Annotated in this window: 104 protein-coding genes (2 of these 104 cut by a window edge); 64 read left to right on the forward strand and 40 right to left on the reverse strand. The window is 45.6% G+C overall.

The features are described 5' to 3' along the window. The 8 genes from AB4114_RS09520 to AB4114_RS09555 form a co-directional block, all read left to right on the forward strand. Window positions 1-722: the 3' end of an alpha-1,3-galactosidase-related protein gene (locus tag AB4114_RS09520; RefSeq protein WP_441988241.1), read on the forward strand. The gene continues 1,006 nt to the left of window position 1, outside the view; the window shows 722 of its 1,728 coding nt (coding positions 1,007-1,728); its start codon lies off the left edge, out of view; the stop codon is at window positions 720-722. A 250-nt stretch (window positions 723-972) separates the two neighbouring features. Next, window positions 973-2,592 carry a hypothetical protein gene (locus AB4114_RS09525; protein ID WP_441988242.1) on the forward strand — a complete coding sequence of 540 codons (1,620 nt, stop codon included), beginning with the start codon at window positions 973-975 and terminating at the stop codon, window positions 2,590-2,592. 216 nt (window positions 2,593-2,808) lie between these two features. After that, window positions 2,809-5,031, forward strand: coding sequence for a helix-turn-helix domain-containing protein (locus AB4114_RS09530; RefSeq protein WP_441988243.1), 2,223 nt, complete (start codon window positions 2,809-2,811; stop codon window positions 5,029-5,031). 42 nt (window positions 5,032-5,073) lie between these two features. Beyond that, window positions 5,074-6,849: a glycoside hydrolase family 36 protein gene (locus AB4114_RS09535; RefSeq protein ID WP_441988244.1), complete on the forward strand. Its 1,776-nt coding sequence runs from the start codon at window positions 5,074-5,076 to the stop codon at window positions 6,847-6,849. A gap of 16 nt (window positions 6,850-6,865) precedes the next feature. Then, window positions 6,866-7,522, forward strand: coding sequence for an SGNH/GDSL hydrolase family protein (locus AB4114_RS09540; protein WP_441988245.1), 657 nt, complete (start codon window positions 6,866-6,868; stop codon window positions 7,520-7,522). A gap of 152 nt (window positions 7,523-7,674) precedes the next feature. Then, on the forward strand, window positions 7,675-7,908 hold the full coding sequence (tatA, locus tag AB4114_RS09545) for a twin-arginine translocase TatA/TatE family subunit (protein ID WP_171632389.1): 234 nt from the start codon (window positions 7,675-7,677) through the stop codon (window positions 7,906-7,908). Between the two features lie 97 nt (window positions 7,909-8,005). Next, window positions 8,006-8,758, forward strand: a complete 753-nt coding sequence (gene tatC / locus AB4114_RS09550; RefSeq protein ID WP_441988415.1) for a twin-arginine translocase subunit TatC — start codon at window positions 8,006-8,008, stop codon at window positions 8,756-8,758. A gap of 76 nt (window positions 8,759-8,834) precedes the next feature. Further along, the gene (locus tag AB4114_RS09555) at window positions 8,835-8,951 is read left to right on the forward strand and encodes a glycerate kinase (protein ID WP_441988246.1); all 117 of its coding nucleotides are present in this window, start codon (window positions 8,835-8,837) and stop codon (window positions 8,949-8,951) included. A gap of 385 nt (window positions 8,952-9,336) precedes the next feature. Here AB4114_RS09555 and AB4114_RS09560 read toward each other — a convergent pair whose 3' ends face one another. From AB4114_RS09560 to AB4114_RS09575, 4 genes are all read right to left on the reverse strand, one after another. Beyond that, a complete protein-coding gene (locus AB4114_RS09560) occupies window positions 9,337-10,626 on the reverse strand; it encodes a glycoside hydrolase family 27 protein (protein ID WP_441988247.1) in 1,290 nt (429 codons plus the stop codon). A 111-nt stretch (window positions 10,627-10,737) separates the two neighbouring features. Beyond that, window positions 10,738-11,622, reverse strand: coding sequence for a helix-turn-helix domain-containing protein (locus AB4114_RS09565; protein ID WP_441988248.1), 885 nt, complete (start codon window positions 11,620-11,622; stop codon window positions 10,738-10,740). A 172-nt stretch (window positions 11,623-11,794) separates the two neighbouring features. Continuing rightward, complete coding sequence (locus AB4114_RS09570; RefSeq protein WP_441988249.1) at window positions 11,795-12,223, reverse strand: GreA/GreB family elongation factor; 429 nt, start codon at window positions 12,221-12,223, stop codon at window positions 11,795-11,797. Window positions 12,224-12,422: 199 nt separating this feature from the next. Beyond that, window positions 12,423-12,623 carry a hypothetical protein gene (locus AB4114_RS09575; RefSeq protein WP_056608318.1) on the reverse strand — a complete coding sequence of 67 codons (201 nt, stop codon included), beginning with the start codon at window positions 12,621-12,623 and terminating at the stop codon, window positions 12,423-12,425. A 318-nt stretch (window positions 12,624-12,941) separates the two neighbouring features. Here AB4114_RS09575 and AB4114_RS09580 point away from each other — a divergent pair, with 318 nt between their 5' ends. Both AB4114_RS09580 and AB4114_RS09585 read left to right on the forward strand, forming a co-directional pair. Continuing rightward, entirely contained in the window at window positions 12,942-13,922 is a 981-nt protein-coding gene (locus AB4114_RS09580; protein ID WP_441988250.1) for an aldo/keto reductase, read from the forward strand. After that, window positions 13,923-14,333 carry a MerR family transcriptional regulator gene (locus AB4114_RS09585; protein ID WP_441988251.1) on the forward strand — a complete coding sequence of 137 codons (411 nt, stop codon included), beginning with the start codon at window positions 13,923-13,925 and terminating at the stop codon, window positions 14,331-14,333. Between the two features lie 270 nt (window positions 14,334-14,603). Here the strand turns inward: AB4114_RS09585 and AB4114_RS09590 are convergent, their stop codons facing one another. Genes AB4114_RS09590 through AB4114_RS09600 form a run of 3 tightly spaced genes read right to left on the reverse strand, consistent with a single transcriptional unit; the run spans window position 14,604 to window position 17,482 of the window. After that, window positions 14,604-15,281 (reverse strand): TIGR00266 family protein, encoded by a 678-nt coding sequence (locus AB4114_RS09590; protein ID WP_171632407.1) that lies wholly within the window; start codon window positions 15,279-15,281, stop codon window positions 14,604-14,606. 50 nt (window positions 15,282-15,331) lie between these two features. Then, entirely contained in the window at window positions 15,332-16,531 is a 1,200-nt protein-coding gene (locus AB4114_RS09595) for an MFS transporter (RefSeq protein ID WP_441988252.1), read from the reverse strand. Between the two features lie 60 nt (window positions 16,532-16,591). After that, window positions 16,592-17,482 carry a helix-turn-helix transcriptional regulator gene (locus tag AB4114_RS09600; RefSeq protein ID WP_441988253.1) on the reverse strand — a complete coding sequence of 297 codons (891 nt, stop codon included), beginning with the start codon at window positions 17,480-17,482 and terminating at the stop codon, window positions 16,592-16,594. Between the two features lie 157 nt (window positions 17,483-17,639). On the opposite strand from AB4114_RS09600, the gene AB4114_RS09605 reads away from it, so the two are divergent. Further along, window positions 17,640-19,034 (forward strand): MATE family efflux transporter, encoded by a 1,395-nt coding sequence (locus AB4114_RS09605; RefSeq protein ID WP_441988254.1) that lies wholly within the window; start codon window positions 17,640-17,642, stop codon window positions 19,032-19,034. Here the strand turns inward: AB4114_RS09605 and AB4114_RS09610 are convergent. The 3 genes from AB4114_RS09610 to AB4114_RS09620 form a co-directional block, all read right to left on the reverse strand. Continuing rightward, the gene (locus AB4114_RS09610) at window positions 19,016-19,333 is read right to left on the reverse strand and encodes a type II toxin-antitoxin system RelE/ParE family toxin (RefSeq protein ID WP_441988255.1); all 318 of its coding nucleotides are present in this window, start codon (window positions 19,331-19,333) and stop codon (window positions 19,016-19,018) included. The two genes, AB4114_RS09605 and AB4114_RS09610, sit on opposite strands and share 19 nt — an antisense overlap. Beyond that, window positions 19,317-19,601: a type II toxin-antitoxin system Phd/YefM family antitoxin gene (locus AB4114_RS09615; protein ID WP_441988256.1), complete on the reverse strand. Its 285-nt coding sequence runs from the start codon at window positions 19,599-19,601 to the stop codon at window positions 19,317-19,319. Before AB4114_RS09615 ends, AB4114_RS09610 begins: the two co-directional genes overlap by 17 nt. Before the next feature lie 124 nt (window positions 19,602-19,725). Continuing rightward, complete coding sequence (locus tag AB4114_RS09620) at window positions 19,726-20,631, reverse strand: ArsR/SmtB family transcription factor (protein ID WP_441988257.1); 906 nt, start codon at window positions 20,629-20,631, stop codon at window positions 19,726-19,728. 167 nt (window positions 20,632-20,798) lie between these two features. On the opposite strand from AB4114_RS09620, the gene arfA reads away from it, so the two are divergent. The 17 genes from arfA (at window position 20,799) to AB4114_RS09705 (ending at window position 41,090) form a co-directional block, all read left to right on the forward strand. Next, window positions 20,799-22,310, forward strand: coding sequence for an arabinosylfuranosidase ArfA (gene arfA / locus AB4114_RS09625; protein ID WP_441988258.1), 1,512 nt, complete (start codon window positions 20,799-20,801; stop codon window positions 22,308-22,310). A gap of 175 nt (window positions 22,311-22,485) precedes the next feature. After that, a complete protein-coding gene (locus AB4114_RS09630) occupies window positions 22,486-22,818 on the forward strand; it encodes a c-type cytochrome (protein ID WP_441988259.1) in 333 nt (110 codons plus the stop codon). 99 nt (window positions 22,819-22,917) lie between these two features. Continuing rightward, complete coding sequence (locus tag AB4114_RS09635; protein ID WP_441988260.1) at window positions 22,918-24,957, forward strand: LTA synthase family protein; 2,040 nt, start codon at window positions 22,918-22,920, stop codon at window positions 24,955-24,957. 616 nt (window positions 24,958-25,573) lie between these two features. Continuing rightward, entirely contained in the window at window positions 25,574-26,350 is a 777-nt protein-coding gene (locus AB4114_RS09640; protein ID WP_441988261.1) for an ABC transporter permease, read from the forward strand. Then, window positions 26,347-27,138, forward strand: coding sequence for an ABC transporter permease (locus AB4114_RS09645; RefSeq protein WP_441988262.1), 792 nt, complete (start codon window positions 26,347-26,349; stop codon window positions 27,136-27,138). The genes AB4114_RS09640 and AB4114_RS09645 overlap by 4 nt, the downstream gene beginning before the upstream one ends. A 32-nt stretch (window positions 27,139-27,170) precedes the next feature. Next, complete coding sequence (locus AB4114_RS09650; RefSeq protein WP_441988263.1) at window positions 27,171-28,142, forward strand: ABC transporter ATP-binding protein; 972 nt, start codon at window positions 27,171-27,173, stop codon at window positions 28,140-28,142. A 33-nt stretch (window positions 28,143-28,175) separates the two neighbouring features. Continuing rightward, entirely contained in the window at window positions 28,176-30,497 is a 2,322-nt protein-coding gene (helD, locus tag AB4114_RS09655) for an RNA polymerase recycling motor HelD (RefSeq protein ID WP_441988264.1), read from the forward strand. A gap of 313 nt (window positions 30,498-30,810) precedes the next feature. After that, entirely contained in the window at window positions 30,811-31,908 is a 1,098-nt protein-coding gene (locus tag AB4114_RS09660) for a GerAB/ArcD/ProY family transporter (protein ID WP_441988265.1), read from the forward strand. Next, complete coding sequence (locus tag AB4114_RS09665; RefSeq protein WP_441988266.1) at window positions 31,901-33,352, forward strand: spore germination protein; 1,452 nt, start codon at window positions 31,901-31,903, stop codon at window positions 33,350-33,352. The genes AB4114_RS09660 and AB4114_RS09665 overlap by 8 nt, the downstream gene beginning before the upstream one ends. Continuing rightward, window positions 33,349-34,509 (forward strand): Ger(x)C family spore germination protein, encoded by a 1,161-nt coding sequence (locus AB4114_RS09670; RefSeq protein WP_441988267.1) that lies wholly within the window; start codon window positions 33,349-33,351, stop codon window positions 34,507-34,509. Before AB4114_RS09665 ends, AB4114_RS09670 begins: the two co-directional genes overlap by 4 nt. A gap of 639 nt (window positions 34,510-35,148) precedes the next feature. Continuing rightward, the gene (locus AB4114_RS09675) at window positions 35,149-35,286 is read left to right on the forward strand and encodes a hypothetical protein (RefSeq protein WP_441988268.1); all 138 of its coding nucleotides are present in this window, start codon (window positions 35,149-35,151) and stop codon (window positions 35,284-35,286) included. A 293-nt stretch (window positions 35,287-35,579) separates the two neighbouring features. Further along, window positions 35,580-36,515 carry a hypothetical protein gene (locus tag AB4114_RS09680; protein ID WP_441988269.1) on the forward strand — a complete coding sequence of 312 codons (936 nt, stop codon included), beginning with the start codon at window positions 35,580-35,582 and terminating at the stop codon, window positions 36,513-36,515. 94 nt (window positions 36,516-36,609) lie between these two features. Next, entirely contained in the window at window positions 36,610-37,347 is a 738-nt protein-coding gene (locus AB4114_RS09685) for an ABC transporter ATP-binding protein (protein ID WP_441988270.1), read from the forward strand. Continuing rightward, window positions 37,340-38,092, forward strand: a complete 753-nt coding sequence (locus AB4114_RS09690; protein ID WP_441988271.1) for an ABC transporter permease — start codon at window positions 37,340-37,342, stop codon at window positions 38,090-38,092. Before AB4114_RS09685 ends, AB4114_RS09690 begins: the two co-directional genes overlap by 8 nt. A gap of 5 nt (window positions 38,093-38,097) precedes the next feature. Beyond that, window positions 38,098-39,573, forward strand: coding sequence for an ATP-binding protein (locus AB4114_RS09695; protein WP_441988272.1), 1,476 nt, complete (start codon window positions 38,098-38,100; stop codon window positions 39,571-39,573). Next, window positions 39,570-40,259: a response regulator transcription factor gene (locus tag AB4114_RS09700; protein ID WP_171632432.1), complete on the forward strand. Its 690-nt coding sequence runs from the start codon at window positions 39,570-39,572 to the stop codon at window positions 40,257-40,259. The genes AB4114_RS09695 and AB4114_RS09700 overlap by 4 nt, the downstream gene beginning before the upstream one ends. Before the next feature lie 144 nt (window positions 40,260-40,403). After that, window positions 40,404-41,090, forward strand: a complete 687-nt coding sequence (locus AB4114_RS09705; RefSeq protein WP_441988416.1) for an MgtC/SapB family protein — start codon at window positions 40,404-40,406, stop codon at window positions 41,088-41,090. A 124-nt stretch (window positions 41,091-41,214) separates the two neighbouring features. On the opposite strand, the gene AB4114_RS09710 is transcribed toward AB4114_RS09705, so the two are convergent. Next, window positions 41,215-42,051: an AraC family transcriptional regulator gene (locus tag AB4114_RS09710; RefSeq protein WP_441988273.1), complete on the reverse strand. Its 837-nt coding sequence runs from the start codon at window positions 42,049-42,051 to the stop codon at window positions 41,215-41,217. A gap of 157 nt (window positions 42,052-42,208) precedes the next feature. Between AB4114_RS09710 and AB4114_RS09715 the strand changes: the two genes are divergently transcribed. Continuing rightward, window positions 42,209-43,363 (forward strand): glycoside hydrolase family 88 protein, encoded by a 1,155-nt coding sequence (locus AB4114_RS09715; RefSeq protein ID WP_441988274.1) that lies wholly within the window; start codon window positions 42,209-42,211, stop codon window positions 43,361-43,363. A gap of 181 nt (window positions 43,364-43,544) precedes the next feature. Here AB4114_RS09715 and AB4114_RS09720 read toward each other — a convergent pair whose 3' ends face one another. Beyond that, on the reverse strand, window positions 43,545-43,997 hold the full coding sequence (locus tag AB4114_RS09720; RefSeq protein WP_441988275.1) for a flavodoxin: 453 nt from the start codon (window positions 43,995-43,997) through the stop codon (window positions 43,545-43,547). 217 nt (window positions 43,998-44,214) lie between these two features. On the opposite strand from AB4114_RS09720, the gene AB4114_RS09725 reads away from it, so the two are divergent. The 7 genes from AB4114_RS09725 to AB4114_RS09755 all read left to right on the forward strand — a co-directional run bounded on the left by AB4114_RS09725 (window position 44,215) and on the right by AB4114_RS09755 (window position 56,328). After that, window positions 44,215-45,297, forward strand: a complete 1,083-nt coding sequence (locus AB4114_RS09725) for a TrmB family transcriptional regulator (protein ID WP_441988276.1) — start codon at window positions 44,215-44,217, stop codon at window positions 45,295-45,297. Next, a complete protein-coding gene (locus AB4114_RS09730; RefSeq protein ID WP_441988277.1) occupies window positions 45,294-45,956 on the forward strand; it encodes an HD domain-containing protein in 663 nt (220 codons plus the stop codon). The genes AB4114_RS09725 and AB4114_RS09730 overlap by 4 nt, the downstream gene beginning before the upstream one ends. A gap of 277 nt (window positions 45,957-46,233) precedes the next feature. After that, entirely contained in the window at window positions 46,234-52,215 is a 5,982-nt protein-coding gene (locus AB4114_RS09735; RefSeq protein WP_441988278.1) for a polysaccharide lyase family 8 super-sandwich domain-containing protein, read from the forward strand. Between the two features lie 223 nt (window positions 52,216-52,438). Then, entirely contained in the window at window positions 52,439-53,698 is a 1,260-nt protein-coding gene (locus AB4114_RS09740) for a DUF445 domain-containing protein (protein ID WP_441988279.1), read from the forward strand. Between the two features lie 54 nt (window positions 53,699-53,752). Further along, window positions 53,753-54,592, forward strand: coding sequence for an ABC transporter ATP-binding protein (locus AB4114_RS09745; RefSeq protein WP_441988280.1), 840 nt, complete (start codon window positions 53,753-53,755; stop codon window positions 54,590-54,592). Further along, window positions 54,525-55,289 (forward strand): ABC transporter permease, encoded by a 765-nt coding sequence (locus AB4114_RS09750; RefSeq protein ID WP_171632455.1) that lies wholly within the window; start codon window positions 54,525-54,527, stop codon window positions 55,287-55,289. The genes AB4114_RS09745 and AB4114_RS09750 overlap by 68 nt, the downstream gene beginning before the upstream one ends. A gap of 13 nt (window positions 55,290-55,302) precedes the next feature. After that, complete coding sequence (locus tag AB4114_RS09755) at window positions 55,303-56,328, forward strand: ABC transporter substrate-binding protein (protein ID WP_441988281.1); 1,026 nt, start codon at window positions 55,303-55,305, stop codon at window positions 56,326-56,328. 62 nt (window positions 56,329-56,390) lie between these two features. Here the strand turns inward: AB4114_RS09755 and AB4114_RS09760 are convergent, their stop codons facing one another. Both AB4114_RS09760 and AB4114_RS09765 read right to left on the reverse strand, forming a co-directional pair. Next, window positions 56,391-56,843: a bactofilin family protein gene (locus tag AB4114_RS09760; protein ID WP_441988282.1), complete on the reverse strand. Its 453-nt coding sequence runs from the start codon at window positions 56,841-56,843 to the stop codon at window positions 56,391-56,393. Next, window positions 56,840-57,856 (reverse strand): M23 family metallopeptidase, encoded by a 1,017-nt coding sequence (locus AB4114_RS09765; protein ID WP_441988283.1) that lies wholly within the window; start codon window positions 57,854-57,856, stop codon window positions 56,840-56,842. Before AB4114_RS09765 ends, AB4114_RS09760 begins: the two co-directional genes overlap by 4 nt. A 184-nt stretch (window positions 57,857-58,040) precedes the next feature. Between AB4114_RS09765 and AB4114_RS09770 the strand changes: the two genes are divergently transcribed. Next, the gene (locus tag AB4114_RS09770; RefSeq protein WP_441988284.1) at window positions 58,041-59,240 is read left to right on the forward strand and encodes a YCF48-related protein; all 1,200 of its coding nucleotides are present in this window, start codon (window positions 58,041-58,043) and stop codon (window positions 59,238-59,240) included. A 655-nt stretch (window positions 59,241-59,895) separates the two neighbouring features. Here the strand turns inward: AB4114_RS09770 and AB4114_RS09775 are convergent. From AB4114_RS09775 to AB4114_RS09790, 4 genes are read right to left on the reverse strand one after another with little or no spacing between them, the layout of a single operon-like run. Next, window positions 59,896-60,402, reverse strand: a complete 507-nt coding sequence (locus tag AB4114_RS09775) for a hypothetical protein (protein WP_441988285.1) — start codon at window positions 60,400-60,402, stop codon at window positions 59,896-59,898. A 27-nt stretch (window positions 60,403-60,429) separates the two neighbouring features. Beyond that, the gene (locus AB4114_RS09780; protein WP_441988286.1) at window positions 60,430-61,608 is read right to left on the reverse strand and encodes an MGDG synthase family glycosyltransferase; all 1,179 of its coding nucleotides are present in this window, start codon (window positions 61,606-61,608) and stop codon (window positions 60,430-60,432) included. A 33-nt stretch (window positions 61,609-61,641) separates the two neighbouring features. Next, entirely contained in the window at window positions 61,642-62,217 is a 576-nt protein-coding gene (locus tag AB4114_RS09785) for a thymidine kinase (RefSeq protein ID WP_441988287.1), read from the reverse strand. A gap of 26 nt (window positions 62,218-62,243) precedes the next feature. Further along, window positions 62,244-63,221, reverse strand: coding sequence for an HD domain-containing protein (locus tag AB4114_RS09790; RefSeq protein ID WP_441988288.1), 978 nt, complete (start codon window positions 63,219-63,221; stop codon window positions 62,244-62,246). Between the two features lie 376 nt (window positions 63,222-63,597). Here AB4114_RS09790 and gltB point away from each other — a divergent pair, with 376 nt between their 5' ends. From gltB to AB4114_RS09805, 3 genes are all read left to right on the forward strand, one after another. After that, window positions 63,598-68,190: a glutamate synthase large subunit gene (gene gltB, locus AB4114_RS09795; RefSeq protein WP_441988289.1), complete on the forward strand. Its 4,593-nt coding sequence runs from the start codon at window positions 63,598-63,600 to the stop codon at window positions 68,188-68,190. Window positions 68,191-68,216: 26 nt separating this feature from the next. After that, window positions 68,217-69,701, forward strand: a complete 1,485-nt coding sequence (locus AB4114_RS09800; RefSeq protein ID WP_441988290.1) for a glutamate synthase subunit beta — start codon at window positions 68,217-68,219, stop codon at window positions 69,699-69,701. 315 nt (window positions 69,702-70,016) lie between these two features. Beyond that, a complete protein-coding gene (locus tag AB4114_RS09805) occupies window positions 70,017-70,493 on the forward strand; it encodes a hypothetical protein (protein ID WP_441988291.1) in 477 nt (158 codons plus the stop codon). 316 nt (window positions 70,494-70,809) lie between these two features. Here AB4114_RS09805 and AB4114_RS09810 read toward each other — a convergent pair whose 3' ends face one another. After that, the gene (locus AB4114_RS09810; RefSeq protein ID WP_441988292.1) at window positions 70,810-71,493 is read right to left on the reverse strand and encodes a response regulator; all 684 of its coding nucleotides are present in this window, start codon (window positions 71,491-71,493) and stop codon (window positions 70,810-70,812) included. An 84-nt stretch (window positions 71,494-71,577) separates the two neighbouring features. Next, a complete protein-coding gene (locus tag AB4114_RS09815) occupies window positions 71,578-72,780 on the reverse strand; it encodes a sensor histidine kinase (protein WP_441988293.1) in 1,203 nt (400 codons plus the stop codon). Window positions 72,781-72,940: 160 nt separating this feature from the next. Here AB4114_RS09815 and AB4114_RS09820 point away from each other — a divergent pair, with 160 nt between their 5' ends. Both AB4114_RS09820 and AB4114_RS09825 read left to right on the forward strand, forming a co-directional pair. Beyond that, window positions 72,941-73,876, forward strand: a complete 936-nt coding sequence (locus AB4114_RS09820; RefSeq protein WP_441988294.1) for an ABC transporter ATP-binding protein — start codon at window positions 72,941-72,943, stop codon at window positions 73,874-73,876. Further along, window positions 73,869-74,807 (forward strand): ABC transporter permease, encoded by a 939-nt coding sequence (locus tag AB4114_RS09825; protein WP_441988295.1) that lies wholly within the window; start codon window positions 73,869-73,871, stop codon window positions 74,805-74,807. The genes AB4114_RS09820 and AB4114_RS09825 overlap by 8 nt, the downstream gene beginning before the upstream one ends. 23 nt (window positions 74,808-74,830) lie before the next feature. Here the strand turns inward: AB4114_RS09825 and AB4114_RS09830 are convergent, their stop codons facing one another. The 3 genes from AB4114_RS09830 to AB4114_RS09840 all read right to left on the reverse strand — a co-directional run bounded on the left by AB4114_RS09830 (window position 74,831) and on the right by AB4114_RS09840 (window position 77,161). Further along, complete coding sequence (locus tag AB4114_RS09830; RefSeq protein ID WP_441988296.1) at window positions 74,831-75,583, reverse strand: HAD family hydrolase; 753 nt, start codon at window positions 75,581-75,583, stop codon at window positions 74,831-74,833. Window positions 75,584-75,666: 83 nt separating this feature from the next. Then, a complete protein-coding gene (locus AB4114_RS09835) occupies window positions 75,667-76,119 on the reverse strand; it encodes a bactofilin family protein (RefSeq protein WP_441988297.1) in 453 nt (150 codons plus the stop codon). A 1-nt stretch (window position 76,120) separates the two neighbouring features. After that, the gene (locus AB4114_RS09840) at window positions 76,121-77,161 is read right to left on the reverse strand and encodes a M23 family metallopeptidase (protein WP_441988298.1); all 1,041 of its coding nucleotides are present in this window, start codon (window positions 77,159-77,161) and stop codon (window positions 76,121-76,123) included. Between the two features lie 199 nt (window positions 77,162-77,360). Here AB4114_RS09840 and AB4114_RS09845 point away from each other — a divergent pair, with 199 nt between their 5' ends. Next, complete coding sequence (locus AB4114_RS09845) at window positions 77,361-78,452, forward strand: ParM/StbA family protein (protein ID WP_056608471.1); 1,092 nt, start codon at window positions 77,361-77,363, stop codon at window positions 78,450-78,452. A gap of 93 nt (window positions 78,453-78,545) precedes the next feature. On the opposite strand, the gene AB4114_RS09850 is transcribed toward AB4114_RS09845, so the two are convergent. The 4 genes from AB4114_RS09850 to AB4114_RS09865 are packed head-to-tail and all read right to left on the reverse strand — an operon-like array spanning window position 78,546 to window position 82,982. Further along, window positions 78,546-79,928 (reverse strand): GerAB/ArcD/ProY family transporter, encoded by a 1,383-nt coding sequence (locus AB4114_RS09850; protein WP_441988299.1) that lies wholly within the window; start codon window positions 79,926-79,928, stop codon window positions 78,546-78,548. Window positions 79,929-79,936: 8 nt separating this feature from the next. Then, entirely contained in the window at window positions 79,937-80,167 is a 231-nt protein-coding gene (locus AB4114_RS09855) for a hypothetical protein (RefSeq protein ID WP_441988300.1), read from the reverse strand. Between the two features lie 3 nt (window positions 80,168-80,170). Continuing rightward, window positions 80,171-81,343, reverse strand: a complete 1,173-nt coding sequence (locus AB4114_RS09860; protein ID WP_441988301.1) for a Ger(x)C family spore germination protein — start codon at window positions 81,341-81,343, stop codon at window positions 80,171-80,173. Beyond that, the gene (locus AB4114_RS09865; protein WP_441988417.1) at window positions 81,330-82,982 is read right to left on the reverse strand and encodes a spore germination protein; all 1,653 of its coding nucleotides are present in this window, start codon (window positions 82,980-82,982) and stop codon (window positions 81,330-81,332) included. Before AB4114_RS09865 ends, AB4114_RS09860 begins: the two co-directional genes overlap by 14 nt. 220 nt (window positions 82,983-83,202) lie before the next feature. Between AB4114_RS09865 and cls the strand changes: the two genes are divergently transcribed. Then, entirely contained in the window at window positions 83,203-84,630 is a 1,428-nt protein-coding gene (gene cls / locus AB4114_RS09870; RefSeq protein ID WP_441988302.1) for a cardiolipin synthase, read from the forward strand. Between the two features lie 25 nt (window positions 84,631-84,655). On the opposite strand, the gene ligD is transcribed toward cls, so the two are convergent. Then, on the reverse strand, window positions 84,656-85,546 hold the full coding sequence (gene ligD / locus AB4114_RS09875) for a non-homologous end-joining DNA ligase (protein ID WP_441988303.1): 891 nt from the start codon (window positions 85,544-85,546) through the stop codon (window positions 84,656-84,658). A 91-nt stretch (window positions 85,547-85,637) separates the two neighbouring features. Further along, window positions 85,638-86,930 (reverse strand): arsenic transporter, encoded by a 1,293-nt coding sequence (locus tag AB4114_RS09880; protein WP_441988304.1) that lies wholly within the window; start codon window positions 86,928-86,930, stop codon window positions 85,638-85,640. Window positions 86,931-87,354: 424 nt separating this feature from the next. On the opposite strand from AB4114_RS09880, the gene AB4114_RS09885 reads away from it, so the two are divergent. Continuing rightward, the gene (locus tag AB4114_RS09885) at window positions 87,355-87,732 is read left to right on the forward strand and encodes a hypothetical protein (protein ID WP_441988305.1); all 378 of its coding nucleotides are present in this window, start codon (window positions 87,355-87,357) and stop codon (window positions 87,730-87,732) included. Window positions 87,733-87,779: 47 nt separating this feature from the next. Here AB4114_RS09885 and AB4114_RS09890 read toward each other — a convergent pair whose 3' ends face one another. Beyond that, entirely contained in the window at window positions 87,780-89,060 is a 1,281-nt protein-coding gene (locus tag AB4114_RS09890; protein ID WP_441988306.1) for an SLC13 family permease, read from the reverse strand. Window positions 89,061-89,283: 223 nt separating this feature from the next. Next, the gene (locus AB4114_RS09895) at window positions 89,284-90,228 is read right to left on the reverse strand and encodes an ATP-dependent DNA ligase (RefSeq protein WP_441988307.1); all 945 of its coding nucleotides are present in this window, start codon (window positions 90,226-90,228) and stop codon (window positions 89,284-89,286) included. Window positions 90,229-90,422: 194 nt separating this feature from the next. On the opposite strand from AB4114_RS09895, the gene AB4114_RS09900 reads away from it, so the two are divergent. The 6 genes from AB4114_RS09900 (at window position 90,423) to AB4114_RS09925 (ending at window position 95,172) form a co-directional block, all read left to right on the forward strand. Beyond that, entirely contained in the window at window positions 90,423-90,971 is a 549-nt protein-coding gene (locus AB4114_RS09900; RefSeq protein ID WP_441988308.1) for a hypothetical protein, read from the forward strand. Window positions 90,972-91,000: 29 nt separating this feature from the next. Further along, window positions 91,001-91,687, forward strand: a complete 687-nt coding sequence (locus tag AB4114_RS09905) for a response regulator transcription factor (RefSeq protein WP_441988309.1) — start codon at window positions 91,001-91,003, stop codon at window positions 91,685-91,687. Continuing rightward, on the forward strand, window positions 91,684-92,982 hold the full coding sequence (locus AB4114_RS09910) for a sensor histidine kinase (protein WP_441988310.1): 1,299 nt from the start codon (window positions 91,684-91,686) through the stop codon (window positions 92,980-92,982). Before AB4114_RS09905 ends, AB4114_RS09910 begins: the two co-directional genes overlap by 4 nt. A gap of 96 nt (window positions 92,983-93,078) precedes the next feature. Beyond that, window positions 93,079-93,504 carry an FMN-binding protein gene (locus AB4114_RS09915; RefSeq protein ID WP_441988311.1) on the forward strand — a complete coding sequence of 142 codons (426 nt, stop codon included), beginning with the start codon at window positions 93,079-93,081 and terminating at the stop codon, window positions 93,502-93,504. 29 nt (window positions 93,505-93,533) lie between these two features. Then, complete coding sequence (locus AB4114_RS09920) at window positions 93,534-94,397, forward strand: FAD:protein FMN transferase (protein WP_441988312.1); 864 nt, start codon at window positions 93,534-93,536, stop codon at window positions 94,395-94,397. A 1-nt stretch (window position 94,398) separates the two neighbouring features. Continuing rightward, window positions 94,399-95,172, forward strand: coding sequence for an RnfABCDGE type electron transport complex subunit D (locus tag AB4114_RS09925; RefSeq protein WP_441988313.1), 774 nt, complete (start codon window positions 94,399-94,401; stop codon window positions 95,170-95,172). 156 nt (window positions 95,173-95,328) lie between these two features. On the opposite strand, the gene AB4114_RS09930 is transcribed toward AB4114_RS09925, so the two are convergent. Then, window positions 95,329-95,796, reverse strand: a complete 468-nt coding sequence (locus tag AB4114_RS09930) for a ferritin-like domain-containing protein (protein ID WP_441988314.1) — start codon at window positions 95,794-95,796, stop codon at window positions 95,329-95,331. A 388-nt stretch (window positions 95,797-96,184) separates the two neighbouring features. Here AB4114_RS09930 and AB4114_RS09935 point away from each other — a divergent pair, with 388 nt between their 5' ends. The 4 genes from AB4114_RS09935 to AB4114_RS09950 all read left to right on the forward strand — a co-directional run bounded on the left by AB4114_RS09935 (window position 96,185) and on the right by AB4114_RS09950 (window position 101,348). After that, complete coding sequence (locus tag AB4114_RS09935; protein WP_441988315.1) at window positions 96,185-99,262, forward strand: efflux RND transporter permease subunit; 3,078 nt, start codon at window positions 96,185-96,187, stop codon at window positions 99,260-99,262. A 199-nt stretch (window positions 99,263-99,461) separates the two neighbouring features. After that, on the forward strand, window positions 99,462-99,995 hold the full coding sequence (locus AB4114_RS09940) for an RNA polymerase sigma factor (RefSeq protein WP_441988316.1): 534 nt from the start codon (window positions 99,462-99,464) through the stop codon (window positions 99,993-99,995). A 1-nt stretch (window position 99,996) separates the two neighbouring features. Continuing rightward, window positions 99,997-100,506, forward strand: a complete 510-nt coding sequence (locus tag AB4114_RS09945; RefSeq protein WP_441988317.1) for an anti-sigma factor family protein — start codon at window positions 99,997-99,999, stop codon at window positions 100,504-100,506. Continuing rightward, window positions 100,503-101,348: a hypothetical protein gene (locus AB4114_RS09950; RefSeq protein WP_441988318.1), complete on the forward strand. Its 846-nt coding sequence runs from the start codon at window positions 100,503-100,505 to the stop codon at window positions 101,346-101,348. The genes AB4114_RS09945 and AB4114_RS09950 overlap by 4 nt, the downstream gene beginning before the upstream one ends. A 136-nt stretch (window positions 101,349-101,484) precedes the next feature. Here the strand turns inward: AB4114_RS09950 and AB4114_RS09955 are convergent, their stop codons facing one another. From AB4114_RS09955 to AB4114_RS09985, 7 genes are all read right to left on the reverse strand, one after another. After that, a complete protein-coding gene (locus AB4114_RS09955) occupies window positions 101,485-102,651 on the reverse strand; it encodes a chromate transporter (RefSeq protein WP_441988418.1) in 1,167 nt (388 codons plus the stop codon). 123 nt (window positions 102,652-102,774) lie between these two features. Then, the gene (locus AB4114_RS09960; protein WP_441988319.1) at window positions 102,775-103,209 is read right to left on the reverse strand and encodes a protein-tyrosine phosphatase family protein; all 435 of its coding nucleotides are present in this window, start codon (window positions 103,207-103,209) and stop codon (window positions 102,775-102,777) included. Between the two features lie 10 nt (window positions 103,210-103,219). Beyond that, the gene (locus AB4114_RS09965; protein WP_441988320.1) at window positions 103,220-103,696 is read right to left on the reverse strand and encodes an ArsI/CadI family heavy metal resistance metalloenzyme; all 477 of its coding nucleotides are present in this window, start codon (window positions 103,694-103,696) and stop codon (window positions 103,220-103,222) included. A 1-nt stretch (window position 103,697) separates the two neighbouring features. Next, the gene (gene arsC / locus AB4114_RS09970; protein WP_441988321.1) at window positions 103,698-104,126 is read right to left on the reverse strand and encodes an arsenate reductase (thioredoxin); all 429 of its coding nucleotides are present in this window, start codon (window positions 104,124-104,126) and stop codon (window positions 103,698-103,700) included. A gap of 27 nt (window positions 104,127-104,153) precedes the next feature. Beyond that, window positions 104,154-105,575 (reverse strand): arsenic transporter, encoded by a 1,422-nt coding sequence (locus AB4114_RS09975; RefSeq protein ID WP_441988322.1) that lies wholly within the window; start codon window positions 105,573-105,575, stop codon window positions 104,154-104,156. 8 nt (window positions 105,576-105,583) lie between these two features. Next, entirely contained in the window at window positions 105,584-105,907 is a 324-nt protein-coding gene (locus AB4114_RS09980; RefSeq protein ID WP_441988323.1) for an ArsR/SmtB family transcription factor, read from the reverse strand. A 14-nt stretch (window positions 105,908-105,921) separates the two neighbouring features. Further along, complete coding sequence (locus AB4114_RS09985) at window positions 105,922-106,338, reverse strand: arsenate reductase ArsC (RefSeq protein ID WP_441988324.1); 417 nt, start codon at window positions 106,336-106,338, stop codon at window positions 105,922-105,924. A 187-nt stretch (window positions 106,339-106,525) separates the two neighbouring features. Here AB4114_RS09985 and AB4114_RS09990 point away from each other — a divergent pair, with 187 nt between their 5' ends. The 6 genes from AB4114_RS09990 (at window position 106,526) to AB4114_RS10015 (ending at window position 112,699) form a co-directional block, all read left to right on the forward strand. Beyond that, a complete protein-coding gene (locus AB4114_RS09990) occupies window positions 106,526-106,870 on the forward strand; it encodes an ArsR/SmtB family transcription factor (protein ID WP_441988325.1) in 345 nt (114 codons plus the stop codon). 63 nt (window positions 106,871-106,933) lie between these two features. Further along, window positions 106,934-108,352 (forward strand): NAD(P)-binding domain-containing protein, encoded by a 1,419-nt coding sequence (locus tag AB4114_RS09995; protein ID WP_441988326.1) that lies wholly within the window; start codon window positions 106,934-106,936, stop codon window positions 108,350-108,352. A gap of 358 nt (window positions 108,353-108,710) precedes the next feature. Next, entirely contained in the window at window positions 108,711-110,237 is a 1,527-nt protein-coding gene (locus AB4114_RS10000) for a spore germination protein (RefSeq protein WP_441988327.1), read from the forward strand. A 20-nt stretch (window positions 110,238-110,257) separates the two neighbouring features. Continuing rightward, entirely contained in the window at window positions 110,258-111,415 is a 1,158-nt protein-coding gene (locus tag AB4114_RS10005) for a Ger(x)C family spore germination protein (protein ID WP_441988328.1), read from the forward strand. 16 nt (window positions 111,416-111,431) lie between these two features. After that, a complete protein-coding gene (locus tag AB4114_RS10010; RefSeq protein WP_441988329.1) occupies window positions 111,432-112,541 on the forward strand; it encodes a GerAB/ArcD/ProY family transporter in 1,110 nt (369 codons plus the stop codon). A gap of 8 nt (window positions 112,542-112,549) precedes the next feature. Then, a complete protein-coding gene (locus AB4114_RS10015; protein WP_441988330.1) occupies window positions 112,550-112,699 on the forward strand; it encodes a hypothetical protein in 150 nt (49 codons plus the stop codon). Window positions 112,700-112,902: 203 nt separating this feature from the next. Here AB4114_RS10015 and ku read toward each other — a convergent pair whose 3' ends face one another. Continuing rightward, window positions 112,903-113,784, reverse strand: a complete 882-nt coding sequence (gene ku, locus AB4114_RS10020; RefSeq protein ID WP_441988331.1) for a non-homologous end joining protein Ku — start codon at window positions 113,782-113,784, stop codon at window positions 112,903-112,905. A 157-nt stretch (window positions 113,785-113,941) separates the two neighbouring features. Here ku and AB4114_RS10025 point away from each other — a divergent pair, with 157 nt between their 5' ends. The 3 genes from AB4114_RS10025 to ltrA form a co-directional block, all read left to right on the forward strand. Continuing rightward, window positions 113,942-114,127 (forward strand): hypothetical protein, encoded by a 186-nt coding sequence (locus tag AB4114_RS10025; protein ID WP_441988332.1) that lies wholly within the window; start codon window positions 113,942-113,944, stop codon window positions 114,125-114,127. Then, complete coding sequence (locus tag AB4114_RS10030; RefSeq protein WP_441988333.1) at window positions 114,124-114,306, forward strand: small, acid-soluble spore protein, H family; 183 nt, start codon at window positions 114,124-114,126, stop codon at window positions 114,304-114,306. The genes AB4114_RS10025 and AB4114_RS10030 overlap by 4 nt, the downstream gene beginning before the upstream one ends. A 612-nt stretch (window positions 114,307-114,918) precedes the next feature. Continuing rightward, window positions 114,919-115,343, forward strand: partial view of a group II intron reverse transcriptase/maturase gene (ltrA, locus tag AB4114_RS10035; protein ID WP_441988419.1) — the 5' portion only. Its footprint extends 829 nt past the window's final position; 425 of the gene's 1,254 nt are visible here — the first part of the coding sequence; it begins with the start codon at window positions 114,919-114,921; its stop codon lies beyond the right edge, outside the window.

The following is a 115,343-nucleotide window of genomic DNA, read 5'->3' on the forward strand; positions in this document are numbered from 1 at the left end:
TTCCGATTGCCGAGCCGGGAGATACGATCGAATTCGTTCGCCGCGATTCGCTGCTTACGTATGCTGTTTCTACGATTAAAGATGTGAAAGCGTTGAATAAGGACTATCTGCTGCTGACATTCGAGCAGCCGCTGCCTAGCGACGCGAACGTCGACGACATGGTCGGGAATGCGACTTGGAATCCCGATCTGACGGTCGTGGGCTGCGCCGTGAGGTCAAACCGCGCCCGCGGTTTCTTGATTAGCACATCGGGGAACGTGCTGCTTGAGGGTAATAGGATCAGCGCCCCGGGGGCCGGCGTTAAAATTTCCGGTGACGCCAATTACTGGTTCGAGTCGGGGGCGGTGAAGCAAGTTATAATTCGCCACAACGAATTTTTGGATTGCAATTATTGCTGTCCGGACTGGGGAAGAGCCGTTATTGACATCGATCCTGAGATTGAGCGTCCGGAGTTATTTGAGGCCTGTTATCACCGCAACATTTCGATTGAAAACAATGTTTTCGCTACGTTCGATGTCGGCATTGTGTATGGCCGTTCTATCGACGGAATCACTTTCGCGGGCAATGTCATAACGAGAAGCGATTCCTATCCGCTGCATAACGTCATGCAATACCCGATTCAGCTTTATGCATGCAAGAACGTAAATATTGTAAACAATCAATTTGCGGACGGGACAAAAATAATTGCTCTGATTAACGATGTCGAGGTGGACATAACGTAGACGCAGAAACAAGCGAGTTTATGTCCGATAAGCGATAATCAGTTATATACAATTTTACCAATATAACGCTGGAACTGGATTATCGTATACCGAACCGAAAACTTGTGTATTGCATCTCTTCCTGAACTCCTATTGAATTAGAGCTAGTCATAACGAGATTTTAGTAGGGGGTGATGCTCAAGAGATAAGGTTGTTGCCGTTTTTCATCGTTAAACTTAAAGGCTTCTACTAAAAAAAGGGAGGATTATCTGTGCAGAAAAGAAATAAAACGTTCCTATTGGCGCTTACCTCAATGTTGGCTGCAGGATCCGTGCTCGCAGGCTGCAGCAAGGAGCAAGGAAACGAATCGGCTGATCAGCAGGCTACGGCTAAAGCGCAAAAAAGAGGGAATATTTCCGTCATGGTCTATGACAGAGGCCGCGTTCCCGCAGATGAAGGCACCTACGAGAAAAACCGTTGGACCGAGTGGATCAACAAAAATGGGCCGGTCGACGCCACTTTCGTGCCGATCTTGCGCAACAATCCGGGAGAAAAGCTGAACGTCCTGCTCGCTTCGGGCACTGCGCCGGATTTTATCCAGGATTACGATGCTTTGAACAAAAATGCCTGGTACACGTCCAAGCAGCTAATGCCCTTGGATGATCTCATCGAAAAATACAGTGTGGAATATAAAGCGTTGCTGAAGAAATACCCGATTCTTCGCAAGCTGGGAACCCAGGATGACGGAAAATTGTATGAAGCCGGAGCTTTCGTTCCATCGGACATCAACTGGGTTTTCTTGGTGCGGACGGATTGGCTCAAGAAGCTCAATCTGGAGGTTCCGAAAACGACCGAGGAATTGTATGCCGTCGCCAAAGCGTTTACAGAGAACGATCCGGATGGAAACGGCAAAAAAGATACGTTCGGTATGTCGCTTGGGGGCGGGTTTAACCAAAATATATTCAACTGGATTTTTGGGGTGCCTGGCGCTGGCTTAGCCTTGGAAGACGGGAAAATGGTATATCCTTGGAAGCAAACGGAGGCTATCGCCGAATTTAAGAAGCGGTTGTATCAGGATGGCCTAATTGATAAGGATTTTGCCGCCGATGCGAATGGGGAAAAGGCAAAGCGCGATTTCGTAAACGGAAAACTGGGTTTTTATACGATGCAGTGGGCCGATGTAAAGTCGACGTTCGAGGCTTTCAAGAAAAACGTGCCTGAAGGTAATGTCATTCCGATCATGCTGCCGAGGAGCCAGTTCGGCCAGTTCGCTCCGGCGCTGTCCGGGGCGGGAGCGACACCGGGTGTTATTAACGCGAAAGCGAAAGATCCGATATCCGTCATCAAATACATCGATTTTCTGAATAAAGAAGAGACGGTGAAAGCGCTCAAATGGGGAATCGAGGGAGAACACTATAAATTGGATGCTAATGGTTGTCCGGCTCCTATAGACCTAGAGAAAAATAAAAAGGAAAAATCTTGGAACGGCGACTATTCCTTGGTGAGCAATCCAACCGATGCTACTCTCAAATGCGATCCCCGAATCATGGATATCGACAAGAGTACTCCCGTTGGTCAGGAATATACAGCCATTCTGGAGACTGCACGTAAAACCTATGTGAATCCGCAAACGCCGATACCTGGTTTTTTCCTGAACACACCGGCCCTGCCGAACGACCTGAATATGATCAATCAGAGCGTTTCCAAATTGGGAGACGAGTATTCGAAGGCGATCGTCACCAAGGACTATAGCGTGCAAATGGCTACTCAAACGGCGAAGGACATGTGGACCAAAGCAGGCGGCGGTAAAATCGAAGAGTGGTACAATACGTATTACAATAAAAATAAAGACAAGATCGTTACAGTCATGGATATCTACGAGAAAAAATAAGCAAGGAATGAAACGGCGCCCTCAGCGGAAGGCGCCGTATTTATTAGGATGAAAGAAACTTGTGGTTGCAGGGTTAATAGCAGGCAATGATACAATAACGTATATTGACGGAAAGTTGTATATTGACCAGGACGTTTATTTCAACGATTCTGAACGTATATCTCCGCTGATTGTTCATAAGTCTAAATGCTATTCGAACCTATTGGGGGGCATCACATGCCGGGCAAATGGTTTATTCGGCTCTTACTTTCCTATCTGCCGATATTTATCCTCGTTATATTCAGCTTGTCGATTATCTTTTTTGCTATTGTGAATAATGTGTCTCGTGAACAAGCTCAACGGGTGAATGAGGTGTTCATGGAACAAATTCTCGTCCAGTTGGACCGAACGCTGGAGTTCAATAGCCAACAAATTATGAAGGAAACGAGTTATAACGATGAACTGAAGGGTTATTACTTCAAATCATCGCAAGAAGTATTCGAAAGCCTTGTCGTGCCGTCCAAAAAACTGCGTGAAACGATCAGATCCCTGCCGCTTGTCGATTCAATCTATATGTACCGCACGGCAGATGAAATGGTACTGAGCAAAAACGTGATCATGCCGCTAAGCGAGTTCGGCGACCAAGAGTTTGCAAGAGAAATATTGCGGGAAGGAGCGCCGCCGAAATGGTTTCCAGTTCGCCCGTACAGGGAGTTTGCAGACGAGCCTCCGACAAACGTCATCACTCTGGTGCGTAATGTGCCGCTGCTGAGCGGAGATAGAGGCTTTATTGTCGTCAACGTAGGCGTTCAGGAGCTCGCCAAGTACATATTGGACATGTCCAGCTCTAAATTCAGTTATATTCAACTGGAGGATCAGAACGGAACCGATATTCTGAACGCCAATGCTCCTCAAAACGGGTCTGAAATCAATTCCGCCGTTTCGGCTTATACCGGTTGGATTATTCACAGCGGGCTTCGCGACGGCGGTTTGTATCATGTGTTCTCCCGTATTCATTGGATCTGGTTAGGAATAACTGCAGGAACCCTGATCATGGGTTTCGTATGGTTTATATTGGCCACAAAAAGGAACTATCGCCCGGTTGAAGTGATTGTCGAACAAATCCGGCATTTTGCCAAGCAGAAAAGCCAGTTGCTCATCGCAAATGGTGGAAATGATGAGTTTCGGTTCATTGAGACTGCGCTGAATCAGTTGGTTGAACAATCCAACAAATATGAACTGCAGCATCAAGAGGATTTATTATACCGGCGTCAATATTTTTTTCAGGAAACGATAAAGGGCACCAGGGCGATTTCACCAGAGGAGTGGATTGGGGAACTCAACGGTTTGGAGAGTACCCATGAGTTGAAATGTCTGATTGTGGCAGTGATTGAAATCGACAAATATCAGGAGTTCACAAGCGCTTATCATCAGCGGGATCAGAGTTTGCTTAAGTTTGTTGTGAAAAGTGTCGTGAACGAAATTGCCGGAAAGCACGCTATCCCTGTTTGGTCGGAGTGGATCGCCAATGAACGGCTCGGCGTCCTGTATGGAACGGCAAGCGATGAAGAAGCGAGTTTGCGAATACTGAAGAATATGGGGGAAGAGCTCCGCGTGTGGGTGGAGAATCATCTTCATTTTTCGGTTACTTCGGGCATCGGTTCCGGTGTGGTAGAGGTAACCGAAATCCCGCTTTCCTTTGAGGACGCAAGAAATGCGTTGAAATACAAGACTGTGCTAGGGGGAGCGGGAACGTTTTTATATTCGGAGATGAACGCCAAGTCTTCGCATACAATTTACCGCAATTTGGATATTATTCGTAAGCTTACCTCCTGTTTCAAACAAAACAATGAGGAGTGGGAATTGATCTTCGAGGAGATGTTTTTGAATTTACATAATAACCTGAGCTCTAAGGAAGAGATCATCATCGCGGTTAATTACTTAAACTATCATCTGAATCAATCATTGGAGGAAATGGCGTATGAATACCGCAGAAACTGGGATTTGGAAATATACCCTAAACTCTCGGGAATAGTAGGGAAGTTTGAAACGTTGGATGAAGTCAAAGTGCAGTATCACGATCTGCTTGGAGAAACATTTGATCATATTCGCCGAATGCGTGAAAAGCGGAGCGGTCACACGTTGATTCTAGACATTAAATCGTATATTGAAGAGCAATATGCGGATCCGAATTTATCATTACAAATGATCAGCGACCATTTTCAATTAAATACCAAGTACATTAGTCAGTTGTTCAAGGACGAGATGGGGGAAAAGTTCGTCGATTATTTGGCGCTTCTCCGCATTCGACATGCGAGGCAGTTATTGGAGGAAACAAATGCTTCTATTCAAGATATTGCAATGAAGGTGGGCTACACACATTCCCTTTCGTTCATTCGATTGTTTAAGAAAGTGATGAACGTAACGCCAGGGGACTACCGAAAGCAAAAGGCAATGTAGCGCTTGTTATCATTCTTCGTTTCTTAACGGGAGGTTGTTTATATGAAAGCTGTACATGTTCAAGATTCCCCCTATCAGTTCGTTAGTGAAAGTGAGCAATTTCATGCGAAGCTGAGTGTTGAATCGTATGATGAAGGTATAGAATTCGTTCATATCCAACTCCAAGCTGATCAACTATGTATACCATCTGTTATGCAAGTATCATGGAGCTTCCCGATTTGTGATGTAACTGGCGTATGGCATCCGAATGGAAACCGCAACCGCAGTTTGATACCTGATTGGCAATCCGGCTTTTCAAGCAGGTCAACCAATTCCGCGCCAGTCGTTAGTTTATTTAGCGGGGCAAGCAACAATAGAATGACGTTTGCGTTTTCAGATACTTTGAATGCTGTTGTGTGCAAGGCCGGGGTCAATGAGGAAAATGCAATCTTTAATTGTTCCATAACGCTGTTTGAGGAACTATCGAGTCCTATTCGTTATTACGAAGCCACCTTAAGAGTGGATCGGCGAAACATTGCATATTATGACAGCTTAAGAGATGTGCAGCAATGGTGGTGCGAGCGTCCAGGATTAACGCCTTCACAAGTTCCGGCGGCGGCGCGCGAGCCCATGTATTCCACATGGTACAGTTTTCATCAAAATCTAAAGGAACACGAGATTGAGGAACAGTGTCGTTTAGCTAGAGGACTTGGATGCACAACCGTCATCGTTGATGATGGTTGGCAAACCACTAACAATGAGCGTGGCTATGCCTATTGTGGAGATTGGGAGGTATGTGCGGACAAAATAGATGACATGAAGGCCCATGTGGCTCGCGTTCATGCCATGGACATGAAGTACATGCTTTGGTATTCCGTCCCTTATATTGGTAAGCATAGTGAAGCTTGGGTTAAGTTTCAGGATAAGATGCTTTATACAATCGACTCGAGGGGTTTTGGAGTTATAGATCCACGCTATCCCGAAGCGAGAGAATATTTAATTGGTATCTATGAGGCTGCAATACGAGAATGGGAATTAGATGGTTTAAAGTTGGATTTTGTTGATAGCTTCCGTCTTGCAGGAAATTATAAACATGAACAGGGTAGTGGAATGGACTATGTATCTGTACCTGAAGCTGTGGACCGACTCATGATAACTATCATGGAACGATTACGTCAAATCAATCCAGAAGTTATGATCGAATTCCGCCAATGCTATGTTGGGCCAAATATGCGGAAATACGGAAATATGTTTCGGGCAGGCGATTGTCCAAATGATTTCTTGGAGAATAGGATTCGTACGATTGATATTCGTCTGCTGTGCGGTGATACTGCGGCACACTCTGACATGTTAATGTGGAGTAAAGAAGAGCCAGTGGAGAGCGCAGCCTTACAGTTCATCAATGTGTTGTTTGCTGTTCCACAACTCTCAGTACTTCTTGACTCCTTGCCAGACGAGCATTTAGAAATGGTCAGCTATTGGCTTGAATTTTGGAATGAACACAAGCAAGTACTATTGGATGGGCACCTCGAGCCTTACAACCCTGAACTTCTATATCCTCTTGTTATTGCTAGCGATACAAGTAAGTTGATTGCTGCAGTATACAATCGTATGGTCATTTCGCTAAACCGTGATCTGCCGCCTATAGTCATTCTGATCAATGGATCACATTACGGCAAAGTGTATGTCGAGGTGGATCTTGCCGTTGATAAGAAAATAATCGAGATAAAAGATTGTAAGGGGAATTGCATAAAGCGATCAACGCTAATGTTAGAACCAGGAATTCATGCCATTGATATTCCACGTTCAGGCATGGCGACGTTATATTCGGAGAAATGAAAAAGGGGGAATACAGATGAAAATCGCTAAGGGCCAAAAAATATTGTTTATCGGAGATTCAATTACTGATTGCGAGCGTGCAAGGCCGATTGGAGAAGGACTATACGGAGGAGTCGGAAAAGGGTATGTAAGTCTTATAGATGCGCTGCTGCAGTCGGGGTATCCCGAACTAGGTATTCGCGTTGTGAATATGGGAGTGAGCGCAAATAACGTGCGGGATCTCAAAGCAAGATGGGAAACGGATGTTATTAATCAGCAACCAGATTGGCTGATCATCATGATTGGTATTAACGATGTATGGCGCCAATTCCACTCGCCATTCATTCATACATCTCATGTGTATATCGAAGAGTACGAAAGCACACTTCGTGAATTGGTGAAGGATGCGCTGCCAGTTACGAAGCAACTCGTGCTCATGACACCGTTCTTCATCGAAGCCAATTGCCAAGATGACATGCGAACAAAGATGGATCAATATGGAATAGTCGTGAAACGGATCGCCGAAGAAATTGATGCTTTGTTCATTGATACGCAAGCAGCATTCGACAGCGTATTGAAGGAGCTTTATTCCGCAGCGCTAGCCTTGGATCGGGTACACCCAACACAGACCGGTCATATGGTACTTGCTCGGGCTTTTTTGAATAAAATTGATTTCGATTGGAGTAAGGATTAAGGGAAGTTGGCTTGGAGCCAAGCATTAATATATCCGGGAACAATGGTCACGGAGGGACGTTTTATATGCCTGGGGATATTCCTGGCCGGACGATTGTCCGCAACGACCATTTAAAAATCTTATCTATCCTAATCATAAGGGAGGAAAAAAATATGTTTTCGGGAATTGGAGCTACAGGAATTATTTTACTTGTCCTTGTTGCATTGCTGTTATTCGGACCAAACAAACTGCCGGAACTTGGCCGTGCAGTCGGTCGCACGCTGAAAGAGTTCAAAGCGGGAGCAAAGGACATGCTCGGTGATAGTGACAACTGGGATAAGGATTCGAAGCGGATTGAAGTGAAGGAAGGCGTTGAGGTAGTGGATAATAAGAAACTTCCTAGTTAATGAAGCCATACTGGAAGGAGGAACTGAAGTGGTAGCCGGTAATAGCACTGCTCAAGGGAAACAGTCGAATGAGAAGCAGATTCGAGAAGACGTGGATATGTCGCTCTTCGAGCATATCGGTGAGCTTCGTAAACGAATTATCTACATATTGATCGTACTTGTGGCTGGATTGATACTCGGACTAATTGCCGTACAACCGTTATACAATTACTTGATGAGTCTAGAGCCGGCAAACGGAATAGCCTTGCACGCCTTTTCTCTATGGGATGGGATCGGCATTTATATGAAGTTTGCCGTGGCTATCGCTTTGATACCGGCTATTCCATTCGCCGTGTACCAGTTATGGGCGTTCGTAAAGCCCGCTCTGAAGAAGAATGAGCAAAGAGCGACACTGAAATATATCCCATTCGCTCTGATCATGTTTCTGATAGGATTAGCCTTTGCTTATTTCGTTGTATTTCCGCTTGCATTCACTTTTACTAGGCATATGACTGCGAAGTTGCATTTAGAGGAGACGTTTGGAATGGCCCAATACTTTACGTTTATGTTCAATATTATTATTCCGATCGCTCTCTTATTCGAACTTCCTCTCATAATTATGTTCCTGACAGCTATCCGTATTCTCAATCCGAATCGGCTACGCAAAATGCGCCGCATTGCCTATTTTGTGCTAATTCTGATTGGTACTCTTGTCACGCCGCCGGATTTTATCTCCGATATGCTGGTTGCTGTCCCGTTGATTGTCCTGTACGAGATAAGCATCTATATGGCTGGGATCGTCTATCGCAAACAGCTGGGGGCTGCTCCCAAATGGGGAAGTGAATACAGTGCTTTAGCGGAAAGTCCTTGATGCAAGTATGCAGCGGTCTACTCTTCCTTAGGAGGCAGACTGCTTAATTAGACTAACCAGGGTGAGAATAGTCATCGTGCCGGATTCTTATAAAGGGAGTTTGAGCTCTAGCCAAGTTGCGGATTACATGGAAGAGGGTGTTCTTGTGATTCTTCCAGAGGCAGAGGTGCTAATTCCTGTAATACTCAACTAGTTGTGAAGCAAGCTTTGCCTAGTCGGAGATGCGAAAAAGCCGATTAGTAATGTTGTTAGTGTATTAAAAAATAGGAATTAGATTTGTGCGGGTTAATAGATTCGTTATTGAAATAAGATAACGACTTGATATAAAGATGGTTGACCTATCCAATTATTAGGTACAACAAAGGTTTTTACTGAGTGGTGATTTAAAGGTGAGTAGAAGTTAGGTGGTTCTTAACCTTCTTTTTGAAGAGATTTTTAGCGTTACCAGACTTTATATTAGTGTTCATCACATTCCGTCGCAAACCTAATAAAAGCACCCATTCGGCTGCTTTTTAGTCTCAATTATAACCGTTACTCATAGCGACCTTTAGCCAGTATGGMTAGAGATCGCTTTTATGTTAAAGAGAAAGCTTCAACAGCATAGACGCATGTGGCTCAAGTGTAAAAGAAAGCTCATCTGGCGAACCGAGTTCCTTGCGTTGCCATAGGTCACGCACACTTCCAAATGTAGGAGTACCCAGTTGGGAAGATGTTACTTGAACGGTCTGGATGTCGTCACCAGCATTAAACAGAGCGACATAACGGACGCCATCGGTCCCCTCCGTTGTCCACACAATCCGCTCTTCTTCCCGGTACAATTGATGGGGATCTCGCCCGTTACGAAGGACATCCAGCACTTCTTCATTCGTGAGTAGGGACAATGTCCACTCATCATTGTCTCTTAACTCTCCTCCAAACATAAGAGGCGAGCGGAAAATCGCCCAAAGTGTCATCATTGTTTTCTGCTCGTCCTTTGTGAATCGGGTCCAGCGGTCGCTAGCCCCGCCGTCGACGGAACGAATGCCGATGTGACCGAGAGGCAGCATATCGCAATCCGGCCAACTTCCTGAGCCGACATGCGGTGCCCATTTCTCACACCGTTCGAACATGCCATAGAGCAGTCGCCAGATGTCCCAGAAATCATCGGTCATACGCCAGATGTTGGCATTTGCCTTCAACTCTTCAGCGAACTCGAGCGGTGCCGGACCTGGAGAAAGGCTCAGCACCATTGGACGTCCACACGTATCAATCGCCTTCCGTATGAGTTGAATTTCGTCTAGTTGAATGCCGTAGAGTAGCGAATCGGCGATATCATCGACTTTGACATAGTCGACACCCCACGAGGCGTACAGCTGAAATAAGGAATCATAATAGGCTTGTGCGCCTTCCTTTACCGGATCGACACCATACATATCCGTATTCCATTTGCAAATAGCGCCATCCCATGTCTTTGCAATGGACCGTGCGCTTGCATTTGTCCCAAATAGGGGTGTATCAGCATGAACCGCCTGACGTGGAATACCTCTCATGATATGAATACCAAACTTCAAACCCAGGCTGTGAACATAATCAGCCAATGGCTTGAAACCTTGTCCATCTGCAGCGGATGGAAAACGGTTCACTGCTGGTAGGAGGCGGGAAAACGCATCCATCTCGAGCGGAACATAAGGACGGTAAGCGGAAGAAATGGCACCAGGTTCGTACCACTGTATATCGACGACAATATACTCCCAGCCGAAAGGCTTTAGATGTTCAGCCATATATTGCGCATTCCCACGTACTTCTTCTTCCGTGACAGCAGCTCCATAACAGTCCCAGCTATTCCAGCCGAGCGGCGGCGTGGCAGCCCATTGGTGATGATTGGTCATTACATGAACTCGTCCCTTCTCATTTGAAGTAATAGCCATATAATAAGATGAAGTTGGTATGGAAGCTAGCGTAATGTTTTGCTGTCGTATGTAAAATATTGCGGTATGTATCTAGTCAAACATGATCTCATCGATGGAAAGAAGTTCCTTTCCTTCACGAAACCTGCTTGGTGAGTAGCCGGTCCAATTGCGGAATACTTTGCTAAAATAACTGCCATTTTGGTAGCCAACCTCCCTAGCGATCTCTTCAACTGTTAATGCGCTGTTCCGAAGTAATTTCACGGCAAGTTCGATTCGGAGTTTAGAGGTATAGGCCATTGGTGAGAAGCTAGTTACTTGATGAAAGGTACGTGCCAGATGGTACTTTGAGCTGCCAGCTGCTTCGGCAATTTGGTCGAGTCCTTCCAGCATCCTGAAGTTGATTTCAATATAATCAGCTGCCCGTCGTACGATCTCTGGCCAATTACTTCGCTCCTGGCGCTGCGCACTGCTGCTTCGAAGAAGCTCCATCATGAAGCTATAAACAAGGGAGGATGCGTAATAACCGTCTTTTATTGCTCCAATTCGGGCTTCTGAGTAGATGGTCTCGAGCCGACGAATGGCCAAGCTCCGGGGGTCGAACTGTGGCATAGGTCCAAGTTCCTGAAGTAGTTCCTTCCACAGATGCTGCAGTTGGCTTTGCCTAAATAAAGCGAAATAGAACGTCCAATGGGAGCTGTCTTCAGGTAAGTAGTAGCGATGCCTGCCGGGTATTTCGACCAAAAAAGAAGTTCCCTCTGGCACATCGTGATGCTGGCCGTCTAGCTCGATCTTCCCGCGTCCGGAAATTGTATATTGGAACAAATATAAGGGCCCGTCAATTCGCTTCATGCCGTCCCAATCATATTCTTGCTGTCGAATATCCTGAAATCCAACGGCAAATAACTGGTAAAGCGGAAGTACGGGGTTTTCTTGGAAGCGGTACCCGTAAACGCCGTAGTTATCCTTTATGACCATAATCGATGGTTACCCCTTGTATGAGTAGTTGCGTGAATAGTTGAATTCGAAAACGTCTTATTAAAATGTCGTGATTTGTATCTCATTTATAAATCTCAAATAGACATTGTAAAAAGCACCCGTTTGGGTGCTTTTAGTCTCAATTATAACCGTTACTCATAAGTCCTAGTTTTTAGCTAAGTGAAGTCCCTACAATCCGAACGGAATATTCTGCCTCCGGAGTTTGAAGAATGAAGGTTTCACCTGTTGATCTCGATAACAATTGATTTCCAATTGGCGAAAACAACGATATCCTATTTTGATCAGGATCTATTTCTGTTGGGAGGACCACCGTAAATAATTCATTAGATCCTTCCTCTTCGTAACAAATCGTAATGTTACTTCCTATTACCGTAACTTTGCTCAACGTTTTTATAAGATTAACATCATCAAGCTCAAGTAACTTCTCCAATATTTTTACATAGTGTTTAATACTCTTATTCACTTGGATCTTCTGCTGTGAAGGATAACTGTCAAGGTACGTCGTTACTTGCTCGTCAAGAAATACAAGCTGATCAACAAGTCGACTCCGGGTAGGGTTGGACAGATGACTACGGTTCATCGTAGATTCCTCCCCACATGATTAGATTCCAATATCGATCTAATTGCCTCATATACAAAACCTCCGGGAAATTATTTTTCTCAATAACTTTTTTCAATACTTCTGAAAGATTAAATAAAATAGGATTACAGCAAGAAGAACGGTAGAGATGACTGAGAGCAGTTTAAAGAAGGTCTCCATTTTAGTGTGAACACCTCGTTTACTTGGGATTACTTTCTCCCGATTTATAAACTACAAGGATTGCACTACGTTGAAAACCCACCCCGCTTGCAGATGACTTCAAGATGGAGCCATAGCAAACATTAACAATTTGTTCATCTTTCAATTCGGCTAAAAACTGATTAGCCCTTGTCTCCGCATAAGACGCATCCGTATCTAAAAACTCTTTTACCTGAATCACTTAGAATTCCTCCCTAAATTGTCGATTGACTAGCATGTACAGCAGAATCACATAAGACCTCACCCTTTCGCAAAGTAAATACATAAGATGTGCAATACCCATAAAAGTACAACAAGACATTCCGCAAAAAAAAGGCGGAACGTCTTGTTGCTTTGACCATATCACTTTATCTAATTTGTGTCAATTTGAATAAGCGGGAGGATATGAGTCTTCCGAATTATCATGAGGGGAGGAACTGTAACTTGACTTGGAGTTAACTCCAGAGAGTAAACTATACATGTGAGAATTATGAGCTACTGGAAAGCGAGGAATCATCAAATGGATTATGTGAAGCTTGGAAATACAGGTTTGGACGTATCGCGGATAAGTCTTGGTTGCATGAGCTTTGGAGTCGCAGAACGGTGGACGCATCCATGGGTGCTGAATGAAGAGAACAGTCGTCCTATTATTAAAAAAGCACTCGAGCTTGGTATCAATTTCTTTGATACGGCGAATATTTATTCTGATGGAACAAGTGAGGAAATTGTTGGACGAGCGCTGAAGGATTATGCGAATCGTGATGAAGTTGTCCTCGCGACAAAAGTTCATTTCCGTATGCATCAAGGCCCAAATGGGGCTGGACTTTCCCGCAAGGCCATCCTGAGTGAAATCGATAAGAGCCTTAAGCGATTGGGAACCGATTATGTTGATTTGTATCAGATCCATCGCTGGGATTATCATACGCCGATCGAAGAAACGATGGAAGCTCTGCATGATGTAGTCAAAGCTGGGAAGGCAAGATACATTGGTGCTTCTGCGATGTACGCCTGGCAGTTCCTAAAAGCCCTGCATGTATCTGAGAAAAATGGCTGGTCACGATTTGTGTCGATGCAGAATCACTTAAACCTCATTTATCGTGAAGAGGAAAGGGAGATGATGGCGCTTTGCAAGGATCAAAAAATCGGCGTAATCCCATACAGTCCACTGGCCTCTGGAAGATTAACGCGTGATTGGTCGGAAACCACCCACCGGTCTGAGACGGACCAAGCTCAGCGAATGAAATATGACGCATTTGCAAATGCGGATCGATTAATTGTAGATCGCCTTGCCGCAATAGCAGAGAAACGCGGCGTTCCTCGCGCGCAAATTGCCCTTGCCTGGTTGTTGCAGAAAGAACCTGTAACAGCGCCAATTATTGGTGTTACGAAGATGTCTCATCTGGATGATGCGGTAGATTCTCTATCGCTTACGTTAACACCTGAAGAGATTATGTCGTTGGAAGAACAGTATGTGCCTCATCGGGTAGTTGGTGCAGTCTAAATGTTGATCGCAGAAGTAAGTGAGAAATTCGAATTATCACAGGACACACTGGGCTACTATGAACGAGTCGGACTTATTCCGCGGGTGAACCGCAAAAATAGCGGAATTAGGGACTATACGGAAGAAGATTGTAAGTGGGTTGAATTTATCAAATGTATGCGAGGCGTAGGCCTTCCAGTTGAAACTTTGATTGACTATGTGCGACTGTTTCAACAAGGTGATGAAACGTTGGAGACTAGGAAAGAGATCCTAGTCGAGCAGCATAAAGAACTCCTAACAAGAATGGCAGATATGCAGAAAGTCCTTGAGCGGCTAGAAGGTAAAATGGATAGATACGACCAGATGATCGGTGCCGCTCGCGAGATAACTGGAATTTCTCCTGTTAATTTCGCCGAAAGTAATGGGAAATAAAGAATAACTGTGTTTTATACAGTTAATTTCAACGTTTTCTCGCGAATGCGCCCGTATCGGTCGAAATAACTGGAGGTTATCCAGTTATTAGCGATCGCGGGCCAGAAAGAGAGAGAATAGCTGTATGTTATACAGCTATTCTCCCACAACCAGGCCACCGCCTGCCGCGGTGACCTCCCAAGCCCTTGCGCCCTCGCTAGAGGCGCAACTACAGAAGAAGCATGCAAGACGTAACCGTCTATGCATGCTTCTTCTTCCATATCCGGCTGCCTATCTGCCCGGCAGCAACTGCTTAATCCAACCGCCGAAGCTCTTCGGATTCCGCGTTTGAATGAGCACGACGCCTTCGCCGCGGAAGCGGCAGACGACGCCTTCACCACTGGTAAGGCTGGAAATCCAGCCTTTTGCGGCTTTTTCTATCGTATACTGCGTATAATCCGGCCAAGCGACAAGGTGTCCGTTATCGATGAGCACTTCCTCGCCTGGTTTTAAGTTAACCGCATGAATCGCCCCGTAAGAGGAAAGGAACACAGTGCCTCTACCGCTGATCTCTACGATGAAGAAGCCTTCGCCCGACATGAAGCCGCTCATCAGATTCTGCATTTTCGTGTTCACCTGGATACCAGAGGTGCCGGCCAGGAAGCCGTCCTTCTGCACATATAGCTTATAGGAACCATCTAGCTCGACGGCCTCAATGTCGCCGATCACAGCAGGGGCGAGCAGCACCTCACCTGATCCACGATTGGGGGTCAATTCTTGGAAGAAGAACTTCTCTCCGCTGAGCATGCGGCCGAGTCCCCTCATGATCCCGCCATCTACGGTTCCTTTGAGTTCAATATTCGGGGACATGGAGACCATCGCACCGGCTTCTGCTTTGATGTTCTCACCAGCTTCAAGCTGCACGCGCAGCATAGGAAATGCGCCTTTATATAAAATTTCGTGTTTCATCGTAATCCTCCATTTTACTTATTTTTAGATGATCAAATGCCTTTATTTCTCTACGCCTCTTTGGGTCGTATGGTTGCATCCAAACTGCGATTCGCATACACGAACACCGCGCAGATTAGTAAAATACTCATCGTGACATAGAACACGGAAGTGAAGCCGTACGCAGCTGCCAAATGACTGCCGAGCAGGGGGCCGATTAGATTGCCAAGGAATAGTGAGGACGTATTGAATCCATATGCGGTGCCTTGAATCTCTGGAGCTGCAAGCTTCATGACCAGTGCGTTCAATGAAGGAATCATGCCACCGATGAACAGCCCGAGCAGGAATCTACCGACCAACAGCATCGTGATATTCGTGGCAAAAGCCTGTGGGATAAAAGCGACTGCCGCCATAAGGAGGGCAATGACCAGCGTCATGCGTTGACCGATACGGTCACCTAGTCTTCCCAATGTAGGAGCTCCGAATAAATTGGCGATACCGGTAATTGCGACGATAAGTCCGGCAAAAAAAGCCAAGTGCGCCCCTGTGTATAAGGTCTTGGCATACACCGTTACGATCGGTTCGATGCTCATCATTCCGATCTGTGTAATCAGGGATGCGGCGAACACAGGCAATAAGGGACGAAACAAACGCCACTGTGTCTTCTGTTTAACTTTTTTGTCAGAAGCGGGCTTCCGTTCCTCCTTGATGAACACCATGACGATAATACTGGCGCATAGCATGAGTCCGCCTGTGAAGAAGAACACATGGTGGTACCCGAGAAAGCTTGCCAGCACACCGCCAATTAATGGGCCGATGAGGGTGCCTGCAATTGCGCCAGTTTGCAGCGTGCCTAGCGACTTCCCTGAATGCTCTCGCGGTGTCAGAGAGGCTTGCAATGAAACCGCCATCGAGATGAAGCCGGAGAAGAATCCGTTCAGCAACCTGAGCGATAATAGCTGCCAGGGCGATGTGACAATGCCCATGAGTGCTGTTACGATGGCCATCCCGAATCCGGCGCGAAGCAGCATGATTTTGCGCCCACGTCGATCGGCAATGGCTCCCCATAGCGGCTGGGTCAAAAAGGAAGTGATGAATTGGGCAGCCACGATCCAGCCTGTCCAACGGACAATATCATCAAGATCATGAACCCCTAGCTCCCCGATATAGAGAGGTAAGAACGGAAGAACCAGATTCATGCCACACGTTATGGAGAAGTTCGCGCCCCAGAGTATCCATAATGACTTTTTCCAATGTAAGGGGGTTGCCATGATGAGGACTCCTTATCCTTTTTTTCTCAGTATAGCATAAATGGATCGATCCCAAATCATCTAGGTTCTTTGTGAAAACTGCTGCCGATAGCTCCGAGGCGACATCCCTTCCAGCTTGGTGAAGCTAGCTGCGAAATAGGCAGCCTGCTCAAAGCCAACCTCCTGAGCAATGTGGGCAATGGGCCGCTCCGTTTGCAAGAGTAAGAGCTTGGCCTGTGCTACTCTTACTTTCAGGAGATAGGTTATGGGTGAGCAGCCGTATTCTTTTTGCATACAGCGAGCGATATAGACAGGATGGAAATTGAGCTCATCGCCGAGCTGTTTAGCAGACACGGATTCGCGAAAGTGCTGCCGTAAGTACGAGGCCGCTTTCTCAGCGCAAGCGCTGGAGGCGGAGGCATGATCTGTCTCACCAGACGCGGCAAGCTGATGCAGGATTTCTTGGAATAGCTGCTGCTGAGCAAACCGAACACTGCCCACATGCGCACGAGGCTGCAGCTGCAAAAGCTGGTCGAAGATCTCGTACATTTTCTTAGGGTACTGCAGCGTCGTAAATTGTGGAATACGCATCGTGAAGGGTTCCACGGCGAAAGCTTCTACCACGGCTTCCTCCGGAGCAGGATCCTCCAAGGAGACAGGGGTAATGACAGCAGGATTATTCAGCTCCCATGCACCGCCTACATGGAAATGCAGCCAATAGGTGTGAGTTATCTCGGAGCATACCTGTGTCCCGAAATGATAACGGTCAGGCCGCAAGATGACGGCTTGTCCTGCGCCAACCTTGAATCTGGCATCCTCCTCACCGATGTAGAAGCAGCCGGAAATGGTGATAAGAAGATCAAAGACTTGGATGTTGCTGCGACTAGGGTGYTGCCCTCCCTTCGGAATAGCGTTCAATCCGCTCGTGATATAGTGGGGCAGGGGAGGGATCGTGATCTCTAGAAATGCCATGAAAGCCACCTGCTTAATCCAGAATGAAAGTTGGAATTGTATAAGTTTCAGTTGCGATGTTGATACATGAAATCAACTATAACAGCTATAATTTGAACTGACTACTAAGTTTCATTTTCATAATAAATAGAGAATCTTACTGGATGGTTGCGTGTACATGAAGGCTGAGAAAAATAAATATTCGTTATGGTTTCTAGCATGGCCTATATTTGTAGAATTACTGCTGCAACTACTTTTGGGAGCTGTTGATACACTTATGGTTAGCCGCGTTTCAGACGATGCGGTTGCGGTAGTTGGCTTAGCGAACCAGATCTTTCAAGCGGTTATGATTTTATTCATGACCGTGGCCAGCGGTGCAGGTATTCTCATTGCACAGAAAATCGGGGCCAATCAGCAGGAATCTGCACGAACAGTCGGGATTATGGCTGTTACGATAAGCGGACTCATTGGTGCGATTCTTAGTGTGATCCTGTACGTAGAGGCAGTTCCACTTGCGAGGCTGTTTCAATTAGAAGAGCGGTTAATCCCAATGGCACATACGTATATTTCAATTGTCGGCAGTGGTATGGTATTGACGGCATTAACAGCTACACTCAGCACAGCAATTCGGAATACTGGAAACACGAAGGGACCGATGATTATTGCGATCGGGATGAATGTGATCCATGTCGTGTTGAACTATGGTTGGATCAATGGTGCTTTCGGATTTCCACAGCTAGGCTTAACGGGGGTTGCGATTTCAACCTTACTGAGCCGGTTAGTTGCGACTTGTTTACTCCTCTATATGTTTATTTCGATCTTTGAGCGAAGGATCAGATGGCGTGATCTGGGCGTTTTTAACCGAAAACTATTTAGTGAAATTATCCGAATTGGCTGGCCGCTCGGCGTCAATATGTCGTCTTGGGTGTTGTCGCAGCTCGCGATTTATAGCTTTTTGGCAACGATGGGTGCTGCAGCATTGGCAGCTAGAACGTATATGAATACACTGGAATCCATCTGCTTCATGTTAGGTTATTCGATTGCTTTATCCGCACAAATCCAGATTGCGCATCTATTCGGTTCAGGGCAAACGCAGGAGGCATACAAAGCAGGCTACCGCGGTACGTGGATTGGGCTGGGCTTGGTTGGATGCAACAGCATTCTTCTTTTGATCATCGGGAAAAGCTTCTTAGGCTTCTTCAGTTCAGACAAAGCGATCATTGAGCTAGCCCTTTCTTGTTTAGTGCTAACAGCGATACTGCAGCCAGGCCGAATGATCAATATGGGCTTTGGTAATGCACTCAATGCGATTGGTGATACCCGTTTCAATATGGTGATTTCGCTGTTCTCGATGTGGGGCGTTGCTGCGGGTCTCTCCTATGTGCTGGGTTTGCATTACGGTTTAGGGTTAGCCGGCATTTACATAGCGATGATGTGCGACGAGTATCTTCGTGGTATTCTAGTGGCTATCCGCTGGCGGCGAAAGAAGTATTTGCGTTTGGCAGAAGGACGGACGAAGGGGATTGAAGTAGTAGGGCCGACTCAAAACGTAGGCTACACAAGCCATCCATAATCTTGTCGGCAATCTAGTACAAAATCAACGAATACCGTTGTTTGCTTAATTTGGTAGATCAAGAGGTATCGCTTGCACAATACCAATTTTCGATATTTATTCATGGGAATATAACTATCAGTTAACCATGGATTTCTTTCTGGAAAGTTTTCCAGTGATTTTGCCGAAAGTTTAAAATCATCAATTAGATTTTGTGCGGCTGGTGCACTTACATTTGCTAAAAATCGGGCATGTGAAACCAGCATTTCACTTGCCCTAACGGAAATGATGACCGTATATTGGTTATCTGCGTTTGCCATCTAAGACCTCTTTAACAGCTATTTGCATAAGTGAAGCCACATCATCAATGGAAACGCCTTGCTTCCCGGCAATTCGGTCCTCTTCCACAGCTACCAAATTCTCCCGAAGTCTTAGCATGCTCTCACGTCTGGCAAATGCGACAATATCCATGACGACCAAATCGCCTTCACCATTTTTAGTAAGATAGACAGGTTCCCCAGTTTCTTTACACATTTCAGAAATTTGATTATAGTTTTTTCTTATTGCTGCTGATGGTTTTATATACATAATCACACCTCATTCGTAGCAGTATTATACTTATATAATACCCTTATTATACTACGCAGTAACCTTGGATACTAGCTAATTCCATTGCAATTCAATGGAATTAGGTACTACAAGCATCCACCTCCTACCTTCGGTAGGTACGAAACCGAATATCCTGATTGTAGTTGCCGAAGCCTTCCCCATACAGCGTCAACCCACCGACATGTTCGGCATGCTCGGGTACTTCTAATCGTAAGGTCCACTCATTTCGTGAGATAGGAAGGTCTTGAATTGTAACGGTGGAAAGCAGTTGTCCATCGAGAAATGTTCCCTCTTCAGTGATGCGAAGTACCTTCAACCAACCATACTGGTTCGTATAGTCCGACCACCAAGATGGTGTAAGAAGGCCGCGACCAGCACCGGAATCGCCAGGGCTAGTCCAATACCCAAGCAGAGTATCATTCACATAAAAATGAATATCGGACGGCCAATTAGCTGCGATACCCGGTGCTTCCGAGCCGATTTCCAGCGAGATTTCGATTTCCTCCAAAGTCTGGCCTGGAAGCATATAATTGGGAACGCGATATTCAACGAAGCCCTTGGCGAACCAAAGAATTTTGGCATGCATACGCTCTGGTTCGAAGAAAAATCGGGGGTCATCGAACTGACCAATCAGTCGCTCAGTTGAAGCTAATCCGCAGGTCGGATGGACTTCATAGCGAGTATAGTGACCTACAGGAACAGATACTTCATTGAATAATCGCTGCTGTTCGGTGGACTGTGGAAGATGAATGTCAATGCGCGATAGCGCTAATGTACAGATTTTGTGTGTACCACCTTGCTTACGAACGAGCTTCGTATCAATGAGGCCGCCGGTCTCCAACTTTTTGACATGCATCGTCACGATTGCACTGCTTAGGGAAAGACGCTGCGCCAAATCCTTCACGTTCATCTCTTCTTCAGCCAATAATTCCAAAATGTGCAGGCGCACATCGCTAGCTAACGCTTCATATAAGGGCAGCCATTTGCGGTCTGTATTCGTTTGAATCATGCCATCAACGCCTTCTTTCGTATCTTCTGATTAACATAAATATGAATGCAACAAAAACGGGTGAAAGGTATTGATCTTCATCCTTTTTTATTGTTTAATATGAGCTATACATAATGTTTGTATTAACCGATTTATATTTATATTAATTATACGATGAGGTGAGCTAAATGTCTATGAAAGCAAGCATGATTATTGACAAGGATTTCAAAGTAGGAGAAGTTGATCCACGGTTGTATGGTTCCTTTATTGAGCATTTGGGCCGTGCGGTGTATGGCGGGATTTATGAGCCTGGACATCCGCAAGCAGATGAACAGGGGTTCCGGGGAGATGTGCTGGAGTTGGTTAAAGGCTTGAATGTACCGATTGTTCGTTACCCCGGCGGGAACTTTGTATCCGGTTACAATTGGGAGGATGGCATCGGACCTGTGGATCAGCGCAAAAGACGTCTTGATCTTGCTTGGCGCACGATTGAGCCGAATTTGATCGGCCTTAATGAATTTATGGACTGGTGCCGCAAAGCGAACACGGATGCCATGATGGCTGTGAATCTAGGAACTCGTGGTCCTGATGAGGCGAGGGACATTATGGAATACGCTAACATCACCGGCGGCACCTATTGGAGTGATTTGCGTATTTCCCATGGCTACCGCACACCGCATAACATCAAAACGTGGTGCTTAGGGAACGAAATGGATGGCCCGTGGCAAACCGGAAGTAAGACGGCAGTGGAATATGGCCGTATCGCCTGTGAGACAGCGAAAGTGATGAAGTGGGTTGACCCTTCCATCGAGCTGGTCGCTTGCGGCAGTTCCAGCTTAGCCATGCCTACCTTCCCCGATTGGGAAGCGACCGTTCTTGAGCATACCTATGATCATGTTGATTATATTTCGCTGCATCAGTACTATGGCAATCGTGATCAAGATTCAGCGAATTTCCTAGCGCAATCCTTAGGCATGGATCGCTTCATCCATACTGTGATTGCTACGGCAGACTTCGTTCAGGCGAAAAAGCGCGGCAAGAAGAAGATCAATCTTTCCTTCGATGAATGGAACGTGTGGTATCACTCGCATGATGCCGACCGTAAGATCGAGCCATGGTCCATTGCGCCTCCGCAGTTGGAGGACATCTATAACCATGAAGATGCGCTTCTTGTAGGCTGTATGCTAATTTCCATGCTGAAACGTGCGGATCGTGTCAAAATGGCCTGCTTAGCCCAACTGGTTAATGTGATTGCGCCTATTATGACCGCGAGTGGCGGTGCTGCGTGGAAGCAAACGATTTATTATCCTTATTTGCATGCAAGTGTGTATGGTCGTGGAACAGTTCTCGTACCGCTCATTAAATCACCGAAGTATGACGCGAAGGACTACACGGACGTACCCTATCTCGAGGCTGTTGCCGTGCATAACGAGAAAGCATCGGAGTTGACTATTTTCGCAGTGAATCGTCATTTGGCAGATGCACTACCTTTAGAGATGGATCTTCGCAGCTTCGGCGGCTTCCAAATCAAGGAGCATATCGTATTGGAGCATGACGATCTTAAGGCTTCGAATACGTTGGAAGCGCCAGATCGTGTGAAACCACATTCCGCAGGGAATGCGACGATTTCTTCAAATGGGCACATTGAGGCTGTTCTTGGTAAGGCCTCTTGGAATGTGATTCGTCTTAAGCTGGCGTAAAAATATCAAATAAATTCATATTAAAAGCCGCGAATTTGACCATAATAATGACATGAGAAGCCTTGATCGGTAGGAAAATCGAGGTTGTTCATGTGATGGTGCACGCGGCTCTTCTTTCTTTTCCAATCCACGCTCTGGTATGATGAGAGAAATGAGATTGAAGGAGTTTGCGCACATGAAAATGAGAGTAGGTTTGGTTGGCGGCTTCTTGCTGGTGGCAGCATTAAGCTTAACTGCTTGTGGAGATAAACCATCGGCGACACCGAGTGCGAGTGTTTCTGCGAATGTAGATGTTCCAAAGTTATATCAAAATTATTGTATCTCCTGTCATGGTAATCAATTACAAGGTGGACAAGGTCCCAATATTCAAAAAGTGGGAGAACGCCTCACCGAAGCTGAAATCGTAAAGCGGATACAAAAGGGTGGGGGCGGGATGCCGCCGTTTCAGGTCACGATGAAGGAAGAAGAATTGAAAGCACTCGCAGCTTGGTTAGCTGGGTTGAAGTAATTTACATAAACTGGAATTGTTAAGGTTATATTAAGGTTAGCTACATAATTCCTTCACAATTGACATTTACAATTAGGGGCATGAGGAGAGTGATGCAAGATGCACTTGAATTTGAAGCCCCGGAAGCGTCTTTCGAGTAAAAAGAGCTCAAGCCGTCTGGGAGCATCGATTTCACTAGTTTTATTTATGATCGGTTTACCGGTTCTGTCTGTGGTAGGTATGGAATTTCTCGAACGTGGAAATCTAGCTGAAACCATGCAGTGGATTACAGCTAATCAACCATTATTTATGTTAAATGTAGGGTTAACCTTTTGTCTGTTGTCCTTCGTTTACGCCCTCGTAGGTTCCTTGGCAATCTCTGGATCTATCACGACCTTAATACTCGGTCTGATGGCAATTATCTCGTATATGAAAGTGAAAATGATTGGGGAGCCGTTCTTCCCTTGGGATATATTGCTGAACAAAGAGAGTATGGATATTGCTTCGTTAGTTACCGGAAAAGCTGCATTAATTCGAATATGCGCTGTAGCGGCTGTGATTCTCATCGTCCTTGCACTTAGATGGGTGATCCCTCGTGTTACACTACCTGTTATCGCTCGAATCGGTTTAGGGCTTTTTTCGCTCTATGCCTTGTATGCATTTGGGATCAAAACACCGTTAGCTGGCAAAATTTTAGACAACGCAGGTGTTAATGAAATTGTGTGGGATCAACAGCAAAACTATGCCAACAATGGTCTTACACTAGCATTCACACTGAATGTGAAAAACTCGATTGTTCAAAAGCCTGAAACATATAGTGAGCAAGCAATGGCTGCTGCAGCGGCCAATATTCAAAAGGCTGCGGCTACCGCCAATATTCAAGCGACTGCTATGCAGCAGGATTCAGGCGTCCGTAAAGCGAAAGCTACCCTTGCTGACGGGAAACAGCCGAATGTCATTTTCGTAATGAGCGAAGCATTCTGGGATCCTACCCTACTAGAGAATGTAACGTTCAGCGAAGATCCGCTTCCGACCATCCACCGTTTGCAGAAGGAGTCAAGTACCGGATATTTGCTTTCTCCACAGTATGGCGGCGGTACGAGCAACGTGGAATTTGAAGTACTGACGGGGAACTCCATGAGCTTCTTACCTGGCGGATCCATTCCGTATCAACAGTATATTTCGAAGCCAATTCCAAGTTTGGCCAGTTATTTTGCTGATAAAGGGTATAAGAGCATGGGGATTCACTCCTATGAAGGCTGGTTCTGGGATCGGAACAACGTCTATAAGCAACTTGGTTTTGAATCCTTTAAGAGTAGTGAGCACTTCGACAATCCGGAAACGAAAGGTTACTTTATCTCCGATGCCGAGGTCGCAAGGAACGTGATAAGTGAAGTAGATAAAACAGAAAATCCGATGTTTATCTATACCGTAACGATGCAAAATCATGGACCGTATGATGATCCGCGCTATGGGGAAAATCAGTTCAAGGCAACAGGCAATCTTTCAGCGCAAGCCAAAAGCATTCTAGAAACGTATACGCAAGGTGCACATGATGCGGATCAAAGCTTGCAAATGATGATTGATCATTTCAAGGATTCGGATGAACCGACGATGATCGTTTTCTATGGTGATCATTTGCCGATGCTTGGCATGGATTATCAGGTGTATAAAGAAGCAGGCTTTATCTCAACAAGTGATGCTAACAAATGGTCGTTGGAAGAAATCAAAAAAATGCACAGCATCCCACTTGTGACGTGGTCCAACTTCGATATGCCGAAGCAAGACATTCCGCTGCTGAGTGATTCTTTCTTAGGAGCTCACGTTCTTGATATGCTTCATATGGAAAAGCCAGCGAATTTTGCTTTGAATGCCGAGTTGGCACGACAAGTACCAGGGCTTCTTAGCAATTTGATTGTTGATCAAGATGGGCAGTTGCATGCAACTGCACCGGAATCCGCGGCACCGCTCATCGCCGATTATCGGAACGTACAGTATGACTTGATGTTCGGTAAACAGTACCTGGCCACCTATGTGGATCATGATTATTTGACCAAAGGTACGCAAACGAGCTACAATGCTGAGTTTGGTGTCCCTGGCGCTGCTCCTCAGTCTGAAGCTCAAGGCAGCCAGGACGCAAAACCGGCAAGTGCACAGTAGTACAAATTGGATAAAGGGCCGTCTCTCAAGTGTAACTTGGGAGGCGGCTTTTGCTTTTAACCCGAGAAAACCCAACCCCAATATTAAAGATGGCCCCCCGCAGGACTTGGCGCTCCCACCGCCTGACTTGGCGCTCCCACCGCCTGACTTGGCGCTCCCTCAGCACTAACTGGAAAACCTCCATCTATTTTTGCGGAAAAGACCAGAAATAACAAAATAGATGGAAAACGTACAGTTAATATTCTCGATATCAACCGTTTCAGCGAGATCTAGCCAAATTAGCTGTAGGAAATCCAGTTAGTCTATCGAAAGTGAGAAAACTGGTTGAAATAGCTGGAGTTTTTACAGTTAAACATTAAATTTCTTTTAAACATGCTCGCTTCAACATTCCGCCACTCCACCAACAGCAATCTCTATCACCTTCGTCCGCCAACCACCGTAAACAAGCTAATCTTGCTCTAAGAATATTTCTTCATCGTATACGCCTACCCATGCAAGAAATAACTGTTGCCAGAGGCAGGGGTATTTTGGTAATATGAGATTCCGTCTCTACGCGGCGACTGCACGTTAAACGAAAAGTCAAACGGATCTTGAATGACAAAACAGGAGGTGTTTTATGCTTTTCGCGGTTTTGGCGCGCAAGGCGTACGCAAGGAACTTGCAGTATCGTGGCTCGCATCTGCTGCATAATGCAGTCAGTGCGGTGTTCGGCTTTATTTATGCCAGCATCTGGACCAGCTTAGGCAGTGATGCATCGCTAGGCGAATACGGTGCCAAAGGCATCGTAAGTTACATTGCTTTTAACCAGGCCATTCTGTGGATTACACAGTTTACGACGAATGGACTCGGGCTGGAGCAATCGGTCAGGACGGGGCAAATAGCGGTCGATCTGATGCGGCCGGTGCACTTATTTTACCAGGCGATGAGCCGTGAATGGGGCCAAGTGTGGTATCAATTTTTATATAAAAGCATTCCGATTTATGTCCTCTACGTCTTCATCTTCTCCTTACAGCTTCCACAAATCGCCTCGGTGTATGGATGGACAGCACTCTCACTCGTCACGGCTTCTTATATTTCCATCTGTTTGAATTACTTAATTGGCGTAGCCGCCCTATGGACGACGGAATCCCGTTGGTTTTACTGGGTCAACTATTCGTTCGCTATGCTGTTATCTGGCTTTTTTATTCCTGTGGAATGGTTGCCAGGCTGGCTTCGGACTATCAGCTTGTACACGCCATATCCCTATTTACTCTATTACCCAACTCGAATCTACCTTGGACTTGAACATGGCACTGTGGTGCTGGGCGCAATTCTTTGGGGCATCGGGTTTACTTGTGTCTGCTTGGCCGTTACTGCGGTGGTTCGCAAGAAACTGGAGGTGCAGGGCGGATGATCTCGATTCGGCTGTTTATGCTGCTCATTCGGGCAAGTTTCCGAAGTCGCATGCAGTATAAGTTTAATTTTGTGTTCTCGACTCTCATGTCTTCGTTCATTCAAATCTCTGAATTCCTGATGGTGGCGCTGGTGATGATGAAGTTTGGCCATATACATGGCTGGACGCTGTATGAAGTGAGTTACTTGTACGGGGTGATGATGATTTCCAAAGCGATTTATCGCACACTCGCCTCCGATGTGCACCATCTGGAGAAATATCTCGTGTCCGGCGACCTGGATGCGATTCTGATTCGTCCTGTCCCTGTGCTGCTTGCTTTAATGACCCAAAATTCAAGGATTCTCATTGCCGAAATCGGCCAAGGATTGATCCTGTTGATTATTTCCATGAAAGCGMTTATCGGAAGCGGGCAAATTGGCTGGGTTGCTATACCTTTAACGGGGTTTATCATCCTCACAGGTGCTGTGATTTTATTCGCAATTGGGCTGGCGACGGCGGCGGCAGGCTTCTGGCTAACACGTATTGAGTCTTTGCAAAATATGACCGAGGACGCCTCCCAAACAGCGGCCCGCTATCCGCTTAGCATCTATCCTAAATGGCTGCAAGGCGCGCTGTTAGTTCTTGTTCCAGTCGGTTTCGTCAATTATATTCCTGCTCTCTATGTACTGAGGAATGAAGGTGGCGTGGGCATGTTGGTAGGCACAGTAATGGTCTCTGTAGCTGTGTTGTGGCTAGCCATGCGATTCTGGAAGCTAGGACTATCTCGCTATCAAAGTACAGGTAGTTAATCACATTAACGAAAAGGGAGGGTATGATCCTTATGATAACGGTTAGGCATTTACGCAAAACCTTTCAATCCCCAGTCATCCAAGAGGGGAAGTTCTCGGGAATCCGAACCCTATTTTCTAGGGCGTACAAAGAGAAAGAAGCCGTGCGCGATGTGAGCTTCGAAATTGAAACCGGCGAGTTCGTCGGGTATATTGGTCCTAATGGGGCAGGGAAGTCGACGACGATCAAAATGCTCACAGGCATCCTGCATCCCACCTCTGGTGAGGTTTTGATTCATGGCAGCTCTCCACAAAAACAACGGAAGCAAGTCGTTAGACAGCTTGGTGTTGTATTCGGTCAGCGGAGCCAGCTGTGGTGGGATCTCCCAGTGAAGGATTCTTACGAAATCCTCCTCGCGATGTATCGCGTAGAAGCGGCAGATGCCTACCTTCGATTAGGTGAATTGACGGAGCTGCTCGATTTAAAAGAAATTCTAGATACGCCCGTTCGTAAACTCTCCCTCGGTCAGCGAATGCGAGCCGATTTGGCAGCTTCGATGCTGCATGATCCGGATATTTTGTTCTTGGATGAGCCAACGATCGGCCTAGATGTGGTAGCCAAAAGGAATATCCGCGGTTTCCTACAGACGCTAAATCGGGATTTCGGAAAAACCATCTTGCTAACGACCCATGACATGGATGATATCGAGCAGCTTTGCCCAAGAGTTATCGTCATTAATCACGGGCAAATTGGCTATGATGGTTCCATAGACGAGCTGAGAGATCGCATTGGACTTCCGACGATGATGAAGGTGTCTTATCGGGGGGAGATTCAAGTTCCGGATAGCTGGGAGCTGCCGTTTCGTGTGATCGCACAAGAATCGAACAGGCTGACGATTGCTTGCAACCGACAAGAACTGAAGGCGATGGACGTCCTGCGGATTGTGAGCAGTTGGGGCGATATGGATGATGTACATATGGAAGAACCGGAATTTGAAGAAGTCATTCAGAACGTGTATCTTTAAAAGAAAGAAATCACTTGGGAGTGGACTGAAACCATGGCGATAGGGAATGAAGAACGAGAGAAGGAAGCGCAGCGCGTCTCTGTGGTGCGATCCAATATTCAGCGGCGTATTATAGAGCTGCGCCAAACGGTAGATGACCGCAGATCAGAAGCGACGGCTATTGGCCGTAGCTTCTGGGACGATATTTCCGTCAATGCAGACAATGACGATGATTTGATTGAAACGGCTGCGAGTATGGCTCAGCAGGAGCATGTGCTGCAGGGGCAGGAGCGCAGCTACCGACTAGCACAGGATGCACTTCGTAAACTGGAGCGTGTCGTCGATGCACCCTATTTCAGCCGAATTGATTTTCAAGAGAAGGGCGAGCAGGAGCGGGAGAAAATCTATATCGGTTTGACGTCATTCATCGATAGTCAAACAGATGAAATTCTCATCTATGACTGGCGCGCGCCGATCGCCAGCTTGTTCTATGACTATCCGCCGGGCCCGGCGACCTACCGCACGCCAGAAATGGACGTTAGCGGCGAGCTGTGGCTCAAGCGCCAATACATCATCAAGGCTGGCGAGCTGCAGGATGTGTTCGATACCGGCATCTCGATCGGTGATGAGATGCTGCAGAAGATGCTCAGCCGCAGCGCAGATGAGAAGATGAGCTCCATCGTGACGACGATTCAGCGTGAGCAGAATCAGATCATCCGCGATGATCATCACAAGGTGCTGGTCGTCCAAGGTGCGGCGGGCAGCGGTAAAACGTCCGTTGCGCTGCAGCGCATCGCGTACCTGCTTTATAAGTACCGGACGACACTTAGTGCCGATAATATGATCCTCTTTTCGCCGAACTCACTGTTCAGCGATTACGTATCTCGCGTCCTGCCAGAGCTGGGGGAAGCGACCATGCAGCAAACGACCTTCCAAGATTATTTAACACATAAATTAACGGATACCGGACTGAAGCTGGAGGATCCGTATGATCAGCTCGAATTTATTTTGACAGGCACCGAACAGGATCCTTTGTATGCTGCACGGTTGCAGAGCATTACCTACAAGACTTCCGAGGCTTTTCTAAGTGTGATTGAAGCTTATGGGGATAAATTGAAAGAGGGCGGGATCCGATTCGTTGACTTGGCTGTGGGTAAGAAAGTGCTGATCACCGCTGATGAGCTGAGCGAACGCTTCTACGGTAAGCCTTCGATTCTTGCCATCGGTGAGCGCATGGAGCAGCTGTCAGAATGGATATTAGAGAGGCTAGACGTGTTTCAAGCTGATGTGCAGAAACGGTTTTATCGTAAGCTTGTGCGTGAGCCGAAATATATGGGTTCTGAGCCTGAAATGAAGAAAATGAGCAGAGTTAAAGCGTACAAAGCGATCACGCCGCTCCGCGAAAAAGCACAGAAATTAACCTATGTCGACGTGCTCGGCATGTACAAAGCCTTGTTTACGGATCCGAGCCTTCAACAAGAACTAGTGAGGCTTGCCCATCAGCCCCTGCCTGAAGCATGGGCAACGATCAGTGATTTCACGGTGGAGGCGCTCACGCAAGGTCACTTGCGTTATGAGGACGCGACCCCGCTCGTGTATCTCAAAGGACTAGTGGAGGGGCAGCTGCGCGTGGGCACGATCCGCTACTGCCTCGTTGATGAAGCGCAGGACTATTCACCGTTTCACTATGCCTATTTGAAAAAGATGTTCCCACGCGCACGCTTTACGCTGCTCGGCGATTGGAATCAAGGGATCTTCACGCACGCGAACGCGAACGTGAGCGAGCTCGTCAGTGCTGGTGGAGGTTCAGACTCCACTCAGCATGAGCAAGCCTACAGCTCGATTAGTGAGCTGATGGGGGAAGACGAGACGGAGACGATCCGTCTCGTCAAGAGTTACCGCTCAACACGCGAAATCACGGAGTTCGCGTGTCAGGTCTTGCCGGGCGGCGAACCGGTGGAACCGTTCAGCCGCAGCGGCGAAGAGCCGCGCTTGCTGCGCGCAGCAAGCGAGCAAGAACTGATCCGCCTCGTCGCAGAGGCGGCGGCACTGAGGCAGGGCGGCGGCGCAAGCTCCGTCGCAATCATTTGCAAGACCGAGCGCGAGACGGAGTCTGCGCACGGGCGCTTGAAGCCGCTGCTGCCGGAGCTCGCGCGGATTAGCAAAGACACGCTGCACTACGAAGCAGGCGTGATGATCCTGCCGGCGTACCTCGCCAAAGGGCTCGAGTTCGACGCGGTTATTCTCTACGACGCCGGGGCAGCTGTCTACGCGGAGGCGAAGGAACGCAAGCTGTTTTACACGGCTTGCACCCGGGCACTTCACTATTTAGATGTCTGTTATCTAGGTGAATTAACCCCTTTTCTTCCCGATTAATAGACATCCGTCCATACCCATCCGCCCTGCCTAACATAGAATATATGGAGCAACCAAGATCAGGTATAGCAGGCGGAAGGGGGAACTAACCATGTCAAACGTTGGACACTCCAGCACTGCAGTTGTACTGGTATTGTATATTTTGTTGGTTATTATATTGGCAACATTCTATTAATATAATTGACCGCATAAGCCGCCTTCCGACCCTTGGAAGGCGGCTTTGTTGCGTCTTTACGCATAATTTTCCAGAAGCGGGAGAACTTAACGATAGCCGTTATTGTATGTCCATCTCATATCAAAGTGGGAGAACCTTATGCTTGCAAAGAACAAGATCACGTCACTTCAATTGTATATGATTGTGATTATTTCTATCGCGATTACGAATCATGTCTTGCTCATTCCCGTCCTGCTGCATTATGGAAAGCGAGATTCATGGGTGGGGGCTACACTTTCACTTGTTCCCATGCTTATTTGGACATGCCTGCTCTATTTCTTGGTAAGACGATCCAAGCAGGGTAACTTGATGGATTGGGTCCGAATGAGAACAGGGAAATGGATAACGCATCTTGTTCAGTTGACGATTATTCTGATCTGTTTTTCACATACTGTTGTCACAATTAAAGACGTGACCATGTGGACACACATTTCTTATTTGCCAAGAACACCCATATTGATCATAGAATTAATGTTTGTTTTATTTTGTTTTTTTGCGGCAAGAGAAGGCATCAGGGTGATTGCGATTGCATCAGGAGTTCTCATACCAGGAGTCGTTGTCCTGGGTTATTTTGTGATGGGCGCTAACTTCCAATATAAGGATTACACACTGCTCACACCACTTTTTACACATGGTTATGGTCCGACTGTGATGTGTATGTTATTGAGCTGCAGCGCTTCCTTCGAAATATTGAGTGTTCTTATTATGCAGCACCATGTTCGGACCCGTATACGCTTGAGAGGCTTACTGATTCTAACCACATGTGTTATTGGACTAACCATCGGTCCGCTAACTGGGGCCATTGCGATATTTGGTCCCTTCGAAGCAGCAGATCTAAGGTATCCCGCCTTTGAACAATGGCGAATGGTAACCATGGGGAAATATATTTCTCATCTTGACTTTCTATCCATATTTCAATGGATCTCAGGGGCTAGCATGCGTACATCCATCATGATGTTTATTATGGTAGACATGCTGAGCATCACGAAGAAATCGACCAGAACGAAATATCTGGTGTGGATCAGCCTTGGTTTAATTGCAGCAAGCATGTACCCCCTATCAGACAATCAAATGGTGCATATTCTGCAAAATTATTACTATACCTTTATGTTTGTAGTCGGCTTATGCTTGTCCTTGTTTCTGCTTTTAGTCGCGATGCTGCCTATACGGCGAAAGGAGAAGTTGCCTAGTGGATGAGCAAGATTTCCGTGAGTGGTTTGCTCTTTCGGACGACGTCATTCTGAAAACATATCCTGTCAAGCAAGGTGGCATCGCCCAGCGTGTTATCTTGCTATATTGTGCAGGCATGGTACGAACCGATATGATCGAGGGGCTTGTGTTGCCTAAACTGCAGGTTTTTATAGATAGTGACTATTACCAAAATGAAAATGCCCTTGATCTGAGTTCGATGTTGGAATTAATCAAATTCACGGGTACTCACGTCATAGATGATATGAAATTAGCTGTGTATGCAGGACAGCTTGTTTTATTTTTTGAACATACCCAATCGATTTACTCACTGGATATTGCATCACCTCCGAACCGCTCACCCGAAGAATCAAGTACGGAAACCTCGATTAAAGGACCGCGCGACGGGTTTACAGAAGATGTGGTCACGAATATCGCTTTAGTTCGCAAACGCTTAGCCACGCCGAGCTTATGTTGTGAAAAGATACATTTGGGACGAAAAAGCAACACGGTAGTGGCCCTACTGTATCTTGGTGATGTCATCAATGAGTCGATCTTACAAGAAGCAAGAGACCGACTGCAATCGATTGATGTGGATGCGGTAATTAGCAGTTCACAACTCGATGATGCTTTATCAAATCGAACATTCGCCTTATTTCCACTATTAAATTACACGGGGAGGCCAGATTTTGTTGCGGATAGCCTACTCCGTGGTCGGTTTGCCGTCATCGTCGATGGCTCGCCGATGGTTCTCATCGCGCCTGCTAGTCTATCTTTTATTTTAAATTCACCTGAGGATGTCCATAATCCGTTTTTTTTCGTTGCTTTCGAGCGAATACTGCGATTGATCGGCTTGTTAATTTCGGTATTGCTGCCTGGCTTGTGGATTTCAGTTTCCAGTTTTAATTTGGACCAAATTCCGTATCAACTTGTTGCGACCATCTCCTCGTCACGATTAGGATTGCCTTTGTCAGGACCGATGGATTTTATCATCATGCTGCTGTTATTCGAATTGTTCCGCGAAGCGGGTGCTAGGTTGCCCAAAGTAGTTGGACAGACGGTCACGGTTGTTGGCGGATTAATCGTCGGGGACGCGGCGATTCGCTCAGGCATTACAAGTCCAACAACTTTGGTCGTGACTTCTTTGTCGACGATATCGATGTATACACTTGTCAATCAATCACTTGCAGGTACAATTACGATTTTACGTATTGTTATTCTGCTAGTCTCCACCATGTTCGGTATTTATGGATTCATGATATCCCTCATGGGGCTCGTACTGCTCTTGTCGACATTGAGTTCATTCGGAGTACCCTATCTCTCTCCGCTTTCACCTCCCCAATTAGGGGAAATATTCACAGCTTTTTTGGCTAAGCCTTGGAAGAAGCTAAAAACAAGGCCGCACTCGCTCAACCCGAAGGATGACACCCGGCAAGGTGGGGACCCCTCATGATGAAAATAGCGTTGGTGAAACTTGCGTTCGGAGTCTTTTTGTTGATTAGCCTGACTGGCTGTTGGGATTTGAAAACGATTCAAGACACGAATTATATGACAGCGATTGGCTTTGATTATAAGGATGGGAAATATATTGTTTACGGTCAAATGCTGGATTTCGCTAGTGTGGCTAAACAGGAGGGGGGGCGGTCGTCGCAACCGCCTTTGATTTGGGTAGGTAAAGAAGAAGGAACAACCATTAGTGATGCGTTCAATAAGCTCTACCGGACGTCTCAGCAACGTGTTTTTTGGGGGCATGTTGGCGCTTATTTATTTTCTAAGGATGCACTTACTCAAGGTATTAGCGTCTTTACTGACGGCGCAATTAGGTATAGCGAAACGAGATTTACCCAATGGGTGTATATGACGGACGAATCTATTGAGTCGATTTTCTCCGTGATCCCTTTCTTCAATGTCTCACCAATGAGCTCTATTTTGATGCAACCGGTAGACAGTTATCGCCAGCGTTCGTATATTCCCCCACAGCGCTTGTTCCAGGTTGTGTCCAAATTAAGGGAACCCGGGTTTACTGTCATGCTCCCCTCTTTAGATATCAATAAAGAGGTCTGGAAGAAAAATGAAAAACCTGATCAAAAACTTATCGTGAGCGGTGTATATACCCTAAACAAGCAGCATGATTTGCAATGGTTTTCTGAAAATCAATACAGTGGTGCAAGATGGTTGTACAAGCACACAAGTCGTACCCCAATGGTTGTGTATCATGAGGGGAAAGCGATTCAAAACGCAAGTATTAAGCCAGAGGCTCTCATCAAGGTACGAACAAAGGGGGAGCAGGTCTTCTTTGATGTTGAGATTAAAGCCTATGTTACTATTGCTGAAATACTTAAAGATATTGGTGAGAAAGAGTTGCAAGAACAAGTTTCCAAAAAAATAGCAGAGGAAGTCCAGTCAACCTTTAAACTTGGAAAAAGTCGTGGAATCGACGTCTACACATTGGAACATGTGTTGTACAGGGATGAGTTCAAAACATGGGCTAAACTAACCGCTTATGGAGAGAAGCCGCTTAAAGACTATGAATTGGGAAACATTTCGGTGAAAGCGAAAATTATCCATACCGGCATGTTGAAGATGATAGAGAAAACGAAACAGTATTAGTTTACAAATTAGCTGCCTACTGACGGTTCGATACTCAGGAGGCGGCTTTTTAATTGTGGTATGTCTGGAGGTAGGCACCTAACTCAACAGTCCATACCCCGCACCGTGCAACACTGCACGTCACCGCCACACGCCATCCCTCACCCCAAATACCCGGGATCTCGGCACTCGCCGCCCCTCGCCCCAACACCCGGCATCTCGCCCCTCGCCGCCCCTCGCCCCAACACCCGGCATCCCCGCCCCCCGCACCGTATCTCACATCCCGAACGCATCAGCCCGTACCCGACCCCAGCATCGCCACCGAGTCTCCCCCCAATAGGAGTAGTGAGAAGTAGTGACAGTAATGAGAGTAATGAGAGTAATGAAAAGAATGTGGGAAAAAAGGAGTAAATTCAAGTCCTCTCTCCGAGCCCTGTCAAAAATGCAAAAGAGCACTTTTCGAATGGTTCTCCCCTCTGTTATTGGAAATTGATGCGAATAGGCATCAATTTGGTGTGATTTCAGGAGATAATCATGAAATACGTTAAAAAGGTTGCCTATTTGCACTTATTTACCAATTTTTGTTATAAATTAGTGGGAAAGGTTGTATTTTTGCATTTTTGAGAGAGGGGAGAGTAAGAGAGAAGGAGAAATGGAGACATGGAGAGAGATGGAGAGAGATGGGAGAGTAGTGGAGAGAGTGAAACTGTATGTTTTCCATTTAATGTCGATTTTCTTGCCGAAACCGATAAATTAGCGGGATTTTTTCCAGTTATGTTTTTAGGAGCGACTAGTTAAGACACCAGCCAACGATTCACTTTGTTACCAACTACCGCGCCCCAACTATCTACTCACTTACGTCACGAACCGCACAACGATCTACTCAGCCATCCTCCCGCACCATCTCTGCCTACTAACTAATTCCCTGGCTTGCTCTCCCCCAGTTTAGAAATATTTAAGAATTGTTTTAGGCCAGGTTAATAGGCGGTTTAGTGGCAATTAACTCTTGAGGGCTAAGATAGTCAGTATGGAAGCGCAGGTAGCGCGGCCAAATTAGAGAAAGCGTATGGATTACGCGGAGGCAGGACGAGATGAATAAGAAGTTAGCGATGTTGGGTTTAGGTGTAGCAGTTGGCAGCATGATGCTAGTGACTTCCGTATATGCAGGTGTGGGAGAGGCTCCCGGGTATGAAGCTTTCAAAACAGCGGTGAAACAGACAGCGACGATTAAGAACGTAACACGCCAAGTGAACGTGTCTTTACAGGACAATGGAGCTTCCTTGCTCCAAGTAAAGTCAACGATCAAAACCGGTGGAGCCGATCAAGCTGGAAGTGCGCAAGTGAATGTGCTTAATGGCACAAATGAGCAGCAAACGATTCAATTCTACAGCCAAGATGGCAAGCAGATTATCAAAACAGCAGATTCTGATGTATACAAAGTCATCGAAGGTGACAATGCGCCAACGAAGTTCAAAGGGCATAACCAAGGCAACCATACCGCAGACCCAGAAGTCATCAGCGAAGTGGAAAATGTAGTGGATGCCCTGGTCGGCAACTTGAAAAATTATGTCACGATGGATGACGCAGCTGGTAACGGGAAGGAAATTCATTTCAAGCTTTCCGGCAGCCAGATTTCTCCGATTGTGAATACCGTGGGTTCACTTGTCATCAAACATGGCACCATGGCCAAAGATGAGCCAATGCCAACCAAAGCAAACACACTGGGCATCGACCTTGCCACATTGCGCAACAGTTTGCCGCAACTTGCTTCCGATATTTCCATGGATGAAGTCGAAGTAAATGCGAGCGTGGATGGGGATGACCACATAACGAGTCAATCTGCACAAATTCATTTGTCTGGTAAAGATGAGCAAGGCGCTGAGCATGATGTTGTGCTGCGCATTGACATGACACTATCTAGCTTGAACTCGACAACGCCTGACACGGTGGATTTGAGTGGCAAGCAAGTAGAGAACGTGAAATTCGATGACATGTCGGGCCACAAAAAATGGGGCGAAAAGAACTAAGCACTGAGTTCTAAGCACTAAGCTCTAAGAAACACCAAAGAGGAGCCGTCAACCTCGGTTGACCTCCTCATTCCCTTTTGAGAGGCGGAACGGCATGAAACACGTCGCCCAACTAAACAATGTAACGAAAATTTTCAGGAACCTCCGCGGTATCCATCAAGTCAATATGACGGTGCAGCGTGGTGATATCTATGGTTTTTTTGGGCCAAACGGAGCGGGGAAAACAACCGTCATGAAGATCATGACTGGCCTATCTCAGGCGCAGCAAGGTCAGGTGAAGCTGTTCGGCTACGACGTGAAAACGCAGTACGAGCAAGCGATGGCGAAGGTCGGCGTGTTGATCGAAACGGCAGAAGCCTACACTTACATGAGCGGCAGAAGAAATCTGGAACAAGCGGGGCGGTTGTATCCAGGTGTGAGCAAGCAGCGAATAGACGAAGTGCTGGAGATCGTGGACTTAACCCCTTTTCAGCACGAAAAGGTTGCAGGCTACTCACTGGGCATGAAGCAAAGGCTCGGACTAGCGGCCGCGATGCTCTCAAAGCCAGAACTTCTCATTCTCGATGAGCCGACGAACGGCCTCGACATTGAGGGCATGGTTCATATTCGAGAAATCATTCTACGGTTAGCACGAGAAGAGCGGATCACGTTCTTAATCTCTTCCCACCTCATCCACGAAATGGAGCTGATGTGCAATCGCATTGGCATCATCCATCAAGGAAAGCTCGTCCGTGAAGGACTTGTCTCTGATTTGATCGAAGGCAGCCCATCTTTGGAAGCCGCTTACCTACGGGAAATTAAAGAAGTCAGGGGGCTTGCTGCCAATGCCTAGTATTTTGACAGCAAATGTCTGGAATGAGACGCTGAAACTAGCCTACAAAAAGAAAACCATCTTCTTCCTAGCGGTCACCTTGCTATTGCCCATTCTAGCAGGTATTCTGCTGTCGAGGTTCCAGAATGGTATCGGCATTGGCGCGATCGCGGCGAAGGATTTTCCCATCGTTATGTTGGGTTTGTTCACAACGATTTTCTTGCCTCTGTTCGTGTTCATGGGGGCTGCGGATGTGTTCTCTGGTGAGATGGGGGATCGCACGATGAAAAACATTCTTACCCGACCACTCTCCCGTTTTAAAGTGTTCGCATCCAAACAACTAGCACTGGCGATCTATATTGCCCTCTATTTAGTCGTGGCCCTCGTTGCCTCGATGCTCTCCGCTTTCTTATTTCAACATTTCGGTGGGATCGGAACACTCGGCAATTGGTTGCTCGCCTACGGCGCTGCCTTCGTCCCCCTGATTGCATTGAGTATCGCCGCGGTATGTTTGGCACAATTTTTCTCGAGTAGCAGCTCGGCGCTGACGGTCAGTATCCTGCTATACTTGGCATTCAAAGTAGCGGCTTTCTTCCTCCCACAACTCGCAACTTACTCACCAACAGCGTACATGGATTGGCATATGCTATGGGTTGGCGGTTCGATGGTGACGAGCAAAATCTTCTCGATCTTTATGTTTTTGGCAGCGTGCAGTATACTATTTTTTACAGCAGGTTATTATTTGTTTGATAAAAAGGAGCTCTGAACCCGATGTCGATTCGCATACGGCTAGTCCTATCCTATATTGCCATGCTGCTTGTACCGCTTGTGCTCTTTGGGCTAGCCGTCATTCTTATCAGCGTCGCCACCTTCGGGAGCCTGAAATCTGGCTTTGATGTCGACTTTTCGCATGGCAATCCCATTAAGCGCGTCATTGATCAGGAAGCGGAAAATGTCGCTTATATAAAGGCCAAAATTGAAACTGACCCTGATGCCTTTCTTCAGGAGAAATTTGTGGAGGACTTGAACGAGCAATTTCACAAAATCAATATGGGACTGATCATTCGGAAGGATCAAACGATCACGTATTTATCATCCTATCTGAAGGATAGAGAAGCTGGGGACACCTCACAGCTCCCACTTTATGGTACGCCGCCAGGGAAATTTCAACGTAATCAAGGCTCTCTGTTGATAACTAGACAGCAGGATTTCTTATTTTCTGATAAGAGTAAAGGAACGGTATTCGTGTTTCTAGATGGCGGTCCTTTTCAGAAATACTTGCACCAATTCTCCAAAACGGTTTTCTTAACTTTTATTTTCATCCTCATTGCTACCAATGGCGTGCTGACGTACTTCGTTTCGCGGAGCATTATTCGGCCATTGCGAGCACTTAAACGTGCAGCAGAAGAGATCAAAGAGGGAAATCTAGACTTTGAAATTATTCCACACAGGAAAGATGAGCTTGGCGAGCTCAGTGTTGCATTTGAAGAAATGCGGCGTAAACTCAAGAAATCCGTAGAGCTGCAGCTCCAATACGAGGAGAATCGCAAAGAGCTTATCTCGAATATTTCCCATGATTTGAAAACACCAGTCACCGCGATCAAAGGCTATGTCGAGGGCATCATGGATGGTGTTTCGAATTCGCCGGATAAGCTGGATAAATATATACGAACCATTTATAACAAAGCGGCGGATATGGATCGGCTGATTGATGAGCTATTTCTATTTTCCAAGTTGGATCTGGGTAAAGTGCCATTTCAATTCGAGACCGTCGATCTAGGGAACTACGTGCAGGATTGTGCGCAGGAATTGCAATTTGATATGGAGAAAAAAGGAGTCCAGTTTACACTTGCCGATCTGCCACAAGAGCCGATACTGGTTACAGCAGATCGCGACAAGCTTAGACGTGTGCTTTTAAACATAATAGAGAATGCAGTTAAATACAGTGAAGAAGGCAATTGTCAGATTACGTTAAGCGTGTTGCGACAGGCTGAATTCGCCGTTATTCAAATCAAGGATAATGGTCAGGGGATCTCGGAGGAGGCGCTTCCGCATATTTTTGATCGTTTCTACCGCGCAGATCCTTCGCGCAATACGGCAACAGGAGGCAGCGGGCTAGGACTGGCAATTGCGAAGCAAATCATTGAAGAACATAGCGGGCGCATTGGTGCGACAAGCGTGTTAGGGCTGGGCACTACCGTGTTTATGGCCTTACCACTCCATCAGGGGAAGGGAAGCGAAGCATGAGTCGGATTTTGATCGTAGAAGATGAACAAAGCATTGCCGAGCTAGAACGTGATTATTTGGAAATTAACGGGTACGAGGTTGATCTTGAAACGAGCGGTGAACGTGGACTTGAGCGGGCGCTGTCGATCGATTATGATCTCGTGATACTCGATCTTATGCTTCCGATAATGGATGGCTTTGAAATTTGCCGACGTATTCGGAGTGTGAAAGACATTCCAATCGTCATGGTTTCGGCTAAAAAGGAAGACATCGACAAGATACGCGGACTCGGCCTTGGTGCCGATGATTACATGATCAAGCCGTTTAGCCCAAGTGAGCTAGTGGCTAGGGTTAAGGCTCATTTGGCCCGGTACGAACGGTTAATGGGACGTCGTGAGTCGAAGAATGATGAGGTTCGCATTCGCGGACTGATGATTGATAAAACTGCGCGGCGCGTGTTCGTGAATGATCGGGAAGTCATGTTCACGACCAAAGAATTCGATCTGCTGACTCATCTTGCCATGAATCCCAATCGGGTATACAGTAAGGAGCAATTGTTTGACCTGTTGTGGGGCATGGATGCCATGGGGGAGATTGCCACAGTGACGGTACATATCCGTAAGCTGCGAGAGAAAGTGGAGCAGGATCCTTCCAATCCACAATATATTGAAACCATATGGGGAGCGGGCTATCGCTTCCGAATCTAACTAGCTAAGCCTGAGGGAGTTGCCTAACTCATCTCGGGCTTTTTGGTTGTTCGCATAAACATTGCCATATTTAACAAATGGTTATTTACATCGTCTCTTTGTTAAGATATTGTAAAGGTTACTTAACTAGGGGAGTCAACGATGATGGAATTTACTGTAGATTTGCATATTTTAATGAAACTTGGGATTTCCGCAATTTTTGGATTAATTATTGGATTGGAACGGGAGATTAGGAATAAACCGCTGGGACTGAAGACGTCGCTGGTCATTTGCTTAAGCAGCTGCTTATTAACAATCGTGTCTATCGAATCGGCCAATAAATATGCCGTAGCCGGACTACACGTCATGGATCCCATGAGGCTGGCGGCGCAAGTGGTGAGCGGGATCGGTTTTCTCGGCGCAGGTGTTATTCTTCGCAAGCACAATGATGTCATTATTGGTTTGACAACGGCTGCTATGATTTGGGGAGCTGCAGGCCTTGGAATTGCAGTTGGAGCTGGATTCTACGTGGAAGCCTTTTTCGGACTCATGCTCATTCTCATCAGCGTAATTGTGTTACCTTATTTTATTAAGAAAATTGGTCCAAAACCGCTGACGATGAAGGATCTTCGCGTCCGTCTGATTGTTTCCCATGATGGGAACCTAACGACGATCATCAAAGCCATTATTGCCAAGGGTTACAAAATGAAAAGCGTTCATATCAAAGAATTGAACAAAGATCTGCAGGAGTTGAATTTCATCGTGTTCGTCGATCGCAAATATGCTTCTGAGGTCTATGATGAGTTGAAGTCGATGGAATATATTGAGTTTGCTGAAGTGGAGACACTGTAACAAAGGTAGGGATCGGCGCGGGTAGGCCGATAGAGATGGACCGTAGGTGGCGATTGAGCTGCCCTCCGGTCCTTTTTCTGCTGTTCTTCATCATACTGGTGCTGTTCCGCTCCAATGGAATGAGTTAGGTCGATTTCCCGTATTGGCCGGGAGAAATGCTGGTAATATTTTTAAACGTACGAATAAAATTGGCATAGTCATTAAAGCCTGACAAATGGCAGGCGTCAGAGACAGAATGTCCCGTGGATAATAACTGTTTAGCCTGAGCCACTCGTTTTAATAAAATATAACGATAAACGGTTCCGCCGGTTTGATGCTTGAACGTACGACTTAGATGGAATTTGTCCACGGATAACTCTTTGGCTATGTGATCTAAGGTTAATTCCTTAAGCAGATTCGTGTCGATGTAGTTCATCACAGATTGGATCAATGACGATGTGATACTTGGGATATGCGCATTCGTTTCTCGGAAAACCTCATTGGTAAAAACAAGAATTTGCATCAAATAGGCGTAAGAAAGAACATCACTTCCATATTTAGTTTGACCCAGGACTTCACTTAATTTCCACACAAGGGATCGATAGGCTTCGATTTGCATCTCGCCAAGCTGGACAATATTGTTAAGGCCAGGTTTGCGATTTTGAAAGCAGGAAAGCAAATTCGTTTCGGATGAGCAAAAGGGCAGAACAATTTGTGGCTTAAAATGAAGTGTAATTCGCTCGTAGGGCTGCGACGAGAGATTGCGAATTTTATGGATCTCGTGATTGTTAATAACAACGAGACTGCCTTTTTGCAGCGGATAGCAGAATTGATCGATAAATAATTGAATATCACCATTCAAAAATAAAAATATTTCGTAATTTTCATGAAAGTGAAAGTCATTAATGGGAACGAAAGTAGAATTGGAATGATACGTCATTAAATCTTCTTCTAACATTTCATAATACTTTGAATCCGTCATCAACGTGTTCCTTTCCGGGAATTACCGCATTCTGTTGTTTACAATTACAATAATAATGCCGCGATACAATAATCGCAATATATCTCCCAATAATCGCAAAGAAATTGCTTGGAATACATAATAAACTGAAAGAAAAACGAAGAGAGTTGGGAGACGTATGCTACAGGCAAGCGATCAACTATGGTTAGAGAGTGTCATTGATAAAATTACAACGAAAATGGACTGGGTTAGCGATAAATCGAGAACTAAGATTCCCTATACAACCATTAATGGCTCGCATGACAACCGTATGGAAGAGAATCCTAGGGGTTCGATCACAGACGGGATCAATTGGTGGACCAATGGGTTTTGGGGCGGCATGATGTGGCTCATGTACCACGAAACGGGCAATGAAGCTTATAAGGAAATTGCCAATATCTCGGAAGATGCGTTGGATGAATGCTTCCGTCAATATTACGGGCTGCATCATGATGTTGGATTTATGTGGCTGCCAACCAGTGTAGCGAATTATAAAGTAACCAGACAACCGGAATCTCATAAGAGAGCCATGCATGCTGCGAACTTGCTTGCCGGGCGCTTTAATTTGGCTGGCGGTTTTATCCGGGCATGGAACGACAACGAAGGCGGAGATACGCGGGGCTGGGCCATCGTAGATTGTCTGATGAATCTCCCGCTTTTGTATTGGGCAAGCGAAGAAAGCAGAGATCCGCGGTTCAAACAAATTGCCATGAAGCATGCCGATACAGCGATGACCGCATTTATCAGACCAGACGGTTCCGTTAATCACATTGTTGAGTTTGATCCGTTTCATGGCGGTGTGGCAGCAACTTACGGAGGCCAGGGCTACGAAGCAGGTTCCTCTTGGACGCGAGGACAGACATGGGCTATGTATGGCTTTATCTCGAGCTATCTGCATACGCAGAAGGAAGAATATTTGCATACGGCAAAGCGTGTTGCGCATTATTTTATGGCCAACATTCCGGACAACGGCATCATTCCAATTGATTTCAGACAACCGAAAGAACCTGAGTACGAGGACTCCACTGCAGCAGCAATTGCAGCATGCGGGCTCATTGAAATTGCGAAGGTCGTTGGTGAGCACGAAAAAGATGTGTATATGAAAGCCGCATTGAAGCTGTTGAAAACATTAGATCAATCGCGTTGCGACTGGACAACAGACTCCGATTGTATATTGATGAATGGTTCGGCTGCGTACCACCATCCGGAGCGCCATACGGCAATCATCTATGGGGATTACTATTTTATGGAAGCTATTTTCAAATTAAAGGGAAATGATTTGTTTGTTTGGTAGGTTTGTTTGTTGGTAAACGGGCGGAATGGCGGAAAACCATCAGTCAGAGATTCTTGAGCTTTTCCCCGCTCCGTTTCCAAGCACCTCCGGATTGAACTACGTCTGAATTCGGAGCCATAACTATCTAATAATCCTCAAACTTAAAAGGACCGTCAGGGCGAATTCCCCTGACGGTTGTTGTCTAGATCGAAATGCCTAGGGATGCTGCAAATTTAAGTCCTAGCTCACGACAAAGTGCTTTTTCATCTTTGCTAGGGTTCAGCTCAACCTTTAACCCGTCAAATACTTTCTCAGCGCCTAACTCAGCTAGCTTCTCTTCGAGTGTATCCACCGCTTTGCCAAAATACGTGTAAGAGGAATCAGCAGAACCGAATACGCCGAACTTGCGTCCTTCCAGATTAATGTCATCCATTTCGTCGTAGAAATCTTCATACTCATCTGGTAGATCGCCATCTCCCCACGTATATGCTCCGAGCAGAACCCCTTCATACTTCTCGAGCTCACTAGCGTTTGTATCCATGACGTTTTTGAGAACAGGCTCAATCCCTGCCTCTTGAATGCCGGCTGCAATCGCCTCGGCGAGTTCTTCTGTATTTCCAGACATGCTTGCGTATACGATAATAATTTTGGACATGGTGGGCCTCCTAATAGGGGATATAATTCCTTGATTCAACCTGACGTCAAGCAGATAGAACAGGATTCTGTGCAAGCACGAGCAATCCATTAACTTCCACAATATTAGGTGATAATGATTATCATTGTCAACATAAAATTATAATATCGACGTACTGTGAAACGGTACGACTATGCATTTATTCATGCTACAATAGAGATATGAGGGGGGCTGCGCCATGGAAAATGTTCTACAGCATTTGAAAAACCTTGGCTTCACGGATTTGGAAGCGAAGTGTCTGCACGTACTAGCAGTGAGTGGCACGCAAACTGGCTATGAAATCGCCAAGGGGCTTGGCGTATCGCGTTCAAACGTATATGCAGCTTTACAAAAGCTCGCTGAAAAAGGCGCAGTGCTCACGAGTCATGGTGAACCAACCGTCTATCAAAGCGTGCCGATTGAGGAAATCGGCGAGCGAATGGAAGCGGAGCTGCAAGCCTCCATCCGCTATGTGAAAGAGCATCTGCCCAAGCAAGAGACGCATATGTCTGAGTATTTTAGCTTGGAGGGTGAAACCAAGGTTATCGAACGTATCCGTTCGGATCTGCGGAAAGCGAAGGAGGAGGCGTTCTGTGATCTGTCTCCAGAGGAAGCGAAGCTGCTGAGGGAAGATATACGCGAGGTGTCTGCACAGGGCGTGCGTGTCATCGTCATGCCAACGCGCGATGCGGGAACTGGTTTCTACCCATTTGCACGTAAACGGGGCGAGGGTCTGAAGGGGCAGCAGGGACGTAAATTCGCGATACTTATTGATCGTAAACTGGCGATTATTGGCACGCGCGGCGCCGAAGATCAGGCCGTAGCAATGATAACCGAGCATCCTGCGATGGTGGAGTTGCTGTATAATCATTTTTGCAGTAGTGTCGTGTTACAAGAGCTTCAGCAGGATATGGGTACGAAACTTGAGGATAAATACGGCAAAAATTTCAAGAAAATCATACAAAAACAGATAGATGGAAAAGTGCCTGAACCGAAGAAAACGGATGAGGGCAAAGCGGTTGCGCTTAAGCTCCATGCGGGTCATGAGATCGCTGGAGAGTTCGGACATCTCGATGAGGGCGTATCTGGCGGAGCGCTTTTGAGCGACGAGAGTGCTAAAGAAGATAATCCGGAACAAAGAAATACTGAACATGAACAGCAGGAACAGGGAACGTTTGGACAAGGGAAGTCTGAGCAGGAAAAGCTGGAACAAGGAAAGTCTGAACAGGAAAAGCTGGAACAAGGAAAGTCTGGACAAGGGAAGAGGAAGAAGAAAAAATGATGGATCACGAAGTAGATCAACAACGGATACTACTCGCGGCGGAGACGCTCGTGAAGGAAAAGCTAGAGCGCGATAGCAGTGGCCACGATTGGTGGCATATTTATCGCGTGGTGCAGACGACGAAGCGTATAGCCGCCCAGGAGGGCGCTGATGGCTTCGTCTGCGAGCTTGCGGCGTTGCTTCACGACGTCGTCGACGAGAAGCTGAACTCCGATCCAGCCTCGGCGCAGCGCGAGCTGGAGGCATGGCTCGCCGCCAGCGGCACGCCGGCGGCGCAGGTGGAGCACGTGCTGGAGATTATCAGCACGATGTCTTTCAAGGGCGGCGCGCGGCCGCCAATGCGCACGCTTGAGGGCCAGGTCGTGCAGGATGCCGACCGGTTGGATGCCATTGGCGCGGTGGGAATCTCGCGCGTGTTTGCCTATTCGGGCTGGAAAGGCCGCCCGATTCATGATCCCTCCGTCATCGCGCGCGAGCAGATGACGGAGGCGGAGTATCGCGGGGGTAACGACACCGCGATTAATCACTTTTACGAGAAGCTCCTCAAGCTGAAGGAGCTTATGAATACGGCCTACGCGAGGCAGCTCGCGGAGGAGCGGCATCGCTTCATGGAGTTTTATCTGCAGCAGTTCTATGCGGAGTGGGAAGGCGAGCGATAAGATTATACAGGGAGAGCCTGTAGTGGGCAATTTAGAGGCAATGAGAATGAAGATTAGAATGCCCAAATATTATTATCAGCTGTCAGTATCATGACTAAAAAAGCGTACTATACAGATGGAGAAGCCTTGCTACACAAGGACTTCTCTTTTTTTACTTGAAGGAGTGTTTATCACAAGAATTGGTCATTGTCCGAAGGAGTGCGTTCTTAGTAGGATAAATGCATGACAAGCAACCAAAGGTGTACGAACCGGGATAACAGGAGGAATGATTATAGTTATGAGACGAATTAAAAAAAGTATAGCCATATTTCTCAGCATCGTCATAGCGATCAGTTGCTTTAACTTCGTGCAGCCGATTGCTCAAGCTGCTGACACAGACAATATGATTTTGAAAGGAGCAGGCTTTGAGCCTGACGAAATCAATCCAGCCGACACTACTGTTGTTTTTGTGCAAGGTCGACCGATGACTGCTACGGTTGGAAAAGAGTGGAAACTTGGATTGAACCACGGMGCACCCAATTATGCCAGAGCTACCTATGATACAACCGAGAAAACGCAAGGAACCCAGTCCCTACATGTGCAGTATGATAAATCCGCCGGCTATCTAGAGAAAATCACTGATTTGCCTGCGGTTGCAAACGGCAAATACACCATATCTGTGGATATCAAAACAGGCGCCAACACCGATAGTGTAATAGTGCGGACGGAGTTTGTGAAGAGTGACGGAACAGCTAGCAGCACGGTTGGTCGCACTGACCATTTTACAATAGGCGCCAATCAGGCCTGGCAAACCTATACGAAAACCTTCACAGCGCCAAACAACAACGACATCGCCGGTATTAAATTTCTTTTTGCAATAAGTAAGAAACAAACCACCCCTTGGAACACAGGCGAATTTTGGATGGACAATCTCGTGATTAAGCCTGTCCCAACGGCTGTTGATAATGTGAATTTGGATGTATCAGCCCTTACTTTGCTGACAGGAACCGAGCACCAGTTGAACGCCACGATCTCTCCTGCGAGCGCTTCTAACAAAGCAGTCACATGGTCTAGCTCCGATTCATCGATAATTTCGGTTGATGACAATGGCGTGGTGAAAGGTTTAGTAGATGGGACCGCAACAATTACAGCAGTTTCGGTTGGAAATCCAAGTAAGATAGCCACTTGCGTAATTACGGCTAGCAGTCATGTAACGGGGATTAGCCTTGACAGAACCGCCTCAACGATTCCGAAAGGCAAGAATCTAGTACTCAACGCTACCCGTATACCCTTCAATGCAACGGATCCAATCCTATGGTCGTCATCTGATGAAAGCGTTGCCATTGTGAGGGATGGCGTGGTTTTCAGCAAAGGTACGGGAACCGTAACGATCACGGCAACTTCGGGGGTGCATTCAGCCGATTGCCAGGTCACTGTTACCGCGTATACGGAGGATGAATTTGACCGTATGCGAAAACGGTGGTCGGATTACATTTTTTATATAGGCTATGACATCAACGATCCTGAAATCAAGGCCATAGTTGATGAAAGAGTAGCCAAAGGACAAATGTACTGGGAGAAAATGAACAAAAACGCCAACGCTTCCTCCCAGCTGTGGACAGATGCGGATATGGGCAACCTCACAAGAGAGTTCCAAACGTACTACAAATTTCTGTTAGACATGTCCGTGGCTTACGTGACGGAAGGATCGCCTCTCCAATATAATGCTGACTTGTATCGGGACATTATTTTTGGTTTAGATTGGATGGACAGTAACTTGTTCACGACGAGTCCAAAATGGGCGATATCCAACTGGTGGGAAAGAGATATCGGCATGCCTAAGGAAGTGAACAACATCGTAACGCTGCTCTACGATTACCTGCCGCAAGCGAAAATCGACAAGTATATGGCTAAGGTGAAAGTATTTTCGCCGACAGCAGATACAGTTGTAACTGGTGGCAACGCTATCGCCGCCAATCGAGTAGACAAAAGTTTAATCGTTATGATGCACGGCATATTAACAAAAGATTCTCTTAGAATCAAAGAAGCCTCCAGCAAGTTGCTTAACGCGAACAGCCAGGTTCTTGAACTTGTTACAACCGGCACTGGCATTTATTATGACGGCTCATTCATTGAGCATAGCAACATCCCATACACGAACAGCTATGGTACCGAAAGCCTTCGCGGTATCAGCGAGATTTTGTATACGATCGGCGATTCAACTTATGGGCCTAACGAGGCCGACGTTAGTCGCGTATATGAGGCAGTCGATACTGCATATTTACCTCAGATGTACAAGGGAATGCTGTTGTATTCAACCTGGGGACGTTCAGCATCAAGGCAAACCAAAGCTGTTGGAGGAAAAAGCGCAAATTCACACGTCAAAGCACTGATTATGCTGGCCCAATCGATAAACGGTTCGTTGTCAACCCACTTTAAGGCTGTTGCCAAGGCGCATTTGCTTGCAAACCCGAAGCTGTTGGAAACGACAAACCTGTTTGACAGACAATTATTTAAAAGTGTGCTGCAGGATGAGTCTATCGCCCCGGAAGCAGAAGTAACAGGCGCATACACCTTTAATCGTATGGCTCGTACAACAGTGAAGAGAGACGACTATCTGTTTGATTTGGCCATGTATAATTATCGAGTAGCGTCATTTGAAGCGGGCAATCAGGAAAATAGACGCGGTGTACATACATCCGATGGATTCACATATCTGTATAATAATGACATAATGCAATATGCGGAAAACTTCTGGGCTACCGTTGACTATAAGAGGCTGCCCGGGACTACGGTTGATACAAAGCCTATAGAGCATCTCGAGATTCTGGGAACAGGCGGAACTGGTTCCTCTGTCAATCCCAAGATCAGATGGGCAGGCGCTTCAAAGCTGGATAATTATGCGGTGGCAGGAATGGCCTTAGATAAAACCGACCTCCAGGATAATACAAAAGGTACTAATGCCAAAGACATGGATTTGACAGCTAAAAAATCATGGTTTGTTTTTGACAATGAAATTGTTGCACTTGGCGCGGGAATTAAAAGTTCTAAAGGCCGTGCTATAGAAACGATTGTAGAGAACAGAAGGCTTAATTCTTCAGGAAGCAATACCTTTGTAGTTGATGGGGAAACCAAATCTTCTGCATTAGGCTATAGCGAAACTGTTGAAAATCCAAATTGGGCTTATCTTGAAGGAAGAGTCGAGGGTTCCGATATTGGTTATTACTTCCCAGACAGCTCCAATTTAAACGTATTAAGAGAATCACGTACGGAATCGTGGAAGACTATAAACGATAACCCTTCCATGTTTTATGATGATACTCCTGTAACAGATAACTATTTGACCATGTATATTGACCATGGAACGAACCCTAGTGGTGCTTCCTATGAATATGCCATTCTTCCTGGTATGAATCCCCAAGAGGTGGCGGCATATTCGGAATCCCCGGGATTTGAAGTTCTGTCCAATACGGCGGATTTACAAGCGGTCAAGCATAAAGCTTTGGGTATTACGGCCCTTAACAGCTTTGTGAGGACTACAACAAGCGCTGGTGGTGTTACTGTCAGCGATGAAGCGTCTGTTATAGTTCGGGAGTATCCGGACAATACATTAAAAATAGCCGTGATGAACCCGACAGTGAATGGCAATAAAGAACTAACCGTCACTGTTGACCGTAAGGCTCTGGGCGTTATCGCCAAAGACGATAACATTACGGTTGAGCAGACAGACCCGCAAATTGTTATTAAAGTAAATCCGGAAATAAATGCGGTCAAGTTTCAAAACACGTGGACGATTCACTTGGCTGTCGCGCCGAAACCAGTGGAATCAGTAGTCTTGGACACAACCGACAAAGTAATGGGGGTTGGCGAGGCTGCGCAGTTGCATGCCGAAGTTCTACCTGCCGATGCTTCTGTTAAAACGCTGCTATGGGCGTCGGACAATGAAAATGTGGCAACTGTCAATGAAGATGGGCTTGTTACGGCTGTTGGAATCGGTACAACAGATATTAGAGCAACATCGTCAGCCGACAACACCAAATATGCCGTCCGCTCAATCACGGTAACAGATTTGACCACAGCCGTCATTCCTGAAAACGGCAAATTAACTGTAACCTTTGGCGATTTGCCTACGGACATTATGAAAAGCTCATTTAGCGGAACGTTTACAGTGACGAAAGATGGCGTTGCAACGGAAGCGCCCTTATTTCTTCAAACGATGATTGTTAATGGAGATAAAACCATTACGTTTGGTATTGACAGTATTCTACCAGATCATATAAGCGATGCAGAGCTTCTGGTAAAAATAAAATATGTGGCAGGCGCGGAGAAAACGGCAAGTTTCACTGTAAACAGGATAATTGTGCCTGCAGCCCCTGCAGTACAGACAAGAGCAGCGAACAATGTGACAGAGACCTCAKCGATTATCCAAACGGAAATCATTAGCGTCGGCAGTAGTCCGATTACGGTTTATGGCGCAGTATATGGAACTACTCCGAATCCGGATGGCAGTGAGGGGAACATTGCGATCAGCGGCGCAAGCAGTCCACAGGTGTATGCGTTTGACCTTGTGAACTTAATGCCTGATACGACGTACTATTTCCGAGCCTATGCCACTAACGTTGTGGGAACGACCTATGGAAGCGATATGGCGTTCAGGACCGTAGCGTTCGATATGACGCCTCCGACGGGGACGCTCAGCATAAACGGAGGAGCGGCCATAACGAGTACAACATCGGTCACTTTGGCGGTATACAGCTCCGACGGAGCAGGTTCAGGAAGTGTACAGATGCGTTTTTCCAATGACAATGCAACTTGGAGCTCCTGGGAGGCGGCAGCTGGAACGAAAGCGTGGTTGCTTGCATCGGGAGATGGGGCAAAGACGGTATATATGGAGTTGAAGGATGCGGTAGGCAATGTTACGACTGTTCCTCTCACAGCTTCTATTCAATTGCAAATACCTGTATCGGGAAGCAGCGGTGATGATACAGTAACTGGTCCTCAGACTGAAACGATCCATGTTGGGGGTGGCAAAAGCGATGACGGTTCTATCGTGATAGCAGTTGTCATCAACCGCACGCCAGATGCAAACGGACAGAAGCGCGATGAAGTCAATTTGACTTCTGAACAAATGGTCGATACGATCGCTCAACTCGCAGCAGCAGGCTCCAACTCGACCAAAATCGTCATTCCCGATGAGAAGGACGAGGTTGCGGAATTGAATGTGAAGCTCCCGAAAGCGTCGACAGAGCAATTAGCCAAGGCAAACGTAGGGCTCGAAGTCGTTACGGGTAACGTGCGGATTGATATCCCTGGCAGCTCGCTACAAGGGCTTGGCATTGATACCTACTTCCGCGTTGTACCGATCAAAAAGAAAGAAGAGCACGATGCAGTCGAGCAACGTGCAAAAACTAAGCAAGCCGTGCTCCTAATCGCAGAACTGGGCAGCGCCGAAGTGATCGGTCGTCCGATGACGATCGAAACGAATCTGCAGGGTCGCACAGTAACCCTGAGCTTGCCGCTCGGCGACGTGGCGCTTAGCGATGAGCAGAAGAACGATCTCGGTATTTACATTGAGCATAGCGACGGCACGAAAGAATTCGTCCGAGGAGAGATTGTAAAGTTTGACCAAAACGGCGAACTCGGCATTCGCTTCGCAGTGAACAAATTTAGTACATTTACGATTGTGCATATGAAGGGTTGGAACGCTACTTTGGCAACGCCGGTCAAGCAGCGCAATGCTTATATGTCAGGTTATCCTGATGGCACATTTGGACCTGAACGAAGCATCACCCGAGCTGAAATGGCAACGATATTGACCCGTGCATTCGATAAGTCGACAACGCAAGCAGGCATCGCCTACACGGACGTAGAATCGACACATTGGGCAAAGGAAGCGATTGATCAAGTGGCGAAAATGGGATTGATGTCAGGCTACCCAGATGGCAGTTTCAGACCAGAACAAACGATCACGCGCGCGGAGATGGCGAGCATCGCATCCAAGCTGTTGACGGTGAAGCCTGACGCAGCCGGTGGAAGCTTCGCAGACGTGGTCGATCATTGGGCGCAAGTGGCAATTCATCAAGTAAAGGCAGCGGGAATTATCAACGGTTATGCGGATGGCACGTTCCGTCCGGAGATGAGATTGACTCGTGCTGAAGCCGTAATCATGATCAACAAACTGCTTGGTCAAGAGCCATTATATGGCGCGGCAGCAAAATGGTCAGATGTAACGGAGCAGCACTGGGCGTTTAAAGATATTCAAGCGGCTTCTGCTAATTAAGCAGTCTTATTTGTCAAACAGCATCCTCTCCTAGAAGGCAATCGCCGACCGGGAGGGGATTTTTTAATTCCCAGCAATGATGCTGCACAACATGCGACTTCTTTGCTAAACAGAGGTCAATCTGCATCCAATTTCCTCCCTCTCCAACCCGCTACCACGTTTCTTTCCAATATGTGATAAAATAAAAAGAATGATTCATCAACCTCACGAGGAAAGAGATGTTATGACGATGAAAAAAGAAGCAAAGTATATAGCAACGGTTTCACTTGGTGTAATGGGTGCGGGCTTTCTGGCTACGCTGCCAACAGCTGTGTCCTCCACGGTGTGGGGCACATTCCTGCAAGGCGGGTTCGAGGCAGGGGTTGTCGGCGGCTTGGCCGACTGGTTCGCAGTTAGCGCCCTTTTCCGTCATCCGCTAGGTATTCCCATCCCACATACGGCGCTGCTGCCGAACAATCGGGAGAAGATCACGAAGGCGCTCGTCTCCACGGTACAGAATGAACTGCTGTCCAAAGAAACCATTCGGGCGCGCCTGCAGCAAATCCGTTTCTTGGAACGCGGCCTAGAGCTGGCAGACAAGCAGCTGGACAATGCGTCCTTGCACAAAGGACTCACGGCGCTAGCGCAACAAGCTCTTCAAGCGATTGATCTAGAGAAATTAACTCCTCTCTTAGCAGAGGAAATTCATAAAGCGCTCCAAGACGTTGATACAAGCCGACTCGTACGCACCGTTGTGGACAGCATCGAAGATGGCGGATACGACGGTAAAACGTTCGATTTTGTCCTAGACAAAGCGGCGGCATGGGCAATCAAAGCGGACACGCGTGATCAGCTGGGAGCAATGGCGATCAAAGCATTTGAAGGTTTGCAGTCGAATGGCTTCATGGCTTTTGCCGTGAATGCGTTTATTGGTATGGTTAACGAGGAGAAAATTGGCGGTATTATCCAGAATTTCGTACTCAGCTATATCGAACAAATGCGTACGAAAAACCATCCGCGCCGAGAATCTGTGCTTACTTTCATCCGTAACGAGCTCCACAAGTTAGAGCGTAATCCACAGTTGCTAGCAGAGCTAGAAAAACTGAAATCAAAGCTTCCTGAGCTGTTCGACCTTGATGAGAAGCTAGCGCTGTTACTTACAAAACTAAAAGAAAAAGCGGAAGCCTTCATCGATGAGCCGGACTTTGTTCCTCAGCATGTAGTGCCCATTATACGCAAAATGCTTACATCCATTCGCGAAAACCCCGATATGCTGCACAAGGGGGAAGACTGGATTCAAGAGCAGATCGCGTCCTACGTGGAACAAAATCACAGTAAAATCGGCCAACTGGTGAAAGAGAACCTAGACAAACTCGACAACGAGAAGTTGACGGTGCTCATGGAAGAGAAGATCGGCAGCGATCTACAATGGATTCGGGTGAATGGTGCGATTTGCGGATTCATCATTGGGTTAGGCTTGGCAGGCTTGAAAATGTTATTCTAATCGATTTGAAAGTATGAGTGTTTATACGTTTGCTTCGCAGGGGGATGAGAGAGCTTGATCGAGATTAAGGGAGTCAGCAAGACGTTCGTTCAGCGCATCGGCGGCAGTTATAAAGCGTTGGATGACATCACATTGACGATAAAAAAAGGGGAGTTCGTCTCCCTGCTCGGCCCTTCAGGCTGTGGGAAATCGACGGTTCTGAACCTTGTCGCTGGCTTTGATACGCAGTCTGAAGGCACCATTCAGGTTAATGGGAAAAAGGTAACAGGTGCTGGAGCGGACCGTGTCGTCGTGTTTCAGGAGCATGGTCTTTTCCCATGGCTGACGGTGTTAGACAATGTGGCTTTTGGCCTTAGGCAGAAGGGAATCCCCAAGGAAGAGCGCCACGAGATGGCGATGGAGCAGATCAAATCTGTGCATCTAAGCCGCTTCGCGGATCGATATCCGCATGAGCTGTCAGGCGGGATGAAACAGCGGGCAGCGATTGCCAGAGCGCTCGCGATGGACCCGGAAATTTTGCTGATGGATGAGCCTTTTGCGGCATTAGACGAGCAAACACGCCTTATTTTGCATAAAGAATTGGAAGAAATATGGATGCGTACGCGCAAAACAATTCTCTTCATTACCCACAATATTCGCGAAGCAGTCATCCTGTCGGATCGGGTTCTGGTGATGTCCACACGTCCTGGCACGATCAAGAAGGAGTTCACTGTCAAAGCAGCGAGACCTCGCGACAGCGCAGATTCCGTGCTCCATCATATGGAGGCGTTGATTATGGACGCACTGGCGGATGAGCTGGAGAAAGTTGTGAGAGAGGAGACTGGCGATGAGTACAGCATTAAGAAGAACGATTTTTCTGGTACTGCTTCTGATAGCTTGGGAGGCGGGATATAGGATTTTCGGCTGGGGATGGAAATTCCCTTCGGTTTCGCAGACACTGCAAGCTTTCTATGACGGCATCGTGCATGGGGAGCTGCTGCAGGCTGCTGGAGCGAGTATGCTGCGGCTGCTCATTTCTTTTGCTTTGTCACTCGCGATAGGGACAACGCTAGGTTTTCTATTTGCTAGATATCGCTTGCTCGATGACACGTTAGGCTTCCTAGTCGTTTCTTTGCAGACAATTCCGAGTATTGCTTGGTTGCCTTTTGCTATTATTTGGTTCGGATTAAACGAAACCTCCGTTATTTTCATCACGACACTTGGGGCTACTTGGACGATGGCTTTGGCAAGCCGTACAGGGATCAAGAATATCCCGCCTATTTATTTGCGCGCCGCACAGACGATGGGGACGGGGAATGGCTTTAACCTGTTCCTTCAGGTTATGATTCCGGCTGCTTTCCCTCATTTGATCAACGGTGTACGTACAGCATGGGCATTTGCTTGGCGGGCTCTTGTTGCGGGTGAGTTGATTGCCAAGGGCGCGGGGTTAGGTCAGCTTTTACAAGATGGACGAAATCTCGGAGACACCTCGCTGATGCTCTGTATCGTCATTATTATCGCTGTGCTAGGCACGGTTTCAGACCATTTCTGCTTCAAAAAACTAGAAGATAAAGTGCTAGAGCGCTACGGCCTCGCTGGCTCCAAGTCGTAGGGGAGTGGGCGTGATGACGAGGCGCATCAAAGTACTTCTGCTGTTACTCTTCGCTATGACACTCCTGAGCGCTTGCGAGGAAAAGCTGACAGCCTCCGGTAAGCCACAGGTCGTTCGAGTCGGTGTGTTCAAAAATGTGACCCATGCCGCCGCCTACATCGCGCTGGAAAAAGGTTACTTTGCCCGCGAATGGGGCGACGAAGTGAAGATCGAAGTGACACCCTTCGATAACGGTTCCGATCTGTCCATCGCGATGGCGACGGGGGATATCGACGTAGGATTCGTAGGTCCAGGACCTGCGACAACTTTTTTCTTGAAAAGCGGTAATTTCCGCGTGGTTTCCGGATCCAATAACGGCGGTGCCGTGCTGGTTGCGAGATCGGATGCAGGCATCCAGACGACCGCAGACTTGCGAGATAAAACCATCGCGATCCCTGCCAAGGGGAATACGAATGAAATTTCGCTGCGTTTGCTGCTTCAGCAAGCAGACATTTCGCTAGGCAGAGGCAAGGAGAACGCGCATCTCATCGTCCGCTCTCCAGCGGATACGCTGATCTCTTTTCGTCAGAAAGAAATCGATGCAGCTTTAGTCCCTGAGCCCTGGGGAACGCAGATTGAGAAGGCTGGGTTCGGTAAAGTTGTTGCCGATTGGCAGGCGATCCCGCCCAACAATGGCGACTATCCAACGGTGATTATGGTGGCCAGCGATTCGTTTATCGCCAAGCATCGCGATATTGTGAAGGGCGCAATTAAGGCGAATCTGGACGGTATCGCGTTCATTCAAAATAGTCCCGAGCAAGCTTATGATCTGATCAACAATCAGTTGAAGCAATATAGTGGTAAAGGTATGGACAAAAGCTTGATTAAAGCTTCGCTTAGCCGCCTCAAGCTGACCACTGACGTGGATGTCAAAGTGATGGAAGAGATGGCGAAGGTGTCTATCGGCGCTAGATACATCAAAGGTATTAAGCCAGAGGAGCTGGATCTTAGCCGGTTTGTGGATCTTTCTATGCTGGCCGAAGTGAAAGCTGGGAAATGAGAAAGAGCTCGTCGCACCCGCCGCCAGCGGATGAAGACGAGCTCTTTGTATATAAAGCTGCTCTAATTTCCACCAGAAGCAGCTTGTTGTTCGCTTTTTTGTTGCTTATGCGCCTTGGCATCGATGACCTTGCCGCCTCCGGTTTTCTCATTTTGTACTGCAGCTGCATTCATCGCACTACTTCCCTGGAAAATGCCGCCCTCCTCGATAATGACGGACCGCACATCAATATTCCCAATCAAGACCCCAGAGCTTGTCACGATTAGTTTGCCCTTGGTATAAATGTTGCCTTTCACTTTGCCGGCTACGATCACATCGCGGGCGTGGATATTCGATTGAACGACAGCGTTCTCACCAATCGTGACGTCACCGGCACATTCAATGTCACCGTTCATTTGACCCTCAATACGAAGACTAGCTTCGGTCATGATTTTACCTTCACAGATCGTACTAGCTCCAATTAATGTGTCTGTTGTTTTCGTATCGATTCGTTTCAACTTTGAGCTTCCAATCATTTGCGTTCATCCTTTCGATCTGAAATGAGATAAGGTTTAGGGTCAATTTGGATACCGTTTTTATGAACTTCATAATGAAGATGGGAGCCCGTGCTGCGTCCAGTAGAACCAACAAGACCGATTTGCTGACCTTTTGTTACAGATTCTCCGCGTTTTACCAATATTTTATTCAAATGCATATACTCCGTTTCAATGCCCCTGCCGTGATCAACAATAATATAGTTGCCAAGCTCGCCATCAAAGCCCGCAGCAATAACTTTACCTGCGGCCGTTACGTAGACGGGATCATTGTACTCACCGTCGATATCATAGCCTGTATGCATGGAGGGCTTGTATGTAAAAGGATCTATGCGGATGCCGAAGCCAGAGGTAATGCTGTGCGAGGCGATGGGCCATAGTGTAGGCGTAATACTGCGCAAGTGCTCAGCTTCTTTAATTTTGGCTTCGGATTCATTGAGATTGACGAGGAGTGCATTAATATCGCCAACTAATGAAAAAAGCCCTTGCTTCGTGTTGCTAACGAGGGTAGAAACATCATCCGTAGTGATAGGTACATCGCTGCCGCCAACATCAACATTCGTTCCATTCACTGGCTTAGTGCTCGGGGTGCTTGCTACTTTTTTGCTTGTCCCGTTTACGGTTTCTGGTTGACTCATGAGTTCTATCACATGATCTATTTTCTTAATTTCCTCTAGCTTTACCTTAAATTCATCGGCCTGCTGAGCAAGGTCAATCAAATCAATTTGCAGCTGTTCAATTTCACTTGTTTGATGTGTAATTTGATCAACCAACTGACGTTCTTGTCCATCGAAAGCTTGCTGCATGCTGTTTTGAGTTTGATGGGACAGGGTATTCATTAAGTAAATCGTCACAAAGAAACCGATCAGCACAAGCAGGATCACACTAGGCACAATATACAGACTACTGTGCGGAAGCTTGAATCTTACGGTATGGCGGTTGGCACCCGGAATGATCATGAAGGTGAGTTCCTTTTTGCCCCAAATGAATTTCAACAGATCCTCCTCACTTTCCGTAACTATGTCCCCCTTCTTGTTTACGATTGTATTCCTCAGAGGGGTGAGTCATGCCTAATTTCTCGAAAATGGGGGAAGATGGTAAGGATGTAGATCAACTTTTCTCTCCTAAGTAACGTCTATGAAATATCAACTACACAAGTAAGTGAAGGGAGCATGATGTATGATGTTAAAAAGAATGCTGCTGCTGTTAGCGATAACAAGTATCGCTTTAACAGGGTGTAAATCTTCCGGACAGGCGAGTGGTCAAGTAACGGTTTCAGAATCACCGATATCGAGTACAGTGGCGAAGGTGGAGCCAACGGCAACTCCTGCGACTCCTAGTGCAGAACCGACAACCGTACCGACCAAAGGCAGTGAGGGCTCAACGGCTCTTATGAAAGGGGTAACTGCCTTAAGGCTAGCAGATGCTCAAAAGGGCTGGATTGGAGGCAAAGGGTGGATCGCTCATACCGATGACGGTGGCGGGAAGTGGAAGGTGCAGGTGCAGTACACGGGCATTGGTGAGGTAGGGCAGCTATTTGCCTTGAATGATCAGGATGCGTGGGCAACAGAGAAAGAAACGGGGAAGCTGTTTAGTACGAAGGATGGTGGAACCAAATGGTCGACAGTCGGTACCGTTCCCAATCAAGCGTTCCTCCATTTCGTGTCGAAGCAGGAAGCTTTTAGCGGCAATGCACATACCGTAGATGGTGGTGTCAAATGGGCGAAGCTTCCAGTTCCTGAAGGTATCAAAGGGGATGCCTATTTTCATGATAATAAGAATGGCTGGGCTGTTCGACAAGCTCAGGATAAAATCGAAGTGCTTCGCACGCAGGACGGCGGGCAAAATTGGAAATCTGTGATGTCACGTCCAACCGTCGCGACATTAACAGGAACCGTCATTCGCTCCGCTGGCGCGGATGACGCGTGGATCGAGCTGATTGGGGAATCGGGGATGACACAAACCTCGTATTCGCTGTTTCATACCAAAGACGGCGGGAAGACCTGGCAGACCGTGCTGGTGAACAGCACGGCAGGTGGAGGACCGGCCCCTGGATTCCCTATGGGGGATACGTCGGGGCCGAAGAACACGGGCTCGAAGCCCGGCCCTCTCTACGTCGTGAACACCGACGTAGCGTTCATGGGCGGCAGCTGCCCGGCATGCGACAAGCCAAACTCCGTCGGCTGGACGAAGGACGGCGGCAAGACCTGGGTGAACGGAACGGAGTCGTTCACGGGGTACGGCGATCTGCTGCTCGGCATGGCAGACGCGAATAGCGGCTGGCTCATCACGAATGATAATGAGCAGCCGAGTGTCATGTACACCACCCGCAGCGGTGGTGTGAACTGGAACAAGGTGCATACCTTCGATGCACCTTAAACGAAATGCCACCGCGGCTGTCTTCGCGCGGTGGCATTTTTTTTCATGCAGCTAGCTACTCCCCACACTCCGCACCACATGTCTATTCATAAGACATATCGCACCCCGGATCTCACTCAGCTACTCCCATACTCATCACACTCCGCGCCACATGCCATAACATGCAGCACCAATCGAATCCCGCACCACTTGTCTACTTGCACGATACATCATGTAACATATGTCTACTCGCACGCCACATCGCACCCCGGACCACACCCAGCTACTCTCGCACACCCACCACACTCCGCACCATTTGCCGTAACACGCACCACCTTCACCGTCAGCATACGCCAACCCAAACTCACCGCCGCAGCAGATTAGATGGATTTCCTCCATCTATTTCAGTCGGGTTTCCGTGTTTTCAGCGATTAGATGGATTTCCTACAGCTAAATGAGCCGGAAGTAGTGGGAATGCTCGAATTCGATGAAATTAGATGTAGTTTTTCCATCTAAATCCAATTCCGAATGAATTTTGAAGAAAATAGATGGAGGTTTTCCAGTTATTCGCGTCGGGTGAAGATCGTGACTTCCCGCCAGCCAGCACTCCGCAACGAAAGTTAGGTCTGCCATTCATTCATTCATTCATTCATTCACTCACTCAACACAAACCCACTCACTTCGTAGGCGTATCACTCCCGTTTCCATTCCCATTCCCGTTCCCGTTCGTTCCATTCGTATTCTTCCCGTTGAAGAACGTCGATGTTAGATCACGCAGCTTCTCCATGAACTTTCCGTAGCCGTAACCAGTCAGAAAAGCTATGCTGATACGCGCTGACATCGAGTCGCCAACTTCCAGCAGCATAATACCGCTCGCGAATAGGATAATCGTGATAATCGCAGAGCCGAAGCACAGGATAGGCCGCATGAGGTACCAATAGATCCACTGTGTGGTGAGCTCTTGATAATGCTCATGAAACATGCGCAAACCATATAGGGCACCACCAAGCGCTCCTGCAAAGCCGAAGCAAGCATACTCATGATAGAGGACGAAATCAACGCCCAGTATTTTGCGTTCAAAAGAACTGCTGCCAAGCACGGCCATCATCCACAGGCTGCCAACAAACCAGATCATTAAATAAGCAAAAATAGCTTGCTTGCCGAATCGGTGAATGGGATTCATAACAAAACACCGCCCTTACAATGGATACTACCATTGTATGAGCGGTGTTTTTGATGATGCCTGAATATAGGAACGATTATCCGACTGCTCCAGGTACGCAATGATCGCTGTTGCACAGCTTTGATCTTCCTCATTCTGTTCTTCACGAATGTCTGTTCTCCGCTTTGCAAGCTCGGGATATTGCTCGAGCAGCAGTTTAAACCAGTGGTCAATCATCGCGACCGATGTGATGCGCTGTCCGTAGCCATTTTCCTGGAAATAGGTGCAATTTTTCTCTTCTTGCCCTGGAATCGGGCTGTAGAACAGCATGGGAATACCCTTGGCCATTGCCTCTGTGCAGGTCATCCCGCCTGGCTTCGTAATCAACAGATCGGCGATATCCATAAGTTTGCTAATTTCGGTGGTATAGCCAATCAGATGGATGTTCGGCTGACGGAAGACATCCTCCTCCAGCAGCTGGAGTCGTGCTTTCTCATTCGTGCCTAGACAGATCAGCAGCTGAATATCCTTACTCCAGCTCGCTAAATAAGTCAGCATCTCTTCTTTTTCCTCTTTCTTAAAAACACCCCAGCCACCACCCATGACCATGACGGTAGGCATAGCTTTGAGACCAAATTCTTGACGAATATGTTCTTTGCTATGGGCCTTGCGGAAATTAGGATGAACCGGAATACCAGTCACCTCAATGCGCTTGTCCTGAACGCCACAATCCATGAGACGCTCTCTCACAAGAGGCGTGGATACCAAATATTTGTCCACTGCTGAGTCTATCCACGTTCCATGAACATCGTAATCGGTGATTACAGTGAAGAGAGGGATATCCAGTCCCTCGCGCTTTAACCTAGAGACAATGATGCTTGGGAATGGATGTGTACAGACGATTAAATCAGGTTTCAACTGCTTGATAACGGCTCTAGTTCGTGAATAAAAGATGCGATGCAACACGAGACTGGCTACACGACTCGGCCTTTTATCATAGTGATGTCGATAGAGCATACCGTACAGTCTGGGGTGTGATGTTACCGTGCGGCGGTATGCCGAGAAGACCCAGGGTGCTAAGGTAGGATGCAAAAAAGCGCCAAGCTCAATCACGCGGGTAATCATGTCTGACGAGGATTGCCGAAGCTCGCCGGCCAGCGCATGAGCAGCTTGTGTATGTCCTTTCCCAAAGCCCTCAGATAATAGCAAAATCCGTTTTTTACGCAAGGAACTCACCTTTCTTTATAAATCATATCTATCCTAGGTGCGATCTGTTTTTTTCTTAGATGCATAGCATTTACGACATACTGGAACGTAGCTTTCATTCCCGCCGATCTGGATCTGCTCACCATGGAAGATAGGAACGCCGTCTTTGCAACGCATGTTCATGATTGCCTTTTTATCACAATACCAACAAACGGTTTTAATTTCTTCGATCGTATCCGCCACAGCCAAAAGTGCATTGCTGCCTTCAAATAATTGTCCCATGAAATCAGCGCGAAGCCCGTAAGCGATAACGGGAATATCCAGTTCATCGACGACTTCAATCAACTGAGAGACTTGGGCTTTGTTCAAGAACTGAGCCTCGTCGACCAAAATGCAATTCGGACGCTCGGTCTGCGCTAAAGCGACCATATCCAAATGTTCGTCTACGACGATAGCTCCTTTTTGCATACCGATGCGGGAAGCGACTTTACCAACACCGAAGCGATCATCCATAACGGAAGTGAGGAGAAGTACTTTTTTGCCCTGTTCCTCATAATTATGAGCTACGCGTAAGACTTCAATCGATTTACCGCTATTCATTGTGCCATAACGAAAGTACAATTTTGCCAAGCTGGGACAGTCCCTTCTGCGGATGTTTATATGGTGAAAAAATAAGTTGCGGCCATGCTATCCAGTTCAGCCAGCTTCACAGCAGCTTGAAAGCTAACTTCAGAGGCGAGTTTTTCGCCAATTAGTGGTTGTTTTCTGTAAACCTTCCCGATATTGACCTCGATGCTACCTCGTACGGGTTCTTGTGTAATTTGAATGCGATGAGGCTCATACATGAGCACATGGATCGTTTCGCGAGCCGTTTCATTATTGCTCTGCAGCAGCTCCTGAATCAACTCATGATCCATGAGTGCGGGGATTCGATCCTTCATGCCTGGATTTGCCTCGCAATGATGTGCCGTTGCTTTCGCCAGCAGCGCATCCATGGCTAGAAACTGCGGGTGCAGGATAAGTCGATGTTCTTCAACAATCGCATCAATAAGTGCCGTGGCTGAAGCCTCATTCGCTTCTATGTAGGGTCCGCGTAAGCGAAGTCCTTTCACTATTTCCGAAGGCGGCAGCGTCTGACGACCCGCATAGTAAGTATCGCGCAGGAAGCTATCCAAGTGGTCGAGTCCAAGAACCGTGGATTTGTTCGTTAACGGTGTTTCTTGTTTCAAAAGATCAATAATGGCCCGCGGCGAAATGCCGTGCTTGATCAGAATATCGGCGATGATGCCTTGCCCGATTAACTGTTCGGTCTGACGGTGATGATTATACCCAAGTGTCCGCTCAACCGCATGGGAGAAAGGCAGGTGCCCGATATCATGGAGCAGTGCCGCAATGCGCAGATGAGGATCTTCTGGGCAAAAGTGAGCCATGAGTGACCAAACGCCAACCGTATGTTCGAATCGTGAATGTGTAAGTGGTGAAAATAGAGCCGAGGCTCCGAAATGATGTAAAAACTTCAGGCGGCGTACCGGCTTTGAGCGGAAAAGCTCAATTTCAACCGGATGAGCTTCTAGCTGCCATTGATAAAGAGGCTCAGTAATCATGCCGTCCCCAAAAGTATGCTGTATACTCAAACAGAGCTCCTCCTAAGATGTGGGATCTGGATGTATGTTCTAGCGGTATTAGCTATCATAGCATGAAACATAGAAAGTTTGCTATCACATGCACACCCAGTCGTATTTATATAGGAAATGCGAACATTTATCGTGCCTATACACTATGATCCAACTGGTGATTCTATTAAAATGAAAACCTTTTCAATTTAAATATTTTTAAATTGAACTATAGGAAACCAAGTGTTAATATAATAGAAAAAATATTGAGAATATTTCCTCTACTTATTGCGGATGTAGTCGAAATATGAAGCATTGAATTTTTACTTTTTAGTACTTTAAAGCAGCATGCGTTTAACAAAGTCCAGCGAAAACGAGGGAAGAAAGGTTGCACAACATGACTATTAATGGATTACCTCCCAAACAGGGATTGTACGATCCGAGGAATGAGCATGATGCTTGTGGTATAGGCTTTGTTGCCAATATCAAGGGTGTCAAATCTCATGCCATCGTCAAGCAAGCGCTTCGTGTACTTTGTAATTTGGATCATCGCGGTGGGCAAGGTTGTGAACAGAATACGGGAGATGGCGCAGGCATTTTAATGCAAATTCCAGACGCGTATTTTCAATCCGCATGTGAACAAGAGAACATTAAACTTCCAATTTCCGGCAGTTATGGCGTAGGTATGGTGTATTTACCGCAAGAATTAGAGGCACGTCAAGCTTGTGAAAGTACCATTGAGCGAATAGTCAAACAAGAAGGGCAACAATTTCTAGGATGGAGAACCGTTCCAACCAATAACAGTTCGTTAGGCGATTCTGCAATATCCGCTGAACCGTATGTTCGTCAGGTGTTTATTGGTCAAAGCGTGGATACTGCGACAAATCTTGATTTTGAGCGCAAGCTATACATTATTCGTAAATTATCTGAAAACGCTATCAAAATATCCCATCCGGGATCGCAATTTTACTATTCTAGCTTGTCTAGCAGGACGATTGTATATAAAGGGATGTTAACACCTGAGCAGGTGGATGCGTATTACGTGGAGTTGCAAGATGAGAAGGTAGAATCTGCCTTAGCGCTTGTTCACTCCCGTTTCAGCACCAACACGTTTCCAAGCTGGGAACGTGCGCATCCGTACCGTTATTTGATTCATAATGGTGAGATCAATACACTTCGTGGTAACGTCAACTGGATGCATGCACGTCAAGCGATGTGTGACTCTGAATTATTTGGTGAAGATTTTGGGCGCATTCTTCCTGTTATTGATACCGATGGTTCCGATTCCCAAATGTTTGATAATACCCTAGAGTTCCTGATGCTTTCAGGTCGTTCATTGCCGCATGCCGCCATGATGATGGTACCCGAGCCTTGGTCCAAACATGAAGGTATGGATGATGATAAAAAGGCGTTCTACGAGTATCACAGCACCTTGATGGAGCCGTGGGATGGTCCTGCAGCGATTGCTTTCACAGATGGCAGTCAAATCGGAGCGATTCTTGATCGTAACGGTTTGCGTCCTTCTCGTTATTATGTAACGACGGACGATTTCATCGTGCTTGCTTCTGAGGTTGGTGTGTTGGATATCGAGCCTGAGCGTATTTTGTACAAAGACCGTCTGAGGCCGGGACGTATGCTGCTTGTCGATACGGTAGAAGGTCGTATCGTGACGGATGAAGAAATCAAGAGCGGCATCGCTAGCGAGCAGCCGTATCGCGATTGGTTGAATGAGCATCTCGTTTCTTTAGAGGATCTGGAAGAGGCCCCAATTGTACTTAGCTCTGACCATGATACGATTCTGCAGCGCCAGCAAGCTTTTGGCTATACCTTCGAACAATTGCGTAAGACTCTTGAGCCTATGGGCAAAACAGGTGTGGATCCGATCGGTTCCATGGGTACGGATGCGCCACTGGCAGTGCTTTCGGATCGTCCGCAGCTGCTTTATAACTATTTTAAACAATTATTCGCACAAGTAACGAATCCGCCAATTGATGCGAACTTTGAAGAAATTATTACGGCGCAGGGCACCACGATTGGGCCAGAGCGCAACCTGATTAAGCCGGAGCCAGAGAGCTGTCGTCAAATTCGTTTGAAGTCGCCGTTCCTCTCCAACGATGAGTTGGCGAAGCTGCGTCATATTCAGCGTGATGGTTTCAAAACGGTCACCTTGCCGACGCTTTTCGAAGCATCAGCAGGCACAGCGGGCCTCGAGAGTGCTATGCAGTCCTTGTACACGGCAGCAGATCAAGCCATTGTCGATGGAGCAACGCTGCTCATTCTGTCCGACCGTGGTGTAGATAGCGTAAACGCGCCGATTCCAGCACTTTTGGCAACGTCGGGCTTACATCACCATTTGATCCGTCAAGGCACTCGGACGAAAGTCAGCTTGCTTGTCGAGTCTGGTGAGCCGCGTGAAGTGCACCATTTTGCCCTATTGCTCGGCTATGGCGCAGGCGCGATCAACCCTTATCTGGCGTTAGAAACGCTAGATGACATGATTCAGCGTAAGCAGCTAGTTGGTGTTGATCATGAGAAGGCGATCTATAACTACATCAAAGCGGTGACGAAAGGTGTAGTCAAAGTGTTAGCGAAAATGGGTATTTCCACCATTCAGAGCTATCGCGGGGCGCAAATTTTCGAAGCGATTGGCTTGAGCCAAGAGTTGGTAGATAGCTACTTCACTTGGACGTATACCCCAGTGGGTGGTATTGGTATCGAAATGGTTGCGAAGGAAGCCTTGATGCGTCACAGCCGTGCGTTCTCTGAACAAGAAGGACGCGATCGCGTGCTGGATACAGGTGGCCACTTGCAATGGCGCAGAGATGGGGAAGATCACATCTATACGCCAGAAACTGTGCATGCTTTGCAATCTGCTGTTCGCACGAACAACTATGCTCAGTATAAAAATTTCTCCAAACTCGTCAAACGTGAAGACGAGAAATATATGGCTCTACGCGGACTGCTGAGCTTCAAAGCAGGACGCACACCGATTCCGATCGAAGAGGTGGAACCGATCGAGTCGATCTTCAAGCGCTTCAAGACAGGAGCCATGTCCTACGGCTCCATCTCCAAAGAAGCGCATGAAACGATCGCGATCGCGATGAACCGCATCGGCGGCAAGAGCAACACCGGCGAAGGCGGCGAGCATCCGGAGCGTTTCACGCCAGATGCGAACGGCGATCTTCGCCGCAGTGCCATTAAGCAGGTGGCGTCCGGCCGCTTCGGCGTCACGAGCCACTATCTCGTCAACGCTGACGAGATTCAGATCAAGATGGCGCAGGGCGCGAAGCCCGGCGAGGGCGGCCAACTCCCGGGAACCAAGGTATACCCTTGGGTAGCCGAGGTTCGCGGAGTTACGCCAGGCGTAGGCTTGATTTCGCCGCCGCCGCATCATGATATTTATTCGATCGAGGATCTCGCTGAGCTGATCCACGATCTCAAGAATGCCAACCCGCGGGCACGGATCAGCGTTAAGCTGGTATCCGAAGTCGGTGTTGGCACGATCGCTGCCGGCGTAGCCAAAGGGAAAGCGGACGTAGTCCTCATCTCCGGCTACGACGGAGGCACAGGCGCGTCACCGCAGACGAGTATTCGTCACGCGGGACTGCCGTGGGAGCTCGGTCTGGCGGAGACGCATCAGACACTCGTGCTGAACAACCTGCGCAGCCGTATCGTCGTTGAGACGGATGGCAAGCTGATGACTGGGCGCGACGTGGTCGTAGCTGCTTTGCTCGGTGCCGAGGAGTTCGGCTTCGCAACGACTCCACTAATTACAATAGGCTGCGTGATGATGCGCGTCTGCCACTTGGACACTTGTCCGGTTGGGGTTGCTACGCAAAATCCGGAGCTTCGCAAGAAATTTGCTGGAGAGCCGCAGCATGTTGTGAACTTCATGACCTTCATCGCCAATGATGTGCGTGAGATGATGGCGGAGCTTGGCTTCCGCACAATTGAAGAGATGGTTGGACGTACCGATATCTTGGAGTCCAAGCCAGCGGTCGAGCATTGGAAAGCCAAAGGCGTCGATCTTACGCCGCTGCTGCACCAACCAGATATGGGCGAAGAAGTCGGTCGCTTCTGCCAAATGCAGCAAGATCACGGCTTGGATCGCTCTTTGGATATGACGAAGCTGCTTGATATTTGTGAGCCAGCGATTGAGCGCAAAGAGCATGTTCATGCGATTCTGCCTATTACGAACGTTAATCGCGTTGTCGGAACGATCGTGGGCAGTGAAGTTACACGCCGTCATGGCGTAGATGGCTTGCCGCACGATACGATTCGTCTACATTTTGAAGGATCAGCGGGTCAAAGCTTTGGTGCTTTCGTACCGAAAGGGATCACACTCTCCCTCGAAGGAGATGCCAATGACTATGTAGGGAAAGGATTGTCCGGCGGTAAGCTGGCGATTTTCCCGTCGAGTAAGTCGACTTTTGTACCAGAAGAAAACGTGATTATCGGCAATACCGCCTTATATGGTGCTACAGATGGGGATGTTTACATCCGTGGTATCGCGGGCGAACGCTTCTGCGTAAGAAACAGTGGTGTGCGTGCCGTCGTTGAGGGTGTAGGCGATCATGGTTGTGAGTACATGACAGGTGGTCGAGTCGTTGTTCTTGGTTCAACAGGGCGTAACTTCGCAGCGGGTATGTCAGGCGGTATTGCCTACGTATTGGATGTGAATGGTGACTTCCAAAGCAAAGTGAATAAAGAGATGGTTTACCTCGAGCAGCTGGAAGAAACGTATGAGATGAATGAATTGAAAACGATGATCCAGCATCATGCCACATTTACGGATAGCAGCGTTGCCCACCAGGTTATTCAGCACTGGGATGAGTACGTTTGGAAGTTCGTGAAGGTTATACCGAAGGACTACAAACGGATGTTTGATGCTATCGAGAAAGTGAAACGCTCCGGTCTAAGCCAACAAGAAGCGGTCATGGTTGCTTTCGAGGCGAATATGAGAGATGTTTCCCGTGTCGGTGGAAATTAACGAAACTCAGGAGGGATTAAACGTAAATGGGTAAACCAACCGGTTTTATAGAACACGCTCGTGAAGTGGCATCCGAAGCTTCTCCGCTGGTCCGAATTGGCCATTGGAAAGAGTTTGCGACACCACTAACGCAAGATAAATTACAGGTACAAGGCTCCCGTTGTATGGATTGTGGGATTCCTTTCTGTCATACAGGGGCATTGATCAGCGGCATGGCCGCTGGTTGCCCAGTGAACAACCTCATTCCGGAATGGAATGATCTCGTGTATCGCGGTCAATGGCGCGAAGCCTTGGATCGTCTGCACAAGACGAATAATTTCCCGGAATTTACGGGCCGTGTTTGTCCAGCGCCTTGTGAAGGCTCTTGTACAGTAGGCTTGAAGGATACGCCGGTTGCGATCAAAAGCATTGAAAAAGCGATCATCGATAAAGGCTTCGATGAAGGATGGATCAAGCCTGAACCGCCGGAAACGCGCACTGGGAAGAAGGTTGCGGTTGTGGGTTCAGGTCCTTCCGGACTTGCGGCAGCAGCGCAGTTGAACAAAGCTGGACATTGGGTTACCGTATTCGAACGGGCAGACCGCGTTGGCGGCTTGCTGATGTACGGTATCCCGAACATGAAGCTGGACAAAAAGTATGTCCAGCGTCGTGTAGATCTGCTTGAAGCCGAAGGAATTGCCTTCGTAACGGGTGCTCACGTCGGGGTGAACTACCCGATCGAAAAGCTGCAAGAGGAATTCGATGCGATCGTCCTGTGCGGCGGAGCTACGAAGGGCCGCGATCTACCGATCGAGGGTCGCGAACTCGGCGGTGTTCATCTGGCGATGGAATTCCTGAGCAAGAACACGAAGAGCTTGCTCGATTCCGAGCATGCGGATCGTGAATTCATTTCCGCCGAAGGCAAAGACGTGATCGTTATCGGTGGTGGTGATACGGGAACCGACTGCGTAGGAACTTCCATTCGTCACAAATGTAAGAGCGTGACGCAGTTTGAGATCATGCCGAAGTCACCGGAGACACGTCCAGCGAACAACCCTTGGCCGGAATGGCCGAAGGTGTTGAAAGTGGATTATGGTCAGCAAGAGGCGGCTGCGCTTCAGGGCGAAGACCCGCGGACGTACTTAATCAACACGAAGAAATTCGTGGGGGATGAGAACGGCAACTTGAAAGAGCTGCACACGGTTCTGATCGAGTGGCAGAAGAACGAGAAGGGCGCGTTCGTACCTGTTGAAGTGCCTGGCAGCGAGAAGGTTTACCCGGCGCAGCTGGTGTTGATTGCGATGGGCTTCACGGGACCAGAAAACACTGTGTTGGATCAGCTCGGCGTAGCCAAAGACGAGCGCTCCAACGCGAAAGCGGATTACGGGAAGTTCGCTACGAACGTAGACGGCGTTTTCGCTGCTGGCGACATGCGTCGCGGGCAAAGTCTCGTGGTATGGGCGATCAACGAAGGTCGTGCTGCAGCGCGTGAAGTGGATCGCTTCTTGATGGGATCATCGAATTTGCCATAAGATTTGTTAGACTGCTTGCAGGTTGAGAGTTACCTGTAAGCAGTTTTTTGTTACCACATAAGAATTTATAAGTTTCCGATACTCGGAAGAACAAATTCTTATTGGCGATAAAAACAACATTTAAAACGCGGTCGCTCATCCTCGAAGGACTTCGATAGAAGTTTTTCTCATCTAGTGGATACTGCGAGATGCTGCACATCAATTGGTTCGCCTCATTAGACTAATAAACGTGAACATTTCCGTAAACTCATGTACAATAGAAGAAGGAGCAGTCCAAGCATAGGCTGCAAGTTGTACGGAAATGGAGGGAAGCGCATGAGGAAAGAAGATCTTCTTACAGCTGAGGAGCTACAAGCATTAATGGTCGGGAATCAGGAGTATTCTGATGAGGTTGGGAGCGATGAGCCAGTCAGGGCACAGGATCTGCATTCTTTGCAAAAGACCGTCATGCTACTTTCCAAGCAGGTAGAAGAGCTCCAAGCGCAACTTCATGAGCAGTTTGAACTCCAGAATAGACAGCAAGAGCAATTTCTGCGACTATGCAGGCACCAGCTTGAGAACAAACTGCATGAGCAATTGGTCAACACGATTGTTGTCCATCAGCATGCGGCGAATCAAGAAGATAAGATGGAGCTTCAACATACGCCAGTGATATCGGAGGAAGTCAGTCTCAGCGCTGGTCCAGTCCATGATTCGTCAACGGAAGATACGTCCCTACCTTTTTCAAGAGTAAAGAGCTATAGTAAGATTCGTAAAAGAAAAAAGGGTTTTCTCGAAAAGCTCTTCGAATAGTCGTATCAACAGCAAAGACCGCTTCTTCTTAGAGGAGAGCGGTCTTTTTTTGCACGCCAATATGGATACTCTTCCAATTTGCTTTAACTGGAAAAGGTACAGCTATTTAGGATGAATTTCCTCGGAAATTCGATTTAACTGTAGAACATGTAGGTAAAACTGCCTGTTTTGTTTAAATTGGGAGAATTTGTTTAAATTAACTGTACATTATCCATCAATTCTACATTTGATCAGGGAATACCAAAATTTAACTACATAAAATCCATCGATTCACCTGAAGCACAGGTTAAGGCATTTCTCATGAAATTCCCCTCGATTAGAGAATCCCCTCATCATGCGCTTTTTTCGATGCTTGAACACGGTCTCGAACGTCCATTTTCGAGTAGATGTTGGAGATATAGTTTTTCACAGTCCCCTCGGACAAGAATAGCTTCTCGGCGATCTCACGATTATTGAGGCCGTCGGCGATGCTGTGAAGTACCTGCAGCTCACGTTCGCTGAGGCCATACGTCTCAATACGAACGCTGCTCTCTTCCTTATCTTCTGAGGAAGCCCCGCTTCCACCGTCACGTGCTTGCTGGACGAGCATTTTGGCAATATCATGCGGAATTAAGGTGCCGCCCTGATGGACCCATTTAATTCCTGCGGCAAGATCTTTGGGATGAATGGCTTTGAGCAAGTAGCCTTCAGCTCCTGCACTAAGTGCATCTACAACGTAGCCAATTTCCTGGAATGTGGTCAAAATAATGACACGAATATGCGGCCATGTAGCTTTAATCTGACGTGTAGCCTCAACTCCATCCATAACCGGCATATGAATATCCATTAGAACGACATCGGGTTGCATTTCTTCACTTAGTTTTACAGCGACATGCCCGTTTTCAGCTAAGCCGACAACCTCAATATCGGGGTCCATGCCCAGTACAATGTGTAAGCTTTCACGTATCAAATCCTGATCATCGACCAGAAGCAGTTTGAGCGGTGCTTGGTTTACAGTCATAGCAAATCCTCCTCACAGCTATTAAAAGGGGTTATATGGTTTATAGGGTTTAAAAGGTTATAAGGGTTAAACCGATTAAACCGATTAAAACGTTGGAAAACGTTTGACAGGAATAAAGCAATGGACAACCGTCCCTTTTTCAGGTAAGGAGCGTACCTGCAAAGTGCCTTGCAGCGCCGTTATCCGTTCTTGCATCGCGGCAATACCGAAGCCCATTTTCAATTGTTCGGAACCAACACCATCATCTTCAATGCGTAGGGAGATTTGGTCATCGGCGTAGGTTAGCACAATTTCAATAGAAGCTGCTTTACCATGACGCTTGGCATTTGTCAGTGATTCCTGTAGACAGCGAATTAAAGAGAGCTTGGTTTGTTTGGGAATTTCGAACTCGTCACTAACCGTCGTGAAGTGAATCTGTGTGCCTGTGTGCAAAGCAAATTCATTGGCAAGTCGTGACAGTTGCTGAGATAGCAGCAGATCGCCCTCTTGGGGGACCATCTGATGAATGCTGCGGCGCACTTCTTCTAGACCACCTCTAGTTACATTGCGCAGGACGTCGAGCTTCTCCTTGGCTTTCTCGGGCGAAACCTCGATCAAATACGAGACGGCGTCCATGCCCATAATGACGGATGTGAACGTATGTCCTACGGTATCATGCAGCTCACGAGCCATCCGATTGCGCTCTTCAACTAAAGTAAGCTGCTCAATTTGATTCGCGTACTGCTCAAGGACGTTATTTTGCTCATGGATCAAATGGTATTGACGTTGGTTCTCACCTAGCAGCTTCTCGGTCTTCTCGTTAGAAGTAACGGCGCGTTGTAAGCTTAATCCAATGGCGAAGAAGAGAACAGCATTCAGGATAAAACTAAATAATTGTCCGACTCCCATGCCGCTATGTAGAAGGAAAAAGTAAGTCATCGGCATGCCTAACATGAAAATAGGAGCGGTCCACCAAGCATTTTTTCGATCGGTGAGGAATCCAATGACCATAATTGGGCAATTAATGGTAAGTAAGGCGTCCTGCTTCATCCAAGCCAAATAAATTTGCAGGGGAATACCGGTTAGTAGAACAGCAATTGGATAGCATGTCGGATTGATATAGTGGGGTCGCCAGAATATAAAAGGAGCCCCATAAGAGAGTAATATGGCCAATATAGTCAACAGGATGTGGGAAAATGGTTGTTCATAGATGTGAAGGCAGCTATACAGTAAACCAAGCAGTGCAGCGCCGGTCAAGACGATAAACAGTGACCACTCCACACCGTGCCACGGTCTTCTTTGGATCATAGATGAGCTCCTTTTACTAACGGTTCGTATCTTACCATTGTACATAAAATTAGGGAAAAGCCATAGTGAGCACAGTCATATGACTGAAAAATCTCTAGGCATGACAGCCGAAGTAAGCTAGGATTGGATTATATTGGTTAAAAAAGAGAGGAGATGTCGAATGTCAGCTTCAAAAGAGGTTGGTACGCCCATCGTACAGGTGGATCATATTTCCAAACGAATTGGTTCTAAGACCATCATTGATAAGCTCAGTTTCGATGTGCCGCGTGGCGAGGTGTTCGGATTTCTCGGGCCTAATGGCGCGGGTAAAACGACTACCATCCGTATGATGGTAGGACTGATGTCGATTTCGGAGGGGGATATCCGTGTTGGTGGGTATTCGATTCGCACACATTTTGAACAAGCGATTCGTCATATTGGCGCGATTGTAGAAAATCCGGAAATGTATAAATTTTTAAGCGGCTATAAGAATTTGGTTCATTATGCCAGGATGATTCCAGGTATTGGCGAGGAGCGAATTGGGGAGGTGATCGATCTTGTCGGGATGACGAATCGCATTCATGACAAGGTGAAAACCTACTCGCTGGGCATGCGGCAACGATTAGGCATTGCGCAAGCGCTTCTGCATAAGCCGTCGGTTCTTATTTTGGACGAGCCGACTAACGGGTTGGACCCAGCTGGCATACGGGAGCTTCGAGATCATTTGCGTAAGCTTACCCGTGAGGAAGGAATTTCAGTTATTGTTTCTTCGCATCTGTTAGCGGAAATGGAACTGATGTGTGACCGTGTAGCCATCATTCAAAATGGGAAATTAGTTGATGTTAGACTTATCAAGGAATATGTTCAGGAGGACGGTAAACAGCGGGTCGTCTATGAGGTGGACGCGATTGAACAAGCCGTGAAGTTAGCTTCTGCTCAAGGATATCCCGTGGAAGTTATCGATGCCGAGCTTGTTATGGATCTCGACAAACAAGAGATAGCTTTGTTGACTAAGCGGTTCGTAGAGGCGGGGATTTCCGTATATGGCATCCGCAAAACATCGAAGTCGCTGGAAGATCAATTTTTAGAAATGACGGGAAGTGATCCTATTGCTTAATCTCATCAAGAATGAGCATATGAAGATTTATAGTCGACTTCGAACATGGATTCTAGTGGTTTTGCTAATTGTCATCGTCGTGCTCACTGGTGTGTTATCGCATTCCGATACGAACAACAATGATGATAGCTGGAAAACAAGGGCTTCCGAAACGATTGAACACAATAAGACAGAGCTTGCCAATCCGGATATTCCAGAGAATTTTAAGAAGCAGATGCGGGAACAAAGTGCGCTTCAGCAATACATGCTGGATCACAATTACCCACCGATTGATAACACGATTTGGGAAGGCATGCTCACTGCGTCTGGCTTGATTATTGTGGTTACGCTTTTCACAGTCATTATTGCTGGAGATATGGTAGCTGGGGAGTTTACTTGGGGAACCATCAAACTGCTGCTCATTCGTCCGGCTAGCCGATCGAAGATCTTATTGTCGAAGTATCTGACAACACTTATTTTTGCAGCTACGTTACTGGTCGTTTTGTTCATTACTGCTTTGATTGTCAACGGCTTCTACTATGGGTTTGAGCGGCTGAGTCTCCCTCATTTAATTGTGAATGCGGCAGGGCAAGTACAGGAGAAAAACATGTTATTCTATGTGTTTGCGACCTATGGACTTAAATTAATTGAGCTCGTGATGATCGTTACACTGGCCTTTATGATTTCCACTGTGTTTCGCAGTGCTTCACTTGCGATCGGCCTTAGCATTTTCATTATGTTCGCTGGCCAAGTGATTACCTTATTGTTCTTGCGGTATACGTGGGGCAAATACTTCCTATTCGCGAATACGGATCTCACTCCGTATCTAGAGGGACGGCCGCTAGCAGAGGGAATGACGTTTGGATTCTCCATCACCATGCTTGTGTGCTACTTTTTGTTATTCAACGTACTTTCCTGGGAAATATTTCGCAGACGTGACGTCGCTGCTTAATGAAAAAGAACGATCCTTCCGGTTCAGCTTTCACCGGGGGATCGTTCTTTAATATACGATTGGATGGCCTCAGGCACTTCCAGTAGCGAGGGCAATTGGTAAAACGCGCCCTGCGGCGTGACGTCGATCGTCCCATTATTAAATACCCAATCATCAGCAACGGGGATATGAATCGCATGGATACCCGCATGGAGCGCTGGCAGCACATCTGTTGTGATGGAATTGCCGATCATCCACGTGTGCTGTCGGTCGAATTGCTTTTCCTGCATCAATGTATTCATAAACTCACGTGTCTTATGGACGGTTACGAAGATACGATCCTGAAAAAATTGGTCAAGACCGACATCCTTGATTTTCTTCATTTGAATGGAAACATCTCCGCCTGTATACAGAAACAAGTTGTGTCCAGCTTGTTGTAGGTTGTGAAGGGTTTCATTCATCAGTGGGTATGGCTCCACGGTGTAACTGTAGACCGTGTGACCTAGCTGCATGAGCCAGTCCACCTCTTTGGGACTTACAGGACGGTTGTAGTGCTGCGCGAACCATTGATACGTCTCAACGAACGATTGCGGAAACCGTTCCGGCATAAAGCCGTGAATTTGGATACCAGCAAGGTCGATTTGCAACTGTTTTTGCCTAATGTCCTGCTTAGTTAGACCATGTCCTGAATACCAAGTAAGCATCAAATCTACGAATTGGTCAATGACAAAGTCAAAGTATTTATTGCAATGAACCAACGTGTCATCTAGGTCAAATAGGATGGCTTGTTCTCTCATAGTTTCCGTGTCTCCTACATCAGTTAGAAATGAATTTCCAACTAGTATATCATGTGGAAAGCTTCTATCCTAGCAGTAAGGAATTACATGGCCACGGTGTTGCCTCTATACAAATTGTCAGGAGCAGCAACAGGTCGATTCCCAGTTTCAGACTCATTGTTTGGCACAGGAACAGGCACGTCCGATTTCGTTTCCATTTTACTGCTGCCTTGGAAGACGCCACCTTCCTCAATAATGAAAGAAGCTGCGCTAATATTGCCATGAAGGGAGCCTGTAGAGGTAATGGTCAGCTTGCCTTTGGTTGTAATATTCCCTTGAACGCTGCCAGCCAGAACCACATCTCGCGCAGAGATATTGGATTTCACGACGCCGTGCTCGCCAATAATGACATCGCCTGCGCAGTCGATATCACCCGTAATTCCGCCTTCAATACGAATGCTTGCCTCTGATTTAATACGGCCTTCAAAGCTTGTTCCCTCACCTATCAGAGTATCGGTTGTATTTGGATTCATGAGGTTTTTTGTTTTTTTGAACATGTTAGTTATCATCCTTTCGAATCGATTTAAGGTAAGGCTTGGGATCGACGCTTTCGCCGTTTTTGAGTACTTCATAGTGGAGATGCGCTCCTGTGCTTCGGCCCGTAGATCCGACTAATCCGATCGTACCGCCTTTTTCTACAGAGTCACCTTTGTTAACTAGAATTTTATTTAAATGCATGTACCAGGTGCGTAAGCCCTTGGAATGCTCAATCACAATGTTGTTGCCATGGTAAATGTCCTTACCTGTACTGACGACTTTACCAGCAGCCGTTGCATAGACGGGATCATTCTCATGAGCACCGAAATCAATGCCGGAATGATAGCTAGGTATTTTGGTAAATGGATCGGATCGATAGCCAAAAGGAGAAGTAACAACCTTCGTGCTCGTTGGCCATAACGTCGGTGTGATGCGAAGTTGCTCCTGCTTGTCGGCCACTTTCTGTTTCGTTTGTACTAAATTCGTTTGCAACTCTTGTACTTCGCCATTCAGCGCAGTGAAGGAGGCAAGTGTATCTTGACCTAGCTTAAGAATGATATCTTGTGAGACAGGATTGGGGCTGCCACCTACACCTGTTGAAGGGGGAGACTCGCCGATTGTCGGCTGATTGGCATCTTTCTTCGCCTTGCCTTCAGATGAATTGCTTGCAACGGCGACGTTACTTGGTTCGTGATCAATGCCAGCAATGGTTTTGAGATCACTCTCTAACTTTTTTACTTCCTCCACTTGGGTTTTCATCTGTTCAGCTTGCTGGGACAGTTGAATGACTTCGTTTTGCAATTGTTCGATGGCCTTATTCTTAGAAGTTAGGGTTGCGCTCCATTGCTGGTGGGCACCGCTTAGCTTCGATTGCAGGTCACTTGCCTGTTTCACGGTATGTGCATGCATAAAGTAAATCGTTATGGAAATCAGCATTAGCAAGGTAAAGCATGCTGCAGCGATATAGGCAGATAAATGGGAAATGCGAAATCTGACAACCGATTGCGTAGCATCTGGAATGATAACCAGCGTCAGTTTTTTGGGTTTCCACTTAAGCTTCATAAGGACTAAGTTGTCTCCTGTCATGGTTGAATTTGGTAAAGTGAAGTTCTGTACATCATTCGTCATATTTTGCTAAAAACCTGCCTTCCTACCTACTAGTCCTAGGAAAATGAGTCTAAAGTAGGAAGGAATCCTGTCGTATATGATCGAATTTACTAATACAATTACAGAAAGCTGTAGATTTGGAGTGGAGGCACACATGATTAAGCTTGCAGGTATTGACATAGGGAACGATAGTATTAAGCTGGTGCTAGATGGGTCTAGAGAACCACTAGTAATTCCAAATATCATAGCGCCGGGCTACGAAAGACACATTTTGCAAGAAGAAGATTCACCTTGGAAAGCATTGGATGTCGTTATTTATAGTCCAAGCCTTTCACAGCGGAATCAACGTTATTTCGTAGGGCAACTGGCCTTAGAGCACGAGGATAACCTAGAGCTAGAAGACACGGATAATAAAGCGCTATCGGATCAATCCCTCATTGTAGCACTGACTGCACTTGCTTATCAGGGTCTCACGAATCAAGCAGCGGGCCCTGGTTACGGCAATGTTGACGAAGTAGAATACACATTGGGTACGGGTTTGCCTGTTCGTTCTTTCCCTAAATATAGTCAGACATTTGAACATCGACTTCTAGGTGAGCATGAAGTGACATTCCTTTCCACACCACAGTTCCATAATCGTAAAATTAAAGTTTCGATCCGCAAAGTAGCTGTCTCTATTGAAGGTGCTGCGGCCATGTTCCATATGGCAACACACGATAGCTTGCAGGTCAAGGACGAAGAAATATACAACGGCTGTATAGGCGTTTGCGAGATCGGTGCCTTGACGACAGATTTCCCTGTCATCAAACGCATGGCGATTGATAACCATTTTAGCCATGGCGAGCAGATCGGGATTGCTACGTATTTGGATGCAATTATTCGTGACGTTGAAGATGCCTATGGCCACTTGTTCCCAAGCCGAGCGAAGCTGGCGCAGCGCGTGAAGAATCGTCAATTTACGATTCAGCTTCCCGGCGAAGGCCAAGTAGATATTCGGCCAATCGTAGATCTGCATTTCCGACGTGCTGCGGTACGCATGGTCGAAATGATTAAGAAGCGCTGGCGCAAATGCCCAGATATTCAATGCTTCTACGTGATTGGCGGCGGTGCGACTGCACTGAAGCCGTATATCCAAGACGCGGCAGGAGCAATGAAATTGCGTTTCACCAATGATAGTGAATACTTAAATGTGCATGGCTACTTAAAGGTCGCGAAAAGCCGTTTGAATCAATCAGTTCCTGTTTAACTTATTATTTTTACGAGGCACTCGCTTAGGCGGGTGCTTTTTTAATTGACGATAAGCATTCCTCCATAAATCAATTCACGGCTGCAACTTCACTTAGTTACTGCTTTCAGCTTGTTTCAGCTTGGTAAGCTCCATATAGGTGGTCAAGGTCGTCAACAATAGAGAACTGCCAAAGCCTATTGCACAAATCTCACCAATCATCGTAGATCTTTCGCCGAACATCAGGCCAATTAGAACAAATGCTACGCAAAGGACCAAAACTAGATTTCCTCCCCATAACCATTGTGTATAGGACATTCGTTGGCTAAGTTTGCCTGAATTTTGTTCGGGATCCTCCTTTACATGCGTTCCTCCAGTGGGAGTGGGAAAAGCATCCGGATACTTCCTTTTTTTTCTATGCCCCGCGATAAGGAGGACGACCATGACGATAGGTTGGTAAGCCAAGACAATGACGGGTGAGCTGAAATTGGAGAAACTGAGCAACTCGGTGGTGCTTTTAAAGGAAAGACAAGTACACAATCCTATTAACAGGGCGATAGGTTTGTTAATCATCGGGTAATTTCGATCATTGAAAATGGAGCTAATGCCGAGCAGAAGCGCTAAATAAATGGCGATCATTTTACACGCAACGGTTGGATACCAGATCATGAGCATGATGAGATCAAGGCGATCTAGAAAATCAGTGATATGAATCGTTTGAACTAGATTAAAGCTAGGATAGGAGAAGTTTGCAGGCATCTTAGGACCGAGTACGGCAATGATGGCAAATAAAATGAGTGTGAGTAGAAAAAAACCTAGCAGGGAGCCATGGCGAATAGCCGAACGAACATGATTTGCATTGGACAGCATATGTAGGAATGCGCCCAGAATGAAAACATCACCCGCGCTCCCGAGTGTTAGAACGGAACTAGCTGTCCAGTGCTGAAGCGGCATTGTCAGTACAGGCGTTGTTAGCCTCAAAAAAAATTCGTTCGATAAGAGCAGCGGCATAATGGTAATTGTCACGACGAAGAGTGGGTAGAACAGGTCATTGACGCGTGCGATAACCTCTACACTCGTTTTACCGAAATACAAAAGCAGCAAACAGTTTAGTAAGATTATAATTTCAAGTGGCGTTGTATTCAGTAAAAGGGTAGAACTAAATCTGGATACAGAGGAAATATCACGAACGACAATTTGCCAGAAATGAAACAAAATGAGTAGATTCATAACTGTGCCCAGCCAAGGACCTAATATTTCTTTGGAAATTTCAAAAATGTTCTTATAGGGATAGAGCTTAACCAAATAGCTAAAGAAGCCAGCGATTAGAAAGACATAGAGAATAGAAAGTAAATAGCTAAACCAAGCATCCATTTGATTGATGCGTATCAATTCGTTTTGCAACGTGAGAACGCCTCCGCTGGTGACAATGGAAGAAGCTAGCCAAGAGAGCTGCCGTTGGTTAATGACCCGCTTACTATCGATGAGGAACACCACCTTTCATCTTAAATGCCAAGAACTCGTATGAACCAAGGAGAAACCACTTGCACGAAAAAATAGGAGGGCATTGGAATACTCACATGGAGATATTTCATGATGAGAAAAAGTAGGATTAAACCAATGGAAAGACCATAGGTTATTTGATTCCCAGTTCCCGTCGTCCGCAGCATCTTGCGATCGATCATGAAAGATCCGACCAAAATGATAAGAAAGCTGATAACAAAGATCCCATCCATCGTCTAAATCCCTCCCTTAGTCACATTGCGGCTAATCACACCTGTATCGGGAATGGAGGCTTTCACAACAATATTAAACTCAGCATCTTTAAAATAACGCTCCCAATCCTTCCCGAATTGCTCGTTCCACTTCTGAGGATGTGTTCGCCAAATAATGAGACCAAGTTGAGCCGAATCCGTGCCTTCCTTTTGCATCTGTTTAATCGTTGCGAGTACTGATAATTTGATTTGCTCTGCGAACTTTGTTTCTACGTTATGGAGGGTATTGGAATTATACAAATCCTCATCAGTGAGGTCTTCCCTCACAGCACCACGAGCTTCTACGATGATGTCAAACATGACTTTGTCTTCCAGAAGCTTAGGTGAGATCTCTGTCTTGCCGCCAACAATGGAGATGGAAATATTTTTGCCTTCCTCCAAGGGGAAGGTGAGCTGTTGCTCTTTTGCTTGATTTCGAAGCCACAAAAGCCCCGATGCTTCTTTCTTCTTATAAATGCCAACCATCTTATCCCCTTTGAACTGCCCATAACCAACGAATTGGATTTCATGGGATGGCTCTTTAGAGACTTGTCCATCTCGAGGTTCCATATAACTCATGATTGGATCACTGTTAAAGCTTAAGGACATCCCAACATCCTTCATTGTTGTAGGCATAGAACTGCGAGACTTCGCTAATTCACGAAGGACTTCAGCGGGAAAGCGCTCGAATTTCGGCTCTGTATTAAGGAGGTCATAGCCCTTGCCTTTGGTTACGATCAGGTAGCTTGTCATCCGATTCTCTGGTGAACGCGGAAGAACATCGAACAAGGAATTGATGCCTGCTTCCGCTAGCTTTTCACCAATGACGATCGTTCTGCGGTGTGAGAGAAAGATGCGTCTTGCCATACGTTTTTGAAGCTTGCTGATTGCATCGCGGAAGGTGAGCCCGACCTCGGAATCAATGTAATAGCTTTTCCCCCCAGCGGTGCCGCCACCTCCACCGCTAGCTCCACCCATGGAACCGGGGAGAGGGAACATATAAGTAACACGATATCTGCCGTCATCCTCTAAATCAGCCGATGAAGTAAGGACAAACGCGAGGTCATTGGTCTCTGTACGATCCCAACAACCAGTAAGAAGAGTCGTGGATAGTAGTAAAGTTGCCACTAGCCTAACACGCTGTTTAGGATGAATCATTGGACTGTTCCTCCTTATTGGCTTTGTGTACGTGGTCGATACTGCTGCCGTCTAAACCTCCAGCTTTCTTGATTTGCTTCGCAAGAGTATCATCTTGACTGGTGTTATCTTGAATAGCCATAAACTCCGGACGCTTTCTCAATTGCCACCATGGTGCACGGATCAGGACATCCTTCATATCTGTAGCAGATAAAGGGCCAACAGGAGACAGATAAGGTACTCCGAATGAACGGAGATTCGCCATGTGCCCAATCAGAATCATCAATGAGAAAAAAATACCAAAGAATCCAAATACGGCTGCAGCAATGAGAATAGGGAAGCGCAGCATCCGAATAGCAATCGCACCGTTAAATCGTGGAATGGTAAAGGAAGCTATACCTGTAATCGAGACAACAATAACCATGGGTGCTGAAACGATTCCAGCTTGTACAGCAGCTTGGCCGACTACAAGAGCACCTAAAATCGATACGGCGGAGCCAACAGCCTTAGGGAGTCGGATACCAGCTTCGCGCAAGGCTTCAAAGGTGATTTCCATGATGAAGGCTTCAACGACCGCCGGGAATGGGATAGCCTCTCGCGATGCAGCGACACTAAGCATTAACGTTGTTGGTAGTAGTGCTTGATGGTACGTCGTTATCGCGACATAGAGTGCAGGCGTTGTTAACGACAGAAACATGAAGGCATAACGAAGCATGCGTAAGAGTGAGCTGATCTGAAATCGCTCATAGTAGTCTTCGCTCGTTTGCATAATCTGAATGAATACAAAGGGCACGATGAGAGCGAAGGGCGTGCCGTCTGTAAGAATCGCAACTCTTCCTTGGAGCAAGGCGGAGGCGACTACGTCAGGACGTTCTGTATATTGCATTTGCGGGAATGGCGAATAGGCATCGTCCTGGATAAGTTCTTCAATCATGCCTGATTCCAAAATGGCATCAATTTTGATTTGTTCAAGTCGTTTGACGACCTCTTCGACTAACGAAGGCATTGCTAAGTTATCCAAATAGCAGATAACCAGGTTGGTATTGCTCTCTTTGCCTACACACATGGATTTCATCTTGAGTCGAGGTGTCTTGAGCTTACGCCGAATCATAGAAGTGTTCGTACGAATACTCTCTACGAAGCCTTCCTTTGGGCCGCGAACGACCGTTTCTGTCTCTGGTTCACCAACAGTTCGCTTCTCTGTCCCACGGATGCCGAGCAGAATGGCTTTCGCGTTCCCCTCAACGAGCAGTGCAGCATCACCGCCGAGAACGGAAGTCAGCAAGTCACCATAATTGTCGGAAATCTGCGTTTGTGACACTGGCAGAATGACATTAGCAATTCGCTCGATTGAGGTTTCCCCGCCTCCGATCAGCATGAGTGACTTCATCGTATCGTTCAGAAGTTGTGTATTGGTTAGACCATCTACGAAAAGCAGCAGTGCTGGGATATGGGGGTCAATTTCGAATTCTCTAACAACGACATCAGAGCATTCCTGAAACATTTCTTTAATAAAATTATGATTCTCATCGAGTAGCAGCGAGAGTTTAGTCTGTTTAAGATCCTCAATAAACGGAATATCGAGAGCTTGATCTAAATTAGAAGGAGGATCCCCTTCGCTGGTTGGTATCGCTTTGCGACTTTGCAGGATGCTTTTCATCAAATATTTAGGTGTTTTGGCCAAGCGAGAGGCACCTCCTGCCATGATCAAGTTCAAGAAATAAGAATGCGTAGATTATGTTCTGCGAAAGGGCAGGATTTTATTACGAAAGTTGGAAAAATTTATTTATACAGGTTTAGTTAGAAGAAAAAGGTATAACTCCGAAGGACATGGCAAAAGCTATCTCAGCATGCAGATGTAGGGATAGGAGCTGGTGTTGTTGGTATGGATCATTTTATTACTGTTGTTATTTATCTTTCAGGCAGCTACAATTTTAATTTGTGAATATAAAAGGCCAGCCAAGTCAATAGCATGGCTGAGTATTCTGTTTATTTTCCCAATTATTGGGTTCTTTATGTATTATTTCATCGCAAGGGAATATGCGCGGCGGAAGAAAGTTCATGATCATAGCAGCGAGAATCTCTTGATACAAGAGCTCCAGCACGTTCCGTACAATGTCAGCATAGATGCCAAAAAAGGCGAAGACAGCTTCTTACCGAGGGAACAGCGTCTGCGAGATTGGCTGCGTCATGTGCCTCATGCACCGATAAGAGGAATGAATCGGGTTGACGTACTGACGAATGCCGACGTGACTTACGAAGCGATGCTTGAAGAGATAGGGAAGGCCCAGGATCATATTCACTTCGAATTTTATACGATTCGTGATGATACGATTGGGATGAGATTTCAAGAAGCATTAATAACGAAAGCGAAGGCAGGGGTAGCTGTAAGGGTCATTTACGATGGTGTTGGGAGTCAAGCGCTTTCTAAGGCTTACATTTCTTCATTGAAGCGTGCGGGGATTGCTGTGGAACCTTTCCTAAAGCCATTGATAGCATTTTTTGATAAACGGTTGAATTATCGGAACCATCGCAAAATTGTGGTTGTCGATGGCTTGGTTGGTTTCGTTGGAGGAATTAATATTGGGAATGAGTACGTTGGCGGGGACCCTAAACTTGGTTTCTGGCGAGATACGCACCTCATGCTGCATGGGGACTCGGTATATGATTTACAGCGCACCTTTCTGACGGACTGGTATTTCGTTAGTGGGGAAAGCTTGGGGGAAAAGCGTTATTATCCAGTTCACTCTGTACAGGAGCCTTCGATCGTTCAAGTCATTTCTAGTGGTCCTGACGCCAGATGGGATGCCATTCAAGAAATGTATTTTGCGGGATTGATTGCAGCGAAGAACCGAATTTGGATTACAACGCCTTATTTCATTCCCGATCCGAGCATCATAATGGCCCTTAAATCTGCCGCAATCAGTGGTGTTGATGTATGTATCATTCTTCCATTTGAGGCGGATTCCGCAATTGTCCAATATGCGTCAAAGTCCTATTTACAGGAATTATTACAGGTAGGCGTTCGATTCTATTTGTATCGGAAAGGGTTTATTCATGCCAAAGTGATTATCGTGGACGACATCATGGCAACGGTAGGTACGGCGAACGTGGATATGCGCAGCTTTTTCAGTAACTTCGAATTGAATGCCGTGATGTTTGATGAGAAGGTAATTTCCCGTTTGGAGAGAGATTTCGTGATGGATTTGGAGTCATCTACGGAAGTTATACGATCTGAATTTGAGATGAGGTCGCCTGGTGAAAAAAGAAAAGAGAGAATTGCGCGATTGTTATCCCCTTTATTTTGATGAAAAAGAGTAGTTCTAATTAGAACTACTCTTTTAATTTAGCTAGTATAGCGTTCAAATTTTGAGGTGGAATACGGTCAATCAGGTCCCCGTAGGTTCGTAGTCGATTCATGATGGTTAGTTGATTGAACTCGCTAATGCTTGGACGAAGTTCTACTTCTTTCCAAAGCAAAGGAGTGGAAATTGTTGCGTCCTTTCTGGCACGCGGCGTATAAGGAGCAGATAGTGTTTTTCCATACCAATGCTGGAGGTAGTCGATATAGATCTTATCACCGCGATTTTTCTTGAAGCGCTCAATGGTAAACAGCTTCGGGTACATGTTAACCGTGTAGGTTGCGATGAAATGTCCAACTCTTCGGAGCTCTTCGAACGTATAGCCAGGTTGAATTGGAATGTAAATTTGTACGCCTGTTGCTCCAGAGGTCTTGGGAACCGACTGAATTCGCAGCGAATCAAGCACTTCGCCGATGATAAGAGCAGCCTCCATGATGCGAGGTTCTTCCTCCAAGGTTGGGTCGATATCAATGAGCCATTCTGCAGGATTCGTCTTCCCGATGTAATGGAAGGAAGGATGAAATTCCAAGCAAGTCAGATTCCCGAGCCAAATGAGCGTAGATAACGAGTCCAAATTCACATAGTTGATGCCATCTAGCGGTGCTAGCTTAACGAAGCTAGGCACTGGATCGGGGGCATTTTTCTGATAAAAGGACTTATCATCATACCCATGTGGAAATCGAATCGTCGTTAGATGGCGATTACGGCAGTAACGTAGGAGGTAGGGCGAGAGTTCACTTAATGTCGTCAGGTAATCCGCCTTCGTGATGCCTAAATCAGGCCATAGCGGCTTATTCGGATTCGTAATTGTCAACTCGTTGCCCTCCACGAGAAGCTTAGCTTTCTCTGCTTTGAACGCCATAATTTGAAACCGCCCCTTCTGAGCTTTTATTCACAATTATTTCCTAGGAGGGTGGTTCTCAAACAGAGTCACACAAAAGCCGGACAGCAAATTAGGATATAACCTGCAACCACAGATACAAACCGATTAACGTGATGAGTAAAGTGGGGATCGTTAGGATTACGCCAGCTTTCATATAACCGCCCCACGTAATTTTCACCCCTTTTTTGGCAAGCACATGGAGCCAGATCAGAGTGGCTAGGGAGCCGATAGGTGTCATTTTGGGCCCCAGATCGGTCCCGATGACATTGGCATAAATCAGGGCTTCTCGGAGGATGCCCTCAGTTTGTGTACCTTGAATGGCTAAAGCATCGATCAGCACAGTCGGCAAATTGTTCATGATCGAAGAAAGGATCGCTGCAAGGAATCCCATGCCTATCGTGGCTGCGAACAGACCCTCACCAGAAATGATGTCGATCAGCTCCCCGAGCGCATCCGTAAGTCCGACATTTTTAAGTCCATAGACGACCACATACATCCCGATGGAGAAGATGACAACTGCCCATGGAGCTTCTCTCAAAATCTTTCTCGTATTCACCGCTTCGCTCGTTCTGGCAATGAGGAGGAAGGCAAGAGCGGCAGTCCCAACGAGTATGGAAACAGGCACTTGGATAAATCCACTACAGATATAAGTTACTAAAAGGATGCCAAGAATCCACCAAGATAATCGGAACAGATTCATATCCTTAATCGCTTCCGAGGGGCGTCTCAGCTCCGTGATATCATAACTTTCAGGGATTTGTTTGCGATAAAACAGATAGAGAACCAGCAAGCTTGCGCCTAACGAGAACAGACTCGTTACGAACATTCGACTGGCATAAGTGACAAAATCGATCCCGAAAAAATCCGCAGAAAGAATATTTACTAAATTGCTAATGACAAACGGAAGTGACGTGGTGTCCGCGATAAAGCCGCTTGCCATAATATAAGGGAGAATAGCGGCATCCGGCAATTTCATAGCTCTAACCATAGCCAATACGATGGGCGTAAGGATCAGGGCCGCACCATCGTTTGCAAAAAAGGCGGAAACTGCCGCCCCGAGCAGGATCACGTAGACGAACATGCGCTTTCCATTCCCATTGGCTAAGCGCGCCATGTGGAGCGCGGACCATTCAAAGAAGCCGATCCCATCTAAGATAATGGAGATCACAATAATGCCGACAAAAGCGAGTGTCGCGTTCCACACGATGCCTGTAACTGTGGCGACATCTTGCAATGAAACGACTTGGAAAGCGAGGGCAAGCAAAGCTCCTGCTGATGCCGACCAACCAATGCTTAAGCCTTTCGGCTGCCAAATGACGAAGGTAATTGTAAGTAAAAAGATGATAATAGCTAAATAAATCATGAGAGCCTCCAGATCGACTGTTAAATAAACGACGATGTTAATATCTCAAATTTCTGGATGTCTGTATAGATGAAAATTAGATATTGAATAAAATCTCTTAAATGGATCAAAAATGTAAATAAGGGGTGATTGCTTGTTTACTTGGAAACTACTATTATTCGTGTCGCTTTCAGTGTCTACTTCAGTACCAAATACAGAAAACATGGAGATATCCAAACGGTCTGCGAGAATCCTGGAAAGCATTCGAACCGAGAGTGACAATACACTGCAAATGAAGTGGAATACAGTCACTCAAACACCATTGTTACTTGTGGGTCATTTAACCAAGCCTTCCGCACATTCACCTAGTTGGATTACCTTTAGGTATTTGGAAAGAATTAAATCCCTTTATGGCCTCAAGCATGTTGAACGAGATTTGAACATAGTGGCAATAGATCAGGGTACTGCTTCTACAAAGGTTACCTTGCAGAGAAAGCTATTTAAGCATACCGTATGCGGAGATCAATTGGTCGTCGAACTAGATCAAACAGGAGTTGTGCAACGTATCAGCGGCACTGTTCATCCTGGGTTAGAAGAGAAACGCCTTGGCAGACCCATGTACCCGGCGGTATCTGTCGAGGATGCGAAAAGGACCGCTGTCGCTTACGATACATCGCTTATGCCTTTTAAACCTATTAGTGAAGTTTCCTGCTATCTGCCATCTAGGAATGGAATTCCTCTTGTTCATAAGCTTACCTATGAGAAGGATGGCCAGCTAATTACCATCATGATTCACTCCATGACTGGGCGAATTATCCAATAGAATGAGGTCGATGAACCGAGGAACTCCCTATTGGGGGGTCTTCTTCCTTACATAAAATATCTAACATACATATAAATATTGGCTAACCCAACTGAGACTAGCATAAGTGGGAAACCATATTTCATAAAAGCAATAAATTTGATGGGGTGTCCTTCTTTTGCAGCCAAGCCAGCGACGATCAAGTTAGCACTTGCTCCGATAAGTGTTCCATTACCTCCAAGACAAGCGCCTAATGCCAAACTCCACCAAAGCGGTTCTAAATTTTCCACGCCCATCGTACCCATTTCCTGAATCATAGGAATCATAGTTGCCACAAAAGGGATGTTGTCTAGAAATGCTGAGGCGATTGCACTGAGCCATAAGATTAACATAGACGTTGCAATAGGATTACCTCCCGTCAATTCTACGGCCCCAGCAGCTAATTTAGAAATTACGCCTGTTTCTACCAAACCAGATACCAAGACGAAAAGTCCAACAAAGAAAAAAATCGTTGACCATTCAACTTTGTTGAAAGCTTCTTCCATCGAATGTTCCCCAGTCAGTAGCAGTAACAGAAATGCCMCTGCTAAGGCTACTGTTGCGGATTCAAGGTGCAGCAGCTGGTGAAGAAAAAAACCGATGATCGTAATTCCTAGAATGGAAAGACTTTTGGTTAGCAGTTTACGGTCTGTAATTACTTCTTTTTCGTCAATTTGCATGATACTCATCTTTAGCTCAGGAGTAGTTTGTATGTGCTTGCGGAAAATGATAACGAAGATCGGAATTGTGACCGCCATGATGATGACAACAACAGGTGCAAGATTATTTATAAAGGCCATGAAAGTTAACTCTTTAACAGCACTTCCAATCATGATGTTGGGTGGGTCCCCGATTAACGTTGCCGTACCGCCGATATTAGATGCCAGAATTTGCGTAATGAGGTACGGCACGGGATTAACACGCAGCTGGCGTGTGATACTGAAGGTGACCGGTACCATGAGCAATACGGTTGTCACATTATCAAGAAATGCAGAGCCAATAGCTGTAATAAGTACGAGTGATACCAGAATTCTGACAGGATCACCCTTTGCTTTCTTTGCTGCTACTAATGCGATATACGTAAATAATCCTGTTTCTGCCGTAATACTTACCATAATCATCATGCCAATTAAGAGTCCGAGTGTATTGAAATCAATATGATGCAAAGCGGAACCTTGATCAACAACACCAAGAACGACCATAAGGACACCACCAATCATAGCCACGATGGTGCGATGTATTTTTTCGGTGATGATCATGCCATACGTAAGTAAAAAAATGCCAATTGCCAAGATTGCTTGCTGTTCCATAGTTTAGAGCCTCCTGAATATCGAATGTGTGTTTGTTTTTGGGCATGAAAAAAGAGCCCTACCAAGGACTCCTTATGTCGAAAAAGAACATAAGGAGCCCTTGGTGACAGGCTCCTCCATAACGCAACCAATATAAGATTAGTTTATAAATATGACTAAGTGCACAACTGTAGACCGTAGTGCCTTAAATTTATACTGGTTTTTAAAGCGTGTCAAGCTTATGTTATTCGTTCTGCTGAAAGGAGCATGCTGTAACCTGCATATCGACCAACGCTTGAATACTAGGGTGCCTCATAGTTCGGTTTGTAGTCCATTCTAAAAATTGCACTTTTACTGTGTGAACTGGCATAATCCAAATTGCTTCTTTATTCCTTGCTGGTTCATTTAAAAATGGTCTATTCAAAATAATTTTTGATTGAACTAATTGAGTAATATTTCGCCAATCATTGTTACTTAACTTACCAGTGCCAGCATGACCAATGTAGTACAAATTCCCGTTTTCAAACAAACCCAGTAGTAATGAATTAACAATTCCATTCCTCATCGTTACTCCACCAATAACTGCATATAAATCGTGGAAGATCTTTTTTTTCTGCCACCGTTTATCTTTCCCCCCAATAGCATAAGTACCTCGGAGGTCCTTACTTATAACGCCTTCCATATTGTGCTCCTTCATAACATCAAAAAGCTTATTCCCGTCATTAAAATTCTGCACTATTTGCAGATTAGAATTAGGAATAATGACCTCTTCTAGTACCTTTTGTCTATCTAACAGTGGTCGATCTACAAGCCATATGTCATTGTACATTAAGATATCAAAAATCATATAGGTAATTGGTGTACGACTAACTGCAAGTTCAATACTTTGTCTATTTCGTAACGACTCCCTCTTCATTACCTCTTGAAACGCAGGCCTCTTTTGGTCGAACGCAATTATTTCCCCATCTAATATGCAGGAAGTGGCGGAGCAATATCTTTTTATATCTAATAACTCAGGATATTGGCTCGTACGATCATTTTGTTTACGATTCATTAGGCGAACCTCATGACCGTCAAAATACGTTAATATCCTTACTCCATCCCATTTTATTTGTGTAATCCAGTCACTTGATGTTGGTATAGTTTCTGTACTTATTGGCTCGAAGGGTACTATTGGATTAAGGTTCATTAAATTCTCCAGTATTTTTATTCCCTTATTCTCTCCATTATCAAAAAAAACAAAACATTATAGACGAGTGTTGATTTTTTGATAAATAATAATGTTGAAGTGAAAAGAAATAGGTAAAGCAGATTGTGCTTTTCATTTCATTTTCAGAAAGTTGGGGTATATTACAACTAAGATTATGAGTTGGAGGAGTTAAGATGAGTTCACAGCGAAGTTTAGAAGAAAAACAACCATGGATTCCTAAGAAAGAACGCATTTGGGTATTTGGTGCGATGGCAGTAGCCACAATCTATGTGATTTGGCAGCTTTGGAGTCTTTTTCATTTACCATCAACAACATTGCACAATCGTCGTTTTGAGCATACGTTCAAAGATTATGGCTCCAATGCCCGAATTGCTTTATTCGTAGTGTTAGCCAATTATGTTTTAGCATTTATTATTAAACAGCGCATTTGGGGGAAATTAGCTATTCTAAAAAAAGGTTTGGTTATGCTACTTCGTATTGTGAAAAAATATCACACCTCAATTGCCATTCTCGCTATCGCACTTATTACACTCCATGCGGTTGCCGTTTTTATGTATGGTTTTAAATGGGATTTCAACAATATTAGCGGGCTTCTTGCAGTAATAGTCCTGTTACCAGTGCCGATTTCGGGTTTATTTCGATACAGAAGGCTTGATAAGAAGTGGCATTTAAGATGTGGACTAGCATTTGCTGTATTATTTTTGATTCACGCATTTCTATAGCAGTAAATCTGAGGAGGAGGTGATGGGGGATGCATATCTTACTGGTTGAGGATGATGTGAAGCTTGGCGAGTTGATTCAATATAAGCTTAGAAAACAACTGTACCAAGTGGAATGGGCATTAGATGCAGAGAGTGCGCTGGCATTCATTGAAAGAACTACCTTTGATATTTATATATTAGACTGGATGATTCCTCATAAAACTGGAATTGAGTTATGCAAAGAAATCCGAATGAAGAAGAATCGGACGCCGATCCTTATGCTAACTGCAAGAGACTCCATTACTGACCGTGTAGAGGGTTTAAATGCAGGAGCAGATGATTATTTGGTGAAGCCATTTGCTTTCGAGGAGTTGATAGCTCGTCTCCATGCCTTATATCGTAGAAAAGAAACAAACTGGGAAGCGGATACCAAAATATTTGGAGATACGCTTGTCATTGACCATAGTACTTATGAAGTGAGTAGAAACGGAGTATCTATTCCTCTTTCACGCCGCGAATTTCAGTTGCTATCGTTCATGTCACAACATCCCAAACAAATATTAAGTCGTGAGCAACTAATTGACCGTGTATGGGGCATAGATGCTGAAATTACACTCAATACAGTCGATGCCACCATTAAATTGCTACGCAAGAAACTCGACGATCCATTTTCCGATAAGATTATACAAAATGTACGTGGACTTGGCTATCGCTTAGTAGTAGAAGGGGGAGAATGATGTTCGAACGAACAAGAAAACAGCTAACGATATTTTTCGGCAGTATCCTTGGTATTGTTATCATTCTCATAACGGCTTTTTTTTATCTGGTTTTACAGGAAACGCTTCAGCACAATGAAATTCAAAAATTAGATGATCTAAAGAATAAAATGTCACAACAATGGGAGCATCGCATAGAGGAGCAAATAAAGGGAAAGCGAACCATGGAGCATGAAATCAAGAATGTTGAATGGATCTTCCTGCTTTCAGATGAATTGATTGTTTGGGTGAGTCCAGATGGGAAAACTCAGGTCTCTCCAAGCCGTTACACAGAAATGTCCAATCGGCTCTTTAACTTGTCCCAACGAAACGAAATGAAAAGTGAGCGTGGTGAACGCTTCTATGTGGAAGAAGGGGGAGAAAAACAGACTTTTCTGGTTAGTTCTCAAATTTTGAAAGATGCTGGCGGGGGATGTTGGATGGCCATTGATATATCTTCAAATGTATCACTCTTGCATACAATTAGGCTAATCCTCTTGCTTTCTACCCTTGTTTTATTGTCGATTGCCATCTGGTTAGCCTACTTTTTTGCAGGCAAAGCCATGGTTCCTATCAAAAAATCCTATTATCGTCAGGTTGAGTTCACAACGAATGCATCCCATGAGCTAAGGACACCGCTGAGTGTTATTCATTCTTCCGTAGAACTATTAGAGGAGAGTAAGGATACATTACCTGAATTTGAACAGCATATCCTGGATAGTTTGCAAGATGAAGTGAAAAGGATGATCCGGCTTGTAGAGTCATTACTAACGTTAGCCCGCAGTGATTCGAAAACGTTGAATATCAAGCTGGAAAAGATTAATTTAGGGCAAGTTTCCTATCAAATGTTTCAAGCTATACAACCGCTGGCCCTTGCGAAGGGGATTATTTTAAATTTAGATTCACCACTGCTGGAAAAGGAATTTGTCTTAATCCAAGGAAACGTAGATCAATTAAAACAACTCATTTATATTTTACTTGATAATGCGATTAAGTATACGCCGCCTGGCGGACAAGTGACGATCACATATGGCGTTAAACAGAACGGTAGAACCATGTTGCAAATTGCTGATACAGGTATTGGCATACCAAAGGATGAGCTCGAACGCATATTTGAGCGTTTCTACAGAGTGGATAAGGCGCGTTCACGTGAATTAGGTGGGGCCGGATTAGGGCTTTCTATTGCCGCAGATATCTTAAGCAATCATCGTGCTTACATTCATGTTACGAGTGAAGAAGGGAAGGGAAGTATATTCGAAATTGAATTCAATGCATAGCTGATTTCAGTTTAATTTCATTTACTTGATGTATCATTAATCAAGTAGATGATAGGTGAATTAGCATATAAGTACTGTAAGTTGGAGGAATGTACAATGGCCAAAATGGATAAAAAGTGGATAGTACTTTGTACTACAGCCATAGGCGTCATGTATAGCGCTGGGTATTTGACAACAGAAACACAAGCTACCTTACAGAAGCCTCAGCAGCAAATACAAGCCAATAATCAGTCAGTAAGCAAGCAGATCAAAAGTCAATATAAGAATGGCACCTTCGATGGAAGTGGAAGTAATCGACGTGGCTCGATTGGAGTTAAAGTGAGCATTACCAATGATAAAATAACCGATGTGGAAATTAGTCATTTTGCTATGCATTATTCCAAAAACGATGTTGTTGGATTACCTCAAGAAGTGATACAAAAGCAAAGTGCTCAAGTGCAGAATGTTTCAGGAGCAACGTATAGTACACAAGCCTTCCAAGATGCAATTGAAGACGCACTTATGCAAGCGCGGAATGTATAATGATCCATATTGTGAGAAAGTCCAAGTTAATGATGGATACTGTTATAGAGATTAAGGTCGTTACTTCCCTTGCAATGTCTGAGGTTGAACCTGTAATAGAGCAGGCTTTTGATGCATTTCGGAACGTAGAACAAGCTTGCAGCCGTTTCACTCCGGATAGTGAATTAATGAGAGCTTGTCTTCAGATAAGGACCCCTGTTCAGATCAGCTCCTGGTTATTTCAGCCATTGAAGTTTGCTTTGGAAGTGGCGGAATGGACACAAGGGATATTTGACCCCACAATAGGAAAAACAATGGAAGCTTATGGCTTCAATCGACATTATCTAACAGGAGAAACCTATTCAAACCTAGCTGCAGATAATGCATCCTATCGAGATATTGTCTTAAACGAATATGACCGAACGATGTACTTGCATAAGCCACTGGTGATTGATTTAGGTGCGGTTGCGAAAGGGTTTGCTATTGACCTTACATCCCAGATATTATCTAAATTTCAAGGTTTTGTAATTAATGCTGGTGGAGACCTTTATGCTGGAGGGCTAGATGAAACAGGTCATGCTTGGCGCATTGGAATTCAGCATCCGGTCTACAAGGAACATATTATAGACGTCATTGAAGTATCGAATGAAGCAGTATGTACTTCTGGCAGCTACGAGCGCAAAAGTAAAATAAGTGAAGACATCCATCATATTATTTACCCGAAAAGTAAACAGTCTCMCCATGAGTTGATTAGTTGCAGTATTGTGGCCCCATATGCGATGATGGCGGATGCCTTCTCAACTGTCGTATGTTTATATGGCTTGGATCAAGGCAAAAGTTTGATAAACGACTTGCAATTGAAGGGGATTTTGATTACGTCGAAGTTACATGTGGAAAGAGTAGGAGTGATATAAGGTGTCAACCCATCCATGGCATAAAAAACCGAAGAGCTATGTCATCATTTCMTTGGTTGGCCTTCTAATTATTGCCGCTATATTTTCATTAGATATAAAAGGAATTTATAATTCAATTATCGCTATAGTTACAGCAGTAGGGATTGATTTGATTTGTTTTCGTTTGGGCAAAAGAAAAAAATGGCTTCCGGATGGTGCAGTGATCACAGGGCTTATTATCGCCTTAATTTTAAGCACAGCAACCTCTTGGTATATTGCGGCTATTACTGTAACCATGGCTATTTTATCTAAGCATCTTCTTGTATATAAAAAGAAACCAGTATTTAATCCAGCAGCCTTCGGCTTACTCTTATCTATTCTTTTTTTTCAAACTGGACAGAGCTGGTGGGGCGCATTTGGAGATCTTCCAGCTTGGACAATTGGATTCCTTTTACTAGGGGGTTACTTGGTTACCAATCGTGTGAACAAATTCCCACAAGTGTTTGCATTTCTTTTTGCGTATTTTTTGTTATTACTCCTAATGGGGTTCATACATGTCGGAGAAGCTGCCGATGCATTTCGACCTCCTTTTATTAATGCTTCACTGTTCTTTGCTCTATTTATGTTGACTGACCCACCAACCTCACCAGTCTCCAATAAAGATCAAGTGATTTTTGGTTTGCTGAGCGCAATAGTAGGCGTTGTTATTTATGGTTTTTTTGGCGGCTTAATGTACTTATTTATCGGGCTGCTCATTAGTAATGCCTACCACTTGGTTAGATCTAGGAGAAAATAGTATTACTGAAAAAACCGCCTTTTTAAAAAGGCGGTTTTCTTATGGTCGAATCCAAAAGAAACACCAATGGTACAAAGGCCTGTATAATCTTAATATAAAAAAGCCAATATCGTCAGCCGTAGGCATTCGAATTGGCTTTTTATATGCATAAGATAATCATTTCCGATTCAATGTAAGCAAATAGTTGTATTTACTTGCATGTTTTTGCTCATCTAATATAATGCCATACAATGTATCGCGATAAATACCAGGGGGGAGACCAAACCATATAAGACGATATTTCTCAACTGCAGACCATTCACCTTGAATAGCTTGTTGTAATCCATCTGTATAAGAATGTACTTTTGGGTAGAGTTCATTACTAACACCATGTATCTCGTGCCCAGTAAAATCTCTGTAGATACCGCGAAACATCTGATTATGACCTCGTTCATCATCTCGTATGGAAGCTATAATGGCAGACTGTTCGGATGTTGGTGCAATCTTAATAAGTTCATCGTAGAACAACTCATCGTTTTGTTCACCCTGTACGGATGATTTCACTAATTCTAAAGCTTGTTGTAAATTTATATTCCAAATTGGTTGAAATGTGGAACGATATTCATATGGATATATCCAATACATTTTAATCCTCCAATGACCCCATGATGAGATCATTTTATGTGCGAATATCCCTTATTGTTCAAAAGTAACTACCTTTAGTACTAAAATAAAAAATATTTTTCTAGTGCGTTAGGAAAAACGATTGATCAGGATCTGCTACTCGTCAGATCCTCTTTTTTTGTCGAAAGAATATATGGAAAATTTACCAATTAATTATTTTGATCCATTCTGAACTTTAGCAGGATGAGCCCAGTCCTTTCATGTTGTAACAAGAGAAAACAAGAAAGAAGGCCATATAAATAAACATGTCTCTACTAAGGAGTGCTCTCTGTAAATACGTTACTAAAATGATTCAGCGGTATTTCCATGCTTTACTCGATAAAAGAAAAAACGAAATGGGGTTTGAGCAATGAAAAGAATAATTGAAGGTTCGATGCAAAGGGCGATTCTAGTTGTAGTCAGTATGCTGCTTATTCTGGCATGGGGAGGTGTCTCTGCCTTTCAAATGCAGCGTGATTATCTACCAGGCATTAATAATACAACACTGCTTGTTTCCGTACGTGCATCATCTTACCAGGCAGATCAAGTCAAACTAAATGTAACACCAAAACTAGAAGATGCCATTCGATCATCTGATGGCTTAATGGATGTAGAAACGAATTCCTATGACGGCGGACTTTTAATGAATCTGTACTATCCAATGGATTTTGATATGAAACAAGCAGAGAGTGACGTCAAACAAGCGATATCAAGCGCAGTTCTGCCAACTGACGTAGGGGCTCCGGTTATCACTCGTGTAACGACTAGTACATTTCCAATTTTGAGCTATAGCTTAACTTCAAACAGTACAAACATTGACGAAACTACACTTCGTTCTTCGGTCGAGGCTGATATAGCTAAACAACTGAAATCCGTTCCGGGCGTCGCAGATGTGCGTGTCACTGGAGCAGCAAACAATGGTTATGTTTTAAATGTTAGGATGCAGGATTTAACAAAGAGTGGTTTAACCATGGATGATTTGAATCAGTCGCTAGCCGCCGCGCTGCCGAATTGGTCCACTGGTAAAGTGTCTAACAATAAAGACTCGTTTCCATTAACCGTGAATGGTTGGAACTTAACAGACCAAGAGTTAAGCAATATTCCGATAAAAAACAAGCAAGGCACTAACGTCTCGCTCTCTAGCGTGGCTGATCTATCTCACTCTCTGACTGACATTAAAACCGTATCCCGCACTAACGGAAAAGCAAGCATCCTTTTAGATGTTCTGAAAACACCGTCATCGAATATTACGGACGTAGCAAAACTAGTCAAAGAACGCGTTGCACAAATAGCGCCGATTAAAAATAACGATGTTTCGTTAACTGTGATGCTCGATCGTGAACATGAATTAAATGCTTCCCTATTAGGACTTGTGCGCGAAGGACTTTTGGGTTGCCTGTTCTCTATGTTGTGCGTTTTCTTCTTCTTCCGGAATGTACGTTCAACACTGCTCATTGCTGTATCGCTGCCAATTTCACTGCTTGCCACGACGGCAGTTTTGAAATCGATGGGAATTACGCTTAACATTTTGACCGTGTCCGGACTGATTGTTGCAATGGGGAGAATTGTTGATGATTCCATTGTTGTTCTTGATAATATGTATCGAAAATATCAGGAGAATAAGGACCAATCCACTTTACATGTACTTTCATCTGCTGTAAAAGAAATGCTGCCAGCTATTTTTGCTTCTACCGCAACAACGATCGCTGTCTATGTACCTATTGCCATGGTTGGCGGTGTCATTAGCGCATCTTACTCTGGCTTTGCATGGTCTGTCGTCATTGCACTTATTGTATCTTTCTTTGTTGCGATGTTAGTCGTTCCAACTTTTGCATTTATGGGCTGGAGAAATGACACTTCGAAATCCGTAACACTTGAGCCCATGATGAAACCAGTTCTGCGTTTTGCATTTAGTCATAAAAAATGGATTACTTCGATTTCATTACTAATTTTCATCGTTGCTGCGATATTTGCAACTACACTTCCGGTGAGCCTGCTGCCTACGGCAAATTCGGGCGATGTAGCGATTCAAATTGAACTGCCGAAAGGAAGCGCACTTCCTGAAGTGGATACAGAAGTCCAAAAAGTTGAAGACGTGCTGAAGGTAAATCCGAATGTCGCTTCGTATTCAGCCAATTTCGGATCAACGATGATGCCACAAGCCGATGATGTATTTGATGCTGGGGGCGGATTTATTCAACTGCCGAACATAGCCAATATGACTGTTGCATTAAAGGATAAAAATAATGTAGATGCTGTCATTGCCGATTTACAAAAAACTTTACCCCAATTAAATCAAAAAGTAGTTTATACCGTATCGAATCAAAGTATTGCTGGTGATGATAAGCAGATGAAAATTATGCTTTCCGGAGCAGACCAGAAACTACTTGATGACGCGGCACAACTCGTTAGAAGCAAGTTAGTTGAAGTACAAGGTCTTAGCGTACAAGGGGCAACTGATCTAACAAACGGAACACCTAAATATGCAATTACACTCGATCGAGCGAAAACCCAGCAAGCTGGAGTGAACGTTCAGGACGTTACAAAAGTAATTGGGCAGTACATGATTGGCGGTAAAGACTTTGATATCCAGGTAGACCATAAGTTGATTCCGGTGGATATGTACATCACTCGTGTACCCAAAGCAAATGCTACGTCAACTGATGTGCTTGCAGCGCTTGCCGCTGAAACAGTAAGTGGTGCAAATGGGCAAAAAATCAGAATCGATCAATTGGCCACAATCGCGCCTAATCAAGCTCCCTCATCCATTCAAGAACGAGATGGGCAATCCTTCTCAACAGTGACCTTACAAATCACTTCAACAGATATCAGTAAAGTTTCAAACGCTATTGACCAGAAACTGAAAAGCATCGCACTACCAAGTGGAGTAACGTACTCAACAGGTGGTATCACTGAGCAAGTTAAACAAATGATTGTGGATATGTCCATTGCCGTTGCTTTTTCCATCTTACTCGTATTGCTGATTACTAGTGGAGTCTTTAAGGGGTGGAGAGCCCCTCTAGCCGTACTGTTAAGCATTCCACTAGCTCTAAGTGGTGTTGTGCTGGCCCTTATGCTCTTTGGAGGGGAATTGAACTTAGCTGCGCTTATCGGTGTCTTGATGTTAACCGGTATCGTCGTCACGAATGGCATTGTATTGATTGATAAAATTGAGAGAAACCGTAAAGAAGGGTTGGCTATTAAAGATGCGATTATGCAAGGCAGTCTCTCGCGGGTAAGACCGATCTTCATGACTGCAGGCACAACCATCTTAACGCTGTTGCCACTGGCATTGACCCATAGTTCAGATACCGTTATTTCGCAAACACTTGGTATCGTCGTGATCGGTGGGATGATTACTTCAACTTTAAATAGTTTCCTTGTCATTCCTACGTTTTATGAGTGGTTGGTAAAAAAGAATCCTAAGGCCAAAATCGATCAATCTTAAGGTGAGATTTAAGGTTTGACGAATGCCCTTGAGTATTAAGCTCAAGGGTATTTTTTATCAAAAGTATGCAAAAAGTAACAACGTATAAGATGAACTTCGATAGAAATTTATCGCATAATACGAAACAACAAGGTGAACTTTTTGACTTGATCTTATGTCTTTTGTATCGATGGATGGTACTGCGGGGGGAAGAATATGCGTGGATCAAGAATTATATGACTTAATTGCTAAGGCGAAAAGCGGTGACAAAGAAGCATTCGCCTTACTCGTCAAACGCTATAAAGATATCGTTTTTCGTTATTCCTATGGGATGCTCGCAGATCGTATGGATGCGGAGGATGTTGCTCAAGAAGCATTTGTTAAAGCCTTTTATTCACTTTCTAAATTAGATAATATATATGCTTTTGCATCGTGGTTAAAACGAATTGTATCCAATTTATGCTATGACCGAATTCAAAAGCAAAAGAAAACAAATTCAGTATGGGGCGAATTGATCGAAACACAGATTTCAAATAACGATATGGAACGAAGAGATCTCCAAATGACGATTGAAGAAGCGATGGGAAAATTGAGTCCTGAACACAGAGAAGCCATTGTCCTTAGGGAAATTGAAGGTTATTCTTATGATGAGATTTCGGGGATGCTAAACATTCCTCTCGGTACTGTAAAATCACGTATTAGTGCAGCGCGACTATTGTTACGTAAAGAAATGATTCGTGAATTGGAGGATTAAGATGTCAAACCATATAGAGGATCAGCTATCTGCCTACATGGATAACGAATTGTCTGAGGCTGAACGACGACAAGTCGAAGAACATTTGGATACATGCCCGGAATGTAGTGAATTGCTCAGCGATTTATCGGGAATTAAAACTCAAGTATTTACTGCCTACCATTCGATTGAGGCACCAGAAGGATTCGAAGACAAGGTAATAAACGCAATTGGTTTGAATGTTACACACGAAAATGTTTCTACAGGGAGCAATTGGCTATTGTTACCGCTAATCAGTGTTTTGTGTTTCATTACGATCGTTTTGGTAGTTATGGGATCATACCTATTTAAATTTGGTTCGATCATGCTTAAAATTGCTTATAATTTACTTCATGTATTCGGAGACATCTTAGGCTCGCACACTTATATCATTGCTGGGCTAATCGGGCTTTCTATTATTCTCATAGTGGCATCGAGTATTTCAATAAAACACTTGTTAAAAGCAAGTGGGTTTAAGGGGGCTAATTGGTGAAAAAGAAAAGGTTGATGTTCATTGCACTGATATTCTGTGCCCTTTTATTTACAATACCGACGAATGCTATGGCAAAAGGGATTTTTGAACATCAAGATACGGTTGTGCCTGCGAATCAGGTGGTTGATGATGTCGTGGTTGTCGGTGCAGATACGACCATTTGGGGAACTGTGAACGATTCAGTTATTGTTTTTAACGGAGACCTAAATTTAAAAGCATCAGCAAAGGTAAATGGTTTTGTTTTAGTTGTAGGTGGAAAAATACATCAAGAGCAAGGAGCATTCATATCAGATGAGATCATCAATTTATCTTTTGATAAAGCTACCCAAAATAGTCTGTTGATAGGTGGAGGACTAGTCATTGGGACATGGTTGTTGCAATTAACAGTCAGTATCATTTTGATATTACTGCCCTTATTAACAATACTGATCCTCAAACAGCGGATACAACCATTTATGACTCATGCGCGGCAGTCACCTGGTCACCTATTGTATATAGGTTTTTTCAGTAGTCTCATTTTGATAGCACTAACCGTACTTTTACTTGTTACAATCATAGGAATCCCTTTTGCAATTGTATTATTCGTTTTAGTATTGTTAGCTTTCATAATCGGTATGGCTGCTTTAAGCATTGTAGTGGGTGAAAAGATTCAAGGTACGTTTGGTCGTTCAAACTGGATTATTTCATTAACTGGTTTGATCTTATTGGTTTCACTCATGAACATTCCTCTTGTTGGGATGATACTATTCTTAGGTATATTACTTTTTTCCATAGGCATTGCGACTTTGTGGATTTTGGGAAAAATAAAAAGGAAACCTGTCGATTCAGATAAGCCTAAATAAGAAAAGGTCAATAAATGGTTCTTCTCACCATTTATTGACCTTTTCTTTTTATCTGCTTCAATCGACCATTTTCAAATTTCAGCAGCTTCGACGAGATGCCCAGAAATTGGAGACAAAATTTATAATTTTTCCGCTTTCACCAAACAAGTGAGATCAACGTCCCGCCAATCGCTCCTGAGATAACAACAACCCAAGGCGGCAATTTCCAAAAGACGAGCATCAAAAACAGTATCGAAGCCAAGGCAAAATCAACAGGAGCCAGAATCGCCGTCGTCCAAAGCGGATTATAAAGTGCCGCCAACAAGATGCCGACAACTGCTGCGTTAATCCCGAATAATGCTCCTTGAACTTTAGAGCTTCTCCGCAAGGAATTCCAGAAGGGCAGCGCCCCTACGATCAGAAGAAAGGCTGGAAGAAAAATAGCCACTGTTGCGATAAAAGCACCTGTAACTCCACTAATCATCGCTCCCAAGTAACCGGCAAAGGTAAATAACGGTCCGGGTACGGCTTGGGCCGCGCCATATCCCGCTAAAAAGTCCGCCTTGCTGATCCACCCTGTCGGCACAACTTCCCTTTCAAGCAACGGAAGAACGACATGCCCACCGCCAAAAACAAGAGACCCTGACCGATAGAAGCTATCGAATAAGGACAGCCAGTCCGCGACAACAAATTGGCGAAGCAACGGCAGCAGTATCAGAAGTCCAAAGAAGACTGCTAAGCATAGGACTGCAAAGCTGCGGCTTATGGGAACAGTCAGGTTTGTTGATTCAGGAATAACCGTTTTTCTATATAACATCATACCAACAAAGCCCGCAATAACAATAAGCAAGACTTGGCTAAAAGCAGTCTGCCATAAGAGGGTAGCGGACGAAGCAATGATTGCGATTGTTACCCTGTTGCGGTCAGGAGCAAGTTTTTGTCCCATGCCAAGTATGKCCTGAGCAACAATGGCTACAGCGACTATCTTAAGACCGTGAATCCATCCAGCGTTACCGATATCAAATCCCTGAAATAGGAAGGCGAACGAAACCAGCGCAATAATTGATGGCAGCGTAAATCCAAGCCAAGCGATCAATCCCCCGAGCAATCCAGCACGGATAACGCCGATTCCAATGCCGACCTGACTGCTGGCAGGACCGGGCAAAAACTGGCATAGTGCGACCAAATCCGCATAGCTTCGTTCGTCCAACCACTTACGGCGGCTTATATATTCTTGATGAAAATAACCAAGATGAGCGATCGGTCCTCCGAAGGAAGTAAGCCCGAGTTTTGTCGATACAACTAATACTTCCAGTAGAGCCATCCATTTGCTTATGGGTTCATGTTGTATTGCGACTTCATTTTTTTGCACGCGATGTTATTCCTCCTTAGCAGATGGATTACTTGCAGGCCTCGTTAGCAAAAAAATGCAAGGGGACCCATCAAATTATTTGTTAAATAATTTCTCAAGTGCCTCACGCTGAGGTTGTTTAATATTAATTACCGTGCGAATGCTTTTCACTAATTTTTCAGCATCTTCGATATTGTCGCTTTTACCTAAAGTAAGCATGGTGCCAATTGCTACTGCACCAGTACGTCCTTTCCCACCACCGCAATGGAATCCAACCTTTTTACCGCTCTTATACGCCTCTACAACGTAATTTATAGCTTGTTGGAATAGTTGGTCTTGTGGATCTTCTGCATTGTCACCAAGCGGCACCTGAAGCCATTCTACGCCATCTGTAGGATAGGCACACTCCGTTGCTTCACCACGCAAATCGACTACAACCTCAACGTTCTCGTTTTTAACCATAGCCTCGACGTCTGCAGCTCCGCCAAAAAATATTTTGTCATCAACAAGTGCTTGATAATTTTTCTCCATAATGATCTCCTTACTTTTTCTTAAAGGGTGTGAATTCAATTGTTACAGGCGTGGACGGTGCAGAAGGAGGAGCACAACATAGAGACATATCTTGCAAATCCCCTGCAGATTCAAACTCCGAATCCTCTTTGGTGTAAAAAATTTCCCAAGCATTACCGTCCGGATCATAAACCCAGACTTTATCCTGAACTGCATAACAGCATGTTGTGTTCATTTCATCAATGAGAAGAAGTCCGCTTTGTCTTAAACGTTCGCCCATAGCCAGAACGTCTTCCGTGTTATCCACCTGGAATCCCAAATGATTTAGAACACCTTTTTTCTCAAAAGGACGAACATTTAAAGAAAAATGAAGGGCTGGATCATCCAACTCGAATTTAGCGTAGTTGTCTTTTACTTTGGTAGGCTCTGTACCAAAGAAAGCACGGTAAAAATCAAGCGACTTCTGAAGCTCAGAACAGTTAACCGCAACGTGCATTCTTTTGATCATCTTACTTGCCTTCTTTCACGAATTGTTCGATCCGGCTTTTAATAGAATCACGAACTTCACGGAATTTAGCTGTAATTTCTTCTTCCGTCCCAGTTGCTTTGGCAGGGTCTTCAAACCCCCAGTGCCATCTTTGCGCCTTGTCATTACGCACTACAGGGCAGTGTTCGTCAGCGTGACCACACAATGTAATAATGTAATCAGCGCTGGATAGAATCTCGGTATCAATAACATCAGAGGTATTGTTTGAGATGTCGATTCCAGCTTCTTTCATCGTTGCCACTGCACGTGGGTTTAATCCGTGGGCTTCCAAGCCGGCACTTTTCACTTCATATTTGTCCCCACCCAAAGCTTTCAAATAGCCATCGGCGATTTGGCTGCGGCAAGAGTTTCCTGTGCAAAGAAAATATACGAATGGTTTTTTGTTTTCCATGGTTTCATTTCTCCTTTTTGTATGGGATCATCTAGGCTTAAGCGCCTTTTTGCCCTCCTTAATTTGTTTTGCACCAAAAAAAGTTTTTATGATCAGCGCGGCGACTACCAGAATTACTGCAATCGCAAAAATTAACAACCAAATATTCACGCTTGTTGTATTAATAACGTGAAGCCATAAATAAAGCCCAGTAAGGGTAATTAAGAGCGTTGGGACAGTAAGGATGATGCCTGTCTTAAAATAATTGCCCCATGTGATTTTTACACCTTTCGTAGATAGAACATGAAGCCATAAAAGGGTTGCGAGTGACCCGATTGGTGTTATCTTAGGTCCAAGATCGCTTCCAACAACATTGGCGTAAATCAGTGCTTCTCGTATAATACCGTCTGTATTTGTACCTTTGATAGCAAGTGCATCAATCATAACCGTCGGCATGTTATTCATGATGGAGGACAAAATAGCCGACAAGAAGCCCATTCCTACTGTTGCGACAAATAATCCTTGTCCTGCTAAGTTCTCAACTACCGTTCCTAGGGCATCCGTGAGACCGACGTTTTTAAGGCCATATACGACTACATACATGCCGATAGAGAATATGACTACAGCCCACGGAGCATCTTTAATCACTCGTTTTGTTTCGATCACTTTACTGGATCTAGCCATTAAAATGAAGATCAGTGCTACGACTCCTGCAATGATGGAAACAGGAATTTTAATAAATCCGCTGCTTACATATGCGACGAGAAGGATTCCAAGGATAACCCATGACATTCGGAAAAGCTTATGATCTTTAATGGCATCTGAAGGCGGTTTTAATTGCTTTATATCGTAATTCGTTGGTATGTCCTTTCTGAAGAAAACGAACAAGACAACCAAACTTGCCCCTAAAGAAAATAAGCTTGGGACAATCATGCGGCTCGCATAGGTGACAAAATCGATACCGAAGAAGTCCGCTGATACGATGTTCACTAAGTTGCTGACAACAAGAGGCAATGAAGTTGTATCCGCAATAAAACCACTTGCCATGATGAAAGGCAAAATCATTTTATCTGGCAGCTTCAACGCTCGGACCATCGCTAATACAATTGGCGTTAGAATTAACGCTGCGCCATCATTTGCAAAAAATGCAGCAACTGCCGCGCCTAATAAAATGACGTACACAAACATGAGCCGTCCGTTTCCTTTTGCAATCCTCGCCATATGCAAGGCAGCCCATTCAAAAAATCCAATATTGTCTAAGATTAAGGAAATGAGAATAATTGCGACAAAAGCTAGCGTCGCATTCCAAACGATGGATGTAACCGTCAGTACATCGTGGAGAGACACGACTTGGAAGATAAGAGCTAGGATAGCGCCAGCAGAAGCAGACCATCCGATGTTGAGGCCCTTAGGCTGCCAAATAACAAAAGTTAACGTAATAAGAAAAATAAGCACCGCAATGTAAGTCATGGTTCCTCCTAATCACAACAATTTAGATCTTCACAAGATATCGCATCCACTTTTTCTTTTTGGGATGGCAGGTGCTGAAAAAACTCGCTCAGAAAGGGTTTATCCTCAATATGTAAAGAATAAAAAACCCATTGGCCCTTTTTCGCTTCTTTTACTAAACCGCCGGCTTTCAGTTTTCGCATATGCTGACTCACATTGGGCTGACTTGTTTGTAAGAGTTCAACAAGCTCATATACACATAGCTCACGTTCTTTGAGCAGAGAGAGAATCGTCAATCTCATTTTGTCCCCAAGCAGCTTACACACGTCAGATAATTGTTCAATATCGGGCAAAATTACACGCTCCTTTAAATTGGCACATTCAATCCTTTTAAGAGTTCAATCACTTTCTTTTGTATTGTGTCACGTGTACGTCGAACTGACTGGATGTCATTTGAAAGTAATGGATCCTCAATATCCCAATCGACACTCGTGATACCAAAGGGTACAATGGGACAACGTTCTGCAACTTGCTGGCAGAGCTTTACAATCACATTCGATGCGATGAAATATTTCATATCAATTTTCTTAGAAGTATTTCCTGATAACTCAATCCCGACTTCCCTCATGACTTCTAGAGTTAAAGGATGAATATCATGCGGCTCTAGCCCTGCACTCTCGACAATAATGTGTTCCCCACCGTAAAATTTAGCAAATGCTTCTGCTATTTGACTTCGGCAGCGATTTTGAATACATAAAAAGTAAATACGAACTGGTTTCTTCATGATTATCTCAGCTCCATTATCATTTGTGAATTATTATATAATTATTCAGTTATATATAAAAGTTAAGGTTTTGTAAATCACAATTGAATTAATTAAATCAAAATAAATTGATTTAATCCTTGGATTCCCCGAATATTATGTGTTAAGATCGATTAATCAAATAAAATTGATTTAAGGAGGGGAGAAAATGATTAAAGAGCTTCCAGACGTTGATCAACGGTCAGCGACTGTTGATTTCTCAAAATATGAAGCTAAATTCAAAGCATTAGCTGATCAGAAAAGGCTTCAGATCATGTATGAGCTTACACAACGAGGAAACACCTGCGTATGTGACCTTACCGACATTGTTGAAATGCAACAGTCCAAATTGTCGTATCATTTAAAGATATTGATGGACGCCGGGCTGATCCGACGAGAGACGAGAGGCACTTGGAGCTATTACGAATTGAATACGGCGGAAGTGAACAATCTTCTTTCGCCTGAGCTCTGCTGCATTTTTCGTACAGACGAGGTTAAATCAAGCGGTTGTTGATAATCGCTTTTATTTTTAAAGGATTAATCAAAATAAGTTGATTAAATGTTGGAGGTAGGTTAGATGAGTGAATGTTGTGCAACTTCAATCCCGGTAGAATTTTCAGCTAAGCCGACAAAAGCTCCTTTTAGTGATCAAAGAAAATTACCCGTTGCCATCATCGGAGGAGGACCTGTGGGTTTAGCCGCAGCTTCTCATTTGGTCACCAAAGGGGAGTCATTTATTCTCTTTGAATCAGCTGAACATATTGCTGGTAATATCTCTACTTGGAGTCATGTGCGTGTCTTTTCCCCTTGGCAATATAATATCGATAAAGCAGCCAAGCAGCTACTAGAAGCAAGCGGATGGACAGCACCAGATAAGGGTGGGCTTCCGACCGGTGGGCAAATAATCGAACAGTATCTTGCACCGTTAGCCGAATTGCCCGAGATGAAACCATTCATCCATCTTCAAACGAAAGTTATCGCAGTCAGCCGCAAAGGGCTCAGCAAAATCAAAACAGCGAATCGTGAAAAGGTCCCATTCGTGCTGCACGTTCTTGAGAATGGCGAACAGAAAGTTTATGAAGCAAAAGCAGTCATCGATGCTTCAGGCACCTGGTCTTCGCCTAACCCTTCGGTATCGGAAGGAATCTGGACGGAGAGCGAGCTGAAGATCCAAAATAAAATTGCGTACGGGATTCCGGAAGTAATTAGCAAGGATCGAGATCGTTACGCGGGCAAGAACGTATTGGTGGTTGGCAGCGGGCATTCTGCCATTAATGCCTTGTTGGATCTGGGAAAGCTTAAGGACCAAGAACCGCAGACGAACCTATATTGGGTTATTCGGAAATCCATTGTTAATGAGGTGTATGGTGGACAGGAAAATGACGGTCTTCCCGAACGTGGAACACTCGGTACTCGATTGAAAAACCTAGTTACATCAGGCGATGTAGAAGTATACTCATCCTTCTTGGTTGAAAACTTTGAAATATCCGGTGAGAAAATCGTTGTTAACGGCAGTTGTAATGGAGAGTCGGTTCAGATTCATTCGATCGATGAGGTTATTAGCAATACAGGGTCTCGTCCTGATCTGAGTTTTCTCCGCGAGGTTAGAACAGATATCGATAGCGCCATTGAAAGTGTGAGTGCGCTGGCTCCACTTATTGATCCGAACATTCACAGCTGTGGTACGGTAAGACCTCATGGAGAAAAAGAACTGCGCCAGCCCGAACCCAATTTTTACATTGCAGGCTCCAAGAGCTATGGTCGCGCACCGACATTTCTGATGACTACGGGCTATGAGCAGGTCAGGTCCATTGTCGCAGCCCTTACAGGGGACTGGGAGGCTGCGGAGAAGGTGGAAGTGGAGTTGCCGGAGACCGGCGTATGCAGCACCAGTTACTTTGGAAAACAAAATGTTATTGAGGTCAGTCAATCGGAAGTAGACAGTTGCTGTGGTCCAACTTCCAGTGTAAAAACCTCTTCTTCGTGCTACGGATAAAAGTCTTTTCAAGTCGTTAGATAACAGACGTATTAAGCCGCGATTATTTGCTTATTACGTCTGTCGAAGTACAGCAGCATTCTTACCCATCCCACTTGATTTGACTCGTAAAATGAGTGCCAACTGGCCAATCATTCGTGCTAACTGGCTCAAATGGGAGGATTGGTTTAAAATCCATCGGTCATAACCCCTTTACATTGTCGTTATCCTACCATTCTTCACCAATTTAGGTTCTTTCAAGCAAGATGACATGGGCGGTCTGTTAAAATGCCCCTGCATTGGCAGTCACTGAATAGCCGTGTGATTTTGAGAGCATAACAATACCTAAATGACTGTGAGAATGAAAGGGGAGTTTTGAATGAATCAACCTTTTCCTGAGGACCCGAGTATAGACAAGGAAGTATTCCATACCTTGGTGTCGACGGAACTCTCCTCGAATATCCTTCATTTGCAAACCTTATTTACAGATTGTGATGATGTTGTTTTCGCGTCCATGCATATGGCGTGTGGCCTACAAGCATCTGTCCTATACTTGCGCGGAATGGTGAATGTAGAACTGCTTGATGGTCATGTCCTTGAACCACTTAAGAAAGCAAGCTCAGAAACCGTGACATCGATGGACAACGTGATGAACTGTATATCGATATCCCAGTATAAAGAACTGCGTATCATTGGTGAAGTTATCAATGACGTGCTTGGAGGTAAGGCAGTTTTACTGTTAGACACGGTCCAAGGGGCATTATCCATTGAGGTTTCGCAATTTGAAGGCAGGGCGGTAGAAGAGCCATTAGCAGAGTCTGTCGTCCGTGGTCCACGCGAAGGCTTTGTAGAATCTTTAATCGTAAATACGTCATTAATTCGAAAAAGGTTAAAGACACCCGCGTTAAAATTCGTTTCCTACACGCTTGGCAATTATTCGAAAACAAATGTCACAATGGCCTACATTCAGGGTATTGCCAAACCAGAGATCATTAGTAAAGTTTCGGAGCGAATCTCTCAAATTCAGCTGGAGGGGGTACTTGAGAGCGGTTACATCGAAGAAATGATCGAGAACAATATCTATTCACCTTTTCCCCAATTACAAACAACGGAACGTCCAGATGTGGCCGTATCAGGCCTGTTAGAAGGCCGCGTTGTCATCATTACAGATAATACGCCAATTGCTCTCATTGCTCCAACTACATTCTGGTCCCTTATGCAGTCCCCTGAAGATTATTATCAGCGTTTCCTGATTGGAAGCCTCATTCGTTGGCTTCGTTACACTTTTTTCCTAATTGCCATGTTAGCTCCGGCGATCTATGTGGCAGTGTTAACGTTTCATCATGAAATGGTGCCTACAACGCTGCTGCTTCGTGTTGCTAAATCTCGGGAGGAAATCCCTTTCCCTGCCTTAGTCGAAGCGTTGATTATGGAAGTTACCTTCGAAGCTTTGCGTGAAGCGGGAGTTCGTCTGCCTAGGCAAGTTGGTTCTGCTGTCAGTATTGTTGGTGCACTCGTCATTGGACAAGCGGCTATCCAAGCAGGCTTAGTATCTGCACCTATGGTTATGGTGGTAGCGATTACGGGCATTTCCTCGTTTATGATGCCGCAATACTCCGCAGGTATCTCCTTACGCATTCTTCGTTTTCCAATTATGATTTTATCCGGCATCTTAGGCTTGTTTGGTCTTATTCTGGGGTTGCTTCTAATCATTAGTCATCTGTGTATTCTCCGTTCTTTCGGTGTACCTTATTTGGCTCCATTTGCCCCGATTTATCCCAAAGGAATCAAAGATGTTTTGTTTCGTGCTCCCACTAGCAAAATGAATACACGTCCTGCCTTTTATGCTGACAAAAATAATTTGAAAAGGCAGCGTGAGCATCCGGATGAACGGAATGAGAATTAAGCGGTTAGGAGTGGCTAGCTATGAGGTTATTTGTATCTGTTCCAGTCATTTCACTGTGCGTCCTTCTCTTAACTGGTTGTTGGGATCGTGTTGAGGTGAACGATATGGCTTTTATCATAGCCGCTGGAATCGACAAGCTCACGGAGGATGAGATTGAAGTGACCGTTCAAGTGTTCATACCCAATCCGGCTGCTTCTTCGGGAGAAGGAGGGACAGGGCAAGGGAATGTGTACACGGTATCATCCAAAGGAAACTCCATGCCAGATGCATTATCGGAATTGCAAAAGAAGTTTCCTCGCTATTTCTCTTGGGGTCATGCCAAAGCTTACTTCTTTGGTGAAGGACTGGCTCGGAGTGGAATGTTTGATGATTTCGATTTCTTATTCAGGGATATTCAACCACGGGAACAGGCTAATTTCTTTGTATGCAGAGGAACAGCTAAGGAGCTGTTAGAAGCACAGAATGATCCGAATACCTATGAAACCTTAATTAAACTTTCGCAGAAGCCATTGATTCAGTCTGCCACCATGCATGATATCGAGGAAGTGTTGAGTGGGGAATCCGGTGCCTTCCTACTGCCGGTTGCGAATAAGAGTAAAATGATCACGAATCAAGTTAAAAAAACGATCCTGACCGTAGAAGGAATGTCGGTGATTAAAGAGGGGAAACTAGCTTGTTTCCTAACCCGAGATGAACAAATGGGGATTCGATTGTTGATTCATGAAGATCTTGGTCGTAATATAACGCTCACTGAACATGAAGCGGGTGGGAAAGTCGTGATCAAGATCATTAACACGGATCTTCATTTGCATCCTTCGATTGAGAACGGTATTTGGAAAATGACCGTGCAACTGGAATTAGAAGCGGATGTCGTTCAAAACTCGACCGCGCTCCTCCTCGCTAACGGATCTGACAATATGAGAAAGTTAGAAGAGCCATTCGATAAGAAGATCAAGGGAATTTTGAGAGATACGTTGCAACAGTTACAACATGATCAAAAGGCGGACGTACTCGGCTTTGCAAGGGCTTTTCATAAAAAATATCCACGGGAATGGAAGCAAGCCAAGGCGAATTGGAGCACCATCTTTCCAACGATGGACGTTCAGCTGGAAGTGAAAAGTACCATACAGAGACCAGGTATATCGAATTTTCCTTCCATGACCGGTCAGCAGAGATAGATAGGTGGGGTCATCAATGAGTGATATGGCATTATCGAATCGGCAAATATTCTGGATGATGGTTAGCATGCAAATTATTATGACAATCCTGCTCACGATTGCTCCTGCAGCACAAATTGCTAAACAGGATGCGTGGATTTCCATTCTACTCGCGACAGTAGCAGGGACGCTCATTGCTTATATATGTGGCAAACTTAGTACGATGTTCCCTGGGTTGACCATAGTCGAGTATAATCGCATTCTGCTTGGTAAATGGTTGGGGGGCTTAATTTCAGCCCTCTTCATCCTAGTGTGGCTTGTCATACTTACCGTGATTTTGAGACAATTCAGCTTATTCATTACAGGGACCATTATGCCGAAGACTCCTCTCTATGTCATTCAAATATCGATGCTTCTTGTCGTATTGTACCCTACCTTGCATGGTGTTGGTGTGTTGGCACGTATTTGTGAAGTTACAGGGCCGATTATCTTACTCTGCGTGTTGGGCCCAATGTTTCTAAGTATTAATCAATTGAAGTGGGATCGGCTGCTTCCGATTTACTTAGATAATGACATGATGATCCTGATGAAAGGAGCGCTTCCGACAGCTGCGTTCTTAGGAGATTGCATGATGATTATGATGTTGATCGCTTTTGTGGATAAGCGGAAGAACACTGTTAGATATGCGATAAGCGGGGTTATGCTCACAGGTGTCCTTACGGTGCTATCGATAATTGTCAGTATCCTGATGTTCGGTCCTCATGTCGCTGCTGGTTATCCCTATCCTATGCTTATGATCGTCCGTTCCATATCGATTGGCGGTATTATTGAAAATCTGGATGCGATTGTCGTTACGATCTGGATCATGAGTATATTCACCAAATTGGCACTGTATTTATTTGTAGCGAGTTATGGAACGTCACAACTGCTCGGCATCAGGAATTGGAAGATCGTCACCTGGATTACCGCTATCGTTGTGATGCTATTAACCTTCATACCTTTGAATTATGAGGAGATAACGATTATATTCCCTAAGGAAATAGCTGCTCGTTTCATTTTTCCTATTTTTATGGTCATATTGCCTGTGGTTCTGCTTATGCTGGCGCTGATGAGGAGTAGGAAGCTGAAAATGGCTTCTCGGGGATGAGTTGTTTGGTGATCGGAAAAGGTAGATGGGAATTGATTGGAGTAGGGAGTGAGGGGGTAGTTAAGAATTTAACTGGATTTTCTGATGTTAATTTGATCGAAAATGATGAATTTATCAACATAACTGGGTTTCCTACAGCTAATTTCGGAGAAATGTAAGGAATTGATCCAACCAGCAAGAATTAACATCAGGAAATCCAGCTAATTGAAAAATCGGGCGGATTTGTTCGAAATTAGCTGTAGTTTTTACAGTCAACTCAACTCAACTCAACTCAACTCAACTCAACTCAACTCTCAACCCCCTCAGAACAAAAGAAGTGCCCTGTCTTGGCATCCAAGACAGGGCACTTCTTTTATAGCTATCAAGTGACAGGCTCTTTGGCCTTTCGGGCCCGGGGCTTAGCCGCGGGCTTCTTCTCCGTCGTTATTGCCTCGGTTACGGAGGCATCCGCGCCAAGCGTTATTTTGCCATCGGACGGTTTCGTCGCGTTCAAGCTGGCTTGAAGTGCAGACATAAGATCGATGACGCTTGTTTTCTGCATCTGCGGTGCGGTTTGGATTTCTTCACCCGCCACTTTGTGCTCAATCGCGTCGAGTAGGCGGGCGCGGTACTCATCCTTATACTTCTCGGGTTCGAAAGGGGTGGAGAGCTGATTGATCAGCATTTTCGCCATCTCCATCTCCCGCTCATTCACGGTAACCTTCTCGGGAAGGTTAGGCACTCGCGAAATCGGACGAATTTCATCCGGATAGAAGATGGTTTCCATGGCAAGGCAATTTTCAATGACGCGGATGGCGGCTAGCGAGCTTTTGGAGCGGATGGACACCTTGGCGATACCGATTTTCCCCGTCTGGCGCATGGAATCAAGCAGCAGCATATAGGCACCAGCGCCTGTATCACCGGGGCCGAGGTAGTAAGTCTTTTGAAAATACACAGGGTCAATATCCGTTAAATTTACGAAGTCCAAAATCTTAATTTCCTTGTTCGCCTCGCCGGAGATTTCCTCCAGCTCATCTTTTTCAAAAAGAATAAAACGCCCGGGTTCAAACTCGTACCCTTTCGAAATTTCCTCCCACTCTACTTCCTTCTCGCAAGTCTGGCACTTTCGGACATAGGATAGCGGGGTAATACACGTTTTGTGAATATAGCGCATAGAGATATCTTTATCCTCTGTGGCTGAGAACATTTTAACAGGAACATGAACAAGCCCGAAGCTGATCGCGCCTTTCCACACGGTATGCATCGATGTAATTCCTCCCCAACATACATAATTGTACTAGTATTCTCTTGATACGTTACCTTTATACGGCAGGTAGTTAAGAGAATGGTTAGAGGGGAGTTTGGAGAGTTTATAAATGCAACATGATAACCCAAATAGCGAACCTAAGGAGGGATTACGGATGGCATCAGAATCAAATCTGTCGCAAGACACGAACAATGAAGATAGGGACGATTGTTATATGGACATTGATCGAATGATTAATGAGGGGCTTGKAGGCGGTAACGTCACCATGCAGGGTGGCTTAATTGAACACTCAACCACGGATACGATGGATTATCCGGAATCCGTACTGGATGAACCATGAATGTTCACCGTGCTCAGGAAATTTTAGCTGCAGATGAGAAAATTGAAGTGGATCTGAACGGTCTGGCTGTCTGGATTGACAGTGTAGACTCGGGGAAAGGCCTAGTCAAAGTACATGCGGAAGGCAATCCCGCAGATGCTCGGCTCGTCCCAGCTAGGGAGCTTGAAGAGGTACACTAAAGGTCCGCATGGGCAAAACAAGCCTTCTCCGATAGGGTATCGGGGAGGCTTTTTCTGTGCGCCCAGCATGGGCGCTATCTCTAGGGTTCAAGTCCCGAATGGTGAAGGCAGTAGTAGCCATAGCTTAAGGCAAGGGTGTCCATCGTGAGGTGGAATCTGAAGGAAGCCGGCGGCAAATCTCCGGTCTGAGGAACACGAACTCCATATAAGGCTAGCGTATGTTGGGTGAGACTGCAGAACAAGTTAAAGCCCTTACTGCCGAAGGCGTACGAGAGTAGATGGAGCAGATAGATGGAGAGGAAGATAGCGTTCTTACCTGGGGAGATCTGTACGGAACGCAAAGCTAACTTTGTAAACTTGTATGTGAATACAGGCTGAACGTACAGAAGTCAGCAGAAGCCATAGTACGTAAGGTGTTGCAACGCCTCGCGGAAGGGCTGAACATGAAGTAGGTATTTGTACATCAAGGCGTTCAGAGTGAGTAATGAAAGCAGAAAATCCGAAGGGACTTGTCTGAAGAAGGAAACGGTGAATCCGTGGGGGGCTTCGGAAGGGCAGAATTCATCTCTGGCACAAGAGGAAAGTGCAAATCACGTAAAGAGAGGTAAAAAAATGTTGGAGCAATTACTGTCGCGGGAAAATCTTCTACAAGCGTTAAAGCGTGTTGAAAGCAATAAGGGAAGCCATGGCGTAGATGGAATGTCCGTAAAATCCTTACGTGAACACATCAAACAAAACTGGCAGACAATACGGCAAGAAATAGAAACCTACCTACCGAGTCCTGTTCGTCGGGTCGAAATCCCGAAACCGAATGGCGGGACGCGGATGTTAGGCATACCTACCGTGACAGACCGACTGATCCAACAAGCAATTGCTCAGGTACTAACACCGTTGTTCGATCCACAGTTTTCCGAACATAGTTACGGGTTTCGCCCGAAAAGGCGAGGACACGATGCAGTGGAGAAGGCTAAAGTGTATATGACAGAGGGATACCGATTCGTCGTCGATCTTGATCTAGAAAAGTTCTTCGATCGTGT

Origin of the sequence: Paenibacillus sp. 2RAB27 (assembly GCF_052115445.1) — a bacterium.
In the GTDB taxonomy this organism is placed as follows: Bacteria; Bacillota; Bacilli; order Paenibacillales; family NBRC-103111; genus Paenibacillus_E.

Coding starts and splice junctions, on each gene's coding strand:
- AB4114_RS09895 (WP_441988307.1), bottom strand. CDS start 90,228: ATGAACCTTAATCCAATAGTACCCTTCGAGCCAATAAGTACAGAAACT.
- ligD (WP_441988303.1), bottom strand. CDS start 85,546: ATGGCGTTCAAAGCAGAGAAAGCTAAGCTTCTCGTGGAGGGCAACGAG.
- AB4114_RS09675 (WP_441988268.1), top strand. CDS start 35,149: ATGGAGAGAGATGGAGAGAGATGGGAGAGTAGTGGAGAGAGTGAAACT.
- AB4114_RS09855 (WP_441988300.1), bottom strand. CDS start 80,167: ATGGATGGGATCTTTGTTATCAGCTTTCTTATCATTTTGGTCGGATCT.
- AB4114_RS09995 (WP_441988326.1), top strand. CDS start 106,934: ATGAGTGAATGTTGTGCAACTTCAATCCCGGTAGAATTTTCAGCTAAG.
- AB4114_RS09710 (WP_441988273.1), bottom strand. CDS start 42,051: ATGACGGATTCAAAGTATTATGAAATGTTAGAAGAAGATTTAATGACG.
- AB4114_RS09705 (WP_441988416.1), top strand. CDS start 40,404: ATGGAATTTACTGTAGATTTGCATATTTTAATGAAACTTGGGATTTCC.
- AB4114_RS09835 (WP_441988297.1), bottom strand. CDS start 76,119: ATGTTCAAAAAAACAAAAAACCTCATGAATCCAAATACAACCGATACT.
- gltB (WP_441988289.1), top strand. CDS start 63,598: ATGACTATTAATGGATTACCTCCCAAACAGGGATTGTACGATCCGAGG.
- AB4114_RS09840 (WP_441988298.1), bottom strand. CDS start 77,161: ATGAAGCTTAAGTGGAAACCCAAAAAACTGACGCTGGTTATCATTCCA.
- AB4114_RS09695 (WP_441988272.1), top strand. CDS start 38,098: ATGTCGATTCGCATACGGCTAGTCCTATCCTATATTGCCATGCTGCTT.
- AB4114_RS09960 (WP_441988319.1), bottom strand. CDS start 103,209: ATGGAGAAAAATTATCAAGCACTTGTTGATGACAAAATATTTTTTGGC.
- AB4114_RS09630 (WP_441988259.1), top strand. CDS start 22,486: ATGAAAATGAGAGTAGGTTTGGTTGGCGGCTTCTTGCTGGTGGCAGCA.
- AB4114_RS09565 (WP_441988248.1), bottom strand. CDS start 11,622: ATGGTCATAAAGGATAACTACGGCGTTTACGGGTACCGCTTCCAAGAA.
- AB4114_RS09570 (WP_441988249.1), bottom strand. CDS start 12,223: ATGAACCGTAGTCATCTGTCCAACCCTACCCGGAGTCGACTTGTTGAT.
- AB4114_RS10000 (WP_441988327.1), top strand. CDS start 108,711: ATGAATCAACCTTTTCCTGAGGACCCGAGTATAGACAAGGAAGTATTC.
- AB4114_RS09700 (WP_171632432.1), top strand. CDS start 39,570: ATGAGTCGGATTTTGATCGTAGAAGATGAACAAAGCATTGCCGAGCTA.
- AB4114_RS09535 (WP_441988244.1), top strand. CDS start 5,074: ATGAAAGCTGTACATGTTCAAGATTCCCCCTATCAGTTCGTTAGTGAA.
- AB4114_RS10030 (WP_441988333.1), top strand. CDS start 114,124: ATGAATGTTCACCGTGCTCAGGAAATTTTAGCTGCAGATGAGAAAATT.
- AB4114_RS09690 (WP_441988271.1), top strand. CDS start 37,340: ATGCCTAGTATTTTGACAGCAAATGTCTGGAATGAGACGCTGAAACTA.
- AB4114_RS09810 (WP_441988292.1), bottom strand. CDS start 71,493: ATGACTGTAAACCAAGCACCGCTCAAACTGCTTCTGGTCGATGATCAG.
- AB4114_RS09680 (WP_441988269.1), top strand. CDS start 35,580: ATGAATAAGAAGTTAGCGATGTTGGGTTTAGGTGTAGCAGTTGGCAGC.
- AB4114_RS09640 (WP_441988261.1), top strand. CDS start 25,574: ATGCTTTTCGCGGTTTTGGCGCGCAAGGCGTACGCAAGGAACTTGCAG.
- AB4114_RS09905 (WP_441988309.1), top strand. CDS start 91,001: ATGCATATCTTACTGGTTGAGGATGATGTGAAGCTTGGCGAGTTGATT.
- AB4114_RS10010 (WP_441988329.1), top strand. CDS start 111,432: ATGAGTGATATGGCATTATCGAATCGGCAAATATTCTGGATGATGGTT.
- AB4114_RS09750 (WP_171632455.1), top strand. CDS start 54,525: ATGAGTACAGCATTAAGAAGAACGATTTTTCTGGTACTGCTTCTGATA.
- AB4114_RS09615 (WP_441988256.1), bottom strand. CDS start 19,601: ATGTATATAAAACCATCAGCAGCAATAAGAAAAAACTATAATCAAATT.
- AB4114_RS09685 (WP_441988270.1), top strand. CDS start 36,610: ATGAAACACGTCGCCCAACTAAACAATGTAACGAAAATTTTCAGGAAC.
- AB4114_RS09800 (WP_441988290.1), top strand. CDS start 68,217: ATGGGTAAACCAACCGGTTTTATAGAACACGCTCGTGAAGTGGCATCC.
- tatA (WP_171632389.1), top strand. CDS start 7,675: ATGTTTTCGGGAATTGGAGCTACAGGAATTATTTTACTTGTCCTTGTT.
- AB4114_RS09775 (WP_441988285.1), bottom strand. CDS start 60,402: ATGAATCCCATTCACCGATTCGGCAAGCAAGCTATTTTTGCTTATTTA.
- AB4114_RS09845 (WP_056608471.1), top strand. CDS start 77,361: ATGATTAAGCTTGCAGGTATTGACATAGGGAACGATAGTATTAAGCTG.
- AB4114_RS09540 (WP_441988245.1), top strand. CDS start 6,866: ATGAAAATCGCTAAGGGCCAAAAAATATTGTTTATCGGAGATTCAATT.
- AB4114_RS09770 (WP_441988284.1), top strand. CDS start 58,041: ATGATGTTAAAAAGAATGCTGCTGCTGTTAGCGATAACAAGTATCGCT.
- AB4114_RS09715 (WP_441988274.1), top strand. CDS start 42,209: ATGCTACAGGCAAGCGATCAACTATGGTTAGAGAGTGTCATTGATAAA.
- AB4114_RS09985 (WP_441988324.1), bottom strand. CDS start 106,338: ATGAAGAAACCAGTTCGTATTTACTTTTTATGTATTCAAAATCGCTGC.
- AB4114_RS09620 (WP_441988257.1), bottom strand. CDS start 20,631: ATGATTCAAACGAATACAGACCGCAAATGGCTGCCCTTATATGAAGCG.
- AB4114_RS09915 (WP_441988311.1), top strand. CDS start 93,079: ATGGCCAAAATGGATAAAAAGTGGATAGTACTTTGTACTACAGCCATA.
- ku (WP_441988331.1), bottom strand. CDS start 113,784: ATGCATACCGTGTGGAAAGGCGCGATCAGCTTCGGGCTTGTTCATGTT.
- AB4114_RS10005 (WP_441988328.1), top strand. CDS start 110,258: ATGAGGTTATTTGTATCTGTTCCAGTCATTTCACTGTGCGTCCTTCTC.
- helD (WP_441988264.1), top strand. CDS start 28,176: ATGGCGATAGGGAATGAAGAACGAGAGAAGGAAGCGCAGCGCGTCTCT.
- AB4114_RS09560 (WP_441988247.1), bottom strand. CDS start 10,626: ATGACCAATCATCACCAATGGGCTGCCACGCCGCCGCTCGGCTGGAAT.
- AB4114_RS09965 (WP_441988320.1), bottom strand. CDS start 103,696: ATGATCAAAAGAATGCACGTTGCGGTTAACTGTTCTGAGCTTCAGAAG.
- AB4114_RS09880 (WP_441988304.1), bottom strand. CDS start 86,930: ATGATTTATTTAGCTATTATCATCTTTTTACTTACAATTACCTTCGTC.
- arsC (WP_441988321.1), bottom strand. CDS start 104,126: ATGGAAAACAAAAAACCATTCGTATATTTTCTTTGCACAGGAAACTCT.
- AB4114_RS09610 (WP_441988255.1), bottom strand. CDS start 19,333: ATGGCAAACGCAGATAACCAATATACGGTCATCATTTCCGTTAGGGCA.
- AB4114_RS09660 (WP_441988265.1), top strand. CDS start 30,811: ATGCTTGCAAAGAACAAGATCACGTCACTTCAATTGTATATGATTGTG.
- tatC (WP_441988415.1), top strand. CDS start 8,006: ATGTCGCTCTTCGAGCATATCGGTGAGCTTCGTAAACGAATTATCTAC.
- AB4114_RS09650 (WP_441988263.1), top strand. CDS start 27,171: ATGATAACGGTTAGGCATTTACGCAAAACCTTTCAATCCCCAGTCATC.
- AB4114_RS09590 (WP_171632407.1), bottom strand. CDS start 15,281: ATGAAACACGAAATTTTATATAAAGGCGCATTTCCTATGCTGCGCGTG.
- AB4114_RS09860 (WP_441988301.1), bottom strand. CDS start 81,343: ATGATTCATCCTAAACAGCGTGTTAGGCTAGTGGCAACTTTACTACTA.
- AB4114_RS09760 (WP_441988282.1), bottom strand. CDS start 56,843: ATGATTGGAAGCTCAAAGTTGAAACGAATCGATACGAAAACAACAGAC.
- AB4114_RS09975 (WP_441988322.1), bottom strand. CDS start 105,575: ATGACTTACATTGCGGTGCTTATTTTTCTTATTACGTTAACTTTTGTT.
- AB4114_RS09730 (WP_441988277.1), top strand. CDS start 45,294: ATGATGGATCACGAAGTAGATCAACAACGGATACTACTCGCGGCGGAG.
- AB4114_RS09935 (WP_441988315.1), top strand. CDS start 96,185: ATGAAAAGAATAATTGAAGGTTCGATGCAAAGGGCGATTCTAGTTGTA.
- AB4114_RS09740 (WP_441988279.1), top strand. CDS start 52,439: ATGACGATGAAAAAAGAAGCAAAGTATATAGCAACGGTTTCACTTGGT.
- AB4114_RS09830 (WP_441988296.1), bottom strand. CDS start 75,583: ATGAGAGAACAAGCCATCCTATTTGACCTAGATGACACGTTGGTTCAT.
- AB4114_RS09530 (WP_441988243.1), top strand. CDS start 2,809: ATGCCGGGCAAATGGTTTATTCGGCTCTTACTTTCCTATCTGCCGATA.
- AB4114_RS09580 (WP_441988250.1), top strand. CDS start 12,942: ATGGATTATGTGAAGCTTGGAAATACAGGTTTGGACGTATCGCGGATA.
- arfA (WP_441988258.1), top strand. CDS start 20,799: ATGTCTATGAAAGCAAGCATGATTATTGACAAGGATTTCAAAGTAGGA.
- AB4114_RS09910 (WP_441988310.1), top strand. CDS start 91,684: ATGATGTTCGAACGAACAAGAAAACAGCTAACGATATTTTTCGGCAGT.
- AB4114_RS09755 (WP_441988281.1), top strand. CDS start 55,303: ATGACGAGGCGCATCAAAGTACTTCTGCTGTTACTCTTCGCTATGACA.
- AB4114_RS09595 (WP_441988252.1), bottom strand. CDS start 16,531: ATGGCAACCCCCTTACATTGGAAAAAGTCATTATGGATACTCTGGGGC.
- AB4114_RS09865 (WP_441988417.1), bottom strand. CDS start 82,982: ATGAAAAGCATCCTGCAAAGTCGCAAAGCGATACCAACCAGCGAAGGG.
- AB4114_RS09605 (WP_441988254.1), top strand. CDS start 17,640: ATGAAGGCTGAGAAAAATAAATATTCGTTATGGTTTCTAGCATGGCCT.
- AB4114_RS09930 (WP_441988314.1), bottom strand. CDS start 95,796: ATGTATTGGATATATCCATATGAATATCGTTCCACATTTCAACCAATT.
- AB4114_RS09945 (WP_441988317.1), top strand. CDS start 99,997: ATGTCAAACCATATAGAGGATCAGCTATCTGCCTACATGGATAACGAA.
- AB4114_RS09725 (WP_441988276.1), top strand. CDS start 44,215: ATGGAAAATGTTCTACAGCATTTGAAAAACCTTGGCTTCACGGATTTG.
- AB4114_RS09990 (WP_441988325.1), top strand. CDS start 106,526: ATGATTAAAGAGCTTCCAGACGTTGATCAACGGTCAGCGACTGTTGAT.
- AB4114_RS09805 (WP_441988291.1), top strand. CDS start 70,017: ATGAGGAAAGAAGATCTTCTTACAGCTGAGGAGCTACAAGCATTAATG.
- AB4114_RS09585 (WP_441988251.1), top strand. CDS start 13,923: ATGTTGATCGCAGAAGTAAGTGAGAAATTCGAATTATCACAGGACACA.
- AB4114_RS09720 (WP_441988275.1), bottom strand. CDS start 43,997: ATGTCCAAAATTATTATCGTATACGCAAGCATGTCTGGAAATACAGAA.
- AB4114_RS09900 (WP_441988308.1), top strand. CDS start 90,423: ATGAGTTCACAGCGAAGTTTAGAAGAAAAACAACCATGGATTCCTAAG.
- AB4114_RS09670 (WP_441988267.1), top strand. CDS start 33,349: ATGATGAAAATAGCGTTGGTGAAACTTGCGTTCGGAGTCTTTTTGTTG.
- AB4114_RS09820 (WP_441988294.1), top strand. CDS start 72,941: ATGTCAGCTTCAAAAGAGGTTGGTACGCCCATCGTACAGGTGGATCAT.
- AB4114_RS09815 (WP_441988293.1), bottom strand. CDS start 72,780: ATGATCCAAAGAAGACCGTGGCACGGTGTGGAGTGGTCACTGTTTATC.
- AB4114_RS09635 (WP_441988260.1), top strand. CDS start 22,918: ATGCACTTGAATTTGAAGCCCCGGAAGCGTCTTTCGAGTAAAAAGAGC.